We start from the raw sequence: 115,343 nt of genomic DNA, 5'->3' as shown, positions 1-115,343 counted from the left end.
TTCTGCATGACCGATCACGTGGTGTACCTGGCCAACTCGTCGGGGATCAAAGTCGGGATTACCCGCGCTACCCAGTTGCCGACCCGCTGGCTCGACCAGGGTGCGAGCCAGGCCTTGCCGATCGTGCGCGTCTCGACCCGGCAACAGTCGGGTTTCGTCGAGGATCTGTTTCGCAGCCAGGTGGCGGACAAGACCAACTGGCGTGCTTTACTCAAGGGCGATGCGGCGGCGGTCAACCTGGCCGAGGTCCGCGATCAACTGTTCGACAGCTGCGCCGAAGGCTTGCAAGGGTTGCAGGAACGTTTCGGCTTGCAGGCGATCCAGACGGTTACCGGCGTCGAACCGCTGGAAATCCGCTACCCGGTCGAGCAATACCCGGCGAAGATTGTCAGCTTCAACCTGGACAAGAACCCGATTGCCGAAGGCACGCTGATGGGGGTCAAGGGCCAATACCTGATCTTCGACACCGGCGTGATCAACATTCGTAAATACACGGCTTATCAGCTCGCCGTGCATCAGTAAGGACTCCAGCATGCGCACCGAACAACCGAAGATGATCTACCTCAAGGACTATCAGGCGCCCGAGTACCTGATCGACGAAACACACCTGACCTTCGAGTTGTACGAGGACCACAGCCTGGTCCATGCGCAACTGGTGATGCGCCGCAACCCCGAGCGTGGCCCGGGGCTGCCGCCGCTGGTGCTGGACGGCCAGCAGCTGGAACTGCTGTCGGTCACCCTGGCCGACCAGGCGCTTTCTGCCGCGCAGTATCAGTTGACTGAGAATCACCTGACCCTGCACCCGACCAGCGCGACCTTCACGGTCGATACCAGCGTCAGGATCCACCCGGAAACCAACACCGCGCTGGAAGGTCTGTACAAGTCCGGCACGATGTTCTGCACCCAGTGCGAGGCCGAGGGCTTTCGCAAGATCACCTATTACCTCGATCGCCCGGACGTGATGAGCACCTTCACCACCACGGTCGTCGCCGAGCAGCACAGCTATCCGGTGCTGCTGTCCAACGGCAACCCGATCGCTTCCGGCCCCGGCGAAGATGGCCGGCACTGGGCGACCTGGGAAGACCCGTTCAAGAAACCGGCGTACCTGTTCGCGCTGGTGGCCGGTGACCTGTGGTGCGTCGAAGACAGCTTCACCACCATGAGCGAGCGCAACGTGGCGCTGCGCATCTACGTCGAGCCGGAAAACATCGACAAGTGCCAGCACGCCATGAACAGCCTGAAGAAGTCCATGCGCTGGGACGAAGAGGTCTATGGTCGCGAGTACGATCTGGACATCTTCATGATCGTCGCCGTCAACGACTTCAACATGGGCGCCATGGAGAACAAGGGCCTCAATATCTTCAACTCCAGCGCCGTGCTGGCCAAGGCCGAAACCGCCACCGACGCCGCGCACCAGCGGGTCGAGGCGATCGTCGCCCACGAATACTTCCACAACTGGTCGGGCAACCGCGTGACCTGCCGCGACTGGTTCCAGCTGTCGCTCAAGGAAGGCTTCACCGTGTTCCGCGATGCCGGTTTCTCCTCGGACATGAACTCGGCCACGGTCAAGCGCATCCAGGACGTGGCGTACCTGCGCACCCACCAGTTCGCCGAAGACGCCGGCCCCATGGCCCACGCCGTACGCCCGGACAGCTTCATCGAGATTTCCAACTTCTACACCCTGACCGTGTACGAAAAGGGCTCGGAAGTGGTCGGCATGATCCACACCTTGCTCGGCGCCGAAGGCTTCCGCAAAGGCAGCGACCTTTACTTCGAACGCCACGACGGCCAGGCCGTGACCTGCGATGACTTCATCAAGGCCATGGAAGATGCCAATGGCGTCGACCTGACCCAGTTCAAGCGCTGGTACAGCCAGGCCGGCACACCGCGCCTGGCGGTGAGCGAGTCCTTTGATGCCGCGGCGAAAACCTACAGCCTGACCTTCCGCCAGAGCTGCCCGCAAACCCCGGACAAGGTTGAAAAACTGCCGTTCGTGATCCCGGTTGAGCTGGGGCTGCTCGATAGCAAGGGTGGCGAGATTGCCCTGCGTCTGGCTGGTGAAACCACCGCGCAAGGCACTTCGCGGGTCATTTCCGTGACCGAAGCCGAGCAGACCTTCACCTTCGTCGATATCGCCGAACAACCGCTGCCGTCGTTGCTGCGTGGTTTCTCGGCGCCGGTGAAACTCACCTTCCCGTACAACCGCGACCAGTTGATGTTCCTGATGCAGCACGACAGCGACGGCTTCAACCGTTGGGATGCCGGCCAGCAACTGTCGGTGCAGGTGCTGCAAGAGCTGATCGCCCAGCAGCAGAAGGGCGAAGCCCTGGTGCTTGATCAGCGCCTGGTGTCGGCACTGCGCACGGTGCTCTCGGATGAGTCGCTGGATCAGGCCATGGTCGCCGAAATGCTCTCGCTGCCAAGCGAAGCGTACCTGACCGAAATCAGCGAAGTGGCGGACGTCGAAGCGATTCACAACGCCCGCGAGTTTGCCCGCAAGCAATTGGCTGACGCGTTGTTCGAGGGCTTGTGGCTGCGTTACGAGGCCAACCGCGAGCTTTCGAAGCAAACGCCGTACGTGGCCGAGGCGGAACATTTTGCCCGTCGTGCCTTGCAGAACATCGCGCTGTCATACCTGATGCTCAGCGGCAAGCCGGAGGTTCTGGCGGCGACGCTGGAGCAGTTCGACGCGTGCGACAACATGACCGAGCGCCTGACCGCGCTGGCGGTGTTGGTCAATTCTCCGTTCGAAGCCGAGAAGGCCAAGGCCCTGACCAGCTTCGCCGAGCACTTCAAGGACAACCCGCTGGTCATGGACCAATGGTTCAGTGTCCAGGCCGGTAGCGTGTTGCCGGGCGGACTTGCGCGGGTCAAGGCGTTGATGCAGCACCCGGCGTTCAACATCAAGAACCCGAACAAGGTGCGGGCGTTGATCGGCGCGTTTGCCGGGCAGAACCTGATCAACTTCCATGCGGCGGATGGTTCCGGGTATCGCTTCCTGGCGGATCTGGTGATCGAGTTGAACGGGTTTAACCCGCAGATCGCGTCGCGTCAGTTGGCGCCTTTGACTCGCTGGCGCAAGTACGACAGCGCTCGGCAGGCTTTGATGAAGGGGGAGCTGGAGCGGATTCGGGCTTCGGGGCAGTTGTCCAGTGATGTGTTTGAAGTGGTCAGCAAGAGTTTGGCTTGATGTCTGTGTGAGCGGGTTTGTTCGCACCGGCTGTTGAAATACTGAAATGCCCGTATCTTGCGATACGGGCATTTTTTGTGGCTTACACGGTGTCGCGACTGAATGTGAGTTCCAGCGGATTGAAGAGAGACCTGAAGAAATCGTCGACTGTGCGGACGGCTGTCTTGTCTTCCGGGGTCAACTGCGCCGACTTGAATCGCTCAATCATCTGTTGATCAATCGTACGAATAGCACTGATAACCTTTTTATGTTCACCCGCATCTATCGGATGGTCCGCAGTCAACTTATCAGCGAACGTCGTCAGGCAATCCTGAGCCGAGGAAAAAAAGGCATCAGGGTAGACGCCTGCATCACTTGGAAGATACTGGGTGTTAAACAAGTAATTCAGTGTTGTGGAAAACTCTCGAATAATGGCCAGGTTGTCAGAGAGTGTGGTGTATTTAGCCTCGTCACAGAATGGGAAAGATTCAATCTGAAAAGGCTGTTCGGTATTTACCTTGAGTTGCTGGGCATAGGTATAGGTTTGTCGAAAGACCGCGGCGGGCGTACCGCTGACAATTACGGTGTCCAGTGGTTTTCCATCCTGAATGTCACGGTTGATGATGTCCGCGACGTTAATTGCGTTTTGACCGCTGTTGGTCGAGAACGGATCAACCGTAATCCGTTGTGGGGCGATGCCTTTTTTCATCAGCAACTCTTTAAAGCGGTCACCTTCGGTTTTGTTGGTCGCGATGGCATGGCGATCCGTCGTGCCGTGGCCACCGAAGCCGCTGGTAATAAAGTTGATGAGCTTGCTGTTCGCGAGTTTGTCGGCGATGTATGAGACGTAGGTTTCGTCGTTGTTGCCGTTCAACACAATGTAGCTGCCAGGCTTGTCATGGCTTTTTATCCAATCGGCCATGTCGCTTTTGGAAGGGCTGAGTGAAGTGACCTTGCTGTTGTCGAGGGTCAAGGCAATCGGTGAGGCGAGTACTGATAGACGACCGTTTGCAGCTTCGCCCAAGCTGGACTGAATACGTGTGGCCAGTTCTATTTGCGGCGAGTTGCCTGCAGGTTTTTGTTCGGCGAGTTCATGCCCTTCCTTGATCAGGTTGCGCATGGTGAGCGCGGTGTTCAGGATGCTTTTCGCATTGGCCAGAGTCTGTTCGAATGGCGGTTTCGCCGCGCTGTCATTCGAATAAGGGCGCGCCACGGTGAATAGGCACCCGGAGGTCAAAACATACCCATTGGGAACAGTGAACTGATTAAGACGGTTGTCCTTTGTCAGCACTAATTCAGCTTTTCCTTGGCGTACATTTTCCAACTCTTTTGAAACAGGTGTGGTATCCGCTGGCTGGGATCTGCGTTCGAGAGGCTGATTGGATGAGGAACCGTTTACTGAGGAAATCATTTCACGCCTTCATGGTTAGTAAATTTGATTCACCATAGGGCGGGGGCAAGTCGATATCTGTCAAAAGACGATCATGACTACAGTTCGGTTGACCCCGTCGACGAACGGCTATCGGTTGCCTGGAGGTGGCTCGATCAGTTTGTGGAATACCCGACCATTCACCCGGGCCGCATCCCCCTCGGTTAACAAAAGATAACGTGGCGTCGATTGTCAGACGTTAAAAAACACCGATAGGATAAGCCAGCTTCCGAAGGGGCTCTGGATGGCGGGTTTCAGGACTATGCTCTGAAACAACCGGTCCAGGCACGCACCCTTGCGGCGCCCAGAAAGGTTGAACGACCTAACAATAATAATGGGAGAAGGTCTATGAGTGAGCCTGTCATGGGTGTGGGTATCTGCCGCCCGCCGGCACTGCGCAAATTAGCGTTGCTGGCTACAGCGCTCTCGCTGTTGGGCTCTGCCATGCTGTCGGCACCTGTGCTGGCCGCGGCGGCGCCAGCATCCGATGTTGTTTATTCCATTGAATCGGCCAAGGCTGCCAAAAGCCTGATGCTCGATGTCGTCCACGCCGGCAAGCGCCTGGTGGCGGTCGGGGATCGTGGGCACATCCTGTATTCTGATGACCAGGGCGCGACCTGGACCCAGGCCAAGGTGCCGACCCGGGCCCTGCTGACGTCGGTGTTTTTTGTCGATGACAAGCACGGCTGGGCCGTCGGCCATGACGCACAGATCCTCGCCAGCGAGGACGGCGGCGCGACCTGGACCAAGCAATTCGAAGATCTGAATCGTGAATCGCCGCTGCTCGATGTCTGGTTCAAGGACGTCGACAGCGGCTTTGCCGTGGGCGCTTATGGCTCGCTGATGGAAACCACCGACGGTGGCAAACATTGGGAAGACGCCAGCGACCGCCTTGACAACGAAGACCAGTACCACCTGAACGCGATCGCCGCGGTCAAGGACGCGGGGCTGTTCATTGTCGGCGAGCAGGGCAGCATGTTCCGCTCTGCTGATTGGGGCCAGACCTGGGAAAAGCTCGAAGGTCCGTACGAAGGTTCGCTGTTTGGCGTGATCGGCACGGCGCAGGCCAATACGCTGCTGGCCTACGGACTGCGCGGCAACCTGTACCGCTCCACGGATTTCGGCAGCACCTGGGAGCAAGTCGAGCTCAAGGCTGAGCGCGGCGACCTGGAGTTCGGGCTGTCCGGCGGCACGCTGCTCGACGATGGTTCGATCGTGATCGTCGGCAACGGCGGTTCGGTGATTCGCAGCAGTGACAATGGCGAAACCTTCAAGGTGGTCAACCGTGCGGACCGTATTTCGGTCTCGGCAGTGACGGCGGCAGGCAATGGCAATCTGGTTCTGGCCGGGCAGGGCGGCGTTCGCGTCACCTCGCCAAACGGCACCGAGTCGGGCAAATGAGCCGGGTTAATAATAAGAAGGCGGAGCTATGACTTCCTTGAGTACACATCACCAGGACAAGGCGACGTTCCTCGAGCGCCTGATCTTCAACAACCGTCCGGCAGTGATCACGATCTGCCTGCTGGTCAGTATTTTCCTGTTCTGGCAGGCGACGCTGATCCGTCCGTCCACCAGCTTCGAAAAAATGATCCCGCTGGAGCATCCCTTCATCCAGAAGATGATGGAGCACCGCAACGATCTGGCGAACCTGGGCAACACCGTGCGGATCTCGGTGGAAGCCACCGATGGCGACATCTTCTCCAAGGAGTACATGGAGACCCTGCGTCAGATCAACGACGAGGTGTTCTACATCTCCGGTGTCGACCGATCCGGTCTGAAGTCGCTGTGGAGCCCCAGCGTTCGCTGGACCGAAGTGACGGAAGAGGGCTTCGCCGGCGGGGAAGTGATCCCGCAGAGCTACAACGGCTCCCAGGCCAGTCTCGATTTGCTGCGCAACAACGTACTCAAGTCCGGTCAGGTCGGGCGCCTGGTGTCCAACGATTTCAAATCGAGCATCGTCGACATTCCGTTGCTGGAGTCCTACCCGGACCCGCAGGACCAGGGCAAGCTGCTGGCGCTGGACTATCGCAAGTTCTCCCACGAGCTTGAAGACAAGATCCGCACCAAGTTCGAAACGCAGAACCCGAATGTGAAGATCCACATCGTCGGTTTCGCCAAGAAGGTCGGTGACCTGATCGATGGCCTGGTGATGGTCGTGATGTTCTTCGGCATCGCCTTCGTCATCACCCTGATTCTCCTGCTGTGGTTCACCAACTGCCTGCGCAGTACCGTCGCCGTGTTGAGCACGACGCTGGTGGCCGTGATCTGGCAGCTGGGCCTGATGCACTTCTTCGGCTTCGGGCTCGACCCCTATTCGATGCTGGTGCCGTTCCTGATCTTCGCCATCGGTATTTCCCACGGCGTGCAGAAGATCAACGGGATCGCCCTGCAATCGAGCGAGGCGGACAACGCCCTGACGGCGGCGCGCCGCACCTTCCGTCAATTGTTCCTGCCGGGGATGATCGCGATCCTTGCCGATGCCGTGGGTTTCATCACGCTGCTGATCATCGATATCGGCGTGATCCGCGAGCTGGCGATTGGCGCATCCATCGGTGTGGCGGTGATCGTGTTCACCAACCTGATCCTGCTGCCGGTGGCGATTTCCTATGTCGGCATCAGCAAGCGTGCCGTGGACCGCAGCAAGAAAGACGCAACCCGTGAACATCCGTTCTGGCGCCTGCTGGCGAATTTTGCCAGCGCCAAAGTCGCACCGGTTTCCATTCTGCTGGCACTGATCGCCTTCGGCGGCGGCCTGTGGTACAGCCAGAACCTGAAAATCGGCGACCTCGACCAGGGTGCCCCGGAGCTGCGTCCGGACTCGCGCTACAACAAGGACAACAACTTCATCATCAACAACTACTCGACCAGTTCCGACGTGCTGGTGGTGATGGTCAAGACCAAGTCCGAAGGCTGCTCGCGCTATGAAGCCATGGCGCCGATCGACGAGCTGATGTGGAAGATGCAGAACACCGAGGGCGTGCAGTCGGCGATTTCCCTGGTGACCGTGTCCAAGCAAATGATCAAGGGCATGAACGAGGGCAACCTGAAATGGGAAACCCTGTCGCGTAACCCTGATGTGCTGAACAACTCCATCGCCCGCGCCGACGGCCTGTACAACAACAGTTGCTCCCTGGCGCCGGTGCTGGTGTTCCTCAACGATCACAAGGCCGAGACCCTGGATCGTGCGGTGCATGCGGTGCAGGAGTTCGCCAAGGAAAACAACAAGGAAGGCCTGGAGTTCATCCTCGCTGCCGGTAACGCCGGGATCGAGGCGGCCACCAACGAGGTGATCAAGAAGTCCGAGCTGACCATCCTGATCCTGGTGTACATCTGCGTGGCGGTCATGTGCATGATCACCTTCCGTTCATGGGCGGCGACCTTGTGCATCGTGCTGCCGCTGGTGCTGACCTCGGTACTCGGTAACGCCCTGATGGCCTTCATGGGCATCGGCGTGAAAGTGGCGACCCTGCCGGTCGTGGCGCTCGGGGTGGGGATTGGCGTGGACTACGGCATCTACATCTACAGCCGCCTGGAAAGCTTCCTGCGTGCCGGCCTGCCGCTGCAGGAGGCGTACTACCAGACGCTGAAGTCCACCGGCAAGGCCGTGCTGTTCACCGGTCTGTGCCTGGCGATCGGCGTGTGCACCTGGATCTTCTCGGCCATCAAGTTCCAGGCCGACATGGGTCTGATGCTGACCTTCATGCTGCTGTGGAACATGTTCGGTGCGCTGTGGCTGTTGCCGGCACTGGCGCGGTTCCTGATCAAGCCGGAGAAACTGGCGGGGCAGAAGGGCAACTCGTTGTTTGCTCACTGATCCATGCAGAAATGAAAAAGCCGCAACCTCAGGGTTGCGGCTTTTTTTTATCTCAAATTCGCACCAGTCCCTGTAGGAGCGAGCTTGCTCGCGATGGTCGTCAACGAAAACGATGGCTGGCAGGTGCCCCGCGGTGCTCTGCGGTTTATCGCGAGCAAGCTCGCTCCTACAAGGGGACGGTGATCAGGCAGGATCGCTACCCAACACCACATTCAGCGCACTGCGCGCATCATCCAGCTGCACCAGCGTTGCATGTCGGGCGCCCAGAGCATCACGGTTCTCGATGGCGGTGAGAATCGCCTTGTGCCGCGGCAGCGCCAGTTCATGCAGGTTCGGTCGCTGGTTCGAATGCTTCAAGGCTTCGGCAATCGCCACCGAGAGCATGTTGCACAGGTTGGCCAGCAAGTCGTTGTGCGTGGCGTCGGCGATGCGACTGTGGAAGTCCAGGTCCGGCTGCAACAGCGCCTCCGGTGTCGGCGCGGCTTCCATGCGCTGGTAGGCCTCAGCGATGGACGCGATGTCCGCCTCGGTGGCGAATTGCGCGGCGAGGGCGGCAGCGGCCGGTTCGATGATGCTGCGCACACTGGTCAGCAGGTCGAAAAACTGGTTCTGCGGACTGCTCTGCATCAGCCAGTGCAGCACGTCCGGATCGAGCATGTGCCAGTCCTTGCGTGGCTTGACCACAGTCCCGACGCGCGGGCGCGAATACACCAGGCCCTTGGCAACCAATACTCGGGTGGCTTCGCGCAGCACCGGCCGGCTGACCGCATACTCTTCGCACAACAGCGCTTCGGCGGGCAGTTTGTCGTCCGGCAGGAAACGTCCCGAGACGATCTGCATGCCCAGTTCCTGGACGATGCGCGAGTGCATGCTTTTGCGGTCGGAGGGTTTGCGGTAATCCATGGGGAACGGCGCGGTCCTGTGCGAATAGGTGTCGCGCATGATAGCAGGCGCGGCACAATCTTGAGGCGGGCGTAGATCAAATGTGGGAGCGGGCTTGCTCGCGAAAGCGGTGGGTCAGACAACATATGCGTAGGCTGACACTGCGCTTTCGCGGGCAAGCCCGCTCCCACAGGGGACGGAGGTGATCAGTGGGAGTGACGCGGTACTTCAGCCCCACGGCAACCGACCAGGAAGTCGAAGTCGCAACCCTGGTCCGCTTGCAGCACATGGTCGATGTACAGCTGACGATATCCCCCGACGATCAGATTCTGCGGCGGTTGCAGGTCGGCCATGCGCGCGGCCAGTTCAGCATCGGGAATATCCAGGTGCAAACGGCCGCTGGCGCAATCGAGTTCGATCCAGTCGCCTTCTTTCACTACGGCCAGCGGTCCACCGGCAGCAGCTTCGGGGGCGACGTGGAGGACAACAGTGCCGTACGCGGTGCCGCTCATGCGCGCATCGGAAATGCGCACCATGTCGGTCACACCCTGGGCCAGCAGCTTGGCTGGCAAACCCATGTTGCCCACTTCGGCCATGCCCGGATAACCCTTCGGCCCGCAGTTCTTCATCACCAGGATCGAGTTGGCATCCACGTCCAGTTCCGGGTCGTTGATCCGCGCCTTGTACATGTCGAAGTTCTCGAACACTACCGCGCGACCGCGATGCTGCATCAGTGCCGGCGTGGCGGCGGACGGCTTGAGCACGGCGCCCAGCGGTGCCAGGTTGCCGCGCAAGACGCAGATGCCGCCATCGGCGCGGATCGGGTTGTCGAGGGTGCGGATCACTTCGTCCTCGCCATAAATCGGCGCGTCTTTGGTGTTCTCGCCGATGGATTTGCCGTTGACGGTCAGGGCATTCGGGTTCGGGATCAGGTTGGCTTCGCCGAGGCGACGAAGCACGGCCGGCAAGCCACCGGCGTAATAGAACTCTTCCATCAGGAAGCGTCCCGACGGTTGCAGGTCGACGATGGTCGGCATGCCGCGACCGATGCGGGTCCAGTCGTCGAGGTCCAGCTCCACGCCAATGCGCCCGGCGATGGCCTTGAGGTGAATCACCGCGTTGGTCGAACCGCCGATGGCGGCGTTGACGCGAATGGCGTTTTCGAAGGCTTCCCTGGTGAGGATCTTCGAGAGTTTCAGGTCTTCGCGCACCATCTCCACGGCACGCATGCCGGACATGTGCGCCAATACATAACGGCGCGCATCCACGGCCGGGATCGCGGCGTTGTGGGGCAGGGAGGTGCCCAGTGCTTCGGCCATGCAGGCCATGGTCGAGGCCGTGCCCATGGTGTTGCAGGTGCCGGCCGAGCGGGACATGCCGCCCTCGGCCGCGAGGAAGTCGTCGATGCTGATGGTGCCGGCCTTGACCTGTTCGCTGAGCTGCCAGACCACGGTGCCGGAGCCGATGTCCTTGCCCTTGTGCTTGCCGTTGAGCATCGGCCCGCCGGTGACGACGATGGCCGGTACGTCGCAACTGGCGGCGCCCATCAGCAGTGCCGGGGTGGTTTTGTCGCAACCGGTCAGCAGCACCACGCCATCGATCGGGTTGCCACGAATGGCTTCTTCCACGTCCATGCTCGCCAGGTTACGGGTGAGCATGGCGGTAGGACGCAGGTTGGATTCGCCGTTGGAGAACACCGGGAACTCCACCGGGAAGCCGCCGGCCTCGATCACGCCGCGTTTGACGTGCTCGGCAATCTGGCGGAAATGCGCGTTGCACGGAGTCAGTTCCGACCAGGTGTTGCAGATGCCGATGATCGGCTTGCCATGGAACTGGTGGTCGGCGATGCCCTGATTCTTCATCCAGCTGCGGTACATGAAGCCGTTCTTGTCGGCCGTGCCAAACCATTGGGCGGAGCGCAGGGTGGGTTTCTTATCAGACATGATCGGTTCTCTTATTGTATGACTATATTGTTCGAGATGAGGCGTAACATAAGCGCAATTTGCGATGTTTGGAAGTGTTGTTGAGTAAATAGTATTACTATATAGTCCGCTCAAACGGAGGGATGGCCCTGGCGAATTTTTCGCGAGAGGCGTCCCCCGAGGTTCCATAACAACAACAATCGGAGACCGATCTCATGAGCCAGGAACTGCGGCTTATCCGTCGCATCACGCTGAAACTGATTCCCTTCCTGATCCTGCTGTACCTGATCGCCTACGTGGACCGCTCCGCAGTGGGCTTCGCCAAACTGCACATGGGCGCCGACATCGGTCTGGGCGATGCGGCCTACGGACTTGGTGCCGGGCTGTTCTTCATCGGCTACTTCCTGCTGGAAATCCCCAGCAACCTGATGCTCGACCGCTTTGGCGCACGGCGCTGGTTCGCGCGGATCATGCTCACCTGGGGCGCCATCACCATCGGCATGGCCTTCGTCCAGGGGCCGAACAGTTTCTATGTGATGCGCTTTTTGCTTGGCGCCGCCGAGGCCGGTTTCTTTCCCGGTGTTCTGTACTACATCACCCAATGGTTCCCGGTGCGCCATCGCGGCAAGATCCTGGGGCTGTTCATCCTCTCGCAGCCCATTGCGATGATGATCACAGGCCCGGTGTCCGGCGGCCTGCTGGGTATGGACGGCGTGCTCGGGCTGCACGGCTGGCAGTGGCTGTTCATTGTCATTGGCATCCCGGCGATCCTGCTGACCTGGCCTGTGCTGCGCTGGTTGCCGGACGGCCCGCAGCATGTGAAGTGGATGGACCAGGCGGAAAAAGACTGGCTGAGCGGCGAGCTGAAAAAGGACCTGGACGCCTTCGGCCAGACCCGTCACGGCAATCCGCTGCACGCCCTCAAGGACAAGCGCGTCCTGCTGCTGGCGCTGTTCTATTTGCCGGTGACCCTGAGCATCTATGGCCTCGGCTTATGGTTGCCGACCCTGATCAAGCAGTTCGGCGGCAGCGACCTGGTGACCGGTTTCGTTTCCGCGGTGCCGTACATCTTCGGCATCGTCGGCCTGCTGATCATTCCGCGCAGTTCCGACCGCTTGAATGACCGCTACGGCCACCTCGCCGTGCTTTACGTGCTGGGTGCGATCGGCCTGTTTCTCAGCGCCTGGCTGTCGGTGCCGGTGCTGCAACTGGCGGCACTGTGCCTGGTGGCATTCGCGCTGTTCTCCTGCACGGCGGTGTTCTGGACCTTGCCGGGCCGCTTCTTTGCCGGCGCCAGTGCGGCAGCGGGGATCGCCTTGATCAACTCGGTGGGCAACCTCGGCGGCTACCTCGGCCCATTCGTGATCGGCGCACTCAAGGAATACACCGGCAACCTGGCTTCGGGCCTGTATTTCCTGTCGTGCGTGATGGTGTTCGGGCTGGTGTTGACGGGTGTGGTGTATCGCTTGCTGGAGCGCAAGCACGTGTTGCCGGCCGAGGAGTTTGCGGCGAGTGCGCGTGGGGCCACCCGTACCTGACAGGAAACAGTAATTCACCACGGACTCTGTGGGAGCGGGCTTGCCCGCGATAGCAATCTGTCTGGCACATCAATGTTGAATGTGCCGCCGTCATCGCGGGCAAGCCCGCTCCCACAGGGGGGCGTGTTTGCCCGGGTTCTGGGTTAACAGGAGAAAATTCATGCGTTTGGTTCAATTCGAATTGAGTAACGGCGAACGCCGTGTCGGTGTGGTCGACAACGGCCTGGTCCGTGAAGTGCAAGACGCGCGCACTGTCCGCGACCTGGCACTGGCGGCGATCGAGGCGGGCGCGAGCCTTGAACAACAGGTGCAGAGCCTGGGGTTGGGCATCAGCCATGACTATGCCGATCTGCTGACGCAACGGCGCGTCCTGCCGCCGCTGGATCATGCTGACCCGGCGCACATGCTGGTCAGCGGTACGGGCCTGACCCATCTGGGCAGTGCGTCGGCCCGGGACAAGATGCACCAGCAAAGCGGCGACGAAACTGCGATGACTGACACCATGCGCATTTTCAAATGGGGCGTGGAGGGCGGCAAGCCGGCGGCGGATGAAGCCGGCGTGCAACCGGAATGGTTCTACAAAGGCGATGGCAGCATCGTCGTAAGGCCAGGCCAGCCGTTTCCATTGCCACCGTTTGCCGAAGATGCCGGTGAAGAACCGGAGATCGCTGGCCTGTACGTGATCGGTCACGACGCCAAGCCGTATCGCCTGGGTTTTGCCGTGGGCAACGAGTTCTCCGACCACGTCATGGAGCGCAAGAACTACCTGTACCTGGCCCATTCAAAACTGCGCAGCTGCAGCTACGGCCCGGAACTGCGGGTGGGCGAGTTGCCGCAGCATCTGGCGGGCACCAGCCGCATCCTGCGCAACGGCGAAGTACTGTGGCAGAACGAGTTCCTCAGTGGTGAGGCGAACATGTGCCACAGCCTCGCCAACCTGGAATTCCATCATTTCAAGTACAGCCAGTTCCTGCGCCCGGGGGACGTGCACATTCACTTCTTCGGCACCGCGACCCTGTCCTTTGCCGACGGCATTCGCACCCGCCCGGGTGATGTGTTCGAGATCACCCAGGCCGAGTTCGGCGCACCATTGATCAACGGCATCGCCCCGGTCGCGGCGGCTTTCGAGCCCGGCACTGTCGGCACACTTTGAGGATTTGTCCATGATCCGGATTCTTGGTCACAACTACATCGGCGGCCAACGCAGCGCCGCTGGCAGCATCAAGTTGCAGAGTGTCGATGCCAGCACGGGTGAGGCCTTGCCCCACGATTTTTTTCAGGCGACACCCCAGGAAGTCGATGCGGCGGCCAACGCTGCAGCGCTCGCCTATTCGGTCTATCGCAGCCTGAGCGCGGAGCGACGGGCGCAGTTTCTCGATGCCATCGCCGATGAACTGGACGCCCTCGGTGATGATTTTGTCGCTGTCGTTTGCCGCGAAACCGCGTTGCCCGCAGGGCGGATTCAAGGCGAGCGTGGGCGCACCAGCGGGCAGATGCGCCTGTTCGCCAAAGTGCTGCGTCGCGGTGATTTCTACGGTGCGCGAATCGACCGGGCATTGCCTGAGCGTCAACCGTTGCCACGTCCGGACCTGCGTCAGTACCGCATCGGCCTGGGACCTGTGGCGGTGTTTGGTGCCAGCAACTTTCCGCTGGCGTTCTCCACCGCCGGCGGCGATACCGCCTCGGCGCTGGCCGCCGGGTGCCCGGTGGTGTTCAAGGCCCATAGCGGCCACATGGCCACGGCCGAGCAGGTGGCGGATGCGATCATTCGCGCTGCCGAAAAAACGGGTATGCCGGCCGGTGTGTTCAACATGATCTACGGCGGGGGTGTCGGCGAGGCACTGGTCAAGCATCCGGCCATCCAGGCCGTGGGGTTCACCGGTTCGCTCAAGGGTGGTCGGGCTCTGTGCGACATGGCCGCGGCACGTGCGCAACCGATTCCGGTGTTCGCCGAGATGTCGAGCATCAACCCGGTGATCGTCTTGCCCCAGGCATTGCAGGCGCGGGCCGACACGGTCGCCCGGGACCTCACGACCTCGGTGGTGCAGGGCTGCGGGCAGTTCTGCACCAATCCGGGTCTGGTGATCGGCATTCGCTCGGCGTCGTTCAGTGCCTTTGTGCAGCAAGTGGCCGGGTTGATGGGCGACCAGCCGGCGCAAACCATGCTCAATGCCGGCACCTTGGGCACCTACGGACAAGGCTTGCAAAAACTGCTGGCGCATCCGGGAATTGAACACCTGGCCGGCAATCCGCAACAGGGCAATCAGGCCCAGCCGCAGCTGTTCAAAGCCGATGCCCGCCTGCTGCTCGATGGCGATGAAGTCCTGCAAGAGGAAGTGTTCGGGCCGACCACCGTGGTGGTCGAGGTCGCGGATCAGGCGCAACTGACGGCCGCCCTGAACGGCCTGCACGGCCAATTGACCGCCACCGTCATTGGCGAGCCGCAAGACTTCGAGCAGTTCGCCGGGCTGACGGCATTGCTGGAGCAGAAGGTCGGACGCATCCTGCTCAATGGCTATCCCACTGGCGTGGAGGTCTGTGATTCGATGGTCCATGGCGGGCCTTATCCGGCAACGTCCGATGCGCGCGGTACATCGGTGGGCACACTGGCCATCGATCGTTTCCTGCGCCCGGTGTGTTTCCAGAACTACCCGGACAGTTTGCTGCCGGACGCGCTGAAGAACGGCAATCCGCTGCGCATCCAGCGACTGGTGGATGGCCAACCATCGCGCGACGCCCTCTAACGGCTGACCACAATCCCTGTGGGAGCGGGCTTGCCCGCGATAGCGGAGGGTCAGCAACATCGTTGTCGACTGATTGACCGCCATCGCGGGCAAGCCCGCTCCCACAGGTTTGTGTGAAACTTTGGTCGGGTGCATGAGCTATCATTGGCGCTTTCCCATTCAAAGACTGATTGCCATGACTGCCCCAACCGACACCTTGCTCAATGCCCTCGAACACTGCGGAATGGTGGAAATCGACGGGCTGCATGCCTTCGAATTCGCCCTCGACGAGTTCGATAATCTGCACATTGAATGCATGGATGGCCGTGCGGCCAAACACTGGGAGTTCACCCCGGCGCAGGTCCAGGCCGCGACCTTCGACACCTCGCTGCAAAGCTGGTTGATCACCGGTGACTCGGGCGAACACCGTTTGGTGTGCCTGGGCGATATCGTCGGCTGTGATAACGAAGATGATGACCAGGACGATGCGTAACCTCTGGCCACTGTTGATGGCCGGCAGCATCGGAGCGATGGGCGTCCAGGCCGCATCCGCCGAGGACTATCAACTGCTGGTGGGCTCCTACACCACCGGCCAAAGCCAGGGGATCTATCGCCTGGCGTTCGACAGCAGTACCGGGCAGATCGATGCCAGGCCCCTGCAAGTGATCAAGAGCGAAAACCCGTCGTGGCTGACCCTGTCGAAAGACCAGCGACACCTGTTCGTGGTCAACGAAAACGGTCCGGGCCAGGCTGATCCGCTCGGGCGCGTCAGCAGTTATGCGATTGATCCCAAGACCCATGGGCTGAGCCTGATCAGCCAGGTGCAAAGCCTGGGCAACGAGCCGACCCATTCCAGTCTCAGCGCCGATGGCAGCCATTTGTTTGTCAGCAATTATTCGGTGGCCGAAGACCCCGGCGGCACCCTCGCGGTGGTGCCGGTGGCGGCCGATGGCAAGCTAAAACCGGTGGTGCAGATGAGCAGCCACCCGGCGAGCCGGGTCAATCCGGAGCGCCAGGCCTCGGCCCACGTGCATTCGACCGTCCCGTCGCCGGACGGTAAATACGTGTTCTCCATCGACCTGGGCGCTGACAAGGTGTTTGCCTACCGTTTCGACCCAAAGGCCAATCCGCAGCTGCCATTGACCCCGGCCAACCCGGCATTCGTGCAACTGCCGCCCGGTAGCGGGCCGCGGCATTTGCTGTTCAGCGCCGATGGCAAACACGCCTGGCTGACCATGGAAATGAGCGCTCAGGTGGCGGTGTTCGATTACCACGACGGCACGCTCGAGCAGACGCAAATGGTCGACCTGGCTGCCGGGCAGCCCGTCTCGGACAAGGCGGCCGCGGCGCTGCATGCCTCGGCCGATGGCAAGTTCCTCTACGTCAGCAACCGTGGCACGGCCAATCAACTGCTGGTGTTTGGCATTGACCCGGTAACCGCACGCCTTACCGAACTGCAACGCCGGGCGGTAGAAGGGGATCATCCGCGGGAGTTCAGCCTCGATCCGAGTGGCAAATTCCTGTTGATCGCCAACCAGAAGAGCAACCAGATTGTCGTCGTCGAACGCGACGCCAAGAGCGGTCTGTTGGGTCAAACCGTGCAAAAACTACCGATGGACGCCCCGAGCGACCTGAAGTTTCTGCTGCGTCAATAAGCCGCAGGCCCCGGTTGATGGGGCCTGCCTGCTTTTATCAATGACGCTGATATCTGGTACTGCTACAAAGCATTTCAAGGCGCGAACCCTCGAGGGTTAAGTTTGCTTCACGGCCCCACCGGGCAAGCAAGCCAACTGAATCCGAGGAATACCGCCATGAACTTCAACATCTTCTCTGTCATCGCCGCTTCCGCCATTTCTGCCACCGTTGCGCTGCCAGCCAGTGCCAACGTTGAAATCAGCGACAAAAAAGCCCACACCCAGAGCTACACCCAGAAATACCTGCAACAGAGCGCCAACTTCTACGCCGCGCTGGATCACAAGACCCAAGCCTGAACTTCCCCCCCCCTGCCTTTATGCAGGAGCGAAGTCACTGATGATCGATACGCCTGATGCTGAGAAGCAGGTGTCGAAAACGATCAGAGTGATGTCGCTCCTGCATAACGCATTTGCGACAGCATCATTTTGCTATCAATGTCGCGCTTGATATCACATGGCCATGCGTTTAAATTGACGCTGATTTTTTGACTCCTCCTCACGGCAAGGATCGGCAGCATGGTGACGCGTCTGGCATTGGTTCTTCTGTTTCTCTATTCCACCCCTATTTTGTCGGCATCCGACGCTGTTTCCGGTGAACCGGATGCTGCGCGCGAGCGCTTGATGAGTTTTATTGAAGACTGAAATAGTCTGGCTTGATGATCAACGAAGCTGATGATCACTATGGATAACCCTGAGTGGTTACCCAGGCTTTTTTGATCGATTCTGTGGGCATTGAAACATGCCTGCGGAGAACATCATGGCCAGCGCAATTCTCACTTCTGCCAAACTCGGTGCCTATGTAGCGATCGGCCTGTACCTTGCCATGGTGCTGTTGGTCAGCCTGTCAGCCCAGTCACAATCCAGCTTCGAAGCACTGATCCAGGTCGCTCATCCCGGCATCCAGTTTGACCACCGTGCGCAAAACGCCAGCGGTGATCAGGCTGAACTCGCAGGAGTCGCCGGCGCATGAAAGGGCACAGACTTTGGGTCATCGCCTTCCTGGCGTTCATGACCAACGGATCCTCCCTGCTGGGGATCGGACAGGGCTCGGCGGGCTCGGTGGCACGCGCCATCGAAGCCAATCACAACATTGCCCGCAACATCGAAAATGCCAATGCGCAGGGCATGCTGGCCGGCAATCCGCCGATCAGGAATGAAGGCGTGGTTTTCGGCCCGTTCCATGTGGATTGCTCGGCGATCGGGATGTGTGAGGTGTTGGCTTGAACCCTGCTGATCACTGAATCCTTTGTGGCGAGGGGGCTTGCCTGTGGCGAGGGGGCTTGCCCCCGTTCGGTCGCGAAGCGGCCGTAAATCCGGATGACCAGAAAAAGCTTGGGGCTGCTTCGCAGCCCAACGGGGGCAAGCCCCCTCGCCACAGGGGCTGCGTTTACTTTTTCATCACACCGGTAAACAAATCCGACTCCAGAAACCGCTGCAACCAGTCCTGCAACCGCCGATACGGCGTCTGCGCAAACCATTCACGGTCGACGTGGGCGAATTGGCGCACGAAGGGCATCAGCGCCACGTCGGCCAGGCTTGGATGGTCGGCCAGCAAATAGTCGCGTCCCTCCAGCAACTCATCCAGCCTTTGCAAAAACACCTCGCCCTCGGCGCGATAAACCTCCATAGGTTGCTCGGGATAACGCTCGGCGTACTTGTAGCGGTTCAAGTGCACTTTGAACACTTGATCGTTCTGTTCGATCAGCAGGGCGATCTGCGCCGCTGCGTCAGGATCATCCTTGAGCAACCAGTCTTGCGGATCGTTCTGTGCCAGGGCCCAGCGCATGATGTCGAGGCTTTCGTCGATCACCCGGCCATCGGCGCTCAGCACCGGCACCGTGCCTTTGCCCGACAGCGCGAGCATCTCGGCGGGCTTGGCCTTCAGACTGACTTCGACGATGTCCACGGCCACTGCCGAATAACGCAGGGCCATGCGTGCGCGCATGGCGTACGGGCAGCGGCGGAAGGAATACAGCCTGTTCATTTCACCTCCAGGGTGCTCAGGCCGTTGCCCTGACGGCGGACCTGAATCTGCACCGGAATCCGTTCATGCATTTCCTGTACGTGGGAAATCACCGCGACCTTGCGGCCTTGGGCCTGCAAGCCGTCGAGGGCGTCCATGGCCAGTTGCAGGGACTCCGGATCGAGGCTGCCGAAGCCTTCGTCGATGAACAACGACTCGATTTTCAGCGTGCTCGATGCCATCGAGGCCAGGCCGAGGGCCAGTGCCAGCGATACCAGGAAGGTCTCGCCACCGGACAGCGAATGCACCGAACGCAGTTCGTCACCCATTTCGGTGTCCATCACCAGCAACCCGAGCATGCTGCCGCCGCGCTTGAGGCGATAACGGCGCACCAGTTGGCGCAATTGCACGTTGGCGTGATGCACCAGCAGGTCGAGGTTGTAGGCCTGGGCGATCTTGCGGAAGGTGTCGCCGGTGGCGGAGCCGATCAACGCATTCAGGCGTGCCCAGCGTTGATACTCGTTGTAGGCGTCGGCAATCTGTTGGGCCAGGGCCTGATTGGCGTTCTGCCGGCGCTGGTCCTCGACCTGCTCGGCGCGCAGTTCGGCGCAGTGCTGCTCGCTGACGGCGAACTGTTGTTGCAGGTCGGTGAGGGCAGTGGCGAGTTGCTCGGCATCGAGGTGGCCGTTGTGCTGGGCTTGATGGTCGAGCAAGCGCTGATCACGCTCCTGCTGCAGCACCTTGGCCTGCTCGATGGCTTTTTCGTTGTGTTGCAGGCGTTGGCGCAGTTCGCTGACCTGCGTGTCGTCGACCCTCAGCAAGTCTTCGAGGCCACCGTCATCCAACTCGGGATGTCGGCCGCGCCAGTCGGCGATTTTGTCGGTGAGATCGCGATCTTCGTTTTCCAGCGCTTGCAAACGCTCCTGCTGCGCCTTGAGTTCGGCGGCGATCTGCACCCGTTGCGTACGTACGTGCTGCAGCTCCTGCGCCGTTGTTGCCTGGGCACTGCGTGCTTGCTCTACGGCGTTTTCCAGCCCTTGCTGCCACTGCTCGGCGCTGCTGTGCTCGCCCAGCAGTTGTACAAGCTGGTGCTGGCAAGCCCGTTGCTGTTCGGCCAGTGCACTGAATTGCTGCTCGGCGATTTGCTGTTGTTGCACGCGGGTTTGCTGGCGATCCTGTTCTTTCTCAAGCGTCTGTTGACGCTGTTGCTGCTCGGCAAGTTCTTCCTTCTGCTGATCGAGCTGTGTGAGGCGTTCGGCGATCTGCCGATCCAGCTGCATGAAGGTCGCAGCAGGCTCCACCCGTAGCGCTTCGAGGGTTTCGGCCGGCAGCAGACTGCCGAACGCGTTGAGTTCCTCGTCGAGCCGTTGACGGTCGCTGCCCAGTTCGCGCTGCTGGTTGCTCAGGTGCTGGGCCGCTTGCTGATGCGCGGTTTCGGCGTGGCGCAATTGCTGGGTCAGGCGCGCGGCGTCCTGCTGCAGGGTGAGCAGGGCGCGCTGACGCTGTTCGTCCTGAGTGATGCTCTGGTTCAACTGATCGTTTTGCCGGGTCAACCAGGCGTCGCGCTTTTCGGCATCCTGGTCCAGAAGCTGTGCAGCCAGTGGGTGAGCGTCGAGGCTCGGTGCCAAGGCTTGTTGTTGGGCGTCCAGTTGCTCCTGTTGTTGCAGCAGCTCCTTTTGCCGGGCGATGACGCCCACCACTTCGGCGCGCAGTTCGGTGAGCTTTTCCTTGAGCTGGTCGACTGCTTGCTGCGCGCGGGCCTGTTCGTTTTCGTCGTGGCGACCGAGGCTTTGCAGCAGCGCTTCGGGCTGATGGTAAGGATGCTCGTGACTGCCGCAGACCGGGCACGGCTGGTCGTCCTGCAACTGCGTGCGCAACTCTTCGACACTCGCACTGCGGGCTAGACGTTGGCGTTCCAGCAGTTCCCGGGTGACGTTGAAGGTTTGTTCGGCAACAGTCAGTTCGGCTTTGGTTTTCACCCCGTCCTGAGTCAGGCGCTCACGTTCCTGTTGCGCGGTGAGCTGACGTTGTTGCAGTTCGGCACCGCGCCTGTCCAGTTCCTGCTGGCTGGCCCACAGCCGCGTCAGGTCTTCGATGGCTCGCAGCTGTTTACGGTTGTCCTGCAACAGGTTGCCGAGGATGCCGATCTGCTCGGCCACGGCGTCCGGCTCCGCACCGGCCTCCTTGAACAGCACTTCAAGTTGCTGCTTTTGCAAGGCGAGTTCTTCGCCGTAGCGGGTGGCGTTTTGTTCAAGAGTCGCCAGCTCGGCCTGGCCTTTGTTCAAGCGGTTGCCGATCAACATCAACTGTTGCAGGCGATCCCGATAGGCATTCCACGCGTCGCTGAGCGGCGCCAGATGGGCGCTTTGTTCAAGCTCGGTGGCGATACGCTGCAAACGTTCGGCAACCTGGTTCTGCTTTTCCAGCAAGGCTTGAATGGCACTTTGGCCCTGGATGCAGGCTTGTTCTGCGTTGTGCTTCGCGTCGGCGCTGAGGGCGGTTTCCCTGGCCAGGCGGGCGAGGGTGCTTTGTTCTTCGAAAGCCTGACGCAGCAGCGGAGCACTGTCGGTTTGTCGTTGTTGGGCTTCGCTCAGGGCGATTTGTGTGGCCGAGAGGTTTTGCTCCAGCGACGTCTGGCGTTCAGTCAGCTCGTGCTGCTGCCGGGTATGGGCAGCAACCTGTGCAGCCAGTGGCGTCAGCAGTGCATCGAGTTCGGTTTTGCGCGCGAACTGGTGCCGTTGCGGGCCGAGTTGTTCCAGCCGTGTCAGCTTCAAGCGCTCGTCGGCCAAACCTTCCCACTGCTGTTGGGCACTGTGAAGTTGCTCGGTCGCTGCGAGTTGAGTGTCCTGCAACTGACGCAGCTCCTTGAGCCAGGTGTGCTGCTGCTCAAGCTGTTTGAGTTGTGCCTGCTGCAACTTCAGCTGTTGCTGCGCGGCATTGAAGCGCTCATCCAGTTCCGCACGGGCTTGCGGCGCCAGCGGCGTCACTCCGCTGGCCTGATCCTGCAGCAGCTTGTGAACCTCGCGCGCCTCCTTGGTCTTGTCGAAGGCGCGACGACCGAGACGGGTGTAGAGCGCCGTGTCGGTGAGTTTCTCCAGCAGTTCGCTGCGGTCGTTGTCGTCGGCCTTGAGGAATGCGCTGAACTCGCTTTGCGCCAGCAGCACGGCGCGGGTGAACTGTTCGAAGTTCAGCCCCAGCGCGGCTTCGAGCTGAGCCTTGTATTCGCCTTTCTGGCTGGCCAGCAACTGGTCCTGATCGATGTCACGCAAGCTCTGGCGGCTGGCCTGCAGCTTGCCGGCGGCCTTGTCCCGGGCGCGGTTGGCCTCCCAGCGGGCGCGGTAACGGCGGCCGTCGACTCCGACGAAATCCACTTCCGCATAGCCTTCACCGGTGCCGCGCCGCAGCAGGGTTCGCGGGTCGCCGGTGCCGATTTCGCCGTCGGCGTCCGGCACTTTCGCGTCGCGGCCGGTGTTGTTCAGGCGTGGAACGGCGCCAAACAGCGCCAGGCACAAAGCATCGAGCAACGTGCTTTTACCGGCACCTGTGGGGCCGGTGATGGCGAACAGTCCGGCACTGGCCAGGGGTTCGGCGGTGAAGTCGATTTCAAAGGGCCCGGCCAGGGAGGCGAGGTTTTTCAGGCGGATCGCGAGAATTTTCATGGCTGTTCGCTCTCCATCTGCACGTCTTGCAACAGCTCGGCAAAGTCCTTGAGGGTTTGCTCGTCGACCTCGCTGCCGTAGTTGTCCTGCCAGGCGCGGCTGAACAGCTCCTGGGGCGTGAGCTGGTCCAGTTCGATCAGCGTGCTGCCCTCATCGGCACCGTCACGGCTGCCGTTGCCGGCGTACTCGGCGGCGATGCGCACCAGGCGCACGGCCTTGCCTTGCAGGGCGGTTTCCACTTGATTGCGCAGGTCGGGCTGCGGCTCATCGAGGCGCACCCGCACCTCCAGCCACGGTTGGCGCTGGATGTCGGCCAACAGGTCGATGTCCGGCAGGTCCGCCAGCTGCAGCAGGATCTCGCTCAATGGCGCCGGGCCGATGCGTTGCAGGTTGACAGCGCGGGGAATCAGTTTCGGCTCGACGCTGACCAGGGTTTCGCCGTCGAGCCTGATGTCGAGAATCTGGTGCTGATAGCTGATCTCGGAGAACGACAGCGGAATCGGCGAGCCGCTGTAGCGGATGCGCTCCTCGCCGTTGACCTTCTGCGGTTTGTGCAGGTGACCCAGGGCAACGTAACTGATGCTCGGCCCGAACAGGCTGGCGGGCAGGGCTTCGGCGTTGCCGATGATCAGGCTGCGCTCGGAGTCTTCCGACACCGAGCCGCCCGCCATGTGTGCGTGGCTGATGGCGATCAGTGCCTGGCCTGCGGTGCGCTTGGCGTTGGCCGCTTCGATCAGCCATTCGTGCACCTGGCCGATCCCGCGCAGATAGTTGTCGCCCAAGTGCGCGCCGGTGACTTCCGCCGGGCGCAGGAACGGCAGTGCCAGGCACCAGGCGGTGACTTCACCACTGGCGTCAGGCAACGGTAACAACAGGCGCTCGGCATCCAGCTGCCCGTCATCCAGCCACAGCACACGACCGAGCGCATGGGTGCGCAAGCGGCGCATCAAGGGCGCGGGCAGTTCGATCCGCGAGCCGGAATCGTGGTTGCCGGCAATCATCACGATGGTCAGCGACGGCTGCTGCTCGTGGGCGCTGACGATGAAGTCGTAGAGCCGCTCCTGGGCTTTGACCGGCGGGTTGACCGTGTCGAAGATATCGCCGGCGATCAACAGCACATCCGGCTGATCCAGTTTCAGCTGGCGCAACAGCCAGTCAAGAAAACAGCCATGTTCGAAATCGCGATCCTGGCCGTGCAGGTTTTGCCCCAGGTGCCAGTCGGAGGTGTGAAACAAGCGCAAGGCGGACTCCGGTACAAAAATAGGTGATGGCCGCGTGAAAAATGAAGGCGGCGAAAGGGGGGGAGAGTTTACTGGTAAACACTCCCAAAGTGGTCAGGCACTCAACCTGTGGCAGCCCCGATCTTAAGGCAATACCCGATTAACTGTGGGAGCAAGCTTGCTCGCGAAAGCGTTAGCCCATTCAACAATGATGTATCTGACGCACCGCATTCGCGAGCAAGCTCGCTCCCACAGGTTGTGCTCTTTGTCTCAAGGGCGAGTTATTTGGGATAAAGCGGCGGCAACCCACTGTCGCCGACCGGGTCCTGCACCCGTTCGGCCATCGGGATCGCCTTGATCGCCCGCCACAACTCGTCGCCTTGCCAGTACTGGCCGGTTTCGCTGTAGAGCGCGCCGTTCAAGCCGTCGAGGGCGTTGGACAGGGGCACGAAGCGGGCGGCCATGTCGGCCAGGGTTTCCGGTTGTTGCCGGGCCCAGGCGTCGAGGGCCTGGCGGGTGGCGTGGGAATCATTGGCCAGGCAGGCGCGCTTGAGGTCGTCGAGTACGGTGCGCGGGCTCGGGCCGGTTTGGGCGGTGCGCGCCACCGCCGGTTGCCAGCGGCCACGCCACCAGAGGCCGAAGCCGAGCAGGGTGGTGCAGGCCAGGAACAAGGTGCTGAGTTTCCAGCGCCACAGGGCTTCGCTGTCGGCGCTGGCCTGGACCGCAGACGCGCCGGCCGGGGTGTCGACCACCAGGCTCGGGTTGGCCGCCACGTGTAGCGTGCGGGCAGGCAGGCTGCTGTGTTCCAGGTGGTCTTCGAAAGTGTTCCACCAGACCACGTCGACGGTGGGCAGCTCGATGGCGCCGGTCCGTGTCGGCACCAGGGCCTCGCGGTCTTCACGGCTGCCGACCAGGCCGCGTTCGCTGTTCTGGTTGCCGAACACCGGTTGATCCGGGTAGCGGCGCAGCCCGCCGACATCGGTGCCGGGCAGCGGTGGCAGTTGGCTGCTGGACAAGCCTTCGGCCGTCACCGTCAGGCTGCGGGTCAGTGAATCGCCGACCTGGGTGTGGTCCGGTTCCGGGTTCCAGCTTTCGCTCAGGGTCAGGCTGCGCGCAGGCAGCCAGGGGGCATCGGCCGGCCAGGTGGTGGGTTTGGCTTTGACCGTCAACAGCAGTTCGGCCGAGGTGACGCGCATCAGCTTGCCGGATTTCGGCCCCTGGGCGGCGCTGTCCTGTACCGGTTGTGCGTCGACCAGCGCAGCGTTGAAGATCTGTGCCGGAATGATCAGTTCGCCACTGTGTTGCGGGTAGATCGCGTAGCGCATTTCGATCACACCGTGGCGCAGGCCATCGATGTCTTTTTCGTAGGTGCGTGAGTCGCCCAATTGTTCGATGCGTGCGTCAGGTATCTGCAAGGGTGGCAGGCTGCTGTCGTCGTACAGCGACACCGAGTGGTAGATGCGCAGGGTCAGGACGGCCTGGGCCTGAACGTACACGCTGGTTTGATCGAGGCTGGCATCGATGAACACCGGGGCGCGTTTGTTCGGGGTGTCCGGTGTTTCGCTCTCGACCACTTGCAGGGTGATCGGCTGACTCTGCAGTTCGCCCAGTTGCAGGGGCGCAATCACGACGCTGCCGTTTTGCCGCGGCAGGAGGGTGATGATCCAGCGCGTGGCGGCCTGGTTCTCGCCGCTGAGGGTGTTCAGTTGGTTGACCTGGCGGGTGCCGCGCACTTCGAACAACGGCTCCAGCGGTGTCAGGTCGGGTTTGCCGAACTGTGTCACGTCGGTGGACTCCAGGGTCAGCTCGACCGTCTCGCCTGAACTCAGGCGAGTGCGGTCCACACTGGCGGCCAGCTCTGCAGCCTGTGCCTGGACAGTGCAGAACAACAGGCCGTGCATCAGCGCGAGCAATAAAACGGTGAAGCGGGTCATCGAGTTTTTTCCTGATCCTGATGTTGCTGCTGTTCGTACCAGAATTTTCGCCGCAGCAGCTCACCGGGGTCATCCGGGATCTGCCGCAACCACTGCTCCAGTGCCTGACGCTGTTCACCTTCGATACTGTCGGTGGCCGGGCGCAGGGGCGGCGTGGTGTGCTGTTCGTCACCCAACTCGCTGCCGGGCACTTCATTGGCCCCCGGTCTGGGTTGCGACACCGGCGGTTGCGCAGTGTTGGAGTCGGCCGGCGGTTGTTGCGCCTGCGGCTCGCCGTTTTCCGAAGACTGCGATGAAACACCGGGTGGAGTCTGTTGTTGCGTGGCCTGGGGTTCGTCGCTGGCAGAAGGGTCCGGTTGCGGGGCGGGCGGGCTGTTTTTCTGCTTGAGCAGCTCTTCCACCAGCGCCTTGTTGGTTAGCGCCGGGCGCAAATCCGGTTGACGTTCCAGAGCCTGTTCGTACGCGTCCAGGGCTGCCTCCAGCTCACCGCTTTTGGCCAGGGCATTGCCTCGATTGTAGTGGGCGTGGGCATCGTTGCCTTCTGCGAACCGCTCGGCGGCGCGGGCATAGTCTGCAGCTTCATAGAGCGCCACGCCTTGCCACTGGTGGTCTTCGAAGCGCCGGGCGGCTTCGGCGGGGCGCTTTTGTTTGAGCAGGTGCACGCCTTGTTGGTCGGGACGCAACCACAGGTCGGCGAGGTCGAAGGCATAGCTCGGTTGGGGCAGAGCCAATAGCAGCGGCAGGCACAGCAGCCAGCCGCGACGTCCCGCGCAGGCCGCAAGCAACAGGAGCGGTAGCAACAGCCAGTACCCCTGATCGGCCCAAGTGTCCAGGCGCAGGGTCTGACCATCGTTGCGCAGGTGGCGTGGGCCGTCGAACAGGCCAAGGGCATGCAGGTCACTGTCGTCCAGGCGTGCCTGGCGAAAGCCTCCATCCAGGTCGTTGGCAAAACTCTTCAAGCCCGGCTCGTCCAGGCGCGGCACGAGAATGGCCCCTTGTTCATCCTTGAGGAAACTGCCGTCCTCCTGGGTGATGGGTGAGCCTTCGGCGGTGCCGATGCCAAGCATCAGAAATTGAGTCGATTTGCCGTTGAGCGCATGACGGATGCCCAGCTGTTCCTGTTCGGTCAAGGACGAACCGATCAGCAGGATCCGGCCGTCGCCCAGCGCCGCTTGTTCGAGTAGTGCCAGGGCCTTGGTCACTGCCAGATCGGCGCGATGTCCGGCCTCTGGCATCAACGACGGTTTCAGTGCGTCCAGCAGATTGCGGCTGGTGGAAAGATCATCCGACAGCGGTACCAGCGTGTGGGCACTGCCGGCGTAGACGACGATGGCGGTTTGCGCGTCGCTACGAATCTGCAGCAGATCGAACAACTTGCGTCGAGCCTGTTCGAGGCGGTTGGGCATGACGTCGGTGGCAAGCATTTCCGGGGTCAGTTCGAGCACTACCACCAGCGGGTCGGCGGGCTTTTGACTGGTCTGCTCGACACGCTGCCAGCCCGGACCGAGCAGGGCGAGCACGGTCAACAGCCACGCGAGACCGAGGGCGATCCAGGGCAGTTTACTGTCACGGCCACTGCCACCACTGAGCAGTGCGGCGTGAAAGGCCGGTGGCAGAATCATTTGCCAGCGCCCGGCGCGCTTCTTGCGGTGCCAGAGTTGCCAGAGCAGCCAGCCAAGCACCGGCAGCAACAGCAGCCACCAGGGGCGGAACCAGTACGGCCACAGCGCACTCATCGACGCCTCCGCAGGCGCAGGCGTTTGAGACGCTGGCGCCAGTCAGGCAGCAGTTGGGTTTGCAAGAACAGATCCTTGGTAAACAGGCGTTGCAAGGGGTTGTCCGGCCAGAGCACGGGGGCCACCAGGAGCATGCTCAACCACAGCGCCAGGGCCAGTGGCCAGTGATACAGCGCTTGAGTCGGGCGGGCTTGGGTGGGTTGCTGGGCCACGGGCTCCAGTTGGTCAAGGGTGTCCTTGATTGCCTGCAGCTCTTTGCCGTCGCGAGCACGGAAATACTGGCCACCCGTGGCCTCGGCGATGGCCTTCAGGGACGGTTCGTCCAGGTCCAGGCTCGGATTGACGCCGAGAAAGCCGACCGTGCCACTTTGCTCGGGATCGGCGCCGATGCCGATCGGGTAGATTTTCACGCCTTCCTTGGCGGCGAGTCGCGCAGCGGTGAGGGGAGCGATTTCACCGCCATTGTTGGCGCCATCGGTCACCAGGATCAGCACGCGGCTGGTGGCCGGACGCAAGCGCAGGCGCTTGAGGGCCAAGCCGATGGCATCGCCGATGGCGGTATTTTTGCCGGCGATGCCGATGCGCGCCTCATCGAGCCAGACGCGCACGGTGTGGCGGTCGAAGGTCAGCGGTGCCTGCAGGTAGGCCTGGCTGCCGAACAGGATCAGCCCGACCCGGTCACCTTCGCGGCTTTCGAGAAAGTCTCCAAGCAGATGCTGGACCAGTGACAGGCGACTGATGTCTTCGTCCTGCCATTGCATGTCAGGGAAATCCATGGACCCGGAAACATCCACTGCCACCAGCAGATCACGGCCGCTGGCGGCAATCGGCAAGGGTTCGCCGAGCCACTGCGGACGAGCCGCCGCGACCAGCAGCAACAGCCACAGCAGGATGAACGGTGCCTGCTGGCGCCAGGCTGGCAGGTTGGCCCGGGCGCGTCGCCCGGCGAGGCCTTCCAGATCGCTGAGGAAGCTGACCTTGAGTGCCGGTTCACCACTGTCGGCCACCGGCAATAGGATGCGCATCAGCCACGGCAGCGGCGCAAGGGCAAAAATCCACGGCCAGGCGAATTCAAACATGTTTGCGAATCCACGTTTCGACGGCTTGGGTCAGGCCGGCGATGGCCTTGTCGTCGAGTTTGCATTCGGGTTTGTAGGCGCCTTCGACAAGCACCATCCAGCGGGTCAGGCCGGCCGCCGGGCAGCGATTGTCGAGGAACGCCAGCCATTTGCGGCCGTTGAGGGTGTGGCTCTGGCTGTAGGGATAGTGGTTGCGGCACAGACGCTTAAGCAGGCCGTTGAGTTGCTGCAGCCAGGCACCAGCCGGCGCACCGTCGTAAGGCTTGGGCATCAGTGCCAGCTCCGCCAGGGCCGCAAGGCGTACCGGGTCTAGCGGTTGTTCGGCACGTACCACGGGGCGTTTGTGCGGAATGAAGCGACGCAGCTTCCACAGGCCCAGACCGATCAGCGGGACCACGAGCAGCAGTAGCCACCAACCCGGTGCCGGAGGCCAGAATTCCACCGGTGGCGGGGATATCAGCGGTTGCAGTTGATCAAGGCTGCTCATCGGCCTTTCCCCGGTTTCTGTGGGTTCAGGTATTCGCGCAATTGCTCGACCATCTCGCTCTGAGTGCTCAACGGCATCAGCAGCACCCGTAGTTTCTGCGCGAGCAGCTCCCAGCGGGCGATACGTGCTTCGGCCTGGGCCCGGTAAGTCTGGCGCAGATCGAAATTCAGCGTGTCGAGTTCCAGTTGTGCGCCGCGTTCGGCGAAACGCAACAGACCTGCGGCGGGCAGGGCATGGTCCAGCGGGTCGGACAATGGCAGCAGCAACAGGTCGCAGTGGCGCGATAACAGGCTCAGCTGTTGCTCGGCGCTGTCCGAAAGGGCGCGCTCGTCGCAGATCACGATCACCAGGCTGCCAGGGCGCGACACTTCCCGGGCACGGCGCAGGGCAATGCCAAAGGCGTCGCGGTCCGGCTCGCTTTCGCTATTGAGCGACTGATTGACCCGCACCAGCCGGTTGAGCAACTGCAGCAGGCTTTGCTTGCTGCGCCGAGGCTTGATTTCGTAGTGCTCGTTGTCGCCATACACCAGCCCGCCGACCCGGTCGTTGTGCCCCAGGGCGGCCCAACCGATCAGGCTCGCGGCCTGGGCGGCGAGCACCGACTTGAACATCAGGCCCGAGCCGAAAAACAGCCGGCGGCTTTGTTCGACCATGATGAAGATCGGTCGCTCACGTTCTTCGTGGAACAGCTTGGTGTGGGGTTCCTGGGTGCGGGCAGTCACGCGCCAGTCAATGGTGCGCACATCGTCGCCGGCCTGATAGACCCGCACCTGATCGAAGTCGACGCCACGTCCGCGCAGTTTGGAGTGGTGCAGGCCGATCAGCGGGCTGCGCTGGCTCGGCGTGGAAAACAATTGCACTTCACGCACGCGATGGCGCATCTCGATCAAGTCGGCGAGGCTGACACGGATGCCCGGCTCGGGCGGCAGGCTGGCGTTCATCGGGGTCAAGCGACGGCTACGACGTCGAGAATCCGCTGGACCACCCGGTCCTGATCGATGCCAGCGGCTTCGGCTTCAAAGGAAAGAATGATGCGATGGCGCAACACGTCGAACAGCACGGCCTGGATGTCTTCGGGGCTGACGAAGTCGCGGCCGGCCAGCCAGGCGTGGGCACGGGCGCAGCGGTCCAGGGCAATCGAACCGCGAGGGCTGGCGCCATAGGCGATCCACTCGGCCATCTCCGGGTCGAACTTGGCCGGGATGCGGGTGGCCATGACCAGCTGCACCAGGTATTCCTCCACGGCGTCGGCCATGTACAAACCGAGGATTTCCTTGCGCGCGACAAAAATCGTCTGTTGAGTAACCCGACGCTCAGGCTTCGCTTCGCCGTTCAGGGCTTCTCCACGGGCTTGCTGCAGAATCCGGCGCTCAACAGCGGCATCGGGAAAACCGATTTTCACGTGCATCAGGAACCGGTCAAGTTGGGCTTCCGGCAGCGGATAGGTACCTTCCTGTTCGATGGGGTTTTGCGTGGCCATCACCAGGAACAGCGGCGACAGTTCATAGGTACTGCGCCCGACACTGACTTGCCGCTCGCCCATGGCTTCGAGCAAGGCCGACTGAACCTTGGCCGGGGCGCGGTTGATTTCGTCCGCCAGTACCAGGTTGTGGAAGATCGGCCCTTGCTGGAACACGAAGCTGCCGGTTTCCGGGCGGTAGATTTCCGTACCGGTAATGTCGGCCGGCAACAGGTCAGGGGTGAACTGGATGCGGTGGAACTGGGCCTCGATGCCTTCGGCGAGCTCTTTGATGGCCTTGGTCTTGGCCAGGCCAGGGGCGCCCTCGACCAGCATGTGGCCGTCAGCGAGCAGGGCAATGAGCAAGCGCTCGATGAGTTTTTCCTGGCCGAGAATCTGCGTTGAAAGAAAGGTTCGCAGCGCGAGCAGCGCTTCACGATGTTCCATCGATGACTGTTCCTGCAAAAGGGTGGCCGAGGACGTTCGAAAATGCGCCAGGGCTGGGGGCGTTACTTTAATCCATCGCGGGGGGCGGCGACTAACGGCATTTTGTGCAAAGTGCGGGAATGGTTGGGGTAATTGTCGAGAATTTGTACAGGTTGAAGAGGGGGGCGGTCTTTCGGGCCTCTTCGCGAGCAGGCTCGCTCCCACATTTGATCGCATTCTTGTTGGAAGAGCGCGGTCGACTATGGGAGCGGGCTTGCTCGCGAAGGCGCCCGCTAAGGCACCATCAAATCTGGCTGATATAGGTGCCAGTACCCTTGAGAATGTTCTGCAAGGTTTCATCCACCTCAGACAGATCTGTCATGTCGGCATCAAAGGTGATTTCCAGTACATCATCCCCATTCAGCACATCAGCATCTGCCGCCGCAATTTCAATCTTCAACAGGGAAGGGCTAAGGGTGACTTTCACGCCCTCTAGGGTCGAGGGTTCGCCGTCGAGGGTGATTTCCAGTTCGTCCTCATCCGGGTAACGGCTCATCAGGAACATTTCGCCCTTGTCGCTATGGCAGCAAAGCATGGCCATGTTGTCTTCTTCGTCATCGCATGGGTTGACGATCAAGAGGGCGGTTTTCATTTTCATGGGGATTTCCTGGCTCAACGAGCGCTGCGAAGACAGACAAGGGCACAATTCTGCCAGCCTTTAAACAATCCTGCTCGGCTACAGACCCTTTTGCGTAGCGATAGCAACAACAACGAGACGTCTCAGGGCAAATTGTCTTCAGTCTATGTGACCAGTCGTCGGCACTGTTATTTTTGACAGTAGCCACTCTTCGCTTTGCAGCATTCACTGTGGGCCGGGCAATCAATGAATAGCAGTCGAGTTTGTTCTGTGTTGCATGGGCCAGTGCTGGTGTTGCTGGAAAGTGCTTTATTGATTTTTGCAACAGTTGCGAGGTGTAGACATGAGGTCGATGAATAAATGGCTGGGCGCTATGTTGTTCTGTGTTGTTTCGTTGCCTTTGTTGGTGAATGCGGCTGCTCCTGATTATTCGCGCGTGATGATATTGGTTAAGCGCGGTGTTTTATCTTCGGAAAGTCATGATGAATCGTTAAAGACACTCAAGCTTCTTGTGCCTGATATGCGGCCGCTGGTTCCAGTTTCCCAAGAGAGAACCAATGCTCAGATACAGGCGCTGCAGAGACATCGATTGGATCGTTACTTCATGGTTGATACCCATAAACTGACTGAAAATCAGGCTGAGTCATTGCTTGATAAATTAAGACAGAATCCTTTGGTCGAAAGCGCCGAGTTTGAGCCACGTGTAGAAGGGATGCATGAAGATAATGGTAAGCCTATTAAAAAGCTCGCGCGCAAAAATATTCCTGATTTCACGGGTCAACAAAACTACCTGCAAGGCAAAGCTACAGTAGCCCCTTACAAGATTGGTGGCGTTAATGCGGTTGAAGCCTGGAAAGTTTTGGGTGGAAAAGGCCGCGATATACAAGTGGTCTCCGCAGAAATAAATCGCTGGGCGGAGGAACATGTTGATTTACCAAAAGCTAATCTGGAAATTGATGTCGGGGCCGTAACAGGTGCTCATGACACGGCCAGTGCAGGCATTATTGCATCACGGGAAAATGGCTTTGGCACTACTGGGATTGTTCCCTATGTAAATCTCGGTTATTTGCACTGGGGTACGGACAGATTGCTCCAGTTGGCGGATAAGCTAAGTGAGGGTGATGTAGTGCAGATAGGTGTTCATATCAGAGAGAAGGAGCCTTTTAGTGAGGTTGGTTGCATGGTTAGATGTTTTGTGCCGATCGAAGATAATAGAGCGGTGCGCGATATTATTGCTTATCTTGTTGAAGAAAAAGGCGTGCATGTGGTGGAGGCTGCGGCGAATGGTAATATAAATTTGGATCATCCGTTTTTCAATGGTTACTATGATCGTAATGTTTTCGATAGCGGTGCAATTTATGCGGGGTCTGTTGATCCAAAAACTGGCCTTAGAGCGAGCCATTCCGAATATGGAAGTCGCGTCGATTTGTTTAGCTGGGGTTACAATGTCACAACGACGGATTGGAGTGTGAGCAATCCAACCACGGGCTATACGCATACGTTTAGCGGCACCTCTTCAGCGAACCCAATCATTGCCGGTGTTGTTGCCTCGTTACAAGGAGTAGCCCGTGCCAAGGGGCTAGGCAATATTCCACCGAAAGAACTCCGTAAACTCCTCGTCGAAACAGGCTACCCGCAGATCAACGGCGATAGTACAGAAATAGGCGTTCAACCCGATCTGGAAGTCGCAATCAGGAAAATGTTGGAGGACAAACCGCCTACAGGACGGCTTGCCGTGCCAGAGGAAGTAGCATCGGGCGAGACATTCAGCGCACATGTCTATGCGGGGTCTCCAGCAAACAAGCCCCTGAATTATCTTTGGACCGCCACCGGATTCGAGCCTTCGAGAGGTGATACGCAATCGATGTCCTTCAAAGCGCCGACAGTCACTGCGGATACTAGAGGCACCCTTTCTGTAGCCGTTTCTGACGGCACGCATACCACTACGCTAACTGAGCATCTCAATATCAAAGCACCTGCCGGGGGCGGTGAGTGCGGCGATATCCCGATCTGGGATGTGGAGAAAATTTATGCAGTCAAAGGAGAAGAAGTGGCGTTCGAGGGAAAAAAATACAAACAGCACCACTGGAGCCGTGGCCAGCGACCGGATATCTACTCAGCTCCGAATGGACAGCCTTGGCTGCCAGGAGTCGATTGCCCATAACAAGGTACTTGCAGGGCAGTGTTGTTGTCTGTGCCGAAATCTTGAACTGCCAGTGAGCACTGAAGGCCCCGTGCTCACTGGCACTTTTGACCCGCTCATCTTCGTTGATCACTGCACCTGACGCCACCAAGCCTCATTCCCCCCCCCAAAAAAAAACTCTGCTCGTCCCAGCGGCCATGCTCATGTAGCGAACAACCAGTGTGTTACCGGTCATTTCTGGTACGAAGGTCCCGTAAATGCGGGTGCAAAGCCGTCATTTTCCTGTACGACTGCTAGTGTTGTTCGATGCGCATGCCCAGAGCAGCGTGCCGATGACCGAATATGTCGCAGCGCCGCAAGCACGGGCCTTGCCGCACTGGTTAAGCTGCGCAACCAATGGATACCTGTAAAGACATTGGAGCAACCTGTGGCCAGTCGTTTTTGCAGATGCCCATTCACGGAAGGTGAATGTGACCTGAGTGTCTCGTCCAGCTTCACCCACCTGTCACCCTGTTTCCTCTGCCCGAGAATCAGGAACCGGGTGACGGCTAGCTTTGAAACGTAGCCCCGAAAGGGGTTTCGCGCGACGCTTCCATCAATAACAAGCCCAAGCGGAGTACCACAGATGGCGTTCTTCACCGCAGCCAGCAAAGCCGACTTCCAGCACCAACTGCAAGCGGCACTGGCGCAGCACATCAGTGAACAGGCACTGCCACAAGTGGCGCTGTTCGCTGAACAATTCTTCGGCATCATTTCCCTTGACGAGCTGACCCAGCGTCGGTTGTCCGACCTTGCTGGCTGCACCCTTTCTGCATGGCGCCTGCTTGAGCGCTTCGATCACGCGCAACCGCAAGTGCGCGTCTTCAACCCCGATTACGAACGTCATGGCTGGCAGTCGACCCACACTGCGGTCGAAGTGCTGCACCACGACCTGCCATTCCTGGTGGACTCGGTGCGTACCGAGCTGAACCGCCGCGGCTACAGCATCCATACCCTGCAAACCACCGTGCTGAGCGTGCGTCGTGGCAGCAAGGGCGAGTTGCTGGAAATCCTGCCCAAGGGCACCCAGGGCGAGGACATTCAGCAAGAATCGCTGATGTACCTGGAAATCGACCGCTGCGCCAACACCGCCGAACTCAATGTGCTGAGCAAAGAGCTGGAGCAGGTGCTCGGTGAAGTCCGCGTCGCGGTCGACGATTTCGAGCCGATGAAGGCCAAGGTCCAGGAGATCCTGAGCAAGCTGGACAACAGCCAGTTCGCCGTCGATGGCGACGAGAAGAGCGAAATCAAGAGCTTCCTGGAATGGCTGGTGGGCAACCACTTCACTTTCCTCGGCTACGAAGAGTTCGTGGTCAGCGACGAAGCCGATGGCGGCCATATCGTCTACGACAAGGACTCCTTCCTCGGCCTGACCAAGCTGCTGCGTGCCGGCCTGACCTACGATGACCTGCGCATCGAAGACTACGCCGTGAACTACCTGCGCGAACCGACCCTGCTGTCGTTCGCCAAGGCCGCGCACCCAAGCCGTGTACACCGCCCGGCTTACCCGGACTACGTGTCGATCCGCGAAATCGACGCCAACGGCAAGGTCGTCAAGGAATGCCGTTTCATGGGCCTGTACACCTCGTCGGTGTATGGCGAGAGCGTGCGGGTAATCCCGTACATCCGCCGCAAGGTCGAGGAAATCGAACACCGTTCCGGCTTCCAGGCCAAGGCTCACCTGGGCAAGGAACTGGCGCAGGTGCTCGAAGTGCTGCCGCGCGACGATCTGTTCCAGACTCCGGTGGACGAGCTGTTCAGCACCGTGATGTCGATCGTGCAGATCCAGGAACGCAACAAGATTCGCGTGTTCCTGCGCAAAGACCCGTACGGCCGTTTCTGCTACTGCCTGGCCTACGTGCCGCGTGACATCTATTCCACTGAAGTGCGCCAGAAGATCCAGCAAGTGCTGATGGATCGCCTGAAAGCCACCGACTGCGAGTTCTGGACCTTCTTCTCCGAGTCCGTGCTGGCCCGCGTGCAGTTGATCCTGCGCGTCGACCCGAAAAACCGCCTCGACATCGACCCGCTGCTGCTGGAAAAAGAAGTGGTGCAGGCCTGCCGCAGCTGGCAGGACGACTACGCCGCACTGACGGTCGAGAGCTTCGGTGAAGCCCAGGGCACCAACGTGCTGGCCGATTTCCCGAAAGGCTTCCCGGCCGGTTACCGCGAGCGTTTCGCCGCGCATTCCGCTGTGGTCGACATGCAGCACCTGTTGAGCCTGAGCGATAAAAACCCGCTGGTGATGAGCTTCTATCAGCCGCTGGGCCAGGTCGCCGGTCAGCGCCAGCTGCATTGCAAGCTGTACCACGCCGATACCCCACTGGCACTGTCCGACGTCCTGCCGATCCTGGAAAACCTCGGTCTGCGCGTGCTGGGCGAGTTCCCGTATCACCTGCGTCACAGCAATGGCCGCGAATTCTGGATTCACGACTTCGCGTTCACCGCCGCCGAAGGCCTGGAACTCGACATCCAGCAGCTCAACGACACGCTGCAGGACGCGTTCGTCCACATCGTGCGTGGCGATGCCGAGAACGACGCGTTCAACCGTCTGGTACTGACCGCCGGCCTGCCATGGCGTGACGTGGCGCTGCTGCGTGCCTACGCCCGTTACCTGAAGCAGATCCGCCTGGGCTTCGACCTGGGTTACATCGCCAGCACCCTGAACAACCACACCGACATCGCTCGCGAACTGACCCGGTTGTTCAAGACCCGTTTCTACCTGGCGCGCAAGCTGACCAGCGATGACCTGGACGACAAGCAACAGCGTCTGGAACACGCGATTCTCAGCGCCCTGGACGACGTCCAGGTACTGAACGAAGACCGCATCCTGCGTCGCTACCTGGACCTGATCAAGGCCACCCTGCGCACCAACTTCTACCAGACCGATGCCAACGGCCATAACAAGTCGTACTTCAGCTTCAAGTTCAACCCGCACTTGATTCCCGAGCTGCCCAAGCCGGTACCGAAGTTTGAAATCTTCGTGTACTCGCCACGCGTCGAAGGCGTGCACCTGCGCTTCGGCAACGTTGCCCGTGGCGGCCTGCGCTGGTCCGACCGTGAAGAAGATTTCCGTACCGAAGTCCTGGGCCTGGTAAAAGCCCAGCAAGTGAAGAACTCGGTGATCGTGCCGGTGGGCGCGAAGGGCGGCTTCCTGCCGCGTCGCCTGCCACTGGGCGGCAGCCGTGACGAGATCGCGGCCGAGGGCATCGCCTGCTACCGCATCTTCATTTCGGGTCTGCTGGACATCACCGACAACCTGAAGGACGGCGCCCTGGTACCACCAGCCAACGTCGTGCGTCATGACGACGATGACCCGTACCTGGTCGTGGCGGCGGACAAAGGCACCGCGACCTTCTCCGACATCGCCAACGGCATCGCCATCGACTACGGCTTCTGGCTGGGTGACGCGTTTGCCTCCGGCGGCTCGGCCGGTTACGACCACAAGAAGATGGGCATCACCGCCAAGGGCGCGTGGGTCGGCGTACAGCGCCACTTCCGCGAGCGCGGCATCAATGTCCAGGAAGACAGCATCACCGTGGTCGGTGTCGGCGACATGGCCGGTGACGTGTTCGGCAACGGCTTGCTGATGTCCGACAAGCTGAAGCTGGTCGCGGCGTTCAACCACCTGCACATCTTCATCGATCCGAACCCTGAGCCGGCGTCGAGCTTCGCCGAGCGTCAGCGCCTGTTCGACCTGCCGCGTTCGGCCTGGTCGGACTACGACACCAGCATCATGTCCGAAGGCGGCGGTATCTTCTCGCGCAGCGCGAAGAGCATCGCGATTTCCCCGCAGATGAAAGAGCGTTTCGACATCGAGGCCGACAAGCTGACCCCGACCGAACTGCTGAACGCCTTGCTCAAGGCGCCAGTGGATCTGCTGTGGAACGGCGGTATCGGTACGTACGTCAAGGCCAGCAGCGAAAGCCACGCCGATGTCGGCGACAAGGCCAACGATGCACTGCGCGTGAACGGCAACGAACTGCGCTGCAAAGTCGTGGGCGAGGGCGGTAACCTGGGCATGACCCAGCTGGGTCGTGTGGAGTTCGGCCTCAATGGCGGCGGTTCCAACACCGACTTCATCGACAACGCCGGTGGCGTGGACTGCTCCGACCACGAAGTGAACATCAAGATTCTGCTGAACGAAGTGGTTCAGGCCGGCGACATGACCGACAAGCAGCGTAACCAGTTGCTGGCGAGCATGACCGACGAAGTCGGTGGTCTGGTGCTGGGCAACAACTACAAGCAGACCCAGGCCCTGTCCCTGGCAGCCCGTCGCGCCTTGCCGCGGATTGCCGAGTACAAGCGCCTGATGAACGACCTGGAAGGCCGCGGCAAGCTGGATCGTGCCATCGAGTTCCTGCCGTCGGAAGAAGCGATCAACGAACGTGTAGCGCAAGGCCATGGCCTGACCCGTGCCGAGCTGTCGGTACTGATCTCCTACAGCAAGATCGACCTCAAGGAGCAGTTGCTGGGCTCCCTGGTGCCGGACGACGACTACCTGACCCGCGACATGGAAACCGCTTTCCCGCCAACGCTGGTGAGCAAGTTCTCCGTGGCCATGCGCCGTCACCGCCTGAAGCGCGAAATCGTCAGCACCCAGATCGCCAACGACCTGGTCAACCACATGGGCATCACCTTCGTTCAACGACTCAAAGAGTCGACCGGCATGAGCCCGGCGAACGTGGCCGGCGCCTACGTGATCGTGCGTGACATTTTCCATCTCCCGCACTGGTTCCGTCAGATCGAAAACCTGGACTACCAGGTTGCCGCCGACGTGCAACTGGAGCTGATGGATGAGCTGATGCGTCTGGGCCGTCGCGCCACGCGCTGGTTCCTGCGTGCCCGTCGCAACGAGCAGAACGCTGCCCGTGACGTCGCGCACTTTGGTCCGCACTTGAAAGAGTTGGGCCTGAAGCTCGACGAGCTGCTCAGTGGCGAGATCCGTGAAACCTGGCAGCGCCGTTATCAGGCCTACGTCGAAGCCGGTGTGCCGGAGCTGCTGGCGCGTATGGTGGCGGGCACCTCGCACCTGTACACCCTGCTGCCGATCATCGAGGCTTCCGACGTGACTGGCCAGGATCCGGCTGAGGTGGCCAAGGCTTACTTCGCCGTGGGTAGCGCGCTGGACATCACCTGGTACATGCAACAGATCAGCGCTCTGCCGGTTGAAAACAACTGGCAGGCCCTGGCCCGTGAAGCGTTCCGCGATGACGTCGACTGGCAGCAACGCGCGATCACCATCTCGGTCCTGCAACAGGGCGACGGCACCCAGGACGTGGAAACACGGCTCTCCCTGTGGATGGCGCAGCACGAAGGCATGATCGAACGCTGGCGCGCCATGCTGGTGGAAATCCGTGCCGCCAGCGGCACCGACTACGCCATGTACGCGGTGGCCAACCGCGAACTGCTGGACCTGGCGTTGAGCGGTCAAGCGGTAGTGCCTGCCGCCGTCGCCGCCGAGCTGGAACCGGCGGCCTGATCAGGCGTTGAATGAAAAAGCCCCGCATCGAAGGATGCGGGGCTTTTTTTTAATGGGTCAAATCAGCAGACACTGCTATTTCAAGTGTAGGGTGTAGTGCTTTGAGGGGTGGCCACGTTTCTTTCAAGAATGTGCAGTTTGAATAAAACCTGGTGACCCGCCAGGTCGTGGAAGCAATAACGGTTCACCTGAGCGCCCCATAGCATTTTTTTGATAACGCCTGCATTGCGTGCCTGCAAGTAAACGGTCTGATTGTCGCTGTCGAAATCATCTAGCGTGACAGTCTTGAAACTTTCATTCAGCAAGTTAAAAGAAGTCGTATCACCTCCCGCCGCCGGAAGCGCTCCGAGGAAACCTTGGGTGCTCTTGCTGAAGTAGTTGTTGTAGTAGGACTCGCTTAAAATCTGCAGATTGTAATAGTCGTCATAGCACCTGAAATGCACCACTATCCCTATGCTGTTTTTATTTTTAGGGGTGATGCCCAAGGGTACCATTTTCTGTAAATCAGCGAAGTAGACTTCTGCAGTCGTAATCAAGTGTTTGTGCGGGCCATCTTCGTCGTCTTGCTGAAAATGCCTGTCGCTTAATACCCTTTCGAAAAAAGTCATGGGGCTCCCTTCGCAGGTCAGGCGCGCTATGAAGGATCTTTCCTGATCTTTGCTCATATATCAATCCATTATTTAAAGTTAAAAAGGTGGCTGTTCCGTGCCGAACTTAAAATAACTTTAATTGGTTTGTTTTACCTTGGTTAATTGTTTCGCAGTGCTACACAGCCCGCTCCCATTTCCTGATCTACTGTGGGAGCGAGCTTGAGCGTGCCTTTAGGCTTCAGAAAGTCTGGGGGGACGATAACATCAGTAGCGGTTTTGCTCTGGCGTGTTGTCAATCATCGAGAGACTAGTCGGTTTGCTAAGCAAACTATTGAGCGACTGGTCAAACTTCTGCAGCGCCCTGACTTGCACATTCTGTTGTTCATTGATGTCGGCAACTATGTCTTCACTACGTTTGTAGTCAGCCCACACGGGACTGAGTGCTTTGGCGTCATGCCCTTGTGCAGTACCGATATAGTTGAAGTTCTTGTCGTAAAAGTCCGCACTGACATCTGACTGGATGTCTGAACTGCGCGATGTCATCAGTTGGCTGCGGGTATTGACTACCGCCGTCACGTCCGGTTTCGCCGCCCTGAGACTCTGCATGTCCGGATACACAGTCACCGAACCGAATTGCCGCTGCAGGGAGGCCTTCACCCAATCCACGGCCATGTCCGGCCTGGAGGTGGCTACATAGGCGTCATGAATCGGCTGCACCAGCAGGCTCTGGCCGAAACCGGTGCCGGCGTTGGCCTGGTAGTCCCGCAGATAGGCACGGTTCGTCTGGGTATTCTGGCTGTAGATAATGCCCAGCGAGACATGGCTGCCGTTGGTAATCAGGGTGGCACCACTGCGGCCTACCGGCTCGGTGAAAATGCCATTGAGCGAAGAGACCGCCGTGGGGGCAGTCGGGATCGAGCAACCAGTTAACACTACCGTTATGGTCAATGTACTGATAAGTGCAAGTTTCATGGCGTTTCTCCAGTGAAACAGTTTGGTCGACAGTTGAAGTTGCCGGCGTTGTGCCGACGGTGACTTAAGACTAAACCCTGGATGTTTTATTGAAATGGCCAATGTTCGAACTTATCCGGTGGCCAATAGTTTTGTTTGGCTTAATAGCCTGCGGTTAATTGCTTCGGGAAATAAAACGGCCCGAATTCGTAATTCGAGCCTTTTTATTTATGGCTGTACGTTCAGCCATCAGTTTTCCAGTGGGATCAACACTTTCTCGTCGGGGGCCAATACCATGAACACCAACAGCTTCGCCGGCTTGGTTGTACTGGCGTTTTTCGAGACCAGGTGTTCCGAACCTGCGGGTTCGTACCAATATTCACCGGCCTTGTAGGTGACCGCTTTTTCGCCTTTCACCTGAGAAGTGACCGACCCCGAAAGCACATAGGCCATGGCCGTGCCGTCGTGCTTGTGGGCGATGGACGATTGGCCTGGCTGGTAGTCAACCTCGATCATCAAAGCCTTTTTGCCCGGGGCATTTTTCAGCATTTGGTCCTGCAAAACGGTGACCTTTTCCGAAGGGTCATGGGCAAAGGCCGAAGCGGACACAATCATGGCCAGAGCGGCGAGGGAGGCAGCACAGCAACGCAACATGTTCATGGTTCTTTACCTGCGGTGGTTAGTTGTTGAAACCACAGTAGTGCGCAAGCGGTAGCGGTTAAACAGCCAATATTGCGGAAGGCGAGGGGACCAAAGCAAAGATCGCAGCCCGTGCAGGCGCTGCCGCAGGCTGCGATCTTTTGATCTTGTTTTCAGACGATCGGAAAACTGTTGAAGTCCACGGCATTGGCCAGTTGGCTGTCGATCAGGCCAATGAAACCCTGGACTTCGGGGCAGTTGAAATGGGATTTCATGGCCGCTTCCGATTGCCAGCGGGCGCTGACGGTCCAGCGATTGCTGTCCTCTGGGCAGCGGTCGACCATATAGGATTCGCAGCCCGGTAGTTCACGCAGGGTTTCGACAATCTTTTGCAGTTGCTTACCCAGTTCATCCGAGCGGCCGGCGACGGCCTGTACCTGTACGGTATTGATCACTTCATGGGACATTGCTCACACTCCTGAATCAGGCCGGACGAATCCTGCTCATTGAGGGATAACGCCTATGCAGGATAGGCCTGACCCTGGGGACCGCCAATAGCCAATCGCCGGATAAAACCCCAGGCCAATCCGTCAGGCCACCTGCTGCAAAATGTCGCGCACACGGTCCAGGGCGGTGTCGATGTCCAGGGTCTCGATGGCGCCAAAACCGAGGAAAAACCCGGCCTTGGGCGCTTGCTGATAGAAAAAGCCGTCGATGGCATAGAGCCCGACTTCGACTTTTTTCGCCAGTTCGATCACCAATGGAATATCCATGGGCACTTTGCACATCACCACCATGTGGAAGCCGGCGGTGGACGGCACCGCCTCCAGCCAGGGTGAGAGGTCGCCGGCCATGCGCGTCAGGATCCGTTCACGGCGCCCGGCATAGACCGTATGGCAGCGGCGGATGTGCTTGAGCAGGCAGCCTTCGGCGATGAACTTGGCCAGCGCCCATTGCGGCAGGGTCGAGGTGTGCAGGTCGGTGAGCTGTTTGGCGCGCACCACGGCCTCCAGGATCGCTGGCGGCAGGATCGCATAGCCAAGCCGCAGTTCCGGCAGCAGGGTTTTGGAAAAGGTCCCGACGTAAGCGACGATCCCCCGTTCGTCCATGCTTTGCAGGGAATCGGTAGGGCGGCCTTCATAGCGGAATTCGCTGTCGTAGTCGTCCTCAATGATGATCGCGCCCAGCTCATGGGCCTTGGCCAGCAGTGCTTGCCGGCGCGCCTGGCTCATCGGCATGCCCAGCGGGAACTGGTGCGACGGGGTGACGTAGATCAGTCGCGTGCCGCGAGGAATCTGCTCCACCACAATGCCTTCGGCGTCCACCTGCACGCCAATCACCGTGGCACCATGGGTGCCGAACAGCAGCCGCGCCGGCGGGTAGCCGGGGTCCTCCATGGCGACCAGGCTGCCGGGACTGATCAGCACCCGCGCAATCAGGTCCAGTGCCTGCTGCGCGCCGTTGCACACCACCACATCCTCATCCTGGCAATTGACCCCGCGGGAGAACGCGATGTGCCGCGCAATGGCGTTGCGCAGGGCGGGCAAGCCCTCAGGCAAGCTGTACAAGCCCTTGGAGCCGGCTATCTGGCGCAGCGCGTGGGAGGTGCAGCGTCGCCAGTCATCCTGGGGAAACTGGCCTTTGCTGGTGGCGCCACCAATGAAGTCGTAGCGCAGCGAGCCTTCCAGGGTCGGATGACGCAGGAATACCGGCAGGTTGCGCCAGGATTCGATCACCTCAAAGCCGCCAAGCTCTGTGTAGTTCTGTTTACGCTGCACCTTCGACGAGCGCGCATTGACGTAGGTGCCTTTGCCGACCACCCCGGTGAGGAAGTTTTCGTAGGTCAACTGGGCGTAGGTATCGGAAATGGTCTTGCGTGAAATACCCAATTGTTCGGCCAGCAAACGGCTGGGCGGCAGTTGCGTCCCGGCGGCCAGGCGTCCGGACTCGATGGCGCTGCGCAGTTGGTTATACAACTGGCCGGCCAGGTCCTTGCGGCCGTTGATGACAACATGTAGTTCCATGTCGGCGAGACTCCGGGGCTGTTGAGGCGCGTGTGCGTCGCGCAAGATTACGCCTATCCGTTCGGTCGGCAGAAGTTGCGCAGTGGAAAAACCGTCAATTGGTCTGCAGGCCGTGGTCCACGGGGAAATCGCGAAATTGGATCTGTCATGCTCGCGCGCCAGCGCTTACCGTGAAAATCAACTCAAGGCAGCACGAGAACGCACCATGAAGCCCCGCCTGGATTACTACAGCGCGTCTCCCAAAGCGATGAAGGCCATGATCGCCATGGAGGCCCTGACCAGCGGCCTGAGCATCGAGCAGGGCCTGCTGCACCTGGTCAAGATTCGCGCCTCGCAACTTAACGGCTGTGCCTTCTGCACCGACATGCACTCGGTGGATGCAAGGCGCCTCGGCGAAAGCGACCGCCGCCTGTATTCCATCGTGGTCTGGCGCGACAGCAACTTTTTCAATCCGCGGGAAAGAGCCGCGCTGGCCTGGACCGAAGCGGTGACCTTGCTCTCGCAAAGCCACGTCCCGGACGATGTTTACGCGCTGGCCAGGGAGCAGTTCAGTGAAAGCGAAATGGTCGACCTGACCATCGCCGTCACCACCATCAACAGCTGGAATCGCCTGGCCGTGAGCTTTCGCCAGACACCCAGCGCCTGAGCCATTGTCACGGCAGGTTCATCAATGATCCGCAGGATGGAACTGTCAGTGTCATGTCGACAGGGAGTCCTCGATGTCAGTCATGGAAACCGGCGCCCACCGGGGCGCTACCGAGTATCGTGTAGTCATCGATAAAAATGCGTCCTGGCGCCAGTTGGCTGCGGGTATCGACCCCGAACTGGCGCTGTGCTTCACCGTCAGTGCCCGTTGCGGTTGTTTCATGCAGGCCGCGCGCAGCCTGAACATCAAGGCCACCCGCCTGCGCAGGCAACTGGCGCTGCTGGAGACACAGCTGCGCTGCTCACTGTTCAACCCGTCAGACAATGGTTTGAGCCTCAGCCGCGATGGCTTGCGCTTGCACGCACAATTGATCGCACTGGCCCATGAGCGCGATCTGCCGGTGATCGAACAGCCGTTGATTCGGCTGGCCGTGGCCGATTCGATCCTGCATGACATTCTCGGGCGTGACCTGGTGGCGTTGCTGCGGCGCAATGCCAGCGTGCGCCTGGACATCAAGACCCTCGACAGCGAACTGTCCCTGCAAGCGGTCAGCGCCGACGTGGTGGTGTGGCTGGGTGAAACCGGATCACCGTTGCCGGGGCCGAGCTTTGCCACCACCGAACCCCGGTCTCTGGCGCAACTGGAGTACCTGCCGCACATTGCCAAGCGTTACTCACGGGTGGCTTCCAGGCCGGAGTGCCTGGAGGAACTGGCCGATTTCCTCCTGGTGCAATGGCAGCAGGACTGCCAGGTTGAAAGCTTCCGGCCATGGAATGCACTGGTGGACCAACGCCTGGCGGGAGCTGTGCAGTTGCAATCCTACGAACTGATGCTGGAGATGATCCGTTGCAGCGCCTGCGTCGGTCTGCTGCCGCACTACATGAGCCATTTCGACCGCGGCCTCGTTGCTTTGCCGGGCCTGTTCGAGCGGCCGATGCGGCGTCAGGTGTGGATGGCGGTCAACGCCCGTTCCGAGGAGGACGCGCAGGTACGGATGATCGTCGAGTTGATCGAGAACACCTTCAGCGAGCGTCGGGAGTGGTTCGAAAGCTGAGTGCGATCAAAATGTGGGAGCGGGCTTGCTCGCGAAGGCGGTGTGATTCAACAACAATGTCGACTGACCAGACGCCTTCGCGAGCAAGCCCGCTCCCACATTGATTCTCGCCACACGTGAAGAAGGCGTTATAGAGTGAACGGCCATGTCTGCTTCAAGGATGATTCACCCATGCCGACCACCGAACCCGTTATCACGTTCGAGCGCTTCAACGAATCCCATATCGAAGGCATTACGGCGCTGTACAACGATCCCGCCATCGCCCGGCAGACCCTGCAAATGCCGTTTCAGTCCACCGAGCTTTGGCGCAGTCGCCTGGCGCTGGATAACGAACGCCTGGTGAAGGTAGTGGCCCTGCATCAAGGCACGGTCATCGGCAATATTGGCCTGGAGCAGTTCTCACGCATTCGTCGCAGCCATGCCTGCAGTTTTGGCATGGGTGTTGCGGTCGAGTGGCAGGGCAAGGGCGTGGGTTCGAAGCTGCTCGCGACGGCGCTGGATATCGCCGACAACTGGATGAACCTGCAGCGCGTCGAGCTTTCGGTGTATGCCGATAACGAAGCGGCCATTGCCCTGTACCGCAAGTTCGGCTTCGAAACCGAGGGCCTGTTTCGTGATTACGCCGTTCGCGACGGTGTACTGGTGGACACCTTGAGCATGGCGCGCCTGCGTCGCCCGCCCAGGGCCGGCTGAGTCATTCGCCCAGGGCGAACGCCACCGCAGCTGGCGCTTGCAGCTCGGTGGTGTCGAGCAAGGGCAGGGTGCTTTGTTCGGGTCAGATCAGCAAGCCCACCTCCAATACCGTTCGCGCTTTTAGTCGTACGCTGGCAGCGCGCATCTGCCATTCTGAAAGTCCGCAGTACTGCTTCAACCAAAGGATCACCGCAATGGACGATGTACAGCAACTGGGCGAGATGCTTCGTCACTACGCAGAAAGTGAAGCGCACAAGAAACAGCTGTTCGAGTCGCAATCGGCACAATGGGCGGCGCGCATTGCTGAACTGTTCGATCAGATCCAGCAGTGGCTGGAGCCAGTGCTGGTACCGCATCTGCTGGAAGTAAGCCGTGAGGCCTATGTTGCATCGGGGCCGAGCGTGCCAGTCGAGGCATCGACGTTCAAGAGCGAAAAGCTGTCCATTGTGATTGCTGGCAAGCCGGTGGAGTTCGTGCCGGATGTGATGGGTGTCGGCGGGCAGATTTCCATTGCCGTGATGGGATTTACCGCAGCGCGTTATGGCAGCGTGTCACTGGTGTGCCTGCCGCCATCCACTGGCTGGCAGTGGCGCAAGACCAATGGCTTGAAGGACCCGGATACCTTTGAGTTCGATGCAAACTTTCTGGCGCAACAGCTGCAGAGCCTGATTCCCCGGGAGCGCAGCTGATGTCATAGGTCAGGGCGACCCGCGTCTATCTGCACCATAGACGCGGGCTCGCTGGCTCCAGCAGTTACTGTCGCACGTTCTGATACAGCATTAACCTTGAGGTTTCATGCATGGCGCGGGTCAACTGCACCAGGCGTTTGAACTCTTCAGGGTTTTGCTCGGCCACGTTGTCCAGGGGCGTTTTCGAGGCAAGGTCGTGGAGCGTTGGCGAGCTGCCGTCGTGCTCCATTTGCACCATGTAATGTTGAGTCACGCCGGCAATCAGCGGGAACGTTCCTTCGCGCAATACCAGCGGTACCACGCGTTCACCCTCGGGCGCCGGCTGCTGAATATCACGACCCATGCCGCTGTTGCGGAACTCAAGACCGGCCATGCCCGCCACGGTTGGCAACAAATCCACCAGGCCAACCGCCTCCTGGACCTTGCGTGTCCCGAGCAAGCCCGGGGCGTGGATGATCATCGGCACCGCATTGCTTTCCAGGCCCAGTTGCTCATAGGCCGGGGCCAGGAAAGGGATTTGCGCGATACGGGTGTTGTGGTCGCCAAACAGCACAAAGATGGTGTTGTCGTAGTAGCCGCCGGCCTTGGCGATTTCCATCAAGCGGCCGATGTTGAAGTCCAGCAGGCGCACGGCGTTGTATTGCTCGACACTGCGCGACCCTGCGGCCTGGACTTCCTCGAGGGTAGGGTGCTTGACCTCGAATCCATCATTGGTCTTGGGAATCGTGAAGGGACGATGGTTGCCGGCAGTCTGTACATACGCAAAGAACGGTTTGTCCTTGGGCAACGCCTGCAGGAGCTGGTCGGTCTCCTTGAACAGGTCCAGATCGGAAATGCCCCAGACATCCACCACCGGGGATTTCCAGTCCCGCTCTTCGTACAGGCGAACGCCGTCGATGCTTTGCCGAATCAAGGCATTCATGTTGGCCCAGCCGGAATTGCCGCCGATGGTGTAGATCTTCTCGTAGCCGGTGAAGGCATTGACCAGGGAGTTCTGCCGGGTGATCAACGGGTTACGCGTCGCAGTCTCTTGACGCGTGACGTCAGGGACCCCGGAAATGCTGGCCCATACGGTTTTTGCGGTGCCGGTCACCGGCACATAGAAGTGCTCGAAGAACCAGCTCTGCGTGGCCAGGCGATCGAGATTGGGGGTCGGATTGATCGGGTTACCGTAAGCCCCGACAGCACTGGTGCCCAGGGATTCAAGCATGACAAACATCACGTTCGGCGGTCGTGATCCCGGTATTTTGTAGGGTTGTGGTGCCTGGTGGCGAACAAAATTAAGCGTTTGCGGATCGGGCTGGTCAACGCCCAGGTAGTTGGCCATGACTGAATAGTGCTCGCGCACCTGTGCTTCGTCATAGCGCGACTGGCCGACCTTGAGCGTGTCATACAGGAAGATCACCGGGTTGAGCCCCAGTGCAGCAGTCTGGTTATTGCCCGAGAAGAAGGCATCGCTCCAGCGCAATGGCACAGGGTTTTCCAGGTTCATGTTCTCGACACGGCCCAAAATGCCCAGCAATACCACCATGACCATCAACGCGCCGCCCCATGTGGCAGAGAACGGGTGAATCGGTTTGCGAGGGCGGTCCAGCGTCACACGCTCCAGATGCACCAGGGCCAGTGTCGTCAACGCTACCGTTGCCAGCCAACCCAGAGAAATCCAGATGACCGGGTAGGTCTGCCAGACCATGTCACGGGATATTTGTGCATCCTCGATGAAGCGCAATACCGTGGCGTTGATCCTCATGCCCAGGTAAGCGTAATGCCCGAAATCGATGATGTAGATCAGCAGCAGGGTGCCTAGAGCCGCGAAAATGTAAAGGCGTGCGATCCAGCGCAGCAAGCGGCTTGTGATGAGGTTCCAGCGAGGAATCCAGGCAAGCAAAGCCAACGGCAGCATTACCAGAATGGCCAGGCGCAGATCGAAACGAAAGCCGATGCCCAGGGTTTCCCGTACGGCCTCGTCCTTGATCAGGGCATTAGCGTCGAAACCGGAATAGCCGAAAAAGAACACCACCCGTAGCAGGGCAAACAACGCAAACAGAATCGCTGTTGCGCCTAGCCAATAGTGCAAACGTCTCGATTGCAGCCAACCCATCCAAGTTCCCCTGTTAAATATGTCGTTGAAGCTCAAACGGATCTGGATGCTTTAAACACTGGGCTGGGTTGTTTGTTCAGGCAACCATACGTCCAGCGTGTGAAATGCATCAGAAGTGCCACGCAGCAAAACAGACCCAGTAGTGGATCAATCAGGTAATCCCAATAGTTTTGCGAAGGTTTCATCCCGGCTATAAAGGCCAGGGTCGCGCTGGCCAGCATCACGACGGCCAGGCTGTTGCGCAGGTAAAACAGGCCCAGAGTGAGCAGTGCGAAGAAAATCAACATCGGGCGCGGGCTGTATCCAAGTCGATAAGGATCCAGATCGCTCAGACCAAGGGTTGCCGGGTACAGCACCAGGGCCAACAGGGCGAACATGATCAGAATGCAGGTTTTACCCTGCCGCGCAGGCGGCAGGTAGCCCAGCCGACGTAAACAGCCCCATGCCATGAACACCAGTGACGTGATCGCAAGGTCATCGATGTGGCTGCGCAAATACGTGGCCAACGACAACCCGTCCAGCGGTATGAAGCTGGCGGCCAGCAAGGCGGCCAGCAGCGCGATACGCCAGCTCCTGTTCAAACCGAAAGACGGCAGCAAGAGGAAGATGATCATCGCGAAGCAGACATGGGCTTGCCAAAGGTTAATCATTTGAGTCGCTCGGACAGCCACGCATCGTTGAAAGTAACGTGCTTGATGAAAGTGTTGTTCCAGGAATAAACCAGGTGATACATGCCGTCCGGGCTGCGGATGAAATATGGATATTCATATTCAAACTCGCAGCCTCGGGGGTTACAGACACGTGTGTCGAGATTGTTCAGGAATTGCGCCTCCAGAGGTTGGCGCAGCGCGCCACTGGAACCGCGGAACTCATTGCCTATGATTTTTTTGTAGGCCTGGGGTGAAAACGGATCTCCTTCCGGATCAGGTGATTTGTCCAGGTCACGCAACGAGCGCCAATTGTCCATTTTTTCGTCGGTGCCATAAAGGCTCAGTTTGAAGCGCCCCTCTTGCAGGTCATTGAGCGCTACCAGCAGCCCATGCTCGGGGGTTGCGACGGCCGCCAGCGAGGAGTTCGGATTCCATGGCTCGAGCGGATAAGGTTCACTCCAGTTTTGTCCGGCATCTTCAGTGCGGGTTGCCAGAACACGGTGGTGGGTGTTGCCGGCATAACGCAACAAGGCGATGCCGCGCTGCCCATCCAGCGGAACCACCGTGGGTTGCAATGAGTTCTTGCCGTGGCTGATGCGGTATTTGTCGATCACATCACCGTCTGCGCTCAAGTAGAGGTACTCGGCAAACTTGCCCAGGAACTCGTGGTAGACCGGTAAACCGATGGAACCGTCGGCATGAAACACGGGTGCGGACCGGACCAGGGTGCTGATGTTCAGAAAGGGGGACGTGATCAGTTGGCGCGGCGCGGACCAGTTTTCACCGAAGTCATCGGAAACCATCACGTTTACTGCACTGCCGGCCCAGCCGCCCATGGACACGGATACGTAGAACAACCACAGGCGTTTATCCGGCGCCAGTGCAATCACCGGATTGCCCAGCTTGCGAATGTATCTTTGGGTGCCCTGTTGGGTCGAATTCCGTGTCGCCAATACCCGTTCGGCACCCCATTCGCCGGTTTTCGCGTCGAAGCGGGCGGAACGCACCTGCACATCGGCTGCGCCTTCGCGAGAGCCGGCAAACCAGGCTGTCATCAAACTACCGTCAGGCAAGGCTGTTACGGCCGAGGAGTGCACGAAGTCCACCAGCCCGGACGAGGCGAAACGGCTGGTATAAATGGGCCTGGCTACTTGATCGGTCACAGCCTTCACTGGATTCATCGCAAAGGACGAATGCGTGTGGGCAGGATTGAGTAACCATGCGGTCACAAACAGGCAAGACAGTGCGAGATAAACACCGAGGGCAGGAATACTGGGTAGCTTGATGCGCATTTGAGGCTAGGCATCTCTTGGCCCGATCGAGGGCCATAACTTATCACCTATAGTTGCAAGATCGATTTTATGCAAATGAAGTATTTGTAAGTAAATGTGTTTAAGGCGTCGCCGCTTTTGAAAAAGTCGACTCGCTGAAGTGGGGGATTGATTGAATCCAGGCGTATATTGATAGTGTCGATCCAGACAGTTGAGGCGATAGTAAATCGTCGGTGGTGTGACAGGCCAGAGCGCTGGGGGAATTGGATATCCCGGAACGTTTGGAGGTGTTACATGAGCCAGTATCAACGACTCTTTCTGATAGCAGGTCCAGCCATGCGCCACACCCCGGCGTTGGAACGAGCTATCGCCATTGCCCAAGCCACTGGTGCAGCGCTGCACATCACGGTGTTTATCGAAGACTCCAACCTCTTGGGGTTGATGAGCGCAGGTGCGCGTTTTCGTGAGGCCTGTCAGCAAGAGAACGAAAAGTGGCTCAAGGATGAGGCCGAGCTAATTCGCGGGCACGGGGTCAAGGTGAGTACCGAAGTGCTTGTTACGCGAACCGCGCTGCAAGAAATACTTGTGCATGTGGCAGAAATGCAGCCGGATCTGGTTATCAAGGACGTGCAACACGAGTCGGCGCTCAAACGCGTTTTCATTACGCCTCTGGATTGGCACCTGTTGCGCGAATGTCCGGTGGCTGTGCATCTGGTCAGCGAAGTCAGGTGCCCACTTCCGCGAGTGGTAGTGGCGGCAGTCGATCCGTCACAACCCGAGACTCAGATCACTGGCATCAACGACCGCATCATCCAGGCGGCGAACGGATTGTCGATGCAATGCAGCGCGGAGCTGCATCTGCTGTATGCCTACGATCTATCGCTGACACATATATCCGACGCAGGAGCTGGTGCAGTGACGATGCCGGGCTTCAGCAGCGATGTGCGCAAGTCACTGCAAAAGTCATTTATCGCACTGGCCGACCACTACGGCGTGCCCACTGAGCGACAACACTTCGTTGAAGGGCCACCTGGCAAAGCACTGGCCGACTTTGCAGCGCATCACCGGGCGGATGTGATCGTCATGGGAAATGCGCATCGCAAGGGACTGGGCAAATGGGTGGGCAGTACGACGGAGCATGTCCTGTATCAAGTGCCCTGCAACATTCTCGCCGTTGCGGGATCCGCGGATCAGTGAATGGATTGGCTGTTACACCGCAAAATGGCTCGCTCCTACGGAGATCACATTGATTTCCCAGGAGCGAGGCTTGCCCGCGAGAGGCCTTTGAGCCAGCCCCCCGATCACTTCAACGCCGGATCCCCCATGTTCATTTTCTTCCAGCCCTGCAACAGCACCTGGGCCTTTGGCTCCTGGCCGTTGGCCAGGTAGTACTGGATCAGCGACAGCCGTGCATTGCGGTTGGCCGGTTGTTCTTTCAACAGCCGTTCCAGTTCTGCGCAGGCTTCGTCAATCTTGCCGCTGTCATGCAGGGCCACTGCCAGTACGTAGCCGAATTGCCCACTCTGCGGTTCCAGCTTCGCGGCCTGGCGCAGGTACGGCATGGCTTGAGCCGCCTGGCCGGCACGAATCAGTGCCAGGCCCTGGGTGTATTGCAGCAGGCCCGAGTCAGGATGGTCCTTGAGGCTTTGCGCCAGCAGGGCATGACCTTCCTGGCTGCGACCGTTGGCCTCCAGCCACTGCACCAGGGTGACCAGCGCCGGGTAGAAGTCCGGATCGCGCTGCAGGGCCGTGCGCAGGAATCCTTCGACCTCGGCGTTGCGACCGCTGGCCTGATACAGCATCGCCAGGTTGAGGTTCGCTTCGGCGCGTTCGAGCAGGTTTTTCTGCACCGCCTCGTATTCGGCGATGGCGGCATTCCAGCTGTCCTGGGCCGTGCCCAGGCCGTTGGCCGCGACACTGAGCAGATCACGGGCGGCGGCGATGCGCACGGCTCTCACAGGGTCACTCAACAAGGGTGTCAGCAGTGGCGTACGTTCCGCTGGCGGTAGGAAGGCGCTGAGTGCGCGGATGGCGCTCTCACGGACTTGCGGCGCCGGGTTGTTGAGGTCCCTGGTGGCCAGTTTCAACGCTTGCTCGCTCGGATACTGCGCCAATTCGCCAAGCAGCGTCGCGCGCTGGATCGCCGGCAGGTTGCTGCGTTGCAGTTGCTCGATCAAGGCCTGTGCGGCACCGGCCTGACCGTTGCGAATCAGCCACAGGCTGTCGTCGTAGCGAGGGGCTTGTACCGCGCTGGCGTTGGCGGTGTTCCACAGCTTGAACTGCTCGGTGACCTTGTCGCCGGCCTTGCCCTGGTGGCATGACAGGCAGGCATCAGGTGTACCGAGTTTCTTTGCCCGCTCAGGGTTGGGGATGCTGAAGCTGTGGTCATGCCGGTAGTCATTGCCCATGTAGAACTTGCCGGGCATATGACAATCCACGCACTGCGAACCCGGTTGGCCCGTGGTGTGGCGAGTGTGTTCGACGGAGTCGTAGTTTTTCGCTTGCAGGCCCTTGCCGTCGACGCCTTCCACGGTGGTTTTGCCGGCGGTGTTGTGGCATTGCAGGCAGACACCGTTGCCTGGCGCTTTCAATTGAGTGCTGTGCGGGTTGTGGCAGTTGCTGCAACGCACGCCCTTGTCGAACATTTTGCTCTGGGCAAAGGAGCCGTGTTCGAACACTTCGTCCTTGATCTTGCCGTCCAGCGCGTACAGCTCGCGGGTCAGGACGCTCGGCAGGTAGTCGTCCATCAGCCGTTTGCCGACCGTGTAACCGTCATCCAGAGGCGCGCGGCGCGAGTGGCAGCGGGCGCAGGTTTCGATTTCGACGGTGGCGTTCTTGTCCTTGAGGTCGACGGCAAAGCCGGCATGGATCAGGTCGGTCTTTTTCGCCGTCCATTCCAGGTGACTGGATGCGGGGCCATGACAGGCCTGACAGCCGACACCCAGGCTGTTCCAATTGCTGTCGAAGGTGTTTTTTGCCGCGTCGAAATTGCGCTTGAAGCCGGTGGTATGGCATTCGACGCACATGAAGTTGGCGTTCTGGCTCGGTTTGCTCCAGTGCAGCGGGTTCTTGAAGTTCACGCCCTGGCCCGGGTAGAGGTGAAACCAGCGGTGCTTTTCGGTATCCCAGGCAATCCCAAGGGCCTGCAACCGGCCTTCGCCGACTTCGATCAGGTACTGCTGCAAGGGGGCGATGCCAAAGGCATAGGCCACCTTGAAATCGGTACTCCTGCCATCGATGCCCGGCGTGTTGACCCAGTATTCGTCGCCTTTGCGCGAGAACACCGTGGTCTCCTTTTCGGCCTTGAAGGTGACGTTGTTGAAGTCGCCGAGCATCGTGTCCGCGTTGGCTTGCTGCATCGCCAACTGGTGATGGGAGCCTTGCCAGTCCTTGACCTGCTCGCCGTGGCAACCCTGGCATTGCTGCTCGTCGACCATTTTCGCAGGCGCGACGGCGACGGGTTGCGGTTTGGCCGGTTGAACAGCAGGGGGGCTGACGGTGACCGGCTTGGGCGGCGTGGGTGTGCTGCTCAGCAAAAACCAGCCAATACCCGCCACAGTCAGCAACAGGATGCCGACGGTGACGGGGAACAGATAACGGTTGATCAGGGTCGGTTGCGAATCAGGGTTTGGCTGTGCAGCTTTGTTTTTATTTTTCGGCATTACGACTTCCATGGTCCAGGTGCGATTGCCGTCAGGCGCGCGTTGAGGCTTGATGCAGCTTTGCCGGAGGGTCGGCGTCTGTCAAATGGCATTGTTTTGAGGCAGATGGCCTCTTCGCGAGCAGGCTCGCTCCCACAGGGGAACACATCCTCATGTGGGAGCGAGCCTGCACGCGAAGGCGGCCGCCAAGGCGCAGCATCACTCCCCGACAAACCACCGGTAATACGGATTCCCGGAATCCCCGCGCATCACCTCGCGCATCTCCCTGGCCCAGCCCTCACGGTCACCCTCATAGGCATGCAGGCTCGCCCGGTAGAACTGCATCAGGCGTTGTTGCTGGGTGTTCATGCGCTCGATGAACCCGGCATCGGCGTTCAACAGTGCGGGTGGCTGATGCAGGCCGAGCAGGGCGGGCAGCACTCGGGTGATTTCCCTGGCGCGTACCCATGGCGCGTATTCGATGCGCGGCTGATCGTCCGTCACCGGTTGCGCTTGCCCAGCGAAGCGTTCCAGCCCCGCACGGTCAGTCACCCAGGTGGCGAGCAACGCCGCGGCCGAGCCGATGCCGATATCCTGCAAGGTGCTGCGGACGCTGTCCTGCTGGAAGCGTGCGTTGATCTTCGCCGCATCCAGCTCAATCGGCTCCATCGAACCCACCAGCAGCATCTCGTGGAACTCGCTGGTCCACAGGTTCGCGTAGGGGAATACGTCGAGGAAGCTGCGCACCAGTGAGCGCGAGTCGTCGATGTTCTGCGTCGGCAGCGGCAGCCATTGGGCGACCAGGCCCTGTTTTTGCAAACGGCTGGCGGCCAGTTGGTAGAAGTCCCGGGAGTACAGGTTGACCACACCGGCAGCGGAGGGCGGTGGCGGTTCAAGGGTGATCAGGTCGTAGCGCTGTGGATTGCGCAGCAGTTCCTGGCGACCGTCACGCAAGCGCACATCGACACCCGGATCGGCCGCGGCATTGAAATTGCCCTTGAACAAGGGGGCCGCCTTGACCACCGAAGGCAGCAGTTCGGCGACCACGCGATGTTCCAGGCCGGGGTAGCGGGTCAGGGCGCCGGCGGTGATGCCGGTGCCGAACCCGATCACCAGCGCCGAACGCGGTTCACCGTTGTGGATCAGCAAGGGCAGCAGCGCCTGAATCCGCATGTAACGCAGGGACGGCATGGCGTCGCCGGTATTGGACACGCCCTGGATATACAAACGCTGGAACGCCCGTTCGCCCTTGCCCTGGGTGACCACGGCGACGGTCCCGCCACGGCCTTCTTCGTAAAACGTCAGCGTGCCATTGCGTGCGCCCGGCAGCAGGCTGGCGAGCTTGTTGGCCGGCGTGAACACGGCCAGTGCCAAGGACACCAGGCCAATGGCAACCACCGCCTGACGCCGGCCTTTCTTCACACCATGGCCCTTGCGCACGGCGAGGTACGCGATACCGGCGGCGATCATCGCCAGCAGGCCCAGGGTCCGTACCAGGCCCAGCATCGGGATCAGGACAAAGCCGCAGAGCATAACGCCGATGATCCCGCCAAGGGTATTGAACGCGACGACTTCACCGACGTTGCGCCCCACCTGTGCGCCGCCGACGCTCAAGCGCAGGGCCAAGGGGAACGCCGCACCCAGCAACAGGGTCGGTACAAATACAATGCTCAAGGCCGCCACCGCAAAGCGCGTGCTCATGCCCGCCAGTTCACTGCCGCCCCATGACAATACCCAGGATTCGGCCAGGGTCTGGGCGAGCACCAGCCAGCGTCCGAGCAACGCCACTTCCAGCAAGGCAATCGCTCCGGCTGCGGCAATCAGCAAACCGAACACCCCCCAGGGATCACGCAGGCGATCGACCCGACGGGCCAGCAGCATGCTGCCCAGGAACAACCCGGTGAGGTAGGTTGCCAGCACCACGGCAAAGGCGTAGGTACGGGTGCTCATGAACTGCACGATCGATTGCGACCACACCACTTCGTAGCCCAGCGCTACGCCACCGGCAATGGCGTACAGCCACAGGGCCAGGCGGTCGGGGGCTTTTTGAACGTGATGTTTCGCTACCGTATCAACGGGGGCCACGCGCCGGCGCTGGAACCACAGGGCCCCTGCGGCGGCCAGCAGGTTCAGCATGGCAGCGGCCAGCGCACTGCCGCGCACGCCGAGGGTGGCAACCAGCACGAACGCGGCGAGCAGGGTGCCGGCGATGGCCCCGGCGGTGTTCGCCGCATACAGTTGCCCGCCGGCCTTGCCCAGGTGTTGCGGGTCAGTGGCCAGGGAGCGAACCAGCACCGGCAGGGTGCCGCCCATCAGCAACGCAGGAATGCCCACCAGCGCGAACGGCAGTACCCAGGCCAGCAAGCCCACGTGCGCTTCCAGCCAGGCAAACGGGCTGGCCGCCAGGCTCATGGCGAAGGTCGCAGCGACACCCAGCAGCGCCACCAGCACTTCCAGACCGGCGTAGAGCACAACTGGGTGCTGCATCCGGTCTGCCCAGCGGCCGAACAGCAAGCCGCCCAAGGCCAGCCCGGCAAAGAATGCGCTGATCCCGGTGGTGATGGCGTAGACCTCGACGCCCACGACCAACGACAGCTGCTTGATCCACAGCACCTGATACACCAGCGCCGCGGCGCCGGAGACAAACAGCAGCAGGGCGGGGATCAACAGCGCCGGGGAGGCGACTTGAGGGGCAGGTATGGCCGACGACTTGCTGGCGACACGTGAGGTCATTGCAGATTGCCTTGTACTGGTACGTTAAAACAGTGACTGCTGGATCTGAGTCAGTCAGATAATTTCAAACCTTACAAAAACCAATGTGGCGAGGGGGCTTGCCCCCGTTGGGTTGCGAAGCAGCCCCATGCGTTGTTTCAGGCAAATCAAATCGCCTGGTTTGCGACTGCTTCGCAGCCGAACGGGGGCAAGCCCCCTCGCCACAGAATAGTGTTTGCCACAAAAAAGTCCGCTCGCCGGTGAGGGCGAGCGGCGGTCTTACTGTGCAGCTTTCATTTTTTCAGCGATCTTGGCATCTACCGCCGCACGGATCTGGTCGATGCTGAAGCTGGCCGGTTTCTGGCTTGGCGGGTATTCGATGAACGTTTGCAGGAACCCGGCCGCTTTTTGTACGGCTTGCGCGGCCAGGTAGACGTTTTTGGTCTGCCAATCGTAATACTGGTCGGAAACCACGTCGGCCCGTTCATACGGGTCCATCCTCAGGTTGAAGATTTTCGGTACGCGCAGGCACACGAACGGTTCGCTCCAGACTTTAAAACCACCGGGCTCGCGTTGTTCGCAGAACACCACTTTCCAGTTACCGAAGCGCATCGACACCAGCACGCCGTCGTCGTTGAAGTAGTAGAACTCCTTGCGCTCGCCTTTAGGTTGTTGGCCGGTCAGGTAGGGCAGTTGGTTGAAACCGTCCAGGTGCACTTTGAAGTTGTTGCCACCCGAGGTCGGTGCCCACCCCTTGAGCAGCTTTTCCTTCACGTCGGTTTCGCCCGCGGCTGCCAGCAAGGTCGGGAACCAGTCCATGCCCGAAAACATTTCGTTGGAGACTTCACCGGCCTTGATCTTGCCCGGCCAGCGAATGATCGCCGGCACGCGGTAGGCGCCTTCCCAGTTGGAGTTCTTCTCGTTACGGAACGGCGTGGTCGCTGCGTCCGGCCAGGAGAACTGGTTCGGGCCGTTGTCGGTGGTGTAGACGACGATGGTGTTGTCGGCGATTTTCAGGTCATCGAGGGTCTTCAGCAGTTTGCCGACGTCGCCGTCGTGTTCCAGCATGCCATCGGCGTATTCGTTGCCGGGCATGCCGCTCTGGCCCTTCATCGAATCGCGCACGTGGGTGAACAGATGCATGCGCGTGGTGTTCATCCAGACGAAGAACGGTTTGTCGGCCTTCGCTTGTTTCTCGATGAACGCTTGCGCCGCAGCGGTAGTTTCATCGTCGATGGTTTCCATGCGCTTGGTGGTCAGCGCACCGGTGTCTTCGATCTTGCCGTCGGCGAAGCTGTGGATCACGCCCCGCGGGGTGTTGGCCTTGACGAACTCGGCATCGTCTTTTGGCCAGTACGGACGCTCAGGCTCTTCTTCGGCGTTGAGGTGGTACAGGTTGCCGAAGAACTCGTCGAAACCGTGGTTGGTCGGCAGGTATTCATCCTTGTCGCCCAGGTGGTTCTTGCCGAACTGGCCGGTGGCGTAGCCTTGGGACTTGAGCGCCTGGGCGATGGTGATATCACGCTTTTGCAGGCCAACCGGTGCGCCCGGGATGCCGACTTTCGACAGGCCGGTACGCAAAGGCGTCTGGCCAGTGATGAACGAAGACCGGCCGGCGGTGCAGCTGTTCTCCGCGTAATAGTCGGTGAACATCATGCCTTCTTTGGCAATGCGGTCGATGTTCGGCGTCTTGTAGCCAACCACGCCCATGGAATAGGCGCTGATGTTGGTCTGGCCGATATCGTCGCCGAAGATCACCAGAATGTTGGGTTTATCAGCGGCTCCGGCTGTTGCCGAAATCGCCATCACCGAGGTTGCCACCAGGGCGAGTTTCGGTAGCCACTTACCTATGCGAGTCATCTGACTGGCTCCTTTTCACTGCGTCGCTGAATGCGACAAACGTTTATTGCGGTCCTGCGTAACGCTTTTTTTATTGCACTTGCTCGGGTGTGGCGGCGTCGTACGGATAGATCCGGCGCCATTCGGACGCCATGTCGACGACTGTCCAGCCACGCTTGTTCGCTTCGTCCAGGGCCTTGTCCAGGCGACCGATCTGCGACTGTCGGTCGTAAGCCCATTCGCGTTTGGCGTCGGTGTGATGCACCAGCCCCATGAATCGTTTGCCGGGACCGGCGGCGGTCCACTGGAGCATTTGCAGGTCACCGTCGGAATTGCCGAACGCGAGGATCGGACGACGACCGATTACCGCGTCGATGCTTTCCGGCTTGCCCGGGCCATCGTCGTTGTGGGCCAGTTTCGGCGTGCGCAGGATCGACGCCTCGCCGTCCTTGTACTGGAACGCGGTGACGAAGGTGGTGCCGATCACCTGCTCCGGTGGAACGCCATAGACCTTCTCGGCAAAGGCGCGCATGAACCCGGTATCGCCACCGGAGACGATGTAGGTCTTGAAGGCGTTGCCGCGCAGGTAGTCGAGCATCTCCAGCATCGGCTGGAAGATCATTTCGGTGTACGGCTTGCCGGTTTTCGGATGCCTGGCCTGACTCAGCCAGGTCTTGGCGTAGTCATCGAACGCTTCACTGGTCATGCCGGTGTGGGTCGCCCCGAAGATCTTCATCATGCCTTCCATGCCGCTGGCGGCCAGTGCCTTGTGATCGTTTTCCAGCACGGCCTGGAATGGCTGGGTGGTTTTCCATTCCGGGTGCTGCGGCGCTGTGCGTTTGACTTCTTCGAGGGCGAACAGCAATTCGAAGTACATCGGCTGCTCGCTCCACAAGGTGCCGTCGTTATCGAACACGGCAATGCGGTCTTCGGGTTTGACGAAGTCCTTGCTGTTTTGATCGGTCACCGCCTGCACGAACTCGATGATCTGCTTTTTCGACGGTCCATCGTTCCACGAGGGCAGCGGTTCGGCTGCCTGGACCAGCAGCGGCAGGCTCAAGACCAGGGTCAGCAGGAAGCTGAATACGCGATGATGGTGTAACGATATCGAATTCGTCATGGGAAACCCTTCTTGTGAACGGGGTTGAGCGGATGAAGAGCAGAAGAGACTGATTCTCTGTTGCACTCGGCCTGACTATGCAGCGTAGACAAGGATTCCCTGATTTGGCGCAGAGCCTGCTCTTTGTCCGTTTCGCGGCCGTAACAGGCCCGCAGGAAGCTTTGCAGGCGCGGGCCGAGACCGGTCAGTTTCAGGCCCCGGCGGCTGCGTCGGGTCCACAGGTACAGGGCGCTCAATTGCGTCGGTTTGCTCTCCAGTTGTGCCGGAATCTGCTTCCACGCGTAGTCGGCGGACTCGAGCCAGGCGGCGTGTCGGGCGCGGCGGCGGGCTTGCCACTTGAGGTATGCGCGGTGTACGAGCGGGCGACTGAACCAGCCCAGTGCCACCAACGCCAGGGCCAATAGTCCGAACCAGTGCCCGGAAAGATGCAGGCGATTGTGCTGGCCGAGTTTTTTCAGGTCTTCGGTGATTGAAAATACCGGCTTGTAGGCGCTGTTGGCCGCGGCGTCGAAGGTCACGCCAGGCACCGTGGCCGTGCGGGTTTGCTGGCTGCTGGCATCCCACCATTTCAGTTCGACGGATGGCAGGCTGTAGTGGCCTTCGGTGTCGATTCGATACGTCACGCTGTCGATGCGCTGGCCGCCATTGAAGTGGCCGCGACCGTCATCCAGATTGCGGATTTGCGCTGCTTTCGGGTAGCGACTCAGGCCCCTGATGGCCTCCAGCGTCGGTGTCGGCAATGACATGCCCAGGGCACCGTCGGCCTGTAGCGTCAGTTCCCGGGTGATGCTGTCGCCGACCTTCAGCGGCGTGGCCGAATGGATGATCTTTTGGGTAAGCCGTAGCCCTTGCGCCACCAGCACCGCCTCCCCGGGCTGGAATCCCGGCGGCTGTGCGGCGTTGAAGTGCAGTGGTTGACTGTGGGCGCTGAGTGCGTGGCTGGCCTGGCCCGGTGTGGCTTGTACGGTCAGCGCCGGAATGTCGAAGCCCTGGGCCAGGTTCGGGGTGATCAGATAGCTGTAGCGCATGCCGCTGAAGGATTGGCCGTCGATCGTCTGGTTCAGGTGTTCGGCGTGGCCGTCCGGCGGCATCACCAGTGCACCGGGCAGTTTCAGGTCGGGCAGGGTGGGGGCGCTGGTGAACCAGGTGTCGGTGAAGACATCGAGTTGCAGTTCGACCAGGCTGCCGACCATGACGGGGGTGGTGGGTTGCAGGGTGGCGCTGACCCGCAGCTGGGGTTCGGCGGCGAGGGTGCCAGTGCTGATCAGGCAAAGGAGCAAGGTGCCGAGTTTTGTGGTGAGCGTTCTGGCCCATTCGCGGGCAAGCCCGCTCCCACAGGGGATCGGTGGCGCACACAAATCCAGTGTGGGAGCGGGCTTGCTCGCGAAGGCCGCGACACGGACTTTCAGGCTGATCATGGCTTGGCCCCCGCCTGATCCTGCAGGCTGAACTTCTGCTTGAGAAACTTCGCCGGCGACGTGGTCAGGTTCTGCAGCCACTGCTCATCCGAGGCGGCCTGTTGGGTCTGCACCTGTTTGCTCTGGCCCTTGCCCGGTGCCTTGTCCATCTTGATTTCGTCGGGTTTGACCTCTGGCGTGTTTTTCTCGGCGCTTTCGGTGTCTTTCTGCAAGGCGATGGCCAGCGCCAGGTTGGCCGTGGCTTCGGGGAACTGCGGTTGCAACTTCAGCGCCTGGTTATAGGTGGCGATGGCCTGATCGAACTTGAACCGGCGCACGTAGATATTGCCCAGGTAGAAATACGCCTGCGGTGTATCGAGCCGCGCGAAACTGGCCAGTGCCAGGTCGAAATCGGCCGCATTGTAGGCGGCCACGCCTTTCCAGTAGGGATCGACGAACAGCGCCGCCGCCTGAGGGTAGTGCTGGTGTTCGAAGGCCCAGCGGCCTTGCTGGTCGCGGGTGAAAAAGGCATCGGTCAGCGCGTTGGCCTGTGCCGGCGCCGATTGCAGCCCCAGGCCCACCGCCAGCAGCAGTCCAGCCATCCAGTTCACGCTCCAGCCCCTGCGTACGCTGAAGAAAGCAAACAGCAGCAGCGGCCAGCAAAACCAGTAGCCGGCGTCTTTCCAGTGCAACTCACGCTGTTCGTCGCTGGCTGACTGGTAGTGCTGCTCGGCATACAGTTCGATCCAGTCCAGATCGTCATCGTTGAGGGTCAGGCTGCCCAGCGGGGCATCCAGCGTTGAGGCAAGCTGCTTGAGGGCGTCCTGGTCGAAACTGCCGAGTTGCGGGCGACCATTGCTGTCGATGCGCGGCTGGCCGCTGGCATCGCGGATGATCCCGCCGTCGGTGCTGCCGGCCGCCAGAATCAGCACTTGCAACGCACTGCCAGCCAGTCGTTTGTCCAGCCCGGCCAGTGCCGTGGTGTCGGCGCCATCGGTGATCAGCAGCAGGGTACCGGGTGTTTTTTCGGCGGCCAGCAGGCGCTTGGCCTGATCGATAACGGCACCGACATCTTTCCCCGGTTTTTCGATCAGATCGGTGCTCAGGGCCTGAATGAAGGTATCGAGCAGCGCCGGATCGTCGGTGGCGGGTAAAACCAGATGCGCGCTGCCGGCATAGGCAATCAAGGCGTTGCGCGAACCGGCGCGGCGCTGGACCAGGTCGTGGAGCTTGTGCTTGACCGCTTCCAGGCGACTGGGTGGGACATCGCTGGCGTCCATGGACGGCGACAGGTCGACGGCGATGATCAGCGGCGCGCGGTTTTCCAGAAAATCCGGGCGATCCTGTTCCCAGGTCGGCCCGGCGGCGGCGAGGGCGCCCAGTACCAACAGCGCAAACAGCAGATGCACCGGGCGCAGGCGGTGCCGGTCTTGCGGGGTGATGAGCAGATGCGGCAGCAGGTGTGCCGCGATATTGCTGCGCCAGCGACGCTGCAAATCCTGGCTATGTCGCCACAGCACTGGCAGCAGTGCGCCGAACACGACGAGCAACAGCCACACGGGGCGCAGGAAATGGAAGTCGCTGAGGTTGATGTCCATCTCAGGCCTCCTGCCGTTGACGGGCGAGCACCAGCCGTGGAAGCAGCAGGGCGCCCAGGTGATACGTCGCCAGCAGCGCAAGGGCTGCGCCCAGCGGCCACCAGAACAGATCGCGTTTGGGCTGGTGGCTGAGGGTTTTCACCTGATGCGGGGTTAGCTTGTCGAGGGTGCTGTAGACCTGATCCAGGGCGTTGCGATCTTCGGCGCGGAAGAAGCGTCCGCCCGTGGTTTGGGCAATGTCCTTCAGGCCTTGCAGGTTGACCTTGGCTTCGCCTTCGGCGTTCGGGTCGCCGATGCCGATGGTGTGAATCACCACCCCTTTGGCGGCAGCCATGGCGGCCGCGTGATCCGGGGTGATGGCGCTGCTGGTGTCGTTGCCGTCGGTGATCAGGATCAGCACTTTTTCCTGCTCGTGGGCCTGCTCCAGCAGTTTCAGGCTCAGGCCGATGGCGTCGCCGATGGCGGTGTTGGGGCCGGCCATGCCGATGCCGGTGTCGTCCAGCAGCAGTGACAGGCTGGCGTGATCGAGGGTCAAGGGTGCCTGCGGATAGGCGCCGGTGCCGAACACGATCAGTCCGATTCGATCGTCCTTGCGCTTGTCGATGAACCCGTGCACCACGTCCTTGACCGCGGCCAGGCGATTGATTTTCTGGCCGTTGGCGTCGCTGAAGTCGGTGGTTTCCATCGACTGGGAAATGTCGATGGCCAGCATCAGGTCACGCACGGGCTGCTGGCGCTCGATGGGCTTTTCCACCCACACCGGCCGGCTCGCCGCCACCAGCAACAGTGTCCAGACCAGCAGGTTCAGGAGCAACTGCCAGCGGTTGCTGCGGGTACCGGCCTGGCTGGGTGCCTGGCCGACAGCACGGCTCATGGCGGCGAAAAACGGTACGCGAACGGCACTGCGCGCCTCGCGGTAATCGGGCAGGTAGCGATAACCCAGCCATGGCAATGGCAGCAGGATCAGCAACCAGGGGTAATCAAGCTGCCACATGATGACGTTCCACCCAGGTTTTGCAGGTGCTGAACAACAGTTGGCGCTGCTCGTTGGGCATGGCCCGCAAGGTTGCGTCAGGCGCGTAGGCCAGCAGCGACAGTTGTTGGCTGAAGTCGGCGGGCAAGGGTTGTGAAATGTGCCGCTGCAGGAATGCCTGCCAATCCTTGTTTCCTAACGCCGCAGGACCCTGTGGGAGCGGGCTTGCCCGCGATGAGGCCATGACATTCAAAATTGATGTCGACTGACAGGACGCCTTCGCGGGCAAGCCCGCTCCCACAGGGAATGCATTCCAGTTAGAGGACGGCATGGAGAGGGCCACGCGTTTGAGCAACTCCGGAAGTTCGCGCAACGCATTCAGGTCATTGCTGCGCTGCTGCAACTCCGCCAGCCGTGCCAGCGCCTCGCGCCGATAGCGGTCGCGCCGCCATTGCCAGTAACGTCGGGCACTGACTAGCAACAGGCTGAGCACCAATAATGTCAGCAACGCCCACCAGCCCCACGTCTGCGGCGCATAGCTGACCGGTGCCGGCAGGGCCATTTCCTTGAGTTGGTCGATGCTCGGGACAGCGGGGTTCATCGGCGCCCCCGGACGAGCTTGCCCAGTTCGGCGCGCAGTTGTTCGTGGGCTTCGGTGGCGGTGCTGAACATCATCAAAGGCACCTGGCTGCGGCGCAGCAAGGTCGCGACGTCCTTGAGCCGACCGCTGAGAAAATCCCCCAATGGCTGATGCACCTGTTGCCGATCCACCGCCAATTCCACCTGCAATAGCCCCTGCGTGATCAGCACGCGACCGTTTTTCGGCAGGTTCAACGCCAGCGGGTCATAGACCTGCATGGCGATCACATCGTTATGGGCCGCCAGTTGCCGCATGAGCTGCAAGGTGCGTTCACCGGCCCCGGCAAAATCACTGACGATGCAGATCAGGTGATCGTGACCGGCCACGGCCAGGCAATGCTGCAGGACCTTGTCGAGCTGGTCTTCGCCCTCGGCATCCGGGTTGCCCGCATTGAGTGCCTGGTTCTGTTGGGCAATGCGGCTGCACAGCGCCTCGACGCGTTTGCGGCTGCGCAGCGGGGCGATGCTGTCGATGCGTTGATCGTTGAATACCAGCCCACCGACGCGGTCGCCCGCGTTGAACACCATCCACGCCGCCAGGGCGCCGAGTTCGGCGGCGACCGCGGATTTGAAGCTGCGTTGCGAACCGAAGAACATCGACATGCGCTGGTCGACGAGGATCAGCGCCGGGCGGTCGCGCTCTTCGGTGAATGTCCGTACCACCGGTTTGCCGGTGCGCAGGGAGGCGCGCCAGTCGAGATGACGCAAATCGTCCCCCGGCTGATAACGGCGCAGCTCATCGAAGTTCAGGCCGCGGCCACGCAAGCGTGACGCGTGATTACCCGCGAGGATGCTGCCTTGAGGTTGGCGAGCGACAAAACTCAGGTCACGGGCCTTGAACTCCAGGGCCATCAACTGCGCCAGAGAGACATACACCAGGCCGTCGACGCTGTTCATGGACATCAGGCCGCAATCGCCACTTTATCGAGCAGACGGTCGAGCACCTGGTCGGCGCTCACGCCATCGGCCACTGCGTCGTAGCTCAGTTGCAGGCGATGGCGCAGCACCGGGTGCACCACGGCGCGCACGTTGTCCGGAGAAACGAAATCCTGGCCCTGCAACCAGGCGTCGGCCCGGGCACACCGGTCCAGGCCGATGCCGCCGCGAGGGCTGGCGCCGATGCTGATCCAGCGCCCAAGGTCGGCGTCGTAGTCGGCCGGATGGCGCGTGGCATTGATCAAGTCGATCAGGTAACGGTCGATCGCCGGGGACACGTGCACCGCACTGACTTCCCGGCGCGCGGCAAAGATCACGTCCTGGGCCAGGGCAAAACCCTGCACCGCAGCCGTTTTTGCGCCGAGTGCCTGTTCTTCTTTGCGCAGCAGGCGCAGCACCTGACTTTCGTTTTCCGCGCTCGGGTAATCGAGCAGCACTTTCATCAGGAAGCGGTCCATCTGCGCTTCCGGCAGCGGGTAGGTGCCTTCCTGTTCGATCGGGTTCTGGGTCGCCACCACGATGAACAGTTCCGGCAGGGCATGGCTGTTGCCGGCCACGGTGATCTGGCGCTCTTCCATGGCTTCGAGCAACGCGGCCTGGACCTTGGCCGGCGCACGGTTGATTTCGTCGGCCAGGATCAGGTTGCCGAACAGCGGGCCGGGCTGGAAGCGGATTTCGTTCTTGCCTTCGACCTGATGCAGCACCTCGGCGCCGGTGATGTCCGACGGCAGCAAATCCGGGGTGAACTGGATGCGGCTCATCTTCGCGTCCAGGTGTTTGGCCAGCGCTTTCACCGTGCGGGTCTTGGCCAGTCCGGGCAGGCTTTCGAGCAGCAGATGCCCATTGGCCAGCAGGCCGACGAGGATTTGCCGGATCACCTGGTCCTGACCGAGTACCGCTTCGGCGATGCTGGCTTGCAGGGCATTGAGGTCGTTGAGTGCGGTCATGAAAGGCTCCTGCAGAAGATCGAACGGGTACTGATGACCATGCCTGGCGAACTCCTAGAAAAATGCCAGGGTCAGGTTGACGCTGATGCCATTGCCTTCGGGCCGGTTCTTGGTGTCGAACTCCGGCACCCAACGGGCACTGAGGTTGGCCTGGGCGTCGGCGAACTTGCCGCTCCAGCCTACCGTGGGGCCAGCACCCACCGAGCGCCCGCGAAAGCCGCTGGTTGCGCCGGATCCGGAGTCATCGGTGACCTGCTGGATATAGCCTGCCACCAAACCGGCGTTCCAGCCGTTGCCGAAGCCGTGGGTCCACAGGGCGTCGAGGGTGAAAATGTTGCCGTTGCGATAATCCGTGGCGTCGTTCTCGGTGTAGAACTCCAGTCCGCTCGACAACGTGAACTCGCCGCCCTTGCCAATCAGGTGAGTGAACGCCACGGTCGGCATGAAGGTGTAAGTGTTCTGGCCGGGGTTGGCCAGGCGATCGTCGTTGTAGGCACCGGTTGGCACGTAGATCGGCAGCGAGAACGCGATGTGGTTGAGTTCGTCGAAGTGATAGCCGGCGGCAATCGGCGTCACCAGCATGTCGGCGAATTGGGTGCCGCTGTCCTCGGTGCCCAGGGTCCTGCCGCGAGGGCCGCTGATACTGGCGGTAACGTCGGTGTACTGCACCGGTACACCGATGGCCGAGGCGTAGTTCCAGCGCCCCTTGCCCGTGTCCCAGACGCGAGTGAAGTTGGCCATGGTGTAAGACACTTTCATGTCCAGCCCGGTACTCAGGGCGCCCACGATCGGCACCTGGGCGTTGCCCTTGAGATCACCGTCGTACCAGATGCTGGTCAGGGACATGACCCAACCCGGCTCCGGAGGCACGATCCCGGCATCGGAAAACACTAGTTGCCCGGTGATCGGGCGACCGACACCCCCTTCGGCCGCCAGGCTCAATGGACTGACGCTGACCATGCACAGCGCCAACAAGGGGCGCACTACGTAAGGCCTGATCATGAACGACTCCGCTTATTGTTGTGTGGTTGCTGGCGTCAGCAGCGGCAGTTTCCATTGGCCGTTGTTGACTTCCGGTTTGGGCAGGTACAGGCGCCTTGTCAAAATGCAAGGTGTAGTCGGTTTTCGACGCGTCGACCGGGTTTCCGGCCCAGGCGTTGGTGCTCGGAGCTAATGCAAGGTCGCTGAATACGATGCGGTAGTTCATGGTGCTTCCTGTCTCGACCTTCATGGCACAGCCGTGATGTCGTCGAGCTTCCAGCTCTTGTCGAAATACGCCTCGGTCGGGGCGTACAGGCGGAAGTAGCTGAACCAGTGCTTGCCCGGCAGGGTTTGCACCCAGTTGTCTTCAAAGCCTTGCGGTGCCGTCGGGCCGAAGTACAGGTCCACCGAGCCGTCGGGGTTTTTCTTCAGATTCTGCCGGGACGACAGGTCGGCCTTGCGCTGGGGGTTGTCGATCAGGCAACGGCTGTCGATGTCATACACGGTCATCGACCAGAACTGCTTGGCCGGTGGGTTGGCGTCGACGTGCAGGCGATAATGCTTGCTGCCGTCGAGCCAGTTACCCTGGTTGTCGGTGTAGGCGCCAAGGTAGGTCTGGCCCAGCCCCGGGGTTTTCGAGACCATGCCTTTGGTGTTCGTCACCGCCTCGTAGAACCAGGCACTGCGCTCCCACAGCTGGTCGTAATAGGCGACACGCTGGGACGGCTCGGCGATGTTCAGCACTGTGTCCCATTGGCGATCCGGCCAGTACTGGGCATCGGGGAAACGCTTGGCGAAGGTGTTGGCCTTGGCGATCAGTTCGCCGACCTGCGCACCCTGTTCCAGGGCCGCGCGTTGCTTGTCGTCGGGATTGAACGGCTTGTCCTTCTCGATGCCCAGGCTGGCCAGCATGGCCATGTAGAAACGGTCACGTTCGTTGACCGGTTCCTTCTGAATGATCTGGTGCAAGCGTTCCCAATACGCCAGGCCTCGTGGCTGGGTACCGGACCAGGCTTTGCCGCCGGGGGACAGCAACCTGGTCCTGGACGGTTCTGCACGCCTGGCATACGGGTACATCCTGAATTGCTCGACCAGCGCCTTGCCCTTGGCCGGGTCCGGATCGAGTACACGGAAACCGACCAACACGTTCATGGTTTCCGATTTGGCCAGGTAATACTTGCCGGCATCGGCCGGTGGCTCGGCACCCGGTGGCAGCACCAGGTATTTGCCTCCCTTGCCTTTGTCCGGGCCGGTCTGGCCCATGTCGATGATCGCCCGCTGCCAGAAATCGCCCACGCCGCCAGCAGTCGGGCCAGGTGGCAACTCAATCACCAGTGGCCCGGTTTCATTGAGGTCGACAAAGCCAAGGATGTAGGGCGTGGTGGCATTGGCCGTGATCACCCCGAGTTTGTCTTCGTAGCTGTTGAGCACCATCAGGTCGCCGCTGTGGGCACCCAGTTTGTCGCGAAACTCTTCCTGCCATTGGGCGTAGGACACCAGCGGCAACGCCCACAGATAACTCTGGGTGGCCTGCTGGAAATCCAGTTCGGCGTAAAGATGGGCGATTGACTCGTGGGCCGGCAGTTCGCCTTGCATGGCAATTTTGCCGATACGCGTATCGAGATCCTGGGCACCCACGCCGCAGCTGACGAACATTGTCATCAGGCTGAAGCCGGCTGCGCGAAGGGCAACGTTCATAAGAAGGTCCTTATTTACCGAAGGTGACATTGATCCCTGCGTACAGTGTGAGTTGTGGTAAACCATCGCCTTTTCGGTCAACGGTCCACTGTGGTTCGATATAGGCATTGAGAATATTGGACCCGGACTTCCAGGCTTGCCGCCACCCAAACCGAGTGGGATGTAATGAGTGTTGTTCTTCAGGTCGAAAGTCCAGGTGCCGGTCGAGCACCAGCCTTTTTCCAGGTTGTGGATGATGAACGGCAGGAAGGTGGCGGACTTGACTTGAGGGTGGTCCGATGCCGGTGCAGTAGCCGGTTGGCTGTCTCGGCGTGAACACGAAAAACAGGCGCCAGTGAAGTCACCCAGACGAAGGCGTACTTCCCCAATTGCTTTGACATCATTCCCCCCGCTTCCCTGGTGGCTGACTGATCGGGCCTGCGGCCCCTTATGTGCAGCCGCAACTTCGTAATCCCTTTCCGATCAAGCCTGTAGGACTTATCGGATGAAGTTAGCAGTTAACCACGGGTTAGCCAGCCATATGGATTAATTCTTTCGTTTTGTGTGTGGATTCTCGTTATTTTCGTGTACTAAAAAGTTAATACGGGTCAAAGACTTGCCCACGCAAGTTAAGTGGCCATCTAGTTAATGTGGGAGCAAGCCCGCTCCCACAGCAAGCTGAGGAAAAGGTCGAATCAGTCAGTTCTTTTTCGCCTGCTCCCAAACCCGCTCTTCCTGCTCGCGCAGTTCCGGCGTGAACTCGGCGCCAAAGTCTTCGGCCTCAAACACCTGGCGTATCTCGATCTCGGCCTCGGTGCCCGGCATCGGGTTGGGGCAGCGCTTGACCCATTCGATGGCTTCTTCTCTGGACTTCACTTTCCACAACCAGAAACCGGCAATCAGTTCCTTGGTTTCGATGAAGGGGCCGTCGATCACCGTGCGTTTTTCACCTGAAAACTTTATGCGAGCGCCTTTGCTGCTCGGGTGCAGGCCTTCGCCCGCGAGCATGATGCCGGCCTTGACCAGTTCTTCGTTGTAGTTGCCCATGGCGGTCAGCAGCTCCTGGCTGGGCATGACGCCGGCCTCGGAATCCTGGCTGGCCTTGATGATGATCATGAATCGCATGGTGTCGTCTCCGTTGCGGTTGAGTGATTCGATTTATAGTCGAACGACGATGGAGTAATTCGACAGAGTGCTATCAAAAGTTTTAGTCGAAGACGAGTCGCGTACCTTTCGTCATGAACATCGGGAAGCGGCGGGTGAGGGCGTACTCTGTACTTTTGCCGACTTGATCGGCTAACAAGCGAACCCTGTGGGCGCGAGCCTGCTCGCGATGACGTCAGCTCAGTCGCCAGCGATGTTGCATGACATTGCGCTTTCGTCGGATCGCCGCCCGGAGCAAGGCTGCTCCCACAGGGTTATGAGTTGTATCCAGTTTTGTGCGCTGATACATGACAATTTATGTTTGACCGTAGGTCGCAGGGCAATTTCGTGGTTAACTTCGGCCTCGTCAAAATTCTCCACCACAACGTTCAGAAGGACTCCGTTCATGGCTCAAGTCACTCTTAAAGGCAACCCGGTTCAAGTCAACGGCCAACTGCCACAAGCCGGTTCCAAGGCGCCAGCCTTTTCCCTGGTTGCCGGCAATCTGTCCGACGTCACCCTTAAAGACTTTGCAGGCAAGCGCAAAGTGCTGAACATCTTCCCAAGCGTTGACACCCCGACCTGCGCCACTTCCGTGCGCAAGTTCAACGCCCAGGCCAGCGACGTGGCCAACACTGTTGTGCTGTGCATCTCCGCTGACCTGCCGTTCGCCCAGGCCCGCTTCTGCGGCGCCGAAGGCCTGGAAAACGTACAGAACCTGTCGACCCTGCGCGGCGCAGAGTTCATCCAGAACTACGGCGTGGCCATCGCCGACGGCCCGCTCAAGGGCCTGACCGCTCGCGCCGTCGTGGTTCTGGACGAGAACGACAACGTGCTGCACAGCGAACTGGTTGGCGAAATCGCTGACGAGCCGAACTACGACGCGGCACTTGCTGTTCTGAAGTAAGTACGCCGTTGCAATTGTTAACACCCCCGCTGTCAAAAATGCTGTTGTAGGAGCGAGCTTGCTCGCGATGGACTCAAGAACGCTGCGTTTCGTCAGTAGACATGCGTTATCGTTAACGACCATCGCGAGCAGGCTCGCTTCTGCGCTGATCGGCATTACCCTTTGTCCAGGCCGTTTTCATTTGTGTTTCAGTGTCTTGGATAAAACTCCTGTTACGTAAGCTGAAAGTAAATTGCCGGTAAAGGCGCTTTGCTTAATACCCGCCAGTGCTTATCGTTCAGCCTCATGTAAAAAAGCCCACGCGCCCAATGGTTGATCACTCAATGCAATCCTCCGCTTCCCGTAGTCCCCGTCGCTGGCTGTTCGGCCTGCTTGTCCTGTTGGTCATTGCCGCCCTGTGCTGGAAGTTCTGGCCGGGCAGCGCTGCACCCAAAGAGGCTGCGGGGCAGAAAGCCGTTGCCGGGCATGCCGGGCGATCGGGGGGCATGCGCCCGGGGTTCGGAGGTGCGTCAGGGCCGGTACCGGTGCGCGTGGCTCCGGCCGTCACCGGTGACTTCCCGCTGTATTTCAAGGCGCTGGGCACGGTCACGGCGCTGAACACCATCAACGTCCGCAGCCGCGTGGGCGGTGAGCTGGTCAAGATTCATTTCGAAGAAGGGCAGATGGTCAAGGCCGGCGACCTGCTGGCTGAAATCGACCCGCGCCCTTACCAGAACGCCTTGCTTCAGGCCGAAGGCACCTTGCTGCAGAATCAGGCGCAATTGAAAAACGCCCAGGTCGATGTCGAGCGCTATCGCGGCCTGTACCGCGAAGACAGCATTGCCAAGCAGACCCTGGACACCGCCGAAGCGCTGGTCGGTCAGTTCCAGGGTACGGTCAAGACCAATCAGGCCGCGGTCAACGACGCCAAGCTCAACCTTGAATTTACCCGGATCCGCGCCCCCATCACCGGTCGCGTGGGCCTGCGTCAACTGGACGTCGGCAATCTGGTGGCGGCCAACGACACCACCGCCTTGGCGATCATCACCCAGACCCAACCGATCAGCGTGGCCTTCACCCTCCCGGAAAACAGCCTAGACACCGTGCTCGCCCGTTATCGCAGCGGTGCCCAATTGCCGGCTGAAGCCTGGGATCGCGGCGATACCAAGTTGCAGGCCACTGGCGTGCTGCAGAGCCTGGACAACCAGATCGACGTCACCACCGGCACCCTGAAATTCAAGGCTCGCTACGAGAACCGCGATCAGTCGCTGTTCCCCAACCAGTTCGTCAATGTGCGCCTGTTGGCCGACACCCTCAAAAACGTAGTGCTCGCACCGTCCGCCGCGATCCAGTTCGGCACCAACGGCACGTTCGCCTATGTCCTGGATGGTGACAAAAAGGTCAAGATCCGTCAGTTGAAAGTCGGCGCCAGTGACGGCCTGAACACCGTGGTCACCGAAGGCCTGTCCGCGGGCGACCGGGTCGTACTGGAAGGCACTGACCGCCTCAAAGACGGCAGCGACGTGGAGGTGGTCAACGACAGCCAGGACGTGCCGACCACGCCAACCGAACACCTGCAAGGCAAGTCGGCGGTCAACGCGGCCGAGCCCGCGACCACTGACAAGGCGAAAAAGGGTGGCGCATGAACCTCTCGCGGCTGTTCATCCTTCGCCCGGTAGCCACCACGCTGAGCATGCTGGCGATTATCCTGGCCGGCGTCATTGCCTATCGGCTGCTGCCGGTGTCGGCGTTGCCCCAGGTCGATTACCCGACCATTCGCGTCATGACCCTGTACCCTGGCGCCAGCCCGGACGTCATGACCAGCGCGGTGACCGCGCCGCTTGAACGGCAGTTCGGGCAGATGCCCGGCCTGACACAAATGGCCTCCACCAGTTCCGGCGGGGCGTCGGTGCTGACCCTGCGGTTCAGCCTCGACATCAACATGGACGTTGCCGAGCAACAGGTGCAGGCGGCGATCAACGCGGCCACCAACCTGCTGCCCAAGGACCTGCCGGCCCCGCCGGTGTACAACAAGGTCAACCCGGCCGACACGCCGGTGCTGACCCTGGCCATCACCTCCAAGACCATGCTGCTGCCCAAGCTCAACGATCTGGTCGATACGCGCATGGCGCAGAAAATCGCCCAGATCAGCGGCGTCGGCATGGTCAGCATTGCCGGTGGTCAACGCCAGGCCGTGCGGATCAAGGTCAACCCGGAGGCCCTGGCGGCCAACGGCTTGAACCTGTCGGACGTGCGCACCCTGATCGGCGCCTCCAACGTCAACCAGCCCAAGGGCAACTTCGACGGCCCGACCCGGGTCTCGATGCTCGATGCCAACGATCAACTGACGTCGCCCAAGGACTACGCCAACCTGATTCTGGCCTATGCCAACGGCGCGCCGTTGCGGCTCAAGGACGTGGCGGAAATCGTCGACGGCGCCGAGAATGAGCGCCTCGCGGCATGGGCCAACGAGAACCAGGCCGTACTGCTCAACATCCAGCGTCAGCCCGGGGCCAACGTGATCGAGGTGGTGGACCGGATCAAGGCGCTGCTGCCGAGCATCACCGACAACCTGCCGGCCGGCCTCGACGTGGTGGTGCTGACCGACCGCACCCAGACCATCCGCGCCTCGGTCAAGGACGTGCAGCACGAATTGCTGATCGCCATCGCCCTGGTGGTCATGGTCACCTTCCTGTTCCTGCGTCGCGCCAGCGCCACGATCATTCCGTCGGTGGCCGTGCCGCTGTCGCTGATCGGCACGTTCGGCGTGATGTACCTGGCCGGGTTCTCGGTCAACAACCTGACTCTGATGGCCCTGACCATCGCCACCGGTTTCGTGGTGGACGATGCGATCGTCATGCTGGAGAACATTGCGCGCTTCATTGAGGAGGGCGACAGCCCGCTGAACGCGGCACTCAAGGGCGCCAAACAGATCGGTTTCACCCTGATCTCCCTGACGTTGTCGCTGATCGCCGTGCTGATCCCGCTGCTGTTCATGGCGGACGTGGTCGGGCGCTTGTTCCGCGAGTTCGCCATTACGCTGGCGGTGGCGATCCTGATTTCCCTGGTGGTTTCCCTGACGCTGACGCCGATGATGTGCGCGCGGCTGCTCAAGCGCGAACCCAAGCAAGCCGAGCAGGGGCGTTTCTATCGCGCAAGCGGTGCGTTCATCGACTGGATGATCGCCGCTTACGGACGCCAGTTGCAGTGGGTGCTCAAGCACCAGCCCCTGACCTTGATGGTGGCCATCGGCACCCTGGCGCTCACGGTATTCCTGTACATGGTAGTGCCCAAGGGCTTCTTCCCGGTGCAGGACACCGGGGTTATCCAGGGTATTTCCGAAGCGCCGCAATCGATTTCCTTCGCCGCCATGAGCGAGCGTCAGCAGGAGCTGGCCAAGGTGATTCTGGCCGACCCGGCGGTTGAGAGCCTGTCCTCCTACATTGGCGTGGACGGCGACAACTCGACCCTCAACAGCGGTCGTTTGCTTATCAACCTCAAGTCGCACCGCGACCGTGACCTGAGTGCAACGCAAGTGATTGCCCGCCTGCAACCGGAGCTGGACAAGCTGGTCGGCATCCGCCTGTTCATGCAGCCGGTGCAGGACCTGACCATCGAGGACCGGGTCAGTCGTACGCAGTACCAGTTCAGCATGTCGTCGCCGGACTCGAAGCTGCTGAGCCTGTGGAGCGGGCGCCTGGTCGAGGCCTTGGCCGACCGCCCGGAGCTGACCGACGTGGCCAGCGATCTGCAGGACAAGGGCCTGCAGGTTTATCTGGTGATCGACCGCGATGCGGCGTCGCGGGTCGGGGTGTCGGTGTCGAACATCACCGATGCGCTGTACGACGCCTTTGGCCAGCGGCAGATTTCCACGATCTACACCCAGGCGAGCCAGTACCGCGTGGTCCTGCAATCGCAGTCCGGCGAGAAGATCGGCCCGGATGCGTTGAACCAGATTCACGTCAAGACCACCGATGGCGGCCAGGTGCGCCTGTCCAGCCTGGCGCATATCGAGGAGCGTCAGGCGCAACTGGCGATCACCCACATCGGCCAGTTCCCGGCGGTGATGATGTCCTTCAACCTCGCGCCCGGCGTGGCGCTGGGGCATGCGGTCGAGATCATCGAGCAGGTGCAGAAGGACATCGGCATGCCGATTGGCGTGCAGACCCAATTCCAGGGCGCGGCGCAGGCGTTCCAGGCTTCGTTGTCGAGCACCTTGCTGCTGATCCTGGCGGCGGTGGTGACCATGTACATCGTGCTGGGCGTGCTCTACGAGAGCTACATCCACCCGATCACCATTCTCTCGACCTTGCCGTCGGCGGCGGTGGGTGCCTTGCTGGCGTTGATCCTCAGTGGCAACGACCTGGGCATGATCGCGATCATCGGCATCATTCTGCTGATCGGCATCGTCAAGAAGAACGCGATCATGATGATCGACTTCGCGCTCGACGCCGAGCGTAACCAGGGCATGGACCCGCAAACGGCGATCTATCAGGCCGCCTTGCTGCGTTTCCGGCCGATCCTGATGACGACCCTGGCGGCGCTCTTCGGTGCCGTGCCGTTGATGCTGGCCACCGGTTCCGGTGCGGAACTGCGCCAGCCGCTGGGCCTGGTGATGGTCGGCGGCCTGTTGCTGAGCCAGGTTTTGACCCTGTTCACTACGCCCGTGATCTACCTGTATTTCGATCGTCTCGGTCGGCGCTTTGGCAAGACCGGCGCTCAGGAGACGGCGGTATGACGGCCTGCATAACCTGTGGGAGCGGGCTTGCTCGCGAAGGCGTCCGGTCAGTCGACAGGGATATTGAATGCAAGGCCCTCTTCGCGAGCAGGCTCGCTCCCACAGGGGGCCTGCAGGGCTCGTGGGTTGGTGCCGGGAGCGGTCATCGATGAATCTCTCGGGACCTTTCATCAAGCGCCCGGTCGCGACCATGTTGCTGAGCCTGGCCATCATGCTGCTGGGTGGCGTGAGCTTCGGTTTGCTGCCCGTGTCGCCGCTGCCGCAAATGGACTTTCCGGTGATCGTGGTCCAGGCCAGCCTGCCCGGTGCCAGCCCCGAGGTGATGGCGTCGACGGTGGCCACGCCGCTGGAACGCTCTTTCGGCGCGATTGCCGGGGTCAACACCATGAGCAGCCGCTCCAGCCAGGGCTCGACCCGGGTGATCCTGCAATTCGACCTCGACCGCGACATCAACGGCGCGGCGCGGGAAGTGCAGGCGGCCATCAACGCCTCGCGCAATCTGCTGCCCAGCGGGATGCGCAGCATGCCGACCTACAAGAAGGTCAACCCGTCCCAGGCGCCTATCATGGTGCTGTCGCTGACGTCCGATGTGCTGGAAAAAGGCCAGCTCTATGACCTGGCTTCGACGATCCTGTCCCAGAGCCTGTCCCAGGTGCAGGGCGTCGGCGAGGTGCAGATCGGCGGCAGTTCGCTGCCGGCGGTGCGTATCGAACTCGAACCGCAGGCGCTGAACCAGTACGGCGTGGCCCTGGACGATGTGCGCAACACCATCGCCAATGCCAACGTACGCCGGCCCAAGGGCTCGGTGGAGGACGATCAACGTCTGTGGCAGGTCCAGGCCAACGACCAGCTGGAAAAAGCCAAGGACTACGAGTCGCTGATCATCCACTACAACGGCGGCGCGGCCCTGCGCCTCAAGGACGTGGCCAAGGTCAGCGACGGCGTCGAAGACCGCTACAACAGCGGTTTCTTCAACGACGACGCGGCGGTGCTGCTGGTGATCAACCGGCAGGCCGGCGCCAACATCATCGAGACGGTCAACGAGATCAAGGCGCAGTTGCCGGCGTTGCAGGCGGTGTTGCCGGCCAGCGTCAAGCTGAACCTGGCCATGGATCGTTCCCCGGTGATCAAGGCCACGTTGCACGAAGCGGAAATGACCTTGCTGATCGCCGTGGCGCTGGTGATCCTGGTGGTGTTCCTGTTCCTCGGTAACTTCCGCGCCTCGCTGATCCCGACCCTGGCGGTGCCGGTGTCGCTGGTCGGTACCTTTGCCGTGATGTACCTCTACGGCTTTTCGCTGAACAACCTGTCGCTGATGGCGCTGATCCTGGCCACCGGGCTGGTGGTGGACGATGCCATCGTGGTGCTGGAGAACATTTCCCGGCACATCGACGAAGGCGTGCGACCGATGAAGGCGGCCTACCTCGGCGCCCAGGAAGTCGGCTTCACCCTGCTGTCGATGAACGTGTCGCTGGTGGCGGTGTTCCTGTCGATCCTGTTCATGGGCGGGATCGTTGAAAGCCTGTTCCGCGAATTCTCCATCACCCTGGCGGCGGCAATCGTGGTTTCGCTGCTGGTGTCATTGACCCTGACCCCGATGCTCTGCGCCCGCTGGCTCAAGCCGCACACGCCGGGGCAGGAGAACCGCCTGCAACGCTGGAGCCGGCGGGCCAACGACTGGATGGTCGGCAAATACGCCACCAGCCTCGACTGGGTGCTGCGCCACAAACGCCTGACGTTGCTCAGCCTGTTCGTGACAATCGGTGTGAACATTGCGCTGTATATTGTTGTTCCTAAAACATTTTTACCTCAGCAGGATACCGGTCAACTGATCGGTTTCGTGCGCGGCGACGACGGCCTGTCGTTCAGCGTGATGCAGCCGAAGATGGAGATTTTCCGCCGTGCGGTGCTCAAGGATGAAGCGGTAGAAAGCGTCGCCGGATTCATCGGCGGCAGCAACGGCACCAACAACGCCTTCATGCTGGTGCGGCTGAAACCGATCAAGGAACGCAACATTTCAGCGCAGAAAGTCATCGAACGCCTGCGCAAGGAAATGCCCAAGGTGCCCGGCGCACAACTGATGCTCATGGCCGACCAGGACCTGCAGTTCGGTGGCGGCCGTGAGCAGACCACCTCGCAATACTCCTACATCCTGCAAAGCGGGGATCTCGGGGCATTGCGCGAGTGGTATCCGAAAGTCGTCACCGCGCTCAGGGCCTTGCCGGAACTGACGGCCATCGATGCGCGGGAAGGCCGGGGCGCCCGGCAAGTGACCCTGATCGTCGACCGCGACCAGGCCAAACGCCTGGGTGTCGACATGGACATGGTCACGGCGGTGCTGAACAACGCCTACAGCCAGCGGCAGATTTCGACCATCTACGACAGCCTCAACCAGTATCAGGTGGTGATGGAGGTCAACCCGAAATACGCCCAGGACCCGATCACCCTCAAGCAGGTCCAGGTCATCACCGCCGATGGCGCGCGGATTCCGCTGTCGACCATCGCCCATTACGAAAACAGCCTGGAAAACGACCGGGTCAGCCACGAAGGCCAGTTCGCTTCGGAAAGCATTGCCTTCGACATGGCCGAAGGCGTGACCGTGGAGCAGGGTGGTGCCGCCATCGAGCGGGCGATTGCCAAGGTCGGGCTGCCGGAAGAGGTGATCGCGAAAATGGCCGGCACAGCCGACGCTTTCGCGGCGACCCAGAAAAGTCAGCCGTGGATGATTCTGGGGGCGCTGGTGGCGGTGTATCTGGTCTTGGGTGTGCTGTACGAAAGCTACATTCATCCGCTGACCATCCTGTCCACCCTGCCGTCCGCCGGGGTCGGCGCGTTGCTGTCGATCTATGCGCTGGGCGGCGAGTTCAGCCTGATTTCGTTGCTGGGGCTGTTTCTGCTGATCGGCGTGGTGAAGAAAAACGCCATTCTGATGATCGACCTGGCGTTGCAGCTGGAGCGGCATCAGGGCATGGCACCGCTGGAATCGATTCGCAGTGCCTGCCTGCAACGTTTGCGACCGATCCTGATGACCACCCTGGCGGCGATCCTCGGTGCCTTGCCGTTGCTGCTGAGCCGCGCCGAAGGGGCGGAAATGCGCCAGCCGCTGGGTCTGACCATCATCGGCGGGCTGATCTTCAGCCAGGTGCTGACGCTTTACACCACGCCAGTGGTTTACCTCTATCTCGACAAACTGCGCCATCGCTTCAACAAATGGCGTGGGGTGCGTACCGATGCTGCTCTGGAAACTCCGCTATGACTGAACGTTCGCTTTTCAACCTGGCTGCACCGCTGATCACGGCTCGAGGCTCGCGTTTGCTGAGCCTGTCACTGTGCGTGGCCATGCTCAGTGCCTGCGCCGTCGGCCCGGATTACCAGCGCCCGCAAACCGCGGAACCTGCGCAGTACAAGGCAGCAGAAGGCTGGCGCCAGGCCAACCCGAGCGATGCCCTGGCGCGCGGTGCATGGTGGGAGCTTTATGGCGATCAACAGCTCAATGGCCTGATCGAGAAGCTCAACAGCGCCAACCAGACCGTCGCCCAGTCCGAAGCCCAGTACCGCCAGGCCCAGGCCTTGGTGCGCAGCGCACGCGGGGCGTTTTTCCCCACGGTCGACCTGAACGTCAGCAAGAACCGTTCAAGCCAGGGCACCGGCAGCAGCAGCTCCAGCCTGAGCAGTTCGTCCAGCGGTATTCGCGACACGTATTCGGCCCAGGCGGGCGTCAGTTGGGAAGCGGATGTGTGGGGCAAGCTGCGCCGTGGCCTGGAAGCCGACACCGCGAATGCCCAGGCAAGCTTCGCCGATCTGGCGGCCATGCGCCTGAGTCAACAGTCGGAACTGGTGCAGAATTACCTGCAATTGCGCGTGATCGATGGCCAGAAACGCCTGCTCCAGGACACGGTCGAGGCTTATCAGCGCTCCCTGAAGATGACCGAGAACCAGTACCGCGCCGGCGTATCCGGCAAGGACGCCGTGGCCCAGGCCCAGACCCAGCTCAAGAGCACTGAAGCGGACATGATCGACCTGATCTGGCAACGTGCCCAGTTCGAGAACGCCATTGCCGTGCTGATCGGCCTGCCGCCGGCGGAGTTCAGCCTGGCGCAAAGCCAGGACATTCCGCAGTTGCCGCAAGTGCCGGTGGCCCTGCCTTCGCAGTTGCTGGAGCGTCGCCCGGACATCGCTTCGGCCGAACGCTCGGTGATGGCTGCCAACGCCAACATCGGCGTGGCCAAGGCTGCCTATTACCCGGACCTGACCCTGAGCTTGAACGGTGGTTACAGCAGCAGTACCTCGAAAGACTTGTTCAGCCTGCCAAACCGATTCTGGTCGGTCGGGCCGCAATTGGCCATGACCCTGTTCGACGGCGGCCAGCGCTCGGCGGAAGTCGACCGCAGTGAAGCGGCCTATGACGAAACAGTGGCCAAGTACCGCCAGACTGTGCTGGACGGATTCCGCGAAGTGGAAAACTTCCTGGTGCAACTCAAGGTGCTGCAGGACGAAGCCGTCGTACGCCAACAGGCGCTGGACGCCGCCCGTGAATCGTTGCGCCTGACCCAGAACCAGTACAAGGCCGGCTTGATCGCATACATCGATGTGGTGGTGACCCAAGCGGCGGCGCTGAACAATGAGCGCAGCAACCTGGACCTGTTGCAAAGCCGCCTGATCGCCAGCGTGCAGTTGATCGCCGCGCTGGGCGGTGGCTGGGACGGGCAGCTTGAAGTGAGCGAGAGCCGATAACGCAATCTAACGCACGCTGCAATCCCTGTGGGAGCGAGCTTGCTCGCGATGGCTGAGTCACATTCAGCATGGATGCTGCCTGACCCACCGCTATCGCGAGCAAGCTCGCTCCCACAGGTTTTGTGCTCTCGACTCCTTCCTTGTGGCAGGCGCCAGCAGCTTGACGCGAGTTAATGTAAAACCTTAAAACAAACGTTTCATCGGACTGATGGCCCTTTGCTCATTTTGTGAGTGCGTTCTCATTCGGAATCAGTACAATCGCCGCATTTTCCCCCGGCGAGAATCAATACCATTAATGGGGGTATTCGCGAGAAGTCCGCATGCTCATCGGTAGCTATTCCCCCACCCTGGTTATCATTTCGCTCTGTGTCGCGATTCTCGCCTCATATACCGCACTCGACCTGACCGGACGCATTGCCACTGCCAAAGGCCGCGCCGTGCATTTGTGGACCGTGGGCGGGGCCATTGCCATGGGCATCGGCATCTGGTCGATGCACTTTATCGGCATGCTCGCATTCAAGCTGCCGATCGATCTGGGCTATGACGGCGCAATCACCCTGTTGTCGCTGTTGATCGGCGTGCTCTCCAGCGGTTTTGCGCTGTGGCTGGTCAGCCAGCCAAAACTTCCGGCCTGGCAACTGGCCTTTGGCGCGCTGGTCATGGGCGCTGGCATCAGCGCGATGCACTACACCGGTATGGCTGCCATGCGCATGCAACCAGGCATCGACTATGACCCGACGCTGTTCGGCGCTTCGCTGATGATCGCTGTCGCTGCCTCGGGCGCGGCATTGTGGATCGCGTTCCATTTACGCCAACACACGCCTTATGTCCGCCTGATCCGTGGCGGTGCCGCTGTGATCATGGGCATCGCCATCGTCGGCATGCACTACACCGGGATGGCCGCTGCACGCTTTGCCGATGGCAGCTTTTGCGGGGCAGCGGTCGACGGTCTGAACGGCAAGGGCCTGGACAACCTGGTGCTGATCACCACGTTGGCGGTGCTGTGCATTGCCTTGCTGACCTCGATCCTCGATGCGCGCCTGGAGGCCCGCACCGCGAGCCTGGCCCAGTCGCTGACCGAAGCCAACCGTGAACTGACCCAACTGGCCCTGCACGACACCCTCACCGGGTTGCCGAACCGGACGTTGCTCGCCGACCGAATCGATCAGGCCATGTCCCGGGTTCGTGAACAGGGCGGTTGCTTTGCCCTGATGTTCATCGACCTGGACGGCTTCAAACCCGTCAACGATGCCTTCGGTCACCACATGGGCGACCTGCTTTTGCGCGAAGTGGCCATGCGCCTGCGCGAAGACTTGCGCAGCCAGGACACCCTGGCGCGGATCGGCGGCGATGAGTTCGTGTTGCTGGTGCAATTGAGCGAGCAGAACGATGCCTTGAGCCTCGCGGCCCGCCAGGTCGGGTTGATTGCACGGGCGTTCCGGGTTGCCGAACATGATTTGCACATTTCCGCCAGTGTCGGCATCGCGCTCTATCCGGGTAACGGGCAGTCCGCCCACGAATTGCTGATGAACGCCGACGCGGCGATGTACCACGCCAAGGGCGCGGGTAAAAACGGCTACAGCTTTTTCGATGCCTCGATGAACACCAACGCGCGCAAGCAACTGCAATTGCTGCAGGACTTGCGCAATGCCGTGGAACATCAGCAATTCAGCCTGCATTACCAGCCCAAGTTCGATGCCGCCAATGGCCGGCCGGTGGGCGCCGAGGCCCTGTTGCGCTGGGAGCACCCGACGCAGGGGTTGCTGTTACCGGACAAGTTCATCGAGCTGGCGGAAAAGACCGGGCTGATCATTCCGATCGGCGAGTGGGTGCTCAACGAAGCGTGCCGCCAGATGCGCGAGTGGTACGTGCTGGGCTACACCGATTGGCGCATCGCCGTGAACCTGTCGGCCATCCAGTTTTGCCATGCCGGACTGGTCCAGAGCGTCGCCAGGGCATTGGCGACTCACCATCTGCCGGCCAATAGCCTGACCCTGGAAATCACTGAAACCACCGCAATGAGCGATGCCGACGCGAGCATGACGGTGCTTCAGGAACTCTCGGAAATGGGTGTCGACCTGTCCATCGACGATTTTGGCACCGGTTATTCGAGTTTGATGTACCTCAAGCGCTTGCCGGCCAACGAACTGAAGATCGACCGCGGTTTTGTCCGTGACCTGGAGCACGACAGCGATGACGCCGCCATCGTTTCGGCCATCGTGGCGCTCGGCCAGGCGTTGGGGTTGCGCATCGTTGCCGAGGGTGTGGAGACGGGTTCGCAGCAGGACTTCCTGACGCAACTGGGCTGCGACTCGTTACAGGGTTACCTGCTGGGGCATCCGTTGCCGGCCGCAGGTTTCATGATGGAAATCCATCGCTCGGAGCGATTGGCGCTGGCTTGACAGTCCGTGTCATCGTTCATCGCGGGCAAGCCACGCTCCCACAGGTTTTGCATATTCTGTGGGAGCGTGGCTTGCCCGTGATGGCGTCTGTGCAAACGCTACCCAAGCCATGCAAAAACCGCCAATGGCGGTTATTCTTGCCCCCGACCGCTTAAGCTTTGATTGGGGGAAGGCTCGCATGGACAAAGTCATCGTCATCACCGGCGGCAGCCGCGGCATTGGTGCCGCCACCGCACTGTTGGCCGCCGCGCAGGGCTATCGGATCTGCATCAATTATCAGGCGGACGAAAAGGCCGCACTCGGCGTGCTAGAGCAAGTCCGCGCCCTCGGTGCGCAAGCCATTGCGGTAAGGGCCGATGTCAGCATCGAAGACGAAGTCATCGCGCTGTTCCATCGGGTCGACAATGAACTGGGCCGGGTCACGGCGCTGGTCAATAACGCCGGGACCGTGGGGCAAAAGTCCCGGGTCGACGAAATGTCCGAGTTCCGCATTCTCAAGATCATGAAAACCAACGTCCTGGCGCCGATCCTCTGCGCCAAGCACGCGATCCTGCGCATGTCGCCCAAACACGGCGGGCAGGGCGGCAGTATCGTCAACGTGTCCTCGGTGGCCGCACGCTTGGGCGCGCCCAACGAATATGTCGACTACGCGGCGTCAAAAGGTGCGCTGGACACCTTCACCATCGGCCTGTCCAAGGAAGTGGCGGGAGAGGGGATCCGCGTCAACGCGGTGCGCCCGGGCTACATCTACACCGATTTCCATGCCTTGAGCGGCGATCCGGACCGGGTCAGCAAGCTTGAGTCGGCGATCCCGATGGCCCGCGGCGGGCGCCCGGATGAAGTGGCGGAGGCGATTGTCTGGTTGTTGTCGGACAAGGCTTCTTATGCGACGGGGACATTTGTTGATCTTGGTGGTGGACGCTGAGTTGAGCCCGCAAGCATCCACCTGTTATTTCTGACAGTAGACGCTGCTGACAAGGGCGCCTAGATTGGCGACGAGCCACGCAACCGAACACTGCGTGTGTTGAAGCCTCTCAAAGTCGGGCGCCTTGTGCATGCACATCCACACACCAACGCTGAACGCCGTCGACCCTCGCGGTTTAGCTGTTCGTACGGTGGCTTATCATCGTCGCGCGACCAGTGCGCCGCCCGAGTCACGGGTCACGCATCAGCTGTATGACGGGGCCGGCCGTCTTGCTCGGCAACGCGATCCGCGATTGTTTGCGTTGCTCGATGCGCCTTCAAACCTGTCCAGCACTTACAGCCTTACGAGTCAGCCGCTGTGCAGCGACAGTGTCGATGCTGGCTGGCAAGTCGATTTGCCCGGTGCAGCCGGGCAGGTAATCGAGTCATGGGATCAACGCGGTTGGCATCGTCGCACTGAGCATGATTCGTCGCTGCGGCCGGTGGCGATGTTCGAGCAAGGCATCGGTGAGGTGGAGCGCTGTGCCGAGCGCATCCGATGGGGCGCTGCGACAGATGAAGAGGCCCGGCACAATCGCTGTGGTCAGCCGATCCGACAGGATGATCCGGCAGGGAGTCGATTGCTTTCCGATTCCGGGATGTCAGCGGCGGTACTGCTTGAGATTCGGCATTTCTTGAACAGTTTTGATCCGCCCGATTGGCCCCTTGTAGAAGCGGAGCGCGACCTTTTGCTGGAACCGGGCGAGGGGGCACGGGCATCCTGGTCCTTCCTGCCTTCGGGTGAGCTCTCGCATCAAACCGACGCCAAAGGTCACACCCGACATTTCACCTATGACCGCGCCGGGCAACTGCATTCGGTCGGGCTGCAACGCTCCGGCCAATCCACCGCCGACACGCTGGTCAATGCCATCGAGTACAACGCTTTTGGCCAGATAGAACAGGAGCGGGCCGGCAATGGCATGCGTACTTCCAGCAGTTATGATCCGGCCAATGGACGCCTGACAAACCTCGATACCCAAGGCCCCGTTCAGGGATATTTGCAGAAGCTCAGTTACGGCTACGACCCCGCAGGCAACATCACCGAAATCGCCGATGCGGCGCTGCCCATTCAGTACTTTGCCAATCAGCGCATCGAGCCGGTACGGCGCTTCGCCTACGACACGCTCTACCAGCTAATCAGCGCCACCGGCTGGGAAACCGCCAAGCCGTCGTTGGGGCCGGCTTTGCCGGAGTGGCAGGGATTCGGCCCGCCGGACGGCAGTCGCTGGTGCAGGTACACAGAAACCTATCACTACGATGAAGCGGGCAATCTGCTGCAGCGTCTGCATCACGGCGCGGTAGACGACACCTTGATCATGCGCGTGGCATCGCACAGCAATCGCAGCGTGAAAGATCGAGCCGGCCAGCCGGCCATTGACGAGCTGTTCGACGCTCGCGGCAACCTGCTGGAGCTACAACCTGGGCAGGCTTTGCAGTGGAATGGGCGTAATCAGTTGGCCCAAGTCACCCAAGTGGCGCGGATTGAAGGCGCTGACGACATCGAGAGGTATGTTTACGACAGCGAAGGCGCTCGCCTGCGCAAATACCGGGAGGTCACCGCGAAATCCATCGTGCATACGCCCGAGGTACGTTACTTGCCGGGTATCGAACTGCACGCCAATAGCGCCACAGGAGAACGGCTCCAGGTGATCAGCGTACAGGCCGGGCGCTGCACTGTACGCCTGCTGCATTGGGACAGTCCACCGCCAGCAGGATTGGACAACGATCAGTGGCGTTACTGTTTCGACGATCATCTGGGGTCGAGTGCCTTTGAGGTCGATGCCCAGGCTAAAACCATCAGTCAGGAAGTGTATTACCCCTTCGGCGGCACAGCGTGGTTGGCGGGGCGGCACGAGGTAGAAACCAGCTACAAGACCATTCGTTATTCGGGCAAGGAACGGGATGCGACGGGGCTTTATTACTATGGGGCGCGGTATTACGCACCGTGGTTGCAGCGGTGGTTGAATCCGGATCCGGCGGGGGATGTGGATGGGTTGAATTTTTATCGGTTTGTCAGGAATGGTCCGGATAATTATGTAGACAGCCAAGGGAACTTTCCAACACCAGCATCAATTTTTAGAGCTTGGTACCAATTGATTGAGTATGCAGTCGACTGGTTCGACGGAACCCATGTTTCATCTGGGATAGAGCTTGCACATGAGGGGATGGATGAGTTTAGAAGAGATAAGCCCAATTTGGCAGCTGAATTAGAAAGCGCGTTCAATCTAGCAGTAGAAAACCTGCAGCATGCGGTGGACGTGTTGGAGAGGGGGCAGTTGAATTTGTATATTGCTGGCGCAAATTTTGGCGACATTTCTTTACAGGATATTAATTATTTGAGTCGCGGGTATCGGGGTATGATTTTGGATATTGAGAGTATTAGAAGTAATCACGAGAGGTTGGTGTTTGTTTCGGGCGAGACACCTGTTGCGTTTGTGCGAAAAACTGATGCGGCGCGTCGGATATATATTAATATCGACAGTTTTTTCGAGGAGTCAATAGAAAATCAAAGCCATATTTTGGGGCATGAGCTTACGCATTTGAGCACAGATTTCCAATCTGAAGATTTTTGGTATCTTTCAAGAGCTCAGTTTGATAGCTGGGAAGAAGTGTTGGGTTGGTCAAGGGTTGTAATGCGAGAAGGAGTTGAAGATGGTTTTTTTCATTCAAAAGCAGAGGATGTTTTTATTTCGCGGGCGGGGATGCGTAATGTTGTTGAAGCAAGAGAAAAATTTTATAATAGTTCTGCATTTAGAACTCGGTTGGCATTGCATAATGCAGATACACTCATGAATTTTGCTGAGCTAATAAATAATTCAAGGTAGACGGAAAATCCTGCCCGTGAGTTAGTAAGTTGCAAAGCATTTACAATATTTTTAGATAGCCATCAAAATGACCTGACAATTCGCCCCAACGTCTCCATCGCCTTCTCCGCAACCTCATCCCACGGGCTGCCATAATTCAACCGAATACAATTCCTGAACCGCTGCGTCGGCGAAAAAATCGGCCCCGGTGCAATGCTGATCCCCTGCGCCAGCGCCATCTGAAACAACTTCAACGAATCCATCTGCTCCGGCAATTCCAGCCACAAAAAGTACCCGCCCGCCGGTTGGCTCACTCGCGTCTGCGCCGGGAAATAGCGGGCGATGGCGGCGAGCATGGCGGCTTGCTGGTCTTCCAGCGCATGACGCAATTTACGCAGGTGCCGGTCGTAGCCGCCGTGTTGCAGGTAGTCGGCGATCGCTGCCTGGGCCGGCATCGAGGCGCACAGCGAAGTCATGAGTTTCAGGCGTTCGATCTTCTGCGCATAACGCCCGGCGGCGACCCAGCCGATGCGGTAACCGGGGGCAAGGCTTTTGGCGAACGAGCCGCAATGCATCACCAGGCCTTCGGTATCGAATGCCTTGGCCGGTTTCGGGGCTTGTTGACCGTAATACAGTTCGGCGTAGACATCGTCTTCGATCAACGGCACCTGGTGGCGGCGCAGCAGTTCCACGAGCTGTTGTTTCTTGGCCTCGGGCACGGTGGCGCCCATGGGGTTCTGGAAACTGGTCATGCACCAGCAGGCCTTGATCGGATGGCGTTCCAGGGTTTGTTCGAGCACGCCGAGGTCGATGCCGTCGCGCGGGTGCACGGGGATTTCCACGGCTTTGAGTTTCAGGCGTTCGAGCACTTGCAGGCAGGCGTAGAACGCCGGGGCTTCGATGGCCACCAGGTCGCCAGGTTGCGTCACTGCTTGCAGGCACAGGTTGAGGGCTTCTAGGGCGCCGTTGGTGATCAGCAGTTCTTCCATGGGCAGCATCAGCCCGCCGACCATGTAGCGCAGGGCGATTTGCCGGCGCAGCTGCGGGTTGCCCGGCGACATGTCGGTGACCACCATGCGCGGGTCCATCTCGCGGGTGGCGCTGGCCAGGGAGCGGGACAAGCGTTGCAGGGGGAACAGCGTCGGGCTGGGGAATGCCGAGCCGAAGGCCACGGTGTTCGGGTCCTTGATCGAGTCGAGCACCGAAAACACCAGTTCGCTGACGTCGACTTCCGTGGATTCGTTGACCTGGCTGCTGATCACTGGCTCGGAAAACGGTCGCGGCGCATGGGCATTGACGAAATAGCCGGAGCGCGGACGGGCGCGGATCAGGCCCCGACGCTCCAGCAGGTAGTAGGCCTGGAACACCGTCGACGGGCTGACGCCGTAGGTCTGGCTGGCGTAGCGCACTGACGGCACACGCTGGCCCGGTCCGAGGACGCCGGAGCGGATCAGTTCTGCGATGTCGTCGGCGAATTTTTCGTAGCGTTTCATCGGTGTCCCGCAATGGAGTCGTTTCGATTAATTGTGGCGAGGGGGCTTGTCGGAGCGCCGCACCGCCCCGTTGGGTCGCGAATCGGCGCCAAAATGGGACTGCTACGCAGTCCAACGGGGCGGTGCGGCGTTCCGACAAGCCCCCTCGCCACAGTGGATTGCATTGCCAAAACAGGAGCGCATTTCACACGGACCGCAGTCTAAGGGATCAGCGATTCATTGGCGCAACAAACCGGCTCTTCGCCACGCTGTAGACGCCAGGCTCATCGCTGTCGACCACTTTGAAGCTGATGCTCTGCGAACTGCTGGCCGGGCGTTCCGTGAGCATCGCCACCGACACAGGCAGATCGACAATCTCGCCCGGCGCCAGGCTCAACACGGTCTTGCCCTGCAACTCGAAATCATCGGCATCGACCAGGCGCAATTGGTAGTCCTGACGCTGCTGGGTCTTGTTGATCACCTTCAGGCTATAGATGTTTTCGATCTGCCCCCGACTGTTTTCGCGAAACAGGCCCCGGTCCTTGCTGACGTCGAGCGAGACCATCGGCCGTTCCATCAATGCCACCACCAGGGCGGCGATCATCACCAGCAGCACGGCGGTGTAGCCGATCAGGCGTGGGCGCAGCAGGTGCGTCTTGCCACCTTGCAACTGATGTTCGGAGGTATAGCTGATCAGTCCCCGGGCGTAGCCCATTTTGTCCATGATCGAATCGCAGGCGTCGATGCACGCGGCGCAACCGATGCATTCCATCTGCAAGCCATCGCGGATGTCGATGCCGGTCGGGCAGACCTGTACGCAGAGCTGGCAATCGATGCAATCGCCCAAACCGACCTCGGCGGGTTTGACCTCGCGTTTGCGCGGGCCACGGTTTTCGCCACGGGCCACGTCGTAGGAAATGGTCAGGGTGTCCTTGTCGAACATCACGCTTTGGAACCGCGCGTAAGGGCACATGTGCATGCACACCGCTTCACGCAACCAGCCGGCATTGATGTAGGTGGCACCGGTAAAAAACAACACCCAGAACAGGCTGACGCCGCTCATTTGCAAGGTCAGCAGCTCTTCGGCCAGTGGCCGTATCGGAGTGAAGTAGCCGACGAAGGTCAGGCCGGTCAGCAGGCTGATGGTCAGCCACAAGGTGTGTTTGGCTGAGCGGCGCATCAGTTTGTTGACGCCCCACGGCGCGGCTTGCAGCTTGATCCGTTGGTTGCGTTCGCCCTCGGTGACTTTTTCGCACCACATGAAGATCCAGGTCCACGAACTTTGTGGGCAGGTGTAGCCGCACCAGACCCGGCCGGCAAACACGGTGATCGCGAACAGGCCGAACGCGGCGATGATCAACAGCGCCGACAGCAGGATGAAGTCCTGCGGCCAGAAAGTCGCGCCGAAGATGTGGAATTTACTTTCGGAAAGATCCCAGAGCACTGCCTGTCGGCCGCCCCAGTTCAACCACACGGTGCCGAAAAACAGCAAAAACAGAAAACCCGCGCCGCTGATGCGCAGGTTGCGGAACAGCCCGGTGAAGCTGCGGGTGTGGATCAGGTTGTCGCTGGTTTTGGCCTTCGTCCCTGGACGCGAAGGCTCGAATGTTTCTACGGTTCGGACGGGGATTCTTTCGCTCATGGTCTTTCGCTCATCAGCCTCCATCAGGCATGAGCACTATGAGCGGCGATCTGTTTGCATAACAGACTCAGTTATTGCATTAAAAAGCGGATCAGATGGTCGTGTTCGCCCGCCCTGCGACAACTTGAAGCACCCGTCGCACAAAGGTGCAAACGCCTATGTACAACAGCTGCGGTGGGTGTTGACCAACGTCAGTCAAATAACCGAATCACTGTCGCTGGCTTTCAGGTGCCGGCGTCCATCCACCGCGCCTGCGACGGTCAAGGCGTCGGCTTCCGCTTCGGTGATGTAGATGCGCTGGCCTTCGATGTCCACCGCCGACATGGCTTTGCGGCCATCGGTGACGATGGTCACGTCAGGACACAGGCGAATTTGTTCGCCATTTTCGGTGGTGAAAAAGCAGGTCTGGTTCTCGATGCGCACGGTCATGGCGGAATCCTTTTTCAGGGGTATCTGAAGTGTCAGGCCGCAACCGCCGGTCATCGTTCTGTGCAACCGATTAATGGTCGCTGCGGTCCACTCTCCATGGCTCCTCACAAGGACAACACCATGAACGCCTGGTGGCACGAAGTCTGGGTGACCCTGCAAGCCGAGTTCGCCGACATCACCGATGCCTCGCAATTGACGCGGATGACCGTGCGCCTGTTGATGGCCGCCTTGCTGGGCGGGATTCTCGGGTTCGAACGCGAGCACCAGGGCAAGGCTGCTGGTGTGCGCACCCACATGCTGGTGGCGATGGGGGCGGCGCTGTTCGTGCTGGTGCCGCAGATGTCCGGTTCACAGGCCGATGCCATGAGTCGGGTCGTGCAGGGCGTGATAGCCGGGATCGGCTTTCTCGGGGCCGGTACCATCCTGAAAAACCACGAAGGCGACGAAGGCAATGTCAAGGGCCTGACCACCGCCGCCGGCCTGTGGATGACCGCCGCCATCGGCGTCGCCACCGGGCTTGGCCGGGAGGCGACGGCAGTGCTCAGCACGCTGTTGGCGCTGGGGGTGTTCAGTGTGATGCCGAGGATCGTGAAGCTGATTGACAAGGATCATCAGCCCTAGGCGCTGTCAGGGATTAACCCTGTCTGCGCAGTCGCTTCACAGCCTGAGTCCTGCTCGTTGCTCTTCGTTTCCGAGAGTTCGTGCTGGCTGTAGTCCATATCACCGTGCAGCAGATGTTTCTCCAGTTCCCTGATGATTGAACTTTTGGTTGATTGTTCAGATTGATTGCGCTCGGCTTCGAAGCAAAGAAATTCGTAGTTGAATATTTTCAAGGGATGGCCAGCCGTCGGTGGGTCGTTCACGGTGTAGCGCGTGGTGCTGTGCGCTAGCTTTGTTTGTGAATTCGCTGACGCTGGAAAAAAACGTTTTCATGGCTAACCACACTCAAGGCTGAAGAAGTGATGGCTATATAAGGCGCGGGGTGCAGGTTTCGTAAAGTGTCGGGTGGGCAGAATTGGCGCTTTAGGATCGGTACTACAGGTACTTGGGAAGTGTCATTCATTTTTGATGATCGTCCCTGCTGTCGAGGCAGGAACGATCAACTGTCTTCATTCAGGATTCACAATCACCGGCGGCATCGTCGCTGGCGGTTCTTCCCTTGGCGGCGGGGTCGTGCCGGGTGGGTCCTGTTCGGGCACCGGTTGTGGTTCGCTCGGCGGTATCACCGGGTTGTCGATGTTTGGATCGGGGGTTTCTGCCGGGAATGGATTGGTCATGGTTCAAGCCTCCAGTGGCACATGGCGTGAGTCGTGCTTAAGTTGGTGGACTGCAGTGCGAACGATTTGATTCCGCAAATTGCTGATGAACTTTTCCCGGCAGCCATCGCTCGGAACCTAAGTGAGTACGTCCCGGGGCGGATGGCCCAACGGGATGGCGACCCGACACAAGCGCGTCCATGGGGCGTAAGGAGAGAGGCTCGATGGCGGCTGAAAAACCGACTGAGTTGAGCTACAACCCGCACATGCCGCTGTCGCAGGCGCTGTTGCTGCCGCGCATAGTCATAGAAAACATCATGCCGACCCTTGAAGGCGGGCAGTTCGCGGTCAAGGCGGTGGTGGGGCAGGATGTGGTGGTGACGGCCAAGGTCTTTGCCGACGGACATGACAAGCTGGCGGTTCGCGTGCGCTGGCGGGCCGAGGACGAGGACGTCTGGCAAAGCGCTGTCATGCACGATCTGGGCAACAACGGTTGGCAGGGGCAGTTCCGGGTGAACAGTCAGGGCCGTTATCTGTTCTGTATCGAAGCCTGGATCGACCAGTTCGCCAGTTTTCGCTACGAACTTGAAAAGAAGCATATGGCAGCGGTGCCCGTCAGCCTCGAATTGCAGGAAGGGCGGATCCAGGTGCAGCAAGCCGCCGAGCGCAGTGAAGGGCAACTCAGCGAGCAATTGGCGGCATTGCACCATGAACTGGCAGGACTGCTCGAAACCGAGCAGGTCGCACTGTTTTTGCACCAACGTAGCGCCGACCTCATGGCCCGCGTCGATCATCGTGCTTACCTCAGCCTGAGCCCGGAGTACCCGGTGGATGTGGAGCGCGAGCTGGCGCAATTCGCCAGTTGGTATGAATTGTTCCCGCGTTCGATCACCGACAGCCCGGAGCGCCACGGTACTTTCAACGATGTGCATTCGCGGCTGGCGATGATCCACGACATGGGCTTCGATGTGCTGTATTTCCCGCCGATCCACCCGATCGGGCGCAGTTACCGCAAGGGCCCGAACAACTCGCTGACGGCAGGCCCCGATGATCCGGGCAGTCCCTATGCGATCGGTAGCGAGGAGGGCGGCCACGAGGCGATTCACAAACAGTTGGGGACTCGCGAAGACTTCCGGCGACTGGTCTCGGCCGCTGCGGCCCACGGCCTGGAAATCGCCCTCGACTTCGCCATCCAGTGCTCCCAGGACCACCCATGGCTCAAGCAACACCCCGGCTGGTTCAACTGGCGGCCCGACGGCACGATCAAGTACGCGGAGAACCCGCCGAAGAAATACCAGGACATCGTCAACGTCGACTTCTATGCCCCCGAGGCGATTCCCGGCCTGTGGGTGGAGCTGCGTGACATCGTGGTGGGCTGGGTCGAGGAGGGCGTGAAGATCTTTCGCGTCGATAACCCGCACACCAAGCCGTTGCCGTTCTGGCAATGGCTGATCGCCGATGTACGGGCGCTGTACCCCGAAGTGATCTTCCTTGCCGAGGCCTTTACTACCCCGGCGATGATGGCGCGCCTGGGCAAGGTCGGTTATTCCCAGAGCTATACCTATTTCACCTGGCGCAACACCAAGGCCGAACTGGCGACCTACTTCACCGAACTCAACGAATCGCCGTGGCGCGAGTGCTACCGGCCGAATTTTTTCGTCAATACACCGGACATCAACCCGGCGTTCCTGCATGAGTCCGGGCGTCCCGGTTTCCTCATCCGCGCCGTGCTGGCGACTATGGGCTCGGGCCTGTGGGGCATGTATTCGGGTTTCGAGTTGTGCGAGTCGGCACCGGTGCCGGGCAAGGAGGAGTACCTGGACTCCGAGAAGTACGAAATCCGCCCCAGGGACTTCAACGCGCCGGGCAACATCATTGCCGAGATTGCCCAGCTCAACCGCATCCGTCGGCAGAACCCGGCGCTGCACACGCATCTGGGCCTGAAGGTCTACAACGCCTGGAACGACAACATCCTGTACTTCGGCAAACGCAGTTTTGACGGCAGCAACTTTATTCTGGTGGCGGTCAGTCTCGATCCGCACAACGTGCAGGAGGCGAACTTCGAGTTGCCGCTGTGGGAAATGGGTTTGCCTGACGACGCCAGCACCCAGGGCGAAGACCTGATGAATGGCCATCGCTGGACCTGGCACGGCAAGCAGCAATTCATGCGGATCGACCCGGCGTACCAGCCGTTCGGGATCTGGCGTATTACCGCCTCTTGAGAACACCACAAGTTCTGTGGCGAGGGGGCTTGTCTGTGGCGAGGGGGCTTGCCCCCGTTGGGTCGCGAAGCGACCCCCGCTTTTTCTTTCAACAACACCGAGTCGCTGTATTGACGACTGCTTCGCAGCCGAACGGGGGCAAGCCCCCTCGCCACAGGTAAGCCCGTCACCACTGGGGTTCAACCTGTGGCCAAAGTTGAATTCACCAGGAGTTTCACATGGCGAAGAAACCCAAGGCAGCCACGTTCATCAAGGACCCGCTCTGGTACAAGGATGCGGTGATCTATCAAGTACACGTCAAATCGTATTTCGACTCCAACAACGACGGGATCGGCGACTTTCCCGGCCTCATCGCCAAGCTCGACTACATCGCCGACCTGGGCGTCAACACCATCTGGCTGTTGCCCTTCTATCCCTCGCCACGGCGCGACGACGGTTATGACATCGCCGAGTACCGCGGCGTGCACAGTGACTACGGGACCATGGCCGATGCCAGGCGTTTCATTGCCGAGGCACACAAACGCGGCCTGCGGGTGATCACCGAACTGGTCATCAACCACACCTCCGACCAGCACCCGTGGTTCCAGCGTGCACGCAAGGCCAAACCCGGGTCGGCGGCGCGGGACTTCTACGTGTGGTCCGACGACGATCAGAAATACGACGGGACCCGCATCATCTTTCTCGATACAGAGAAGTCCAACTGGACCTGGGACCCGGTCGCCGGCCAATACTTCTGGCACCGTTTCTACTCCCACCAGCCGGACCTGAATTTCGATAACCCGCAAGTCATGAAAGCGGTGCTGTCGGTGATGCGTTACTGGCTCGACATGGGCATCGACGGCTTGCGCCTGGATGCGATTCCCTACCTGATCGAGCGCGACGGCACCAACAACGAAAACCTGCCGGAAACCCACGATGTCCTGAAACAGATCCGCGCCGAAATCGACGCCAATTACCCCGACCGCATGCTGCTGGCGGAAGCCAATCAGTGGCCGGAGGACACCCAGTTGTACTTCGGCGACACCGACAAGAAAGGCCTGAACGGCGACGAATGCCACATGGCCTTTCACTTCCCGTTGATGCCGCGCATGTACATGGCGCTGGCCCAGGAAGATCGCTTCCCGATCACCGATATTCTGCGCCAGACCCCGGATATTCCTGCCAACTGCCAATGGGCAATCTTCCTGCGCAACCACGATGAACTGACGCTGGAGATGGTCACCGACAAGGAACGCGACTACCTGTGGAATTACTACGCCGCCGACCGTCGCGCGCGGATCAACCTGGGGATTCGCCGGCGCCTCGCGCCGCTGGTGGAGCGTGACCGACGCCGGGTCGAACTGCTCAACAGCCTGTTGCTGTCGATGCCCGGCACGCCGACCCTGTATTACGGCGACGAGATTGGCATGGGTGACAACATCTACCTCGGCGACCGCGATGGCGTGCGTACGCCGATGCAATGGTCCATCGACCGCAACGGCGGTTTCTCCCGTGCCGACCCGGCCAGCCTGGTGCTGCCACCGATCATGGACCCGCAATACGGTTACCTGTCGGTCAATGTCGAAACCCAGGCCGGCGACCCGCATTCACTGTTGAACTGGACCCGGCGCATGCTCGCCGTGCGCAAGCAATCCAAGGCCTTCGGGCGCGGTACATTGAAGATGCTGTCGCCGAGCAACCGGCGAATTCTGGCCTACACCCGTGAATACACCGGGGTGGACGGTAAACACGAAGTCATCCTGTGCGTGGCCAACGTGTCGCGCAGTGCCCAGGCCGCCGAGCTAGATTTGTCGGCCTACGTCGGCATGGTGCCGGTGGAGATGCTCGGGGGTAACGCCTTCCCGCCCATCGGCCAGCTGAATTTCCTCCTGACCCTCGCGCCCTACGGCTTTTACTGGTTCGGCCTCGCCGCGGAAAACCAGATGCCCAGCTGGCATGTGGAACCTGCACAAAGCCTGCCGGACTTCACCACGCTGGTGCTGAAAAAACGCATGGAGGAACTGCTCGAAGCGCCGTCACGCCACACCCTTGAGCAAAGCATCCTGCCCAGCTGGTTGCAGAATCGTCGCTGGTTCGCCGGCAAGGACGCCGCCATCGAGCAGGTCGATCTGGCCTACGGCGTGCGCTTCGGCGATGAGCAGCATCCGGTGCTGTTCAGTGAGATCAATGTCACCAGCGGTGGCCAGAGCAGTCGCTATCAGTTGCCGTTCGGCTTTATTTCAGAGGATCAGGTCGGTACGCCGCTACCGCAGCAGCTGGCACTGTCGCGGGTACGGCGTGGACGCCAGGTCGGCCTGATCACCGATGCCTTCAGCCTGGAAACCTTCGTGCATGCCGTATTGCAAGGGATTCAGGCCGGTACCGTATTGCCCTCCAGCGATGGCGACATTCGCTTCGAGGCCACCGCCGAACTGGAAAAACTCGGCCTCAATGCCGAGTCGCCGGTGCGCTACCTGTCGGCGGAACAGTCCAACAGCTCGGTGGTGATCGGCAACAACATGGTGCTCAAGCTGATCCGCAAGATCGCCAGTGGCGTGCATCCTGAACTGGAAATGAGTGCCTACCTGACCGAAGCCGGGTTCAGCAATATCTCACCACTGCTGGGGGCCGTAGTGCGCCGGGACGGGGCGGGTGAAGACAACCTGCTGATGATCGCCCAGGGCTACCTGAGCAACCAGGGCGATGCCTGGGAATGGACGCAAAACAACCTCGAACGGGCGCTGCGCGATGAATTGGCCGACGCCATGTCCGAGCAGGAGCAACACTACAACGCGCTCGGCGAACTGAAAGATTTCGCCGGTATGCTGGGCCGGCGCCTGGGGGAAATGCATCAGGTGCTGGCAGCGCCCAATGCCAACCCGGACTTCTTGCCGCAGGTCACCACGCAGAAGGAGGCGCTGGCTTCGGCCAGGGATGTCGCAACGCAAATCGAGCACGCGCTGAACTTGCTCAAGCAGCATCAAAATCAATTGAGCCCGGCGGACCAGACCCTGGTCAGCCGTTTACTGGACAACAAAAAAGCCATTCTCGGACATGTGCAAGCGTTGGGCAAAAAGACTGCAGGCGGCTTGCGCATTCGTGTGCACGGTGACCTGCATCTGGGCCAGGTGCTGGTGATCAAGGGCGATGCGTACTTGATCGACTTCGAGGGAGAACCGGCGCGGCCCTTGCATGAACGTCGGGGCAAACACAGCCCGTACAAGGATGTCAGTGGCGTGCTGCGTTCCTTCGACTATGCGGCGGCCATGGCGATCAACGTGCACAACGTCGATAACACGGCGGCGGCCGATGCCGCGCGTGTGCGGGTCACCGAGCGCTACTTGAGTGAAGCGCGAACAGCATTTGTCGACGCCTATCGGCTGGCGGCAGCTAGTCTTGCCCATGCATGGCAAGATCCCGAAGGCGAGGACGCCGCGCTGGCGTTGTTCGGTCTGGAGAAGGCGGCGTATGAAGTGGCCTATGAGGCGGAAAATCGCCCCACCTGGTTGCCCGTGCCGTTGCACGGTTTATATGGATTATTGAGTGGGCTTAAACCCTTTTCCGATCTTGGTGGAGAGTAGTCATGAGTGTCTCGAACAAGGAACAGGGTCATCACAAAGAAGCGCTGCTGCCTGGCGCACGGGATATCGATGCATTGGTGCGTGCCGAGCATATCGATCCCTTCGCCATACTTGGCCCCCACGGTGATGGCGCCGGTGGACAGTTCATCCGCGCCTACCTGCCGGGCGCCCTGAGTGTAGAAGTTCTGGCCCGGGATTCGGGTGAAGCGCTTGGGAGTCTTCAAGCCACAGAGACGCCGGGGTTGTTTGTCGGGCATTTCGACCGCGCGCAAGCGTATCTGCTGCGCACCCGTTGGGCCGGTGGCGAGCAGACGGCCGAAGACCCTTACAGCTTCGGCCCATTGCTGGGCGACATGGATTTGTACCTGTTTGCCGAAGGCAATCACCGCGACCTCAGTGCGTGCCTCGGTGCCCAGCTCAAGACCGTGGACGGTGTCGACGGTGTACGTTTCGCGGTGTGGGCACCCAATGCCCGGCGGGTGTCGGTGGTGGGTGATTTCAACGTCTGGGACGGGCGCCGCCATCCGATGCGCCTGCGACATCCCACCGGGGTCTGGGAGTTGTTCATCCCGCGCCTGCAAGCAGGGGACGCCTACAAGTACGAAATTCTCGGTGCCCACGGCATCCTGCCACTGAAGGCCGACCCGATGGCGCTGGCCACCAGTCTGCCACCGGACACCGCCTCGAAAGTCGCCTCACCTTTGAACGTCGACTGGCAGGATCAGGACTGGATGCTGTCCCGTGGCGACCACCAGCGGGTGACGGCGCCCTTGTCGATCTACGAATTGCACGCCGGTTCGTGGCAATGCGAGCTGGACGACCTGGGTGAAGTGGCCCGCCAGTACACCTGGCCGGAACTGACCGAACGACTGATTCCCTATGTCAAAGACCTGGGCTTCACCCACATCGAACTGATGCCGATCATGGAGCACCCGTTCGGCGGTTCGTGGGGTTATCAGTTGCTGTCGCAATTCGCGCCGAGTGCGCGTTATGGCACGCCGGACCAGTTCGCCGCGTTCGTCAACGCCTGCCACCAGGCCGGCATCGGGGTGATTCTCGACTGGGTGCCGGCGCATTTCCCCACCGATACCCACGGCCTCGCCCAGTTCGACGGCACGGCCCTGTACGAGTACGGCAACCCGCAGGAAGGCTTCCACCAGGATTGGGACACGCTGATCTACAACCTGGGGCGCACCGAAGTGCACGGCTACATGCTGGCGTCGGCGCTGCACTGGCTCAAGCACTTCCACGTCGATGGCCTGCGGGTCGATGCCGTGGCCTCGATGCTGTACCGCGACTACTCGCGCAAAGCCGGCGAGTGGGTGCCGAACCGCCATGGCGGGCGGGAGAACCTGGAAGCCATCGACTTCCTGCGCCACCTCAACGATGTGGTCGCCCTGGAAGCACCCGGTGCGTTGGTGATCGCCGAGGAATCCACCGCATGGCCAGGCGTCAGCCAGGGCACGCAACAGGGTGGCCTGGGCTTTGCGTACAAATGGAACATGGGCTGGATGCACGATTCGCTGCATTACATCCAGCAGGACCCGGTGTACCGCGCCCATCACCACAACGAGCTGAGTTTTGGCCTGGTGTACGCCTGGTCCGAGCGCTTCATCCTGCCGATCTCCCACGACGAAGTGGTACACGGCAAGCACTCGCTGATCGACAAAATGCCCGGAGACCGCTGGCAGAAATTTGCCAACCTGCGGGCCTACCTGAGTTTCATGTGGGCGCACCCGGGCAAGAAACTGCTGTTCATGGGCTGCGAGTTCGGCCAATGGCGCGAGTGGAACCACGACCAGCAACTGGACTGGTACTTGCTCCAGTACTCCGAGCACAAGGGCGTACAGAAACTGGTCGGCGACCTCAATCGCCTGTACCGCGAAGAACCGGCGCTGCATGAGCAGGACGATGTGCCGCAGGGTTTCCAGTGGCTGATCGGCGATGACGCGATCAACAGCGTTTATGCGTGGCTGCGCTGGAGCAAGGAAGGCAAGCCGGTGCTGGTGGTGGCCAACTTTACGCCGGTGCCGCGTGAGGCGTATCGCGTCGGGGTGCCGTTTGCCGGGCAGTGGAATGAGGTGCTCAACAGCGACTCGTCCATCTATGCCGGTTCCAATTACGGCAATAGTGGCGGGGCAATGGCCGAGGAAACGCCGAGCCATGGGCAGGCGTTGTCGTTGGTGTTGAATTTGCCGCCGCTGGCGGTGTTGATGTTGCGGCCGGAGACTTAAACTTCGGTCTGATATTTTATAGAACTGGTGTGTAGTCGTCGCTTCGAGCTCTGAAACGACACTATGCACCTGTTCTGTGATTTTCTAATCTCTAGTATGGCATGGCAGGGCGGGGGCCTGTATGCGCTCGTACTTCCTCTAGCCTCACGAAGTATTTATTTCGACTGTTAGGAAGTCTGCCGGCAGATGTAACTTTGAAGTCTGCATAAGGAGAAAATACAGAGTCTTTTTCTGACTGAACCGAATAAGTTGAGTGCTGTACGCTGGTAGCGCTGAACCCGTTTATTTCCATAAGTAGTTGCATCTCTCCATGCATGAACGTTTCGGCAACGCCTTTCTTGTTGGTGACAGTCAAGAAGCTTTTAGAGTGAACAATAGAGCCATTTTCCTGAGCCTGCACAAAATTCTGCATGCCTTTGTCAGTGATATCTTGTCCGCGAAAATAAGTAATTAAATTAGGTCTTTCTTGGTTGTATGTTTGATAAGCGACCCTTTCGGCGTCAGAAAGATCAAAAATACCTGCGTGTAATTTTATGTCTTTCGCAATCCTGTCTGGGAGCCCCTCGCCTTTGACTCGGTCCGAAATTTCATTAACTACAGATCGAGGGTTTATTGTTATCTGCTTTCCTTCTCTCATGCCTTGATTGATTGCAGAAGCCCCTTCGTTTGTTGAAAATACAATTTTAAACATAGACATGTCATAGGGTTGTTTTGGTGCAGGGATGTCTTTTTGATTTTTTGTGATTTCAAGCAGTTTGAGTTGTTCGGCAACGTGCGCAATCATCGAGTCCATTTCTTTACGAACTCTTCTGATTGCCCGGTGTATAACGTCATCTGGATGGTTTTGATCCCTCGCTATATCCGCCATCAAGCTGAGGGCCATTTCCGGATTTTTTTATAATTTTCGTTGAAACTCTTTGAGTCCATGATCTTTCGCGCTAAGTCGCCATGAGGCGACAAACCATTACTGTCATACAGCGCAACAGGATTGTTCCTCACCATCCGATAGAAATTAAGCCCATCGATTGCCCACGCCGGGTCGGGATTAATCCACCGCTGCAACCACGACGCGTAGTATCGGAACCCATAGTAGTAAAGCCCCGTCGCATCCCGCTCCTTGCCCGAATAGCGCACAGTCTTGTACTTGGCCTCAGTCGCTGACCGAGCCGCAAAACAAGCCGTGCCACCAAACGGGTAATACCATTCCTGGCTTATCAGGCCGGCCTTTTGATCCAACTCCAGAGCGCCGGACTGCAAGTGGTCATTGAGGCTGTATCGCACCTGATTGTTGGCGATGTCCTCGGGCTGTCCGGCGACCCAATGCAACACCTGCACGCTGTTACTGCCCGCGCTGGCGGTTATCACATGGAGGATTTCACCTGTGCCGCCGTGACTGCGGATTTCCACGCCAGGCAGATAGCGCACTTCACTGATCAGCGTACGGGCATTGGTCTGGTTCGCGCGGAGCTTGCGCACGCGTTGGCCGCCGCCGTCATAGACATAGCGTTCGTAGTCATCCTCCGCGTTGTCGCGCACCACCGGGCGCACGACGGTGAGTTGATTGCGCAGGTCCCATTCCATCGACTGGCCAGCTTGCAGTTCCCGTAGATTGCCATTGGCATCGAACCCGGCGGCCAGTTCTGCTTCAGTCGGTGGTCGGCCGTTGCGCTCGGGCAGGCAGCGGTTGCTGTATTTGGCGCGAGTCAAAATGCGGCCGTGGGGCTGGGCGCCGACGTGCACCAGGTCCAGCAGGTTGCCGCCGGCGTCGTAGTGGTAGGTCTGGGTGTAGTTGGCGATCTGGCTGGGGTCGGGGGGCAGGGGGTGCAGGTCGGGCAGGGCGGGGCCGCCGTGGCCGGTTTTGGCTTCCCAGCCGCTGGCTTTGATCAGTTGATCGAGGGTGTCGTAGCAGAAAGTCTTGAGCGGTTCGATGCGCTGGTTGTTGAAGTAGCGAATCGGTTGGGAGGCGTCTTCGAGGCTTAGCACGTTGCCGGTGGCGTCGTAGCTGTAGCGCAAGTCTTGAAGGGGTGTGCCATCGGCTTTGTGCGCGCTCAAGCCCATCAGGCGTCCGTCCGCGAGGTCGTAGCGATGGCGGGTGATGACGCGATTGCCGGCGGTTTCCGACTCGATCTGGCCGGAGGCGTTGTAATGGAGATCGCTGACCAGCGTCATCTCGTCTTCGCCGACCAAGGTCAGCCGGGTGTTTTTCAGTTCGCCGGCGACGGTGTAGGCAAAGCGCTGGCGGTTGCCCAACGCATCCGTTTGCTGGAGTAGTTCGGCGCCTGGCGAGTAGACATGGGACGTGGTGGCGCCATCGCCGGTTTCGAGCAAGGCGTCGCGGGCGGCTTCGCTCGCAGGCCAATCCGGTGTATCGGCATCGCGCAAGAAATGCCGAATCTGTTGCAGCACCGCGCCGCCGAGCCCCAACTCCTTCAGGTGCAGCGTGCCAGCCGGATCGTCATGGCGGATCAGTTGGCCGCAGAGGTTGTGCAAGGCTGCGTCAGCATCAACCCCAGCATAGGTAAAACGCTCAAGCACCTGTTCAGCGCTATCGTCGCCACGCTCTCGCACCGCCACGGGGCGCAACAGTGCATCGAACTCAGTCAGCGTGCGGCTACCTCGACCATCCCAACGCTCAACGATTTGCCCGGCAGCACCTTGCAACGCGACCCGCCACCCGGCGTCAACGCTGTCACTCGCCAACGGCACGCCGGACAAACTGAACACCTGGCTGAGGTTCGCCGGCACCGACGCATCGTTCTGCGCCAAGGCAAACAGATACGGATCACGACTGGCCACCGGTCGCCCGGCGGCATCGAAGCGTTGATGCGTGATCCGCGCCTCAGCCGGGTCGGTCGCTAGCCGTCGATGGTATTGAATGGCCCTGAGCGCCAGCCCGCGCGCGTCTGAAACCGCAAGGGTGGGCGTGCCGTGATGCGCATGGTCCACAGACATCCGTGCCGGCCTCGATCAGGGTGACTTGCCTATTAAAATGCATCGCCGTCAATGCCGTGGATACTGTAAGAAATACCAGTTTTACCAACATATCCGCGGATTGCTTCGCTGAAGCGAATAAGGTTAACCGGCGTCGTGGTGGCCAGCTGCAAGAGGAATCAGACCGAGTGTCGGGATGTCCACGGCGTCACGGGCTGCCCGTTTTTACAAGAGCCCGCGACTGGATAGAGCGATTTAATCCCCTCACCACTTCACCCGAACCCCCACGTTACCGAATGTCCCCCGTTGTTGGTTGCTGTCGATATTGCTGGTGTAGTCGACGCCGGCATACACACTGACGGATGCCGCGACGCTCAGTACCATGCCGATTCCGAGGTCGGCGGACGAGGTTCGTTGCTGGGTTTCGACCTGATCGACATGGTCAAAGGTGACCGTGTCGGTACCGGTGAAGGTGTGCCAGATATTGGCCCGCAGATAGGGTTCCAGCGGCCGGCCACTGACTTCGTAGCGACCCTTGAGGCGTGCGCCGACGCGGCCGGTCCAGGCACTGTCGGAATCGAACGAGACATGGGAGATGCCGTCGTCCTGGCTGTCGAGCTTGACCTTCTGGTAAATCGCCTGGGCCTGGGGTTCGACCACCCAGTTGCCTGCCACGGTGATCGGGTATCCGACCTCTGCCGATAACGTCGTTACATGGCCATCATTGTCGATCTTCAGGCCACTTTCGGAACGGTTGTCACCATTGAGCCAGGTGTACATGGCCACGGCATCGAAATAGGCGCCGGCGGGATCGGTGAGGGTCCAGTACGCGCCAAGGCTGTCGCCTTTGAGCTCGACGTTGCCGGAGCGTTTGCCTTCGAAGCCCTGATTGAAACCGTCGACATCACCTTGCAGGCGGCTGTGGCCGATAAAGAATCCACTGCGCTGGGTTTGCCCACCCGCCAGTTGTGAACTGAACAGGTCATTGCCGACCTGGAAGCCATTGAGCGAGCCATCCAGCCTTGGTGTGACGGTGCCAGCCCAGGTCTGATCGAGGTTCTTGCCGTAGACCCGTCCCCAACCTGCGCCCAGGGCGCCGGTTTCGGTCAGCAGACGCTGATCGCCCTGACGGTCATGAAAGGTACCCAGTGCTGTCAGGGTCAATTGTGCTGCAGCCGGCGGCACCACCGACCAGGCAGGCACCGCCTCGCGATACAGGGGGATAGGTTCTGCGCCGGGTACGGCGGCCGGTAACACAGGCGCTTCGAGCGTCACGACGCCTTCAGATCCTTGTACCCCGGTTGCCACGACCACGGGCGCGGCGACCGGCACTGCCACGATGGGCTCCAGCGTCGGCGGTAAAGCGGGATCAGGATTGGCGACGGCAACCACGGGCGGCGCCACCACCGAGGAGCGCAAATACCAACTGTTTTCGCTGCCCGGTGTGATGCCGCCTTTGAACAGGCGGTAATCGAAGGCGCCAACCGACACCCGGGCTTTGAGGGCGAACGCGGTGTTGTCGCTGACCGCCGTGCCTTGGGCCTGAACCAACTGGATGCCGTTTTGCTGGGTAAGGGCCCCCGCGCCGCCAACGTTGGTGACGCTGATCAGGGTGCTGCCGGTCAGCGTTCCGTTGTTGACCACCAACTTGTCGCTGGGGGAGCTGTCATCGCCCACTGCGCTTTGCAAGAGCAACTGGCCGCCGTTACCCACGTAATTGCCTTCAACGGTCAGGGTATCGTTGGTACGCGAGTTACCGCTGGCAAGGTCGATGACCCCGCTGTTGTTCAAGGTCGCGAGCCGACCCGCGTTCGAAGACGTGATGCTGCCCTGGATTGACGTGAGCATACTGCTGCCGTCGATGTTGAACACGCCGGTGCCCGTGGTGCTGTCCCCCAGTTGAAGATTGCCATCGAGATCAAGGCGCGAGCCCTTGACCAGATTGAGGGTTTCCCAATTGATATACCGGGCAGCGCCCGATGAGGTGGTGTGATCGAAGGTCAGCAGGTCATTGCCACTACCGCCATTGAGACTCGGGGTCAGGGCGAGGGTGCTTTCGGTCAGATTGCTCAAAGTGGCGCGGTCGTTGCCTGCCTCCATCAGGACTTGCGAGCGGATGATCCCGCCGCCGTCCCACACCAGCGTGTCATCGCCGTTGCCGGCGCGAATCTCGCCGACGATTTCTCCACCTGTGATCGTGATGCTGTCGTTGCCGTTGCTGACACTGATGTTGCCGCCAATACGCCCCCCGGAAACGATGATCTCATCGGTGCCCAAACCGGTCACCAGGTTGCGGAGGATCTGCCCACCGGACATATCGAAGATATTGTTATCGAGTTTCATGTCGACCCGGTCGATGATGCCGTCGGTCATCCTGGCGACGTCGCCATCTTCGAAGGCGCCGACGATGGTGCCGCCGGTCATCAGAAAGGTGTCGCGGCCGTCCCCTTGGGCCAGGGACTTAATGGTTCCACCGGACATGATGAAATCATCGATGCCATTGCCTTGGCTGACCGCCCCGGTGACTTGCCCGGCGCTGATCATAAAGCTGTCCGCCCCGTCGCCCAGATCCACTGCACCGGTCACGATGCCCGAGGCCATGTTCACAGCGTCGGCGCCGGCACCGAAGGTCATGTTGCCGTTGATCCTGCCGGTGCCATTGGCGGGGAAGGTCAGGGTGTTATTGCCCGACAAATCGGTCAACAGCGCGCTGGTGCCGCTGTCGCAGACGAAGTTGTCGTTGCCGGCGGTGGGGGTAAGTGTGCAGGTTGCGAAGGCTGCCTGGGGCGAGTTCGCACATAACCAGATCGAGAACAGGCAGGCGCCATAACGGTACTTGGACAGATCTGTCGAAAACTCCATGTTGCCTCCGCGATGGGATCAACTTCCGTTCCTTTGGCCGTTATCGATGGCCAGGAATCAGACGTGCTTGGCAGCGCGAGTTGCAAGACAACATCGGGCGGGACTATGACCCGCAAGTACCTTCGGCAACCAAGGCGCTACGTGTGTGTCGCAAGCCCCTGCGGATTTCCGTCAGGGCGGCAACAACGTAGCAGGCAGCGATCCAGCATGGCTACTGTCAGAAATAACAGGTGGGGGACGATTTCTCGTTACTTCACACTCAATCACCGCGATTCAAAGATGCACTTCCACCGCTAACGGCAAATGGTCGGAAAGGTGCGTCCACGGCTTGTTCCCGAGTATCTGCGGCTCATGGCTGCTGGCATTGCGCAGGTAGACGCGATCCAGGCGCAGCAAGGGGAACCGCGCGGGGTAGGTTTTGGCCGGGCGGCCATGGTGGCGCTCGAAAGCTTCGTGCAGGTAGTCGCGGCGGGCAAGGGCGGCATTGCCTTGCATCTGCCAGTCGTTGAAGTCGCCGGCAATGATCACCGGCGCATCATCCGGCAGGGACTCGAGGAGCTGGCAGAGCAACTGCAATTGCAGCTGACGATGGCTTTCCAGCAGGCTGAGGTGCACGCAGATGGCATGCACTTCGCTGTGCCCCGGCACGTCCAGCACGCAGTGCAGCAAGCCGCGGCGTTCCGGGCCGGTAATGGAGACATCCAGGTTTCGGTATTCGCGGATCGGGTATTTCGACAGCAGGGCATTGCCATGGTGACCGTCGGGATAGACGGCATTGCGCCCATAGGCGAAGTCGCTCCACATGCTGTCGGCAAGGAACTCATATTGCGAGGTCTGTGGCCAATCGTTGTAGCGGGAGGAGTGGCGGTCGTGCTCGCCGACCACTTCCTGCAGAAACACCAGGTCTGCTGATGTACTGCGCACGGCTTCACGCAGCTCGGGGAGGATGAAGCGCCGGTTGAGTGCGGTAAATCCCTTGTGGGTGTTGACCGTCAGCACGCGCAGTCGGTGGATGTCCGGGGGAGTACTCAACGGCACCGATTCAGCTGTTTGCCGCTTGGAATGACTGGTCACGTTCGCTCCTGGGATTGGGGGCTGCCTATGCATGCGACTGATGCATGGACGGGCAGTTCAGTTTGCCGTTAACGCCAACGTGCCAGATCTGACACTTTGCGGCGCTCTCACTTACGCGGTTTGTGTTTTCAGCATCGGCGGCCAATGCCCCCTGTAGGAGCGAGCTTGCTCGCGATAAACCTGAGAGCACCGCGGGGTGTCAGGCTCCCCGCATCATCGTTGACCTCCATCGCGAGCAAGCTCGCTCCTACAGAAAGCGCAGTAGGCTTAGACGAAGACGATTTCATAAGGCAAACGAATGCGCTCCAGCAGCGTGCGCGGCAGCGACGGCGCAAGGCCGATGGCGGGTTCACCATCGAGTTGGCTGGCGTAGGCGTGGGTGGCGTGGCTCTTGCGGGCGACGGTCCAGGCATCGAGGCGCACCTTGCGCGCACGGTGCCAGGGGATCAGCTCCCGGTCCCGTGCGGGCCAGTGCCAGGCCCGGAACGGCACGTCGTTGTAGGTGGCTCCCACACTGGCCGCCGCCCTGGCACTGGCGCGGCCGACGGTGTCGTGGTCGACGTTGCCGTCTTCGCACCAGGTGCTGAACACCACATCACCCGGGCGCAGATAGCGCCTGATGAACTGGGTGATCCGTTCTTCGTGTTCCACCAGGGCGTTGTCGGTAAACCCGCCACGGATCCACTTCAGGCTGTGCATCGGCAAACCGAGTCGGCGGATGGCTTCCACGCTTTCCTGGGGACGAAACACACTGAGGCGTTTTTCCGACCACTGTCGAGAACCGGGATGACTGGCGCTGCCGTCGGATATCGAGATCAATTGCAGCGGGTGGCCCAGGTTGCTGAGCAACTGCAGCAGGCCGCCGCAGGTCACGACTTCATCGCCGGGGTGCGGGGCAATGAGCACTGCGCGTGCACCGGCTGGCACCAGGGTTTGGGTGTTGATGACCGCAATGCTGTCCAGTTGCGGGGCACTGTTCCAGATCTGGGAGGGCAGGCTGGCTTCGCTGAGGGAAACGGATTTCATGGGTATACGTCCTTGTGCTGCTTCGCCTTCAGTCGTGCGCGAGACAAGCCCGGCCGACCCGTGAGGGCTGGTGGATAGCGAGGTGCGACAACCCCAACCCTGGATCGCCGCGAATCGAGTATTGCTCATGCAACGCTATTCGTCGCGTCGCGAACCCGGCCAAAATGATTTTTCCGCTCTGCGGCAATGGCGCGCTGAATGCCTGGACTTCGTCGTCACTCCTCTTCCTCATGCTGCAACTCGAACAGCAGCAATGAGCGGCCGGTTACCGAGTACTCGTGGCCGAACTCGAAGCGCTCCTGGCCACGGATCGACGGCTGGTTGGTGTCGATCATGCATGTCCAGAAACCGCCGTCAGGCACTTGCGGCAGGCGGAAATTGACGATGTCGTGATGCGCGTTGACCACCAGCATCAAGGTCGCGTCGACGCCTTTGCGGCAAATGCCGGTTTCCTGGGCGCGTCCATCGAGCAGCATGCCCAGGCAGCGGTTGTGCGCATCGTGCCAATGCCTGGTGTTCATTTCCGTGCCATCTGGCGCCAGCCAGGTCACGTCCTTGACGCCGATGTCCTCGTTGTAGTTACCCACCAGAAAACGCCCGCGGCGCAGGATCGGGTAGGTCAGGCGCAACTTGATCAGGCGTTTGACGAACTTGAGCAAGGCCTTGCCGTCTTCGCTGAGGTCCCAGTTGACCCAGCCGATCTCGCTGTCCTGGCAATACGCATTGTTGTTGCCCTCCTGGGTGCGGGCGAACTCGTCGCCGGCCACCAGCATCGGCGTGCCCTGGGCCAGCAGCAGGGTGGCGAAGAAGTTGCGCATCTGCCGATGGCGCAGTGCGTTGATCTCGGGATCATCGGTGGGGCCTTCGACGCCGTGGTTCCAGGACAGGTTGTTGTTGCTGCCGTCCTGATTGTTTTCGTCGTTGGCCTCGTTGTGCTTGTCGTTGTACGACACCAGGTCGTTGAGGGTGAAACCGTCATGGGCGGTGACGAAGTTCAGCGATGAGTAGGGGCGGCGACCCCGTTCATTGAACATATCCCCCGAAGCGGTCAGGCGGCTGGCAAAGTCCGCCAGTTGACCGTCGTCGCCCTTCCAGAACGCGCGCACGGTGTCGCGAAATTTGTCGTTCCATTCGACCCAGCCCGGCGGAAAATTGCCGACCTGATAACCGCCGGGGCCACAGTCCCAGGGTTCGGAGATCAGCTTGACCTGGCGCAGCACCGGGTCCTGGCGGCAGGCGACGAGGAAACTGTGGCGCTCATCGAAACCGCCGTGATAGCGCCCGAGTATGGTTGCCAGGTCGAAGCGGAACCCGTCCACGTGCATTTCCGAAGCCCAGTAGCGCAGGGAGTCGGTGACCATTTGCAGCACGCACGGGTGACTCAGGTCCAGGGTGTTGCCGGTGCCGGAATCGTTGATATAGAAGCGTTTGTCATCGGGCATCAGGCGGTAGTAGGACGCGTTGTCGATGCCGCGCATGGACAGGGTCGGGCCTTGCTCGTTGCCTTCGGCGGTGTGGTTGTAGACCACGTCGAGGATCACTTCCAGATTCGCTTCGTGCAGGTGCGCGACCATTTCCTTGAACTCGGCAATCTTGCCACTGGCCAGGTAACGCGGGTCGGGGGCGAAGAACGCGATGCTGTTGTAGCCCCAGTAATTGGTCATGCCCTTGTGCAGCAAATGCTGGTCGTTGACGAACGCGTGGATCGGCAGCAACTCCACGGTCGACACGCCGAGCTTGCGGATGTGCTCCAACACGTCATCGACCATCAACCCGGCAAAGGTTCCGCGCAGGTTTTCCGGGACCGAAGGGTGACGCATGCTGAAGCCGCGTACATGGGTTTCATAAATGATCGTCTTGTCCCACGGTACGCTGACGCGGTGGTCGTGGCCCCAGGTGTGCGCCGGGTCGATGACTTTGCACTTGGGCACGAAGGGCGCGCTGTCACGTTCATCGAAGCTGAGGTCGGCGTCGGGGTGGCCGATGGTGTAGCCGAACAGCGCTTCGGACCATTTCAACTTGCCGACCAGCTGTTTGGCGTAGGGGTCGATCAGCAGTTTGTTGGGGTTGAAGCGATGACCGTTGGCCGGGTCGTACGGACCGTAGACGCGATAGCCGTAAATCAACCCGGGATGAGCGTCGGGCAGGTAGCCGTGGTAGATCTCGTCGGTGTATTCGGGCAGTTCGATGCGTTCGAGTTCCACCTCGCCGCTGTCGTCGAACAGGCACAGTTCAACCCGGGTGGCGTGGGCGGAAAACAAGGCGAAGTTGACTCCCAGTCCGTCCCAGGTGGCACCCAGCGGGAAGGGCAGGCCTTCACGGATTCGTGTGGTTTCGACACGGGGGGCTTTCTTTGGGCTGGTCATAAGTGCTCCTGGCTACAAATACTCGCTGATCAGCATTGCAACCTGTGGGAGCGGGCTTGCTCGCGAAGGCGGTGTGTCAGGCAACATCAATGCTGGAAGTGATGGCCTCTTCGCGGGCAAGCCCGCTCCCACAGGGACCTGTGAGTTGCCACAGATTGCAGTTACAACACCAAACACTGTGGGAGCGGGCTTGCCCGCGAAGGGGCCTCAAGACATATTCAAACCGCGGGCGGTTTTCGTGGTGCCCGGGGCTTTTTCTCGACGGCCTTTTCCCCCGGCAGAATCACTTTCGAGGCCGCAGCAGGCTTGGCTTTGGTTTTGGGCGCAGCGACTTTGCTTTCGCCAGCCTTGCCATTGGCCGTTTTGCTGACCGGGGTTTTGCTCGCCGCTGGTTTGGCTGGCTTCTTCGGGGCCAGGGCTTCGGCTTCCGCCAGTTTGCATGCCATCTCCCAGTGGCGGGCTTCCTGGCCTTCGGGTTTTCCTTCGGATTCCCAGATCTGATAGGCGAATTCGCGGATGCGTTTATCGTCGGTACTCATCGCAATGCTCCTGAACTGAACTCAAGTGTGGTGAGTTTGAATAATGAGGTTGACCGGGAAATCCCCCAGCGCGGCGCTGATCAGCAGCTCTCTGTGTTTTGTGACTGTGATGCCGGTAAAAAGTCCCTTCAGATGTTCGTCCGCAACGGTGAACGGCAGTTTGACCCGGGTATCGCCCCACAGCGGCGCGTGGACCTGGGGGCCGGCACTGTTTTCCAGCAATTCGGCACAGCGTATCGGCACTATCACGATGGCGCGTTCTCCCTCCCGCTCACGGACAAAACCCAGCACTCGATGGGCCTCGCTGCCAAGCACTTCCAGGGCCTGGTAAGTGCCACGCCGAAACAGCTCGGCATGTTTGGCGCGCAGACCCAGGGTGCGTGCAATCAGGGCTTGCTTGATGCGCCCGTCCTGCCAGTTCGACAACAGGTCCGGCAAGTCCGCCGCTTGCTGCAGTGCCTGCTGGCGGCTGGCGTAATCCACGGGGCGACGGTTGTCCGGGTCGACCAGGCTGAAGTCCCAGAAATCGTTGCCCTGATACAAATCCGGCACGCCGGGCACGGTCATGCGCAGCAAGGTTTGCGCCAAACCGTTAAGGGCACCGGGGGCGGCAATCGATCGGGCCGCCTTGGCGAGGGTCGCACGCAGCAGCTCACCCTCTGGGCTGAGCAGCAGGCGCTGAATAAAGTCCTCGGTGGCTTGCTCGTAAGCGTCATTGGGCGCGCTCCAGCTGCTTTGCAGCTTGGCTTCGCGCAGGGCTTTGCGCTGCCATTGCCAGAGGCGTTTGGCGTAGTCCTCGAGCGCCGGCGGATTATCGATAGCCAACCCCAGCGGCCAACTGCCGAGGATGGCCTGGTACAGAATCAACTCATCGCCCGCCGAAGGCACTTGATCGTCTTGGCGCAATGGCCGGGCGAGGGTGCGCCACAGGCCGATCTGCTCGGTGTACCAGCTGCTGCGCTCACTCAGTACCGCCAGCCGCGCGCGTGAGTCTTCGCCACGCTTGTGGTCGTGGGTGGCGCTGGCCAGCAGATTGTCCGGAAAGGTTTCAAGGCGCTCGATGCAGGCCCGATGAAAGTCGGCAACCGGCGCACTGAACTGCTCGGTGCTGAACCCCACGTCATTGCGCGAAAGGAGGACGGCCGAACGATAGAACGCGGTGTCTTCCACCGCTTTCGCCGCGGCTGGCGAGGTCAGTTGCTGGAAACGTACGCAGGCGTGCTTGAGGCGTTTGCGCTGACGACCGGCCGGGCGTTGCCGCCAGGGCTCACCGCCGAGCCAGCCGGCCAGGCAGTCGAGCACCGGCCAGTCAGCCTCGCTCAGTGTCTGGCGGGCGCCGTCCATGGCCTGCTGGAAAAACGCCTCGTCCTGGCCTGTCCGGCCGAGGGGGCTGATGTAGGTGCGGTACACCGGGAAATGCACGATCAGCTCCTGCAGCGCCCGGCGAATCGCACCGAGGGTCAGGTCGCGAGTCATAAGGTTGTCCCGGGCCACTTGCAGCAAGGCCTGGGCGACGCTTTCGAAATCGCCGGCCAGGGAACCGTTGAGGATTTGCTGGCGGGCCAGCTGTGCTTCCCGGGAGAAATCAGCGGGCCGCTCACTGTGGCGTTGCCAGAGTTCGGCCAGTGTTTGCGCGCCCCGTGGGTCGTGTTGCAGCAGTGACAGCTGGTTCATGAATTCATAACCGGTGGTGCCGTCCACCGACCAGTCGAGGTGCAGGGACTCGCCTTTGCCGAGAATTTTTTCGACAAAGATCGGCAGGTGGCGGCCCGCGGACAGACTGTCGACCCGACGCCGCAGCTTTCGACAGTAGCCCCGCGGGTCGGCGAGGCCGTCGATGTGGTCGATGCGCAACCCGTCGATCAGCCCCTCGGCCACCAGTTGGAAGATCTTCGCGTGGGTGGCTTCGAACACCGCGGGGCGCTCGACGCGCAATCCGCCCAGTTCGTTGATATCAAAGAAGCGCCGCCAGTTGATGTCATCGGCGGCCGTGCGCCAGCTGGCGAGACGATAGCTCTGGCGCTCCAGCAGGTTGTGCAGGCGCTGGAAGCCTTCGCCGGTCAGTGAGTCGTAGTTCTTCAGGTGCCGGTCAATGGCGTGGGCAAGGGCGGGGTCGCTGACCAGATCGCGCAGTTCCGCTTTCAACGGTATGGCCAGGCTGTGGGCGTCGGTCTGATAGCTCAGGGTGCTGAAGCGATCGGCCAGGTTTTTCAGTTGTTCGGCCTGCTCCGTATCGAGCGCTGCATCGGTTTTGAGCAGCTCGCCGTAGTCCCGGGGGCAAATGGGAAAGCGATGTTCGTAGTGCTCGACATGGAAGCTGCCGTGCCAGGCATCGAAGCGCAGGGGCAGGGTGCCGTCCTGCAACGCCACACCGTAATCGCTTCCCAGGAACGGCAGGAGCAACTGGCCTTCCATCAACGGATCAGGAGAGTGCCACTGGATGTCGAAAAACTCGCCGTAGGGGCTCAGGCGTCCCCACTCCAACAGGTCCAGCCACCAGGGATTGTCAGCGCCGCCGACCGCCATGTGGTTGGAGACAATGTCGAGGATCAACCCCATGTCCTGCTCGTGCAAGGCGTTGACCAGGCTGCGCAGCGCCACTTCGCCACCCAGTTCCGGGTTGACCCTGGTCGGGTCCACCACGTCATAGCCATGCATCGATCCGGCTCGGGCACGCAACAGCGGGGAGGCGTAGACATGGCTGATGCCCAGGCGTGCGAAATACGGCACCAGCGGCACCGCATCTTCCAGCGTGAAACCTTTATGAAATTGCAGGCGCAGTGTGGCGCGCAGCGGGCGGGTCGGCTGTTGGGTCATCGGTCACGCTCGGCCGCCTGCAGTCGCGCACAGGCGAGCAGTTCCAGGCGCCGCGCGGCATCCGGTCCATCGAGCAGGGCCTCGCTGTAGCCGGGCAAGCGCCGCGACCAGTTCGGGTGGGTGTCGATGGTGCCGGGCAGGTTGGCCTGTTGTTCCACGCCAAGGGCATCTTCCAGCGGCAGCAGCACCAAGGGTGCCCGGGTATGCCCGAGAAAACGCACGCTGGCATCGAGCACCTGGTCGGTTTCGTGGGATTCTTCGCGGAAGTTCTGCGGGTCCTGGCTCAACGCCCGGCGCAGGCCCTCGCGCTCGCGCTCGCGATGCTGGCGCCATTCGATCTCACCGCTGGCGTCGATCATGCCGAGCCGGGCGTTCCAGTCGATATCGCGACCATGCCACCAGCCGTTGAGGGTCGGCAGGTCATGGGTGCTGGTGGTCGCCAGGGCGTTGTCCGGCCAGTCGAGGATCGGCTTGAAGTGCGTGTTGTCCTGCTCGAACAGCAGCACCCGCATGCCGAGCATCGAACGGGCGATGAGTTTTTCCCGCAGGCCGTCCGGCACGGTGCCGAGGTCTTCGCCGAGGACGATGGCCTGGTGCCGATGGGATTCCAGGGTCAACAAGCGCAACAGGTCGTCCACCGGGTAATACAGGTAGGCGCCGTCGGCCGGCGGCGAGCCGTTGGGGATCACCCACAGCCGCTGCAGCCCCATGACGTGATCGATACGCAAGCCACCGCAGTGGGCGAAATTGGCCCGCAGCATTTCGATGAAAGCCCGGAAACCATTGCGCACCAGGCCTTCAGGGGAGAACGCGGAAATCCCCCAGCCCTGGCCCGTGCGGTTGAGAATATCCGGTGGCGCACCGACGGTGAGGGACGCGAGCAGTTCATCCTGCCGGCTCCAGGCCTGGCTGCCGCCACCATCGGCACCAACGGCCAGGTCGGCGATCAGGCCGATGCTCATGCCGCTGGCGCGGGCGGCGGTTTGCGCGCGTTCCAGGCAGCGGGTGATCAGCCACTGGCAGAAGGCGAAGAAGCCGATGCGCCCGGCATTCTCTTCGGCGAATGCCGCCAGTTCAGCGCTTCGCGGATTACGCCAGGGTTCGGGCCACAGTCGCCAGTCGAGGCCTTCACCCCGGGCAGCGCGTGCCTCCTGTATGGCTTCGAAGCGACAGTGGTTTTCCAGCGCTTCGCCGGCGGCGTGACGAAAACTGCTGAAGTCTTCGTGCAAGGGGTGTTCACCCTGGACGAAACCTTCGTACAGCGACTGCAACAGCCGATGCTTGGCTTCGGCGGCGGCCGGCCAGTCAATCAGCGGACGCTCTTCCAGCGCCTTGAGTTCAATGGCCAGCCCGGTTGCATCGATCGCGGTGCGCAGGGCGCGCTCGCCGAGAATGGTGCCGGGGGCGCAGTAAAGGCTGTTGAGAAACAAACGGCTGGAGGGCGAGTACGGGCTATAGCGTTGGGCGTCATTGGAAAACATTGCATGCAAGGGGCTGATCGCCAGCGCCTCGGCGCCACGTTCACCGGCCACTCGGGCGAGGTCCTCCAGCGCCTGGGTGTCACCAAACCCGCCATCGCCGGGGCGGCGTAACGCATACAACTGCACGCTCAGGCCCCAGGCACGGGGGATCGGGTTATCCACGGCATCGCCAACGCTGTAACAACGGAGTGGGGCCACCGCCAGGGTGAAGGTTTGTCCGTCGATACTGACCTGTTGATAGCCGACCGGTACCAGCCCCGGCAGCTTTGCGTTGGCGTCCAGCTTGAGGTTGAGCCGCGAACCGTCTTCGAGGTGGATTTCGCAAGGGGTTTCAGGTGCAAAATAACGCGCCAGATCCAGGCCAACTCCAACATCGGCGGTGATCAATGGCGGCAAGTGGTGGGTCTGCTGCACCGCTTGCAATTCCAACAGGCTGGCGTCGATTTCCTGGGCACTGCCCGCCGGGTGACCGAGGCCAGTCAGCACATTTCGCAACACGGAAGGCGCGACTTTTTGCGGGCGGCCGTTGGCGTCGATCCAGTCGACTGCGAGGCCGGCA

At 60.6% G+C, this 115,343-nt stretch carries 80 protein-coding genes and 2 pseudogenes (2 of these 82 running past the window's edge); 32 read left to right on the top strand and 50 right to left on the bottom strand.

Translation table 11 applies throughout. From position 1 onward, the window contains the following. Positions 1 to 522: the 3' portion of a DUF2797 domain-containing protein gene (locus PPUTUW4_RS14580; protein ID WP_015095364.1), read on the top strand. 309 nt of this gene lie to the left of the window's left edge; 522 of the gene's 831 nt are visible here — the last part of the coding sequence; its start codon lies beyond the left edge, outside the window; the stop codon is at positions 520 to 522. A 10-nt stretch (positions 523 to 532) separates the two neighbouring features. Continuing rightward, positions 533 to 3,190: an aminopeptidase N gene (pepN, locus tag PPUTUW4_RS14575; protein WP_015095363.1), complete on the top strand. Its 2,658-nt coding sequence runs from the start codon at positions 533 to 535 to the stop codon at positions 3,188 to 3,190. 82 nt (positions 3,191 to 3,272) lie between these two features. Here the strand turns inward: pepN and PPUTUW4_RS14570 are convergent, their stop codons facing one another. Beyond that, positions 3,273 to 4,580: an ElyC/SanA/YdcF family protein gene (locus PPUTUW4_RS14570; RefSeq protein ID WP_015095362.1), complete on the bottom strand. Its 1,308-nt coding sequence runs from the start codon at positions 4,578 to 4,580 to the stop codon at positions 3,273 to 3,275. 366 nt (positions 4,581 to 4,946) lie between these two features. Here PPUTUW4_RS14570 and PPUTUW4_RS14565 point away from each other — a divergent pair, with 366 nt between their 5' ends. Together PPUTUW4_RS14565 and PPUTUW4_RS14560 are read left to right on the top strand one after the other, a co-directional pair. Continuing rightward, complete coding sequence (locus tag PPUTUW4_RS14565) at positions 4,947 to 5,999, top strand: YCF48-related protein (RefSeq protein ID WP_015095361.1); 1,053 nt, start codon at positions 4,947 to 4,949, stop codon at positions 5,997 to 5,999. Positions 6,000 to 6,027: 28 nt separating this feature from the next. After that, positions 6,028 to 8,412, top strand: a complete 2,385-nt coding sequence (locus tag PPUTUW4_RS14560) for an RND family transporter (protein ID WP_015095360.1) — start codon at positions 6,028 to 6,030, stop codon at positions 8,410 to 8,412. Positions 8,413 to 8,595: 183 nt separating this feature from the next. Here the strand turns inward: PPUTUW4_RS14560 and PPUTUW4_RS14555 are convergent, their stop codons facing one another. Both PPUTUW4_RS14555 and PPUTUW4_RS14550 read right to left on the bottom strand, forming a co-directional pair. Next, complete coding sequence (locus PPUTUW4_RS14555; protein WP_015095359.1) at positions 8,596 to 9,315, bottom strand: FadR/GntR family transcriptional regulator; 720 nt, start codon at positions 9,313 to 9,315, stop codon at positions 8,596 to 8,598. A 185-nt stretch (positions 9,316 to 9,500) separates the two neighbouring features. Then, entirely contained in the window at positions 9,501 to 11,237 is a 1,737-nt protein-coding gene (locus tag PPUTUW4_RS14550; protein WP_015095358.1) for an IlvD/Edd family dehydratase, read from the bottom strand. 194 nt (positions 11,238 to 11,431) lie between these two features. Between PPUTUW4_RS14550 and PPUTUW4_RS14545 the strand changes: the two genes are divergently transcribed. The 9 genes from PPUTUW4_RS14545 to PPUTUW4_RS14510 all read left to right on the top strand — a co-directional run bounded on the left by PPUTUW4_RS14545 (position 11,432) and on the right by PPUTUW4_RS14510 (position 18,395). Continuing rightward, a complete protein-coding gene (locus PPUTUW4_RS14545; RefSeq protein ID WP_015095357.1) occupies positions 11,432 to 12,754 on the top strand; it encodes an MFS transporter in 1,323 nt (440 codons plus the stop codon). A gap of 160 nt (positions 12,755 to 12,914) precedes the next feature. Continuing rightward, on the top strand, positions 12,915 to 13,907 hold the full coding sequence (gene araD1 / locus PPUTUW4_RS14540; protein WP_015095356.1) for an AraD1 family protein: 993 nt from the start codon (positions 12,915 to 12,917) through the stop codon (positions 13,905 to 13,907). Positions 13,908 to 13,917: 10 nt separating this feature from the next. Beyond that, positions 13,918 to 15,498 carry an aldehyde dehydrogenase (NADP(+)) gene (locus tag PPUTUW4_RS14535; RefSeq protein WP_015095355.1) on the top strand — a complete coding sequence of 527 codons (1,581 nt, stop codon included), beginning with the start codon at positions 13,918 to 13,920 and terminating at the stop codon, positions 15,496 to 15,498. A 133-nt stretch (positions 15,499 to 15,631) separates the two neighbouring features. After that, the gene (locus PPUTUW4_RS14530) at positions 15,632 to 15,970 is read left to right on the top strand and encodes a DUF5629 family protein (protein ID WP_015095354.1); all 339 of its coding nucleotides are present in this window, start codon (positions 15,632 to 15,634) and stop codon (positions 15,968 to 15,970) included. Then, positions 15,963 to 17,132 carry a lactonase family protein gene (locus tag PPUTUW4_RS14525; RefSeq protein ID WP_015095353.1) on the top strand — a complete coding sequence of 390 codons (1,170 nt, stop codon included), beginning with the start codon at positions 15,963 to 15,965 and terminating at the stop codon, positions 17,130 to 17,132. Before PPUTUW4_RS14530 ends, PPUTUW4_RS14525 begins: the two co-directional genes overlap by 8 nt. Before the next feature lie 156 nt (positions 17,133 to 17,288). After that, complete coding sequence (locus PPUTUW4_RS14520) at positions 17,289 to 17,468, top strand: hypothetical protein (RefSeq protein ID WP_007979950.1); 180 nt, start codon at positions 17,289 to 17,291, stop codon at positions 17,466 to 17,468. A gap of 219 nt (positions 17,469 to 17,687) precedes the next feature. Next, positions 17,688 to 17,813: a hypothetical protein gene (locus tag PPUTUW4_RS30495; protein WP_007979948.1), complete on the top strand. Its 126-nt coding sequence runs from the start codon at positions 17,688 to 17,690 to the stop codon at positions 17,811 to 17,813. A gap of 115 nt (positions 17,814 to 17,928) precedes the next feature. Continuing rightward, the gene (locus tag PPUTUW4_RS14515; RefSeq protein ID WP_015095352.1) at positions 17,929 to 18,141 is read left to right on the top strand and encodes a hypothetical protein; all 213 of its coding nucleotides are present in this window, start codon (positions 17,929 to 17,931) and stop codon (positions 18,139 to 18,141) included. Beyond that, positions 18,138 to 18,395 (top strand): hypothetical protein, encoded by a 258-nt coding sequence (locus PPUTUW4_RS14510; RefSeq protein WP_015095351.1) that lies wholly within the window; start codon positions 18,138 to 18,140, stop codon positions 18,393 to 18,395. Before PPUTUW4_RS14515 ends, PPUTUW4_RS14510 begins: the two co-directional genes overlap by 4 nt. A 163-nt stretch (positions 18,396 to 18,558) precedes the next feature. Here the strand turns inward: PPUTUW4_RS14510 and PPUTUW4_RS14505 are convergent, their stop codons facing one another. The 10 genes from PPUTUW4_RS14505 to PPUTUW4_RS14460 all read right to left on the bottom strand — a co-directional run bounded on the left by PPUTUW4_RS14505 (position 18,559) and on the right by PPUTUW4_RS14460 (position 31,792). After that, positions 18,559 to 19,155, bottom strand: coding sequence for a glutathione S-transferase (locus tag PPUTUW4_RS14505; RefSeq protein ID WP_015095350.1), 597 nt, complete (start codon positions 19,153 to 19,155; stop codon positions 18,559 to 18,561). Next, positions 19,152 to 22,793: an AAA family ATPase gene (locus PPUTUW4_RS14500; RefSeq protein WP_015095349.1), complete on the bottom strand. Its 3,642-nt coding sequence runs from the start codon at positions 22,791 to 22,793 to the stop codon at positions 19,152 to 19,154. The genes PPUTUW4_RS14505 and PPUTUW4_RS14500 overlap by 4 nt, the downstream gene beginning before the upstream one ends. Beyond that, positions 22,790 to 24,034: an exonuclease SbcCD subunit D C-terminal domain-containing protein gene (locus tag PPUTUW4_RS14495; protein WP_015095348.1), complete on the bottom strand. Its 1,245-nt coding sequence runs from the start codon at positions 24,032 to 24,034 to the stop codon at positions 22,790 to 22,792. The genes PPUTUW4_RS14500 and PPUTUW4_RS14495 overlap by 4 nt, the downstream gene beginning before the upstream one ends. Positions 24,035 to 24,294: 260 nt before the next feature. Then, positions 24,295 to 25,947, bottom strand: a complete 1,653-nt coding sequence (locus PPUTUW4_RS14490; protein WP_015095347.1) for a BatD family protein — start codon at positions 25,945 to 25,947, stop codon at positions 24,295 to 24,297. Next, the gene (locus tag PPUTUW4_RS14485) at positions 25,944 to 27,683 is read right to left on the bottom strand and encodes a VWA domain-containing protein (RefSeq protein ID WP_015095346.1); all 1,740 of its coding nucleotides are present in this window, start codon (positions 27,681 to 27,683) and stop codon (positions 25,944 to 25,946) included. The genes PPUTUW4_RS14490 and PPUTUW4_RS14485 overlap by 4 nt, the downstream gene beginning before the upstream one ends. Further along, entirely contained in the window at positions 27,680 to 28,762 is a 1,083-nt protein-coding gene (locus PPUTUW4_RS14480) for a VWA domain-containing protein (RefSeq protein WP_015095345.1), read from the bottom strand. Before PPUTUW4_RS14480 ends, PPUTUW4_RS14485 begins: the two co-directional genes overlap by 4 nt. Next, positions 28,755 to 29,249, bottom strand: coding sequence for a DUF4381 domain-containing protein (locus tag PPUTUW4_RS14475; protein WP_015095344.1), 495 nt, complete (start codon positions 29,247 to 29,249; stop codon positions 28,755 to 28,757). Before PPUTUW4_RS14475 ends, PPUTUW4_RS14480 begins: the two co-directional genes overlap by 8 nt. Continuing rightward, complete coding sequence (locus PPUTUW4_RS14470; RefSeq protein WP_015095343.1) at positions 29,246 to 30,190, bottom strand: DUF58 domain-containing protein; 945 nt, start codon at positions 30,188 to 30,190, stop codon at positions 29,246 to 29,248. The genes PPUTUW4_RS14475 and PPUTUW4_RS14470 overlap by 4 nt, the downstream gene beginning before the upstream one ends. A gap of 5 nt (positions 30,191 to 30,195) precedes the next feature. Then, positions 30,196 to 31,155: a MoxR family ATPase gene (locus tag PPUTUW4_RS14465; RefSeq protein WP_015095342.1), complete on the bottom strand. Its 960-nt coding sequence runs from the start codon at positions 31,153 to 31,155 to the stop codon at positions 30,196 to 30,198. Between the two features lie 283 nt (positions 31,156 to 31,438). Further along, entirely contained in the window at positions 31,439 to 31,792 is a 354-nt protein-coding gene (locus tag PPUTUW4_RS14460) for a hypothetical protein (RefSeq protein ID WP_015095341.1), read from the bottom strand. 331 nt (positions 31,793 to 32,123) lie between these two features. Between PPUTUW4_RS14460 and PPUTUW4_RS28165 the strand changes: the two genes are divergently transcribed. Both PPUTUW4_RS28165 and PPUTUW4_RS14440 read left to right on the top strand, forming a co-directional pair. Continuing rightward, the gene (locus tag PPUTUW4_RS28165; RefSeq protein WP_158467551.1) at positions 32,124 to 33,935 is read left to right on the top strand and encodes a S8 family serine peptidase; all 1,812 of its coding nucleotides are present in this window, start codon (positions 32,124 to 32,126) and stop codon (positions 33,933 to 33,935) included. Positions 33,936 to 34,539: 604 nt separating this feature from the next. Continuing rightward, positions 34,540 to 39,435 carry an NAD-glutamate dehydrogenase gene (locus tag PPUTUW4_RS14440; RefSeq protein WP_015095339.1) on the top strand — a complete coding sequence of 1,632 codons (4,896 nt, stop codon included), beginning with the start codon at positions 34,540 to 34,542 and terminating at the stop codon, positions 39,433 to 39,435. Positions 39,436 to 39,515: 80 nt separating this feature from the next. Here PPUTUW4_RS14440 and PPUTUW4_RS29915 read toward each other — a convergent pair whose 3' ends face one another. From PPUTUW4_RS29915 to PPUTUW4_RS14415, 5 genes are all read right to left on the bottom strand, one after another. Continuing rightward, positions 39,516 to 40,100, bottom strand: a complete 585-nt coding sequence (locus tag PPUTUW4_RS29915; protein ID WP_015095338.1) for a hypothetical protein — start codon at positions 40,098 to 40,100, stop codon at positions 39,516 to 39,518. 189 nt (positions 40,101 to 40,289) lie between these two features. Beyond that, positions 40,290 to 40,997 (bottom strand): hypothetical protein, encoded by a 708-nt coding sequence (locus tag PPUTUW4_RS14430; RefSeq protein WP_015095337.1) that lies wholly within the window; start codon positions 40,995 to 40,997, stop codon positions 40,290 to 40,292. A 228-nt stretch (positions 40,998 to 41,225) separates the two neighbouring features. Continuing rightward, positions 41,226 to 41,636, bottom strand: a complete 411-nt coding sequence (locus tag PPUTUW4_RS14425; protein WP_015095336.1) for a cupin domain-containing protein — start codon at positions 41,634 to 41,636, stop codon at positions 41,226 to 41,228. Between the two features lie 152 nt (positions 41,637 to 41,788). Beyond that, positions 41,789 to 42,082 carry an antibiotic biosynthesis monooxygenase family protein gene (locus PPUTUW4_RS14420; RefSeq protein ID WP_015095335.1) on the bottom strand — a complete coding sequence of 98 codons (294 nt, stop codon included), beginning with the start codon at positions 42,080 to 42,082 and terminating at the stop codon, positions 41,789 to 41,791. Positions 42,083 to 42,205: 123 nt separating this feature from the next. After that, positions 42,206 to 43,639 (bottom strand): PLP-dependent aminotransferase family protein, encoded by a 1,434-nt coding sequence (locus tag PPUTUW4_RS14415; protein ID WP_015095334.1) that lies wholly within the window; start codon positions 43,637 to 43,639, stop codon positions 42,206 to 42,208. A gap of 205 nt (positions 43,640 to 43,844) precedes the next feature. Here PPUTUW4_RS14415 and PPUTUW4_RS14410 point away from each other — a divergent pair, with 205 nt between their 5' ends. From PPUTUW4_RS14410 to PPUTUW4_RS14400, 3 genes are all read left to right on the top strand, one after another. Continuing rightward, positions 43,845 to 44,285, top strand: coding sequence for a carboxymuconolactone decarboxylase family protein (locus tag PPUTUW4_RS14410; RefSeq protein ID WP_015095333.1), 441 nt, complete (start codon positions 43,845 to 43,847; stop codon positions 44,283 to 44,285). Positions 44,286 to 44,358: 73 nt separating this feature from the next. Next, entirely contained in the window at positions 44,359 to 45,339 is a 981-nt protein-coding gene (locus tag PPUTUW4_RS14405; RefSeq protein WP_015095332.1) for a LysR family transcriptional regulator, read from the top strand. A gap of 171 nt (positions 45,340 to 45,510) precedes the next feature. Beyond that, positions 45,511 to 46,032 carry a GNAT family N-acetyltransferase gene (locus PPUTUW4_RS14400; RefSeq protein ID WP_015095331.1) on the top strand — a complete coding sequence of 174 codons (522 nt, stop codon included), beginning with the start codon at positions 45,511 to 45,513 and terminating at the stop codon, positions 46,030 to 46,032. A 1-nt stretch (position 46,033) separates the two neighbouring features. Here PPUTUW4_RS14400 and PPUTUW4_RS29325 read toward each other — a convergent pair. Continuing rightward, positions 46,034 to 46,135, bottom strand: a pseudogene (locus PPUTUW4_RS29325) (aspartate/glutamate racemase); the annotation flags it as partial. A gap of 91 nt (positions 46,136 to 46,226) precedes the next feature. Between PPUTUW4_RS29325 and PPUTUW4_RS14395 the strand changes: the two are divergent. Further along, the gene (locus tag PPUTUW4_RS14395; protein ID WP_015095330.1) at positions 46,227 to 46,721 is read left to right on the top strand and encodes a hypothetical protein; all 495 of its coding nucleotides are present in this window, start codon (positions 46,227 to 46,229) and stop codon (positions 46,719 to 46,721) included. Between the two features lie 64 nt (positions 46,722 to 46,785). Here the strand turns inward: PPUTUW4_RS14395 and PPUTUW4_RS14390 are convergent, their stop codons facing one another. From PPUTUW4_RS14390 to PPUTUW4_RS14380, 3 genes are read right to left on the bottom strand one after another with little or no spacing between them, the layout of a single operon-like run. Further along, on the bottom strand, positions 46,786 to 48,822 hold the full coding sequence (locus PPUTUW4_RS14390) for an alkaline phosphatase family protein (protein ID WP_015095329.1): 2,037 nt from the start codon (positions 48,820 to 48,822) through the stop codon (positions 46,786 to 46,788). A gap of 32 nt (positions 48,823 to 48,854) precedes the next feature. After that, complete coding sequence (locus tag PPUTUW4_RS14385) at positions 48,855 to 49,472, bottom strand: hypothetical protein (protein WP_015095328.1); 618 nt, start codon at positions 49,470 to 49,472, stop codon at positions 48,855 to 48,857. Further along, the gene (locus tag PPUTUW4_RS14380; protein WP_015095327.1) at positions 49,469 to 50,764 is read right to left on the bottom strand and encodes a sialidase family protein; all 1,296 of its coding nucleotides are present in this window, start codon (positions 50,762 to 50,764) and stop codon (positions 49,469 to 49,471) included. The genes PPUTUW4_RS14385 and PPUTUW4_RS14380 overlap by 4 nt, the downstream gene beginning before the upstream one ends. 273 nt (positions 50,765 to 51,037) lie before the next feature. Between PPUTUW4_RS14380 and PPUTUW4_RS14375 the strand changes: the two genes are divergently transcribed. Then, entirely contained in the window at positions 51,038 to 51,940 is a 903-nt protein-coding gene (locus PPUTUW4_RS14375) for a universal stress protein (protein WP_015095326.1), read from the top strand. A gap of 104 nt (positions 51,941 to 52,044) precedes the next feature. On the opposite strand, the gene PPUTUW4_RS14370 is transcribed toward PPUTUW4_RS14375, so the two are convergent. The 14 genes and pseudogenes from PPUTUW4_RS14370 to PPUTUW4_RS14310 form a co-directional block, all read right to left on the bottom strand. Continuing rightward, positions 52,045 to 54,405, bottom strand: coding sequence for a tetratricopeptide repeat protein (locus PPUTUW4_RS14370; RefSeq protein ID WP_015095325.1), 2,361 nt, complete (start codon positions 54,403 to 54,405; stop codon positions 52,045 to 52,047). 198 nt (positions 54,406 to 54,603) lie between these two features. Further along, positions 54,604 to 57,117, bottom strand: a complete 2,514-nt coding sequence (locus PPUTUW4_RS14365; RefSeq protein ID WP_015095324.1) for a fused MFS/spermidine synthase — start codon at positions 57,115 to 57,117, stop codon at positions 54,604 to 54,606. Positions 57,118 to 57,375: 258 nt separating this feature from the next. After that, positions 57,376 to 58,956 carry an arylsulfatase gene (locus tag PPUTUW4_RS14360; RefSeq protein WP_015095323.1) on the bottom strand — a complete coding sequence of 527 codons (1,581 nt, stop codon included), beginning with the start codon at positions 58,954 to 58,956 and terminating at the stop codon, positions 57,376 to 57,378. 70 nt (positions 58,957 to 59,026) lie between these two features. Beyond that, positions 59,027 to 60,055 carry an HAD family hydrolase gene (locus tag PPUTUW4_RS14355; protein WP_015095322.1) on the bottom strand — a complete coding sequence of 343 codons (1,029 nt, stop codon included), beginning with the start codon at positions 60,053 to 60,055 and terminating at the stop codon, positions 59,027 to 59,029. Continuing rightward, positions 60,052 to 61,473, bottom strand: a complete 1,422-nt coding sequence (locus PPUTUW4_RS14350) for a BatD family protein (protein WP_015095321.1) — start codon at positions 61,471 to 61,473, stop codon at positions 60,052 to 60,054. The genes PPUTUW4_RS14355 and PPUTUW4_RS14350 overlap by 4 nt, the downstream gene beginning before the upstream one ends. Further along, positions 61,470 to 63,050 (bottom strand): VWA domain-containing protein, encoded by a 1,581-nt coding sequence (locus PPUTUW4_RS14345; RefSeq protein WP_015095320.1) that lies wholly within the window; start codon positions 63,048 to 63,050, stop codon positions 61,470 to 61,472. The genes PPUTUW4_RS14350 and PPUTUW4_RS14345 overlap by 4 nt, the downstream gene beginning before the upstream one ends. 1 nt (position 63,051) lies before the next feature. After that, positions 63,052 to 64,044, bottom strand: coding sequence for a VWA domain-containing protein (locus PPUTUW4_RS14340; RefSeq protein ID WP_015095319.1), 993 nt, complete (start codon positions 64,042 to 64,044; stop codon positions 63,052 to 63,054). After that, complete coding sequence (locus PPUTUW4_RS14335) at positions 64,031 to 64,624, bottom strand: DUF4381 domain-containing protein (protein WP_015095318.1); 594 nt, start codon at positions 64,622 to 64,624, stop codon at positions 64,031 to 64,033. The genes PPUTUW4_RS14340 and PPUTUW4_RS14335 overlap by 14 nt, the downstream gene beginning before the upstream one ends. Continuing rightward, entirely contained in the window at positions 64,621 to 65,559 is a 939-nt protein-coding gene (locus tag PPUTUW4_RS14330) for a DUF58 domain-containing protein (protein ID WP_041475042.1), read from the bottom strand. The genes PPUTUW4_RS14335 and PPUTUW4_RS14330 overlap by 4 nt, the downstream gene beginning before the upstream one ends. A 5-nt stretch (positions 65,560 to 65,564) precedes the next feature. After that, the gene (locus PPUTUW4_RS14325; RefSeq protein WP_015095316.1) at positions 65,565 to 66,545 is read right to left on the bottom strand and encodes a MoxR family ATPase; all 981 of its coding nucleotides are present in this window, start codon (positions 66,543 to 66,545) and stop codon (positions 65,565 to 65,567) included. Positions 66,546 to 66,599: 54 nt separating this feature from the next. Continuing rightward, on the bottom strand, positions 66,600 to 67,547 hold the full coding sequence (locus tag PPUTUW4_RS14320) for a transporter (RefSeq protein WP_015095315.1): 948 nt from the start codon (positions 67,545 to 67,547) through the stop codon (positions 66,600 to 66,602). 225 nt (positions 67,548 to 67,772) lie between these two features. Continuing rightward, positions 67,773 to 69,224 (bottom strand): DUF1254 domain-containing protein, encoded by a 1,452-nt coding sequence (locus PPUTUW4_RS14315; RefSeq protein WP_015095314.1) that lies wholly within the window; start codon positions 69,222 to 69,224, stop codon positions 67,773 to 67,775. 10 nt (positions 69,225 to 69,234) lie between these two features. Further along, positions 69,235 to 69,503 (bottom strand): annotated as a pseudogene (locus tag PPUTUW4_RS30265) (hypothetical protein); the annotation flags it as partial. A gap of 399 nt (positions 69,504 to 69,902) precedes the next feature. Further along, positions 69,903 to 70,328: a YciI family protein gene (locus PPUTUW4_RS14310; protein WP_015095313.1), complete on the bottom strand. Its 426-nt coding sequence runs from the start codon at positions 70,326 to 70,328 to the stop codon at positions 69,903 to 69,905. A 424-nt stretch (positions 70,329 to 70,752) separates the two neighbouring features. On the opposite strand from PPUTUW4_RS14310, the gene tpx reads away from it, so the two are divergent. The 8 genes from tpx to PPUTUW4_RS14265 all read left to right on the top strand — a co-directional run bounded on the left by tpx (position 70,753) and on the right by PPUTUW4_RS14265 (position 86,894). Further along, positions 70,753 to 71,253, top strand: a complete 501-nt coding sequence (gene tpx / locus PPUTUW4_RS14300; RefSeq protein ID WP_015095312.1) for a thiol peroxidase — start codon at positions 70,753 to 70,755, stop codon at positions 71,251 to 71,253. Between the two features lie 308 nt (positions 71,254 to 71,561). Further along, positions 71,562 to 72,878 carry an MdtA/MuxA family multidrug efflux RND transporter periplasmic adaptor subunit gene (locus PPUTUW4_RS14295; protein WP_015095311.1) on the top strand — a complete coding sequence of 439 codons (1,317 nt, stop codon included), beginning with the start codon at positions 71,562 to 71,564 and terminating at the stop codon, positions 72,876 to 72,878. After that, positions 72,875 to 75,970: an MdtB/MuxB family multidrug efflux RND transporter permease subunit gene (locus PPUTUW4_RS14290; protein ID WP_015095310.1), complete on the top strand. Its 3,096-nt coding sequence runs from the start codon at positions 72,875 to 72,877 to the stop codon at positions 75,968 to 75,970. Before PPUTUW4_RS14295 ends, PPUTUW4_RS14290 begins: the two co-directional genes overlap by 4 nt. A 148-nt stretch (positions 75,971 to 76,118) precedes the next feature. Beyond that, entirely contained in the window at positions 76,119 to 79,226 is a 3,108-nt protein-coding gene (locus PPUTUW4_RS14285) for an efflux RND transporter permease subunit (RefSeq protein ID WP_015095309.1), read from the top strand. Continuing rightward, positions 79,223 to 80,704 (top strand): efflux transporter outer membrane subunit, encoded by a 1,482-nt coding sequence (locus tag PPUTUW4_RS14280; RefSeq protein WP_015095308.1) that lies wholly within the window; start codon positions 79,223 to 79,225, stop codon positions 80,702 to 80,704. The genes PPUTUW4_RS14285 and PPUTUW4_RS14280 overlap by 4 nt, the downstream gene beginning before the upstream one ends. 320 nt (positions 80,705 to 81,024) lie before the next feature. Then, on the top strand, positions 81,025 to 83,106 hold the full coding sequence (locus PPUTUW4_RS14275; RefSeq protein WP_015095307.1) for an EAL domain-containing protein: 2,082 nt from the start codon (positions 81,025 to 81,027) through the stop codon (positions 83,104 to 83,106). A gap of 178 nt (positions 83,107 to 83,284) precedes the next feature. Next, complete coding sequence (locus PPUTUW4_RS14270; RefSeq protein WP_007974372.1) at positions 83,285 to 84,031, top strand: SDR family oxidoreductase; 747 nt, start codon at positions 83,285 to 83,287, stop codon at positions 84,029 to 84,031. 130 nt (positions 84,032 to 84,161) lie between these two features. Further along, complete coding sequence (locus tag PPUTUW4_RS14265) at positions 84,162 to 86,894, top strand: RHS repeat-associated core domain-containing protein (RefSeq protein ID WP_015095306.1); 2,733 nt, start codon at positions 84,162 to 84,164, stop codon at positions 86,892 to 86,894. A 62-nt stretch (positions 86,895 to 86,956) separates the two neighbouring features. On the opposite strand, the gene mapR is transcribed toward PPUTUW4_RS14265, so the two are convergent. The 3 genes from mapR to PPUTUW4_RS14250 form a co-directional block, all read right to left on the bottom strand. Continuing rightward, positions 86,957 to 88,366: a GntR family transcriptional regulator MpaR gene (mapR, locus tag PPUTUW4_RS14260; RefSeq protein WP_015095305.1), complete on the bottom strand. Its 1,410-nt coding sequence runs from the start codon at positions 88,364 to 88,366 to the stop codon at positions 86,957 to 86,959. Positions 88,367 to 88,574: 208 nt separating this feature from the next. Further along, positions 88,575 to 89,987 carry a cytochrome c oxidase accessory protein CcoG gene (gene ccoG, locus PPUTUW4_RS14255; protein WP_041474880.1) on the bottom strand — a complete coding sequence of 471 codons (1,413 nt, stop codon included), beginning with the start codon at positions 89,985 to 89,987 and terminating at the stop codon, positions 88,575 to 88,577. A gap of 195 nt (positions 89,988 to 90,182) precedes the next feature. After that, complete coding sequence (locus PPUTUW4_RS14250) at positions 90,183 to 90,416, bottom strand: DUF3203 family protein (RefSeq protein ID WP_015095303.1); 234 nt, start codon at positions 90,414 to 90,416, stop codon at positions 90,183 to 90,185. Between the two features lie 120 nt (positions 90,417 to 90,536). On the opposite strand from PPUTUW4_RS14250, the gene PPUTUW4_RS14245 reads away from it, so the two are divergent. Then, the gene (locus tag PPUTUW4_RS14245) at positions 90,537 to 91,037 is read left to right on the top strand and encodes an MgtC/SapB family protein (RefSeq protein ID WP_015095302.1); all 501 of its coding nucleotides are present in this window, start codon (positions 90,537 to 90,539) and stop codon (positions 91,035 to 91,037) included. Here the strand turns inward: PPUTUW4_RS14245 and PPUTUW4_RS14240 are convergent. Both PPUTUW4_RS14240 and PPUTUW4_RS30035 read right to left on the bottom strand, forming a co-directional pair. After that, positions 91,034 to 91,279, bottom strand: coding sequence for a hypothetical protein (locus tag PPUTUW4_RS14240; protein WP_144443102.1), 246 nt, complete (start codon positions 91,277 to 91,279; stop codon positions 91,034 to 91,036). The genes PPUTUW4_RS14245 and PPUTUW4_RS14240 overlap by 4 nt on opposite strands. Positions 91,280 to 91,525: 246 nt before the next feature. After that, positions 91,526 to 91,693, bottom strand: coding sequence for a hypothetical protein (locus tag PPUTUW4_RS30035; RefSeq protein ID WP_172435747.1), 168 nt, complete (start codon positions 91,691 to 91,693; stop codon positions 91,526 to 91,528). Positions 91,694 to 91,896: 203 nt separating this feature from the next. Here PPUTUW4_RS30035 and PPUTUW4_RS14235 point away from each other — a divergent pair, with 203 nt between their 5' ends. The 3 genes from PPUTUW4_RS14235 to glgB all read left to right on the top strand — a co-directional run bounded on the left by PPUTUW4_RS14235 (position 91,897) and on the right by glgB (position 99,688). Next, positions 91,897 to 93,894 (top strand): alpha-1,4-glucan--maltose-1-phosphate maltosyltransferase, encoded by a 1,998-nt coding sequence (locus PPUTUW4_RS14235; protein ID WP_015095300.1) that lies wholly within the window; start codon positions 91,897 to 91,899, stop codon positions 93,892 to 93,894. Between the two features lie 218 nt (positions 93,895 to 94,112). After that, positions 94,113 to 97,454 (top strand): maltose alpha-D-glucosyltransferase, encoded by a 3,342-nt coding sequence (gene treS, locus PPUTUW4_RS14230; RefSeq protein WP_015095299.1) that lies wholly within the window; start codon positions 94,113 to 94,115, stop codon positions 97,452 to 97,454. A 2-nt stretch (positions 97,455 to 97,456) separates the two neighbouring features. Beyond that, complete coding sequence (gene glgB, locus PPUTUW4_RS14225; RefSeq protein WP_015095298.1) at positions 97,457 to 99,688, top strand: 1,4-alpha-glucan branching protein GlgB; 2,232 nt, start codon at positions 97,457 to 97,459, stop codon at positions 99,686 to 99,688. A gap of 91 nt (positions 99,689 to 99,779) precedes the next feature. On the opposite strand, the gene PPUTUW4_RS14220 is transcribed toward glgB, so the two are convergent. The 9 genes from PPUTUW4_RS14220 to malQ all read right to left on the bottom strand — a co-directional run. Further along, positions 99,780 to 100,571 carry a hypothetical protein gene (locus PPUTUW4_RS14220; RefSeq protein WP_041474878.1) on the bottom strand — a complete coding sequence of 264 codons (792 nt, stop codon included), beginning with the start codon at positions 100,569 to 100,571 and terminating at the stop codon, positions 99,780 to 99,782. Next, positions 100,556 to 102,640, bottom strand: a complete 2,085-nt coding sequence (locus tag PPUTUW4_RS14215) for an RHS repeat-associated core domain-containing protein (RefSeq protein ID WP_015095297.1) — start codon at positions 102,638 to 102,640, stop codon at positions 100,556 to 100,558. The genes PPUTUW4_RS14220 and PPUTUW4_RS14215 overlap by 16 nt, the downstream gene beginning before the upstream one ends. A 243-nt stretch (positions 102,641 to 102,883) precedes the next feature. Then, positions 102,884 to 105,481 carry an autotransporter outer membrane beta-barrel domain-containing protein gene (locus tag PPUTUW4_RS14210; RefSeq protein WP_015095296.1) on the bottom strand — a complete coding sequence of 866 codons (2,598 nt, stop codon included), beginning with the start codon at positions 105,479 to 105,481 and terminating at the stop codon, positions 102,884 to 102,886. Between the two features lie 273 nt (positions 105,482 to 105,754). Beyond that, positions 105,755 to 106,555 carry an endonuclease/exonuclease/phosphatase family protein gene (locus PPUTUW4_RS14205; protein WP_015095295.1) on the bottom strand — a complete coding sequence of 267 codons (801 nt, stop codon included), beginning with the start codon at positions 106,553 to 106,555 and terminating at the stop codon, positions 105,755 to 105,757. A gap of 267 nt (positions 106,556 to 106,822) precedes the next feature. Beyond that, on the bottom strand, positions 106,823 to 107,581 hold the full coding sequence (locus PPUTUW4_RS14200) for a PIG-L family deacetylase (protein WP_015095294.1): 759 nt from the start codon (positions 107,579 to 107,581) through the stop codon (positions 106,823 to 106,825). Between the two features lie 215 nt (positions 107,582 to 107,796). Beyond that, the gene (glgX, locus tag PPUTUW4_RS14195) at positions 107,797 to 109,947 is read right to left on the bottom strand and encodes a glycogen debranching protein GlgX (RefSeq protein WP_015095293.1); all 2,151 of its coding nucleotides are present in this window, start codon (positions 109,945 to 109,947) and stop codon (positions 107,797 to 107,799) included. Positions 109,948 to 110,165: 218 nt separating this feature from the next. After that, the gene (locus PPUTUW4_RS14190) at positions 110,166 to 110,486 is read right to left on the bottom strand and encodes a DUF2934 domain-containing protein (protein WP_015095292.1); all 321 of its coding nucleotides are present in this window, start codon (positions 110,484 to 110,486) and stop codon (positions 110,166 to 110,168) included. Positions 110,487 to 110,507: 21 nt separating this feature from the next. Then, complete coding sequence (locus tag PPUTUW4_RS14185) at positions 110,508 to 113,303, bottom strand: malto-oligosyltrehalose synthase (protein WP_015095291.1); 2,796 nt, start codon at positions 113,301 to 113,303, stop codon at positions 110,508 to 110,510. After that, on the bottom strand, positions 113,300 to 115,343 hold the 3' portion of the coding sequence (malQ, locus tag PPUTUW4_RS14180) for a 4-alpha-glucanotransferase (RefSeq protein WP_015095290.1). The gene runs 35 nt beyond the window's last position; only the last 2,044 of its 2,079 coding nucleotides appear in the window; the start codon falls outside the window, past its right edge; its stop codon occupies positions 113,300 to 113,302. The genes PPUTUW4_RS14185 and malQ overlap by 4 nt, the downstream gene beginning before the upstream one ends.

The organism is Pseudomonas sp. UW4 (genome assembly GCF_000316175.1).
Lineage (GTDB): Bacteria > Pseudomonadota > Gammaproteobacteria > Pseudomonadales > Pseudomonadaceae > Aquipseudomonas > Aquipseudomonas laurylsulfatiphila.
This window is presented reverse-complemented; position numbering and strand designations above follow the sequence as displayed.

Excerpts from the sequence above, each read along its gene's own strand:
- pepN (WP_015095363.1), top strand. The coding sequence starts at position 533 with ATGCGCACCGAACAACCGAAGATGATCTACCTCAAGGACTATCAGGCG.
- PPUTUW4_RS14570 (WP_015095362.1), bottom strand. The coding sequence starts at position 4,580 with ATGATTTCCTCAGTAAACGGTTCCTCATCCAATCAGCCTCTCGAACGC.
- PPUTUW4_RS14565 (WP_015095361.1), top strand. The coding sequence starts at position 4,947 with ATGAGTGAGCCTGTCATGGGTGTGGGTATCTGCCGCCCGCCGGCACTG.
- PPUTUW4_RS14560 (WP_015095360.1), top strand. The coding sequence starts at position 6,028 with ATGACTTCCTTGAGTACACATCACCAGGACAAGGCGACGTTCCTCGAG.
- PPUTUW4_RS14555 (WP_015095359.1), bottom strand. The coding sequence starts at position 9,315 with ATGGATTACCGCAAACCCTCCGACCGCAAAAGCATGCACTCGCGCATC.
- PPUTUW4_RS14550 (WP_015095358.1), bottom strand. The coding sequence starts at position 11,237 with ATGTCTGATAAGAAACCCACCCTGCGCTCCGCCCAATGGTTTGGCACG.
- PPUTUW4_RS14545 (WP_015095357.1), top strand. The coding sequence starts at position 11,432 with ATGAGCCAGGAACTGCGGCTTATCCGTCGCATCACGCTGAAACTGATT.
- araD1 (WP_015095356.1), top strand. The coding sequence starts at position 12,915 with ATGCGTTTGGTTCAATTCGAATTGAGTAACGGCGAACGCCGTGTCGGT.
- PPUTUW4_RS14535 (WP_015095355.1), top strand. The coding sequence starts at position 13,918 with ATGATCCGGATTCTTGGTCACAACTACATCGGCGGCCAACGCAGCGCC.
- PPUTUW4_RS14530 (WP_015095354.1), top strand. The coding sequence starts at position 15,632 with ATGAGCTATCATTGGCGCTTTCCCATTCAAAGACTGATTGCCATGACT.
- PPUTUW4_RS14525 (WP_015095353.1), top strand. The coding sequence starts at position 15,963 with ATGCGTAACCTCTGGCCACTGTTGATGGCCGGCAGCATCGGAGCGATG.
- PPUTUW4_RS14520 (WP_007979950.1), top strand. The coding sequence starts at position 17,289 with ATGAACTTCAACATCTTCTCTGTCATCGCCGCTTCCGCCATTTCTGCC.
- PPUTUW4_RS30495 (WP_007979948.1), top strand. The coding sequence starts at position 17,688 with ATGGTGACGCGTCTGGCATTGGTTCTTCTGTTTCTCTATTCCACCCCT.
- PPUTUW4_RS14515 (WP_015095352.1), top strand. The coding sequence starts at position 17,929 with ATGGCCAGCGCAATTCTCACTTCTGCCAAACTCGGTGCCTATGTAGCG.
- PPUTUW4_RS14510 (WP_015095351.1), top strand. The coding sequence starts at position 18,138 with ATGAAAGGGCACAGACTTTGGGTCATCGCCTTCCTGGCGTTCATGACC.
- PPUTUW4_RS14505 (WP_015095350.1), bottom strand. The coding sequence starts at position 19,155 with ATGAACAGGCTGTATTCCTTCCGCCGCTGCCCGTACGCCATGCGCGCA.
- PPUTUW4_RS14500 (WP_015095349.1), bottom strand. The coding sequence starts at position 22,793 with ATGAAAATTCTCGCGATCCGCCTGAAAAACCTCGCCTCCCTGGCCGGG.
- PPUTUW4_RS14490 (WP_015095347.1), bottom strand. The coding sequence starts at position 25,947 with ATGACCCGCTTCACCGTTTTATTGCTCGCGCTGATGCACGGCCTGTTG.
- PPUTUW4_RS14485 (WP_015095346.1), bottom strand. The coding sequence starts at position 27,683 with ATGAGTGCGCTGTGGCCGTACTGGTTCCGCCCCTGGTGGCTGCTGTTG.
- PPUTUW4_RS14480 (WP_015095345.1), bottom strand. The coding sequence starts at position 28,762 with ATGTTTGAATTCGCCTGGCCGTGGATTTTTGCCCTTGCGCCGCTGCCG.
- PPUTUW4_RS14475 (WP_015095344.1), bottom strand. The coding sequence starts at position 29,249 with ATGAGCAGCCTTGATCAACTGCAACCGCTGATATCCCCGCCACCGGTG.
- PPUTUW4_RS14470 (WP_015095343.1), bottom strand. The coding sequence starts at position 30,190 with ATGAACGCCAGCCTGCCGCCCGAGCCGGGCATCCGTGTCAGCCTCGCC.
- PPUTUW4_RS14465 (WP_015095342.1), bottom strand. The coding sequence starts at position 31,155 with ATGGAACATCGTGAAGCGCTGCTCGCGCTGCGAACCTTTCTTTCAACG.
- PPUTUW4_RS14460 (WP_015095341.1), bottom strand. The coding sequence starts at position 31,792 with ATGAAAATGAAAACCGCCCTCTTGATCGTCAACCCATGCGATGACGAA.
- PPUTUW4_RS28165 (WP_158467551.1), top strand. The coding sequence starts at position 32,124 with ATGAATAAATGGCTGGGCGCTATGTTGTTCTGTGTTGTTTCGTTGCCT.
- PPUTUW4_RS14440 (WP_015095339.1), top strand. The coding sequence starts at position 34,540 with ATGGCGTTCTTCACCGCAGCCAGCAAAGCCGACTTCCAGCACCAACTG.
- PPUTUW4_RS29915 (WP_015095338.1), bottom strand. The coding sequence starts at position 40,100 with ATGAGCAAAGATCAGGAAAGATCCTTCATAGCGCGCCTGACCTGCGAA.
- PPUTUW4_RS14430 (WP_015095337.1), bottom strand. The coding sequence starts at position 40,997 with ATGAAACTTGCACTTATCAGTACATTGACCATAACGGTAGTGTTAACT.
- PPUTUW4_RS14425 (WP_015095336.1), bottom strand. The coding sequence starts at position 41,636 with ATGAACATGTTGCGTTGCTGTGCTGCCTCCCTCGCCGCTCTGGCCATG.
- PPUTUW4_RS14420 (WP_015095335.1), bottom strand. The coding sequence starts at position 42,082 with ATGTCCCATGAAGTGATCAATACCGTACAGGTACAGGCCGTCGCCGGC.
- PPUTUW4_RS14415 (WP_015095334.1), bottom strand. The coding sequence starts at position 43,639 with ATGGAACTACATGTTGTCATCAACGGCCGCAAGGACCTGGCCGGCCAG.
- PPUTUW4_RS14410 (WP_015095333.1), top strand. The coding sequence starts at position 43,845 with ATGAAGCCCCGCCTGGATTACTACAGCGCGTCTCCCAAAGCGATGAAG.
- PPUTUW4_RS14405 (WP_015095332.1), top strand. The coding sequence starts at position 44,359 with ATGTCAGTCATGGAAACCGGCGCCCACCGGGGCGCTACCGAGTATCGT.
- PPUTUW4_RS14400 (WP_015095331.1), top strand. The coding sequence starts at position 45,511 with ATGCCGACCACCGAACCCGTTATCACGTTCGAGCGCTTCAACGAATCC.
- PPUTUW4_RS14395 (WP_015095330.1), top strand. The coding sequence starts at position 46,227 with ATGGACGATGTACAGCAACTGGGCGAGATGCTTCGTCACTACGCAGAA.
- PPUTUW4_RS14390 (WP_015095329.1), bottom strand. The coding sequence starts at position 48,822 with ATGGGTTGGCTGCAATCGAGACGTTTGCACTATTGGCTAGGCGCAACA.
- PPUTUW4_RS14385 (WP_015095328.1), bottom strand. The coding sequence starts at position 49,472 with ATGATTAACCTTTGGCAAGCCCATGTCTGCTTCGCGATGATCATCTTC.
- PPUTUW4_RS14380 (WP_015095327.1), bottom strand. The coding sequence starts at position 50,764 with ATGCGCATCAAGCTACCCAGTATTCCTGCCCTCGGTGTTTATCTCGCA.
- PPUTUW4_RS14375 (WP_015095326.1), top strand. The coding sequence starts at position 51,038 with ATGAGCCAGTATCAACGACTCTTTCTGATAGCAGGTCCAGCCATGCGC.
- PPUTUW4_RS14370 (WP_015095325.1), bottom strand. The coding sequence starts at position 54,405 with ATGCCGAAAAATAAAAACAAAGCTGCACAGCCAAACCCTGATTCGCAA.
- PPUTUW4_RS14365 (WP_015095324.1), bottom strand. The coding sequence starts at position 57,117 with ATGACCTCACGTGTCGCCAGCAAGTCGTCGGCCATACCTGCCCCTCAA.
- PPUTUW4_RS14360 (WP_015095323.1), bottom strand. The coding sequence starts at position 58,956 with ATGACTCGCATAGGTAAGTGGCTACCGAAACTCGCCCTGGTGGCAACC.
- PPUTUW4_RS14355 (WP_015095322.1), bottom strand. The coding sequence starts at position 60,055 with ATGACGAATTCGATATCGTTACACCATCATCGCGTATTCAGCTTCCTG.
- PPUTUW4_RS14350 (WP_015095321.1), bottom strand. The coding sequence starts at position 61,473 with ATGATCAGCCTGAAAGTCCGTGTCGCGGCCTTCGCGAGCAAGCCCGCT.
- PPUTUW4_RS14345 (WP_015095320.1), bottom strand. The coding sequence starts at position 63,050 with ATGGACATCAACCTCAGCGACTTCCATTTCCTGCGCCCCGTGTGGCTG.
- PPUTUW4_RS14340 (WP_015095319.1), bottom strand. The coding sequence starts at position 64,044 with ATGTGGCAGCTTGATTACCCCTGGTTGCTGATCCTGCTGCCATTGCCA.
- PPUTUW4_RS14335 (WP_015095318.1), bottom strand. The coding sequence starts at position 64,624 with ATGAACCCCGCTGTCCCGAGCATCGACCAACTCAAGGAAATGGCCCTG.
- PPUTUW4_RS14330 (WP_041475042.1), bottom strand. The coding sequence starts at position 65,559 with ATGAACAGCGTCGACGGCCTGGTGTATGTCTCTCTGGCGCAGTTGATG.
- PPUTUW4_RS14325 (WP_015095316.1), bottom strand. The coding sequence starts at position 66,545 with ATGACCGCACTCAACGACCTCAATGCCCTGCAAGCCAGCATCGCCGAA.
- PPUTUW4_RS14320 (WP_015095315.1), bottom strand. The coding sequence starts at position 67,547 with ATGATCAGGCCTTACGTAGTGCGCCCCTTGTTGGCGCTGTGCATGGTC.
- PPUTUW4_RS14315 (WP_015095314.1), bottom strand. The coding sequence starts at position 69,224 with ATGAACGTTGCCCTTCGCGCAGCCGGCTTCAGCCTGATGACAATGTTC.
- PPUTUW4_RS14310 (WP_015095313.1), bottom strand. The coding sequence starts at position 70,328 with ATGCGATTCATGATCATCATCAAGGCCAGCCAGGATTCCGAGGCCGGC.
- tpx (WP_015095312.1), top strand. The coding sequence starts at position 70,753 with ATGGCTCAAGTCACTCTTAAAGGCAACCCGGTTCAAGTCAACGGCCAA.
- PPUTUW4_RS14295 (WP_015095311.1), top strand. The coding sequence starts at position 71,562 with ATGGTTGATCACTCAATGCAATCCTCCGCTTCCCGTAGTCCCCGTCGC.
- PPUTUW4_RS14290 (WP_015095310.1), top strand. The coding sequence starts at position 72,875 with ATGAACCTCTCGCGGCTGTTCATCCTTCGCCCGGTAGCCACCACGCTG.
- PPUTUW4_RS14285 (WP_015095309.1), top strand. The coding sequence starts at position 76,119 with ATGAATCTCTCGGGACCTTTCATCAAGCGCCCGGTCGCGACCATGTTG.
- PPUTUW4_RS14280 (WP_015095308.1), top strand. The coding sequence starts at position 79,223 with ATGACTGAACGTTCGCTTTTCAACCTGGCTGCACCGCTGATCACGGCT.
- PPUTUW4_RS14275 (WP_015095307.1), top strand. The coding sequence starts at position 81,025 with ATGCTCATCGGTAGCTATTCCCCCACCCTGGTTATCATTTCGCTCTGT.
- PPUTUW4_RS14270 (WP_007974372.1), top strand. The coding sequence starts at position 83,285 with ATGGACAAAGTCATCGTCATCACCGGCGGCAGCCGCGGCATTGGTGCC.
- PPUTUW4_RS14265 (WP_015095306.1), top strand. The coding sequence starts at position 84,162 with ATGCACATCCACACACCAACGCTGAACGCCGTCGACCCTCGCGGTTTA.
- mapR (WP_015095305.1), bottom strand. The coding sequence starts at position 88,366 with ATGAAACGCTACGAAAAATTCGCCGACGACATCGCAGAACTGATCCGC.
- ccoG (WP_041474880.1), bottom strand. The coding sequence starts at position 89,987 with ATGAGCGAAAGAATCCCCGTCCGAACCGTAGAAACATTCGAGCCTTCG.
- PPUTUW4_RS14250 (WP_015095303.1), bottom strand. The coding sequence starts at position 90,416 with ATGACCGTGCGCATCGAGAACCAGACCTGCTTTTTCACCACCGAAAAT.
- PPUTUW4_RS14245 (WP_015095302.1), top strand. The coding sequence starts at position 90,537 with ATGAACGCCTGGTGGCACGAAGTCTGGGTGACCCTGCAAGCCGAGTTC.
- PPUTUW4_RS30035 (WP_172435747.1), bottom strand. The coding sequence starts at position 91,693 with ATGACCAATCCATTCCCGGCAGAAACCCCCGATCCAAACATCGACAAC.
- PPUTUW4_RS14235 (WP_015095300.1), top strand. The coding sequence starts at position 91,897 with ATGGCGGCTGAAAAACCGACTGAGTTGAGCTACAACCCGCACATGCCG.
- treS (WP_015095299.1), top strand. The coding sequence starts at position 94,113 with ATGGCGAAGAAACCCAAGGCAGCCACGTTCATCAAGGACCCGCTCTGG.
- glgB (WP_015095298.1), top strand. The coding sequence starts at position 97,457 with ATGAGTGTCTCGAACAAGGAACAGGGTCATCACAAAGAAGCGCTGCTG.
- PPUTUW4_RS14220 (WP_041474878.1), bottom strand. The coding sequence starts at position 100,571 with ATGGCCCTCAGCTTGATGGCGGATATAGCGAGGGATCAAAACCATCCA.
- PPUTUW4_RS14215 (WP_015095297.1), bottom strand. The coding sequence starts at position 102,640 with ATGTCTGTGGACCATGCGCATCACGGCACGCCCACCCTTGCGGTTTCA.
- PPUTUW4_RS14210 (WP_015095296.1), bottom strand. The coding sequence starts at position 105,481 with ATGGAGTTTTCGACAGATCTGTCCAAGTACCGTTATGGCGCCTGCCTG.
- PPUTUW4_RS14200 (WP_015095294.1), bottom strand. The coding sequence starts at position 107,581 with ATGAAATCCGTTTCCCTCAGCGAAGCCAGCCTGCCCTCCCAGATCTGG.
- glgX (WP_015095293.1), bottom strand. The coding sequence starts at position 109,947 with ATGACCAGCCCAAAGAAAGCCCCCCGTGTCGAAACCACACGAATCCGT.
- PPUTUW4_RS14190 (WP_015095292.1), bottom strand. The coding sequence starts at position 110,486 with ATGAGTACCGACGATAAACGCATCCGCGAATTCGCCTATCAGATCTGG.
- PPUTUW4_RS14185 (WP_015095291.1), bottom strand. The coding sequence starts at position 113,303 with ATGACCCAACAGCCGACCCGCCCGCTGCGCGCCACACTGCGCCTGCAA.